The sequence below is a fragment of the Aminobacterium sp. UBA4908 genome, assembly GCF_002398115.1.
GTDB classification, from domain to species: Bacteria; Synergistota; Synergistia; order Synergistales; family Aminobacteriaceae; genus Aminobacterium; species Aminobacterium mobile.
This window is the reverse complement of sequence record NZ_DHCG01000008.1, coordinates 1-111,693: the sequence shown is the minus strand read 5'-3', so window position 1 is coordinate 111,693 and position 111,693 is coordinate 1. Positions and strand designations below refer to the sequence as shown.

Below are 111,693 nucleotides of genomic sequence, written 5' to 3'. Positions count from 1 at the left end.
AATTAACACTGAGTGTGTAAACATAATAAAAAGATCCTTTCTCTTAACGATAAAGAGAAAACAAGCCTCCAGTCAGACTGGAGGCTTGTTCCTTTTTATTTCGTTAACTCTTTGAGGCTGACGCCAATAGCGAGAGCGTCTTTTGCTTCAATGAGAGGTTTTTTGTTTTCTTCCGCAAGTTTTGTAAAATAGCCGTCCTCGTTACTGCCGATAACAACAAGCATGGCATCGCCTAATGGCATAATAGAGTCGATAGAAGCTTGGTCTGCGCTATCAGTACGGCGAGCCATACCTTCCACATGAGCCGTAATAACGGTCATACCCTCGGCTTTAGCTGCCTCAATAACTTCCTTGCAGCGGGCGATTTCTTTGTTGACATCAGTTCCTGCTGCTCCCATTCCTTTTCCACTTGTTCCAGTGGTGACGATCAGGGTTTTATATCCTTTCCCTTTCAGATCGCTAGCAATAATGGTATTGTTGTTCTCTACTGGTGTAATCTGAGACTGCATGAGAGACATCTTTACCATCACGGCTCCTGGACTCTGTCCACACGTAGTAACAATGACAGGCGTTTCGACAGTGGGCATTTCGGCAGCACTTGCTACGCCTGCAAAGAGAAGAACGGCAGCAAAAAATACCGCTCCAAAAAGTAGGGAACCTTTTCGGTTCTTTGTCATGAGTTTCCCCTCCTTAATCAGTAAACGACTTCTTTCACAAGAATCGCTTTTTCGCCTGTCATGTTAGCTTGAAGGTAAAAAAACGACAAGGTTTTGAATTTTTCGTTCGCAAGTGTATCTTTTTGTTCAAAAAAACGAATAGCATAATGATCCTTATCGTCGCTTTAACAGAGCTTTCTTTTTTGAACAAAAAGAACAAAATGTTATTTCTTTTTGTTGTTGTTGTACTTACTAATAAGATCCCAATTCAGCTGCCACCAGGCTTTTTCTGTTTTTTCCATACACTCGTTCGTAAATTTCGTTATATATTCTTGAGCTTGAGCAGGATCTTTTTGCGCGAGTTCCAATGCTTTTTTATCTATTTCCAAAACCTGTTTGGCAAACCCCTGCTCTAAAGGTTCTCGCACAGCTTTTAAATCTGCTATAGCTTCCTGGTAACGGTGATTTACGAGATCGTCAGCTAGGATAAATGCCCATTGAGTGGAGTCGAGGCTGAAAGTGTTACGATCGAACGTCCTCCAGTTTTTTCTTGTCTCAAGAACGCCCGAATAGATGGGGACGTAACATGTAGTATGGGGATTGTCATACCCGAACCAGAGTACCGTTCTGACAGGAGCAGGATAGCCAGAACGGGCCTGAGAAACGAAGCTGTAGGCGCAATCCCATTTTGCGACAGGTCTATTGTAGGGAATCTTTAAAAGATTTCGGAGGTCCTTCGTTACAAAAGGAGTAGTAAGGGGGCTCTTTGCTATCTTGTCTCCTTCTCTGATGTCCCATGCACTCTCTGCTGCCATATCGAAGGGGGTCCCTTCCATATGGCTTCGAAGCATAGTCATCACATCCTGTACAGAAAGCTTTTTCTGGGGTTTGATAGCAAAGGGATAGCTCATGGTTTCAGCGTAAGGATCCCATTCACGAGTTGGGTCGAGCTGGCTGTAAAGGGTGTAAAGTCGGTTACGGATCCACATGGAGGAAAGAGACCAGTCGTCATTTCCCGTAAGTGGAGAGTAGGCTTCCTGCCAAATAAAGGGTTTCCCACTATTGGGATCATACCAACCGTTATCAATGGCGGGTTGCATATAATCCTTTGAAGCCATGAAATTGTTTTTATCATTCACATCAATTTCCCGAATACGGCTCATATTAGGGACGATTACTACGCAATCATCGGGTACCCTTTGGGCGACCCATACAGCGCCAGGCTTGCCACTATCAGGGGTCCACATAAGACCAGCGCTACGTATTTCGAAAATCCAGGCTTCCGTTGAGTCGGTAATAGTAATGCATTCGCCTTCACTTCCACATGAGGGAAGAAATCCGTATTTCTCGGCCAGCTCTCCAACAACGGTAATGGCCTCTCGAGCTGTTTTTGCTCTTTGAAGGGCAAAAACTTCAAGCTGTTCGATGGTCATTATGGCCCGAGCGTCAGGATGGAATGTTTTGAGCTCTTCTTTTTGCCCAATAGTGGTTTCTCCAATAGCGACACCATGTTCGTTCATAAAGGGATAGCCTACGTGAAAATAAGTATACGTTTTTTCTACCTGAGGAATTTCTCCAATTTTTTTGGGTTCGTAGTCCTCTTCCATAACAATATTCCAAAAGACATCAGCCTTGCTTCCTGCGGGGAAGGTTTTCCCAGGGATTGTCCGGACTCTTGCATCGTAAAAAGCTCCATCTGCTGTGTGAGATGTAATGACAGAGCCATCCGCTGAGGCATCTTTTCCCACAACAATGTTAGTACAGCTCCACGCAGATAAGGCCATGAGTATTGTGAGGGTGATGGGAAGGAATACCAGTATTCCACGGCGCAACTTCTTCATCTCAATCATCTCCTCTTCTCTTTTAGGTCTTTATAGAGATGTTCATAACGCCGACTGTCCATTTTAGCTACAATTTTATTGAGTCTGTACTGCGGAGGAGAGGGGCCAAAAAGCGGCATTTCCGGGGCAGAGAATCTTGTTAAAAACAAAACATAATTTACTGTATTATACACCTATTCTAGGAATGTCGAAAAGATAATTTTTCTATGATATAATGTTTTGTGTTTTTTAATATTATGATCATTTATGAATATGTTTGGTGACTTCTTATGATGGATGCCTGTTTTTGTTTACTCCCTTTCTAGGAGCGAGAAGAACAGGTATAATATTTTTATGTCATGATGCCCAGAGGAGGATTACGCTCTTAATGGAGAATAATAAAGGGAAACGAGCTCAAAGAGAAGTAACAAGAGAAGAACTTTCGAACTATATGTGTAAGGTTCGAGAGCTTATTCAAGAAGGCCAAAACAAAGGTTTTGTGACACAAAAAGACATAGAGAAATATATCCCCATCGACTTCTGGAATGCAGAGGTATTGGAGAATGTAGTGTCTAATCTTATGGAGTTGGGGATAGAGGTCATTGATGAGGAAGGGAAAGAGCGAGGTAGAGCAGAAGCGGAGGAAGAGGCTCTTCAGCCTGCTGAAGCTGAGATCGGCAAACTTGACGATATTCCTCTCACTGATCCTGTTCGCATGTATTTGCGAGAGATAGGAAAGGTCCCTCTCCTAGAACCAGAAGAAGAGGTGGATTTGGCGAAGAGAGTAGAGGCTGGGGAGGAAGATGCAAAAAGGCAGATTATAGATGCGAACCTTCGTCTTGTCGTGAGCATCGCTAAAAAATATATTGGGCGCGGGATGCTTTTTCTTGATCTTATTCAAGAAGGCAATTTGGGGCTTATTCGTGCCGTAGAGAAGTTTGATTATCGAAAAGGTTTTAAATTTAGTACCTACGCTACATGGTGGATTCGCCAGGCTATTACTCGAGCTATAGCTGATCAGGCAAGAACTATTAGGGTTCCTGTCCATATGGTAGAGACTATCAATAAGATGGTGCGAGTGTCTCGACAGCTTGTGCAGAAATTAGGGCGGGAACCGACAGACGAGGAAATTGCAGCAGAGATGGAGATAGAACCAACAAAGGTCGAAGAGATTAGAAGAATTGCTCAACTCCCAGTCTCTCTTGAAACTCCAATAGGAGAAGAAGAGGATAGCCAGTTAGGAGATTTTATTGAAGATAGAGACTTGCCTAGTCCAGAAGAAGCGGCGGCGAGCCATTTGCTTCATGAACAAATTGATGAGATGTTAGAAGCTCTTTCTGACCGTGAAAGAGAAGTGCTTCAATATCGTTTCGGTTTAGAAGATGGCCGTTCCTATACGTTAGAAGAGGTTGGCAAGCGGTTTGGAGTAACCCGAGAGCGGATCCGTCAAATTGAGGCAAAGGCCTTGAGAAAACTACGCCATCCTAGCCGTAGCAAAAAGCTCAGGGACTTTCTCGACTAATTGAGAATTTCAGTTGCTGAGGCGCGCTTTAAGGGCGCGCTTTTTTTATAATATTTAAGACGTCGAGATAGTTTTTTTAATATAAAAATCTGAAGGAGGAGTGCATAAAATTGGCGGGAAAAATCTTTGAAGCTATTATGATTATTTGTTTTGGTATGGCGTGGCCAGCTGCTATTTATAAGTCTTGGGCGTCACGAAGTACGGGAGGTAAGAGTCTCTCTTTTTTATGCATCATTTTGATCGGGTACGTTGCAGGAATATTACATGTTATTTTAGATAGCGAAGGTTTTAGCTGGATTCTGGTTTTGTACATTTTAAATACTCTTATGGTGTCTATCGATACGTGTCTTTATTTTAGAAACAGGCGGATTGAGCGAAAACTTAAGTAGATAGAATAGTTTTTTGCGAGGTGTTTAATGAAAGCCAGAGCGGAGAGCCAACCTCAAAAAGGTGTAATACTTCTAGTAGGAAAAGACGACGGTACAAGCCAAGAGATAGAGCTCGTTTTTAAAAAAAATGCCTGCCCGTTTTTAGCAGTAACAGGACTTCATGTTGCTCTCCAGACGGCACGGGACGTTCATCCTTTTTTATCGATCGTAAATCTTTCTCTTGTTACCGATGCTGAGAGTGTAATGCTTGTTCGACGTTTGGAGGAGTTTTCTGTGGCTGGGGTAGCTTTTTTAGTCGATGTTTTTGAAGAGAGGTCTTACAATTTTGCGCGGGAAGTACAAAGCGCATCTTTTCTTTTCCCCCCAAGCGACGAAGATAAAGGACGTATACTTGTAAATGGACTTATTTCTTCTATGAACAGGTTTTCTGATGGATGTTGCAGGCATGAGTTCGACACGTCTCCTAAAGTAGTTCCTATAGCCGTTTGGACTCAAGATTTTTCTGATCAAAGAAAATTTTTACAAGAAATATTCTCCTCTCAAGTTCAAGAAGATATACAGTCTTTTCTTTTAAAAAATCCACACGTGCTTCGTTCTTGTGTGGCTCTGGGGAAAATTATTGATGCTGATCGTCACACCCTTGATTTTTTTGGAGTCTCTTCTTTAAAGGAGCTGCAAGGTCTTTTTCAATCCCCCTTCTCGTATGAAGAGGAACTCTTCCTTGCGGACCAATATGAAGCGTTATTGAAAGGGAAAAGATATTTTGAAAGAGATCTTGTTTTAACGTCCTCAGACGGATCCCCTTCAAATTCTTTTTTAATAAAATGGTCTCTCCCTTGTGGATCTTCCGATTACTCTGCTGTTCATGTGGTGGCTTTAGACATCTCTTCTATTCGTCGAAGTTTTTTCCAATTGGAGCTAGAGAAGAAAAAATTTGAAAAAATTTTTCAAGATTCTCCTGCAGGGATTGTTATAGCAGATCCCTTTTTCCGGACCTTGGAAGTAAATGATGCATTTTTGCATATGTTTGGTTTTGAATCCCGGGAAGAAGCCTTATCTTATCCTATGAGAGAAAGCATCGTGCCGCCTCGTTTCCATGCCCAAGCAGTTTCTATCGGTCGCATGGTCTTAGAAGGGAAGAAGGTTTTTCTTGAGACCCAACGATGTAAGAGAAATGGGGAGACAATAGATGTCTTTTTAAACTGCTCTCCTCTCACGATGCCAGGTGGGGTTGCGGCGATCTGTTATCTTTATACAGATATTTCTGAAAAGAAGCGAGAAGAGAAACTTCTTCGGAGGAAGCTCAAAGTGGAACAAATGATCTCAGAAGTTTCTGCAGATATTTTAAATTATCCCTCTTTAGAAAAAGCACTAGCGAACTCTCTTCATAAAATGGCCTCTTATATGGAGGTCGATCGTATAACCTATTTATTGAAAAAAGATGGCCAAATGGAATATTTAGCAGAGTGGTGTGCTCGTTCCGTCCCTTCTCTTCGCCCCAGACTTGAAAGGGAAGAGAGTTTTTCTTTGATGGATGTAGATCCCTGGTTTAGAGGTCAAATAGAAAAAAGAGATGTAGTTTATATTAAAGATAGAGAACATCTTCCCGTGGAAGCAGAAAAGACAAAGCGGATTCTTGAAGAGTATGAGATTTGTTCTCTAGTAACGATTCCATATCGATTTCGCGGAGAAATTGTAGGTAGTATCAGTTTTGAGCGCCTTAATTCCAACTTTTCTTGGACTAAAAGTGAACTTGCCCTATTTGATTTATTTTCAGAGATGCTTTCCAGTTTAAAATCTAGAGATGCGGCCTATGAACTTCTTCGAGAGGATAGGGAGAAATATAGAAGACTATTTATGCAGATACAGGAACCTTTTTCTCTATTTGATGTTCTTCTCGACTCTAATGGCAAGCTACATGATCTGCGTTTTATAGAACATAATGAACAGGCATATATATTTCTTGAGAAGTATGGTTATGGTGATGTTATTGGGCGGACGGTGAAAGAGCTTTTTCCTAAAATAGACAGCTCTTTTGAGGAGATAGCAAGATATGTTGTGACAAGTGGGGAACCACGGACTTTTGTTTTTTATAGCCATGTTTTTGCCGTTCCTCTGACGGTGAGCTGCTTTGTGCCTCAAAGAGGACGCCTTGCTCTTCTTTTTATTTATGACCATAAAATAGAGAAAAGAGAAACACGGGATTAAAAATAGAGGAACGGACCCTCTGATTTTTCTTGCGATTATAGTGAAATAAGCAGCAGGGGGAATCCCCTTGCTGCTTATTCAGCTTTTTTAAACCATTTTTTGAACAATAAGTCACGTTTCTTTATTATTATTTCGTCAAGAAAAGCTTTCATTTGGGGAGCGATGTCTTTGGGCATCATAACGCCAAAATGTTCTCTAGCAAGTAATCCCCCTACCTGTGTTAAAGTTGGCATTTCTGCAGAATATTGTAAAAAGACGGGAGTTTCCAAAATACAGGCATCAATAGCTCCTTTTTTGAGCTTGTTAATGATTTCTCCCCATGTTTCTAAGGGAAAAATTTTATTTTGTGGAAATTCTTTCTTCCCCACTATCTCACCAGTTTTCCCTTTTAGAACGCCAAGAGAACATCCCCTCAAGTGAGAATGGGCTGTATATTTTTTTTCTGCGAGACTTGCTGCTACCTGACCGCTAGCGACATACCATGTTGAGAAGGTTACGTGATGTGCTCTTTCTGGCAGTTTCGTAATAGGGGAAATAATAATGTCACATGAAGGCCAACCTTTTCCTTCCCATATTCCTGTCATTGTTCCTTCTTCGCCTTTTCCCCATTCCAGGGGAACAACTTGAAGGCTAACACCAAGAGCCGAGGCAACAGCCTGAGCTAAATCTACGTCAAGTCCTTCCACGCGGGTTCCCTTCCAAAAGTGAAAAAGTCCCCAATCAGAATGGTCGATGCCTATTGATATGTATCCCTTCTCTTTGACTGTGCGGATATGAAGGCTTGAAGAGCTTTCAAGAGCTGAAAGAGCTTTTTTCTGAAGCATCGTTGCCATAGATTCCAGATTTGTTACTCGATCGGTACTTGCGGCTACAGTATTGGTTTGTTCTTGAATAGAGGCATTAATATTGGAAAGCTTATTAGATTGGCTAAGAACAAGGTCTGTAATTTCGCCAGTAGCTTTTGATACTTTTTCTATAACTGTGGCTTGTTCCAGTACGATACTGCTGGTTTCTGAAAGTTTTTCTAGAACTCCAGTGACAGCGTTTAGCATCGTATCCAACCCCTCTCTGCTTCGAAGGGATTGGTCTTGAGCCTGAGTTACGGCCTGTTCTGCCATGTTGATTCTTGTATAGCCCTTTTCTGCTGTGTTCTGGATGGCCTGTGCAAGGGAGCCTATTTGCGACGCTGCCTGGGCTGACTGCACTGCGAGTTTGCGAACTTCTTCTGCTACTACGGCGAATCCTCGCCCTGCTTCTCCAGCTCGGGCTGCTTCTATAGCGGCATTAAGGGAGAGCAGATTCGTCTGGTCAGCTACTCCAGAAATAGCTTTTACGATTTGTCCTATATTTTGGCTTACAGAAAGCATCTGTTTAATAGCTTCTGCTACAGAGGCTGTGGATTCTACCACTGCTCCAATTGCCTTCTCTGAGTCGGCAGTTAAAGTTCGATTTTCATGGGCCTGGTGACGAATCATTTCTCCTTGATTCGCCATATCGCTGATAAGAGTAGCTGTTTCTTTTGCAGAATCGGCCATTTCCTTGAGCTGTTGATCTGATTCTTTTGCCAAGTTCCCAAGATTTTGTGCACTTTGAGCTACAGCATTGACATTTTCAGAGATGGCGTTCATGGACGAAACATTATCAGCCATAAGTATTTTCATATCTTCTGTGACTACATCGAGGCTAGATATTTCATCCCTAGCTCTGACGAGAAAATCTTTTAAATTTTTTTGAGGATTTAGAGCGGATTGAGAGGAAGAGCGAAGGGCGGGTAGTTTTTCGTTGGTGTTTTGTGCCCCCAATACTCGTGAGAATAATAGATGGAAACGAGTGGTCATACTTGTTCCCCCCATGTTAAAATTGAATACACAAAAATTATATCATATTTAACATTAAAAAAGGAGAACCCTTGAGGATCCTCCTTAATAATTCCCACATATATTTTTGTTGCGTTGATACCGTTGCTTTACTTTACTGGGAAATAGCGTTTACTGGGCAGACGGAAACGCAGCTTCCACACTCAATGCAGGTATCGGGATCAACTTCAGCTTTGCCGTCGTTCATGGAGATAGCTTCTACAGGGCATGTCCCTACACATGTTTCACATCCGACACATGCGTCTTTATCTACAACTGCTTTTGCCATTATGTATTACCCCCTCCGTCAAGATATAAGCTTCACTTAGCGGATTATATAATACTTTAGTACCAGAGGCAACTTAAAGCCCTCTAAGACCAGAAAATGGCAGGCGGATACTCTGGCTTGGGGTCTCGAGTTAAAAGGTTTTCAAGTTCTTCTCGAGGAGAAGTTCCTTGATAGAGTAGTCGATAAACAGATTCAGCTATCGGTAGCTCAACACAATATTTTTGAGCTAGACGTACAACTGCTTGGACAGTAAAGGCTCCTTCCGCCACCTGACCTAAAATGGCTTTTGCTTCGTCGAGATTTTTCCCTTCGCCTAAAAGTTTTCCAAGTCTGAAGTTTCTCGAATGGAAACTGTAGCATGTTACGACTAAATCTCCAACGCCTGCAAGCCCGGCCAAAGTTAATGGGTGGGCTCCCATTTTTGCTCCCAGCCTCATTATTTCCGCCAAACCTCGACTGACCAGTGCTGCTGTAGCGTTATCTCCAAGTTCCATTGCCTTCGCAATTCCAGATGCAATTGCAATAACATTTTTTACTGCTCCACCTATCTCTACTCCTGCCACATCATTGCCAGTATAGACGCGAAATCTATTCCCATTAAAAAAAGACTGCCATTTTTCAGCTGTGTCCGGGAGAGAGGATGCTACTATCGTAGCGGTGGGAAGGTTTTTTATTACTTCCTCTGCGTGGCTCGGGCCAGAAATAACGGCATACTGAGCATTTGGCATTATTTCTGATGAAATTTGGCTAATACGCATAAGCGTTTCGATTTCAAGTCCTTTTGCTGCATTGCAAAGCGAAAGAGGCGAATCGAAAATATGAAGATCCTTCAAAAGGCCTCGTATCGTTTGAGTTGGGACGGCGAGAATCCAGTCTTGAGAAAATTCTGCCGCTTCCCGAAGATTCCATGTGGCATGGATATTATGGGAAAGAGGCGCGTCTTTCAGATAATCAGGGTTGCGCCCATTTATGTTAATAGCTTGGGCCTGAGCCTGCCTACGACACCAAAGGCAAACGTGGTGCCCGTTTTTTGCCAACACATTAGCTAGAGCAGTTCCCCAGCTACCAGCACCAAAAAGGGTAAGCGTTGCCACGTACCATTCCTCCTTCTGTAATTTATAAAACAAAACTTTATATCTACTCACAAACTTTTTTCATATTAATGTTACAATACAAAAAGAATATATCACCTTGGAGGTGCTTGGTTGCAGGATTGGTGGGGTGGCGTGCTGCTTCTTGTCTTTTCGACGGCCGGACTCCTTTTAGGGAAGGGGACTATCTACGGAGCGAGTATGTTCCCTATAACCCTCATTATCCTCTTCCCAACGGTCTCTATATTAGCATCAAGACGTGCCGGAGCGATTCTTTTGCTTCTAGCTTCGCTCTTCCTTCCTGCGTATGTATATCTATCTGGACTTCCTATAGCAACAGCCATTCCATTATATGTCATGATCGGGGCAATGTACGGAATTTCTAAATTTCTATGGCGACGTACTTCTCGAGAGATGACAGTTTTTCTTGAATGTATACATCAAGTTGGCGCAGCTTCTGGTATAGAAGAAGCCTGTCTGCCCGCCTTGGATCTTATACATCGCCTTCTGTCTGATAGTAGCCCTTCTATTGCTCTTTTTGACGAGGAAAAATGTGTTTTTCAATTGTATTGTAAAGAGGAGGAGTATTGTGGAGAGGGGGTAGATCCGGATGGAACGCTCCCTTTAGGCGATAATGTGTGCTCAAAAGTGTATGAGACAGGGGATCCTATAGTAATAGATGACGTGAAACGTCACCCCCTTTATGTGGAAGGAGTGCCTGGCGCTCGGTCGGAGCTGGTTGTTCCTATTATATGGCGAGGACAAAAATATGGAGTTATTAATGTAGAGTCGAAAAAACCGGGGTGTTTTTCTAATGCGGATCTTCGAAGCCTCCGCTTTTTTGCGGCTATTTTAGGAGAAGTTTTTTCTCATTTAAAAGTAGAGAGTAAGCTTGAAAGAAATATTTGTGAATTAGAAAGAGCGAATACGGCTTTTTCTTCCACTAAAAAAGCCCTGTCTTGTGCTTTAGAAGTTACCAGAGAACAAAAAGAAAATTTAGAAGCCCTTCTTAAAAGGCTTCGCGATCTCTTCGATATAGTAAAAGCCATGTCTCTTTGCCCTTCTTTGGATTCTCTTTTCCCTCTAATCGCCCAACTTCTTTCTCAAAGGTTAGGGTATAAGAATGTTTATGTTTTTTCTCGACGCTCTTTTGGCGGTGAGATCACTCTTCAGTCGTCAGTAGGTAGTTTACCTGAGGAGCTTAAAGATCTTAAAAGCCTGGGGAGAGGGGTTCTTCGAAAAGTTTTGGAAACTGGGGAATCGTACCTTATGACTGACGTTTTAAAAGATCCCAACTACTTGAATCTCGACAATGAAGTGCGTTCCGAATTGATTGTTCCTGTGATGTCGAATAATGGTTTATGGGGTGCTATTGCTGTAGATGACGATCATATTGGGGGCATAACTCGACAAGATGAAGAGTTGCTTGGGGTCGTGACGTCGCATTTAGCGCTGGAGCTTGAAAATAAGGAATCTTTTGCCAGGCTTAGCAGAGAACTGAACAGGTTGAGAGCTCTTTTGGATATAGTGCAATTTGTATCTGGAGAAAAATTTGATGTAACTCGAGTGGCTAATCAGGTTGTAAAAATGTTTTCTTCAGTTTTTTGTTATGAAAAAATAACGTTTTTTTTGGTGGAGGAAGGGGACGAAGGCAAGCCATTCTTTCTCAAGGCTTTGGCGTCTAATTTTGTGGAAACTGAAGCGCTATCGTCTTTTTCTCAAAAACTTTATGAAAGTGGAGGTGGACAGGTTTCCAAGGCTGTAGAAAGTCAACGGATTATTAATACTCCGAACCTTAAACAGTCACCTTTTTATGTCAACCTTTCTACGCGTATTACTACATCTCAGCTTGATATACCTATCTCTTTTGCAGGTAAGGTCTATGCGGTTATTTCTATGGAGAGCAATATTCCTTTCGATAGAAGTGATGAAGATTTCTTCCTGATCCTCTCCAAACATTTAGGAGCTCTTCTAGCCTTGCAGTCTATAATAGAAGAAACGAAGAGGAAAGCTCTTGTGGATGATTTAACAGAGCTCTGGAATCGACGGTACCTGACAATTCGTTTGGCTGAGGAACAGTCTCGTTATGATAGGAATGGAGAGCCTGCTTGCGTTGTAATGATCGATATGAGAGATTTTAAACAAGTGAATGATAGGTACGGCCATTTTGTAGGAGATCGAGTTTTGAAGGCTTTTTCTGCTTTCATATCTCATGCAGTGAGAGCTGAAGACATTGTCGGTCGTTTAGGTGGAGATGAGTTCTTGATAGTTTTACCGGGAACAACTAAAAATCAGGCCCTTCTTCTTATAAAACGACTCAAGCAGGAAACGGTATCTTTTAGCGTGCCAGGTATAGAATGTCCTATTTGGGCTGATTTTGGCGTCGCGTCAGTGCCGGAGGATACCTTGTCTTTTCACGAAGCCTTGAGAATTGCTGACCAGAGAATGTATGAAGAGAAAATAAGGCGAAAAGACATAGATTGAAATGTTTTTTCGAAAGGAAGATATGAGAGATTATGACTACTGGCCATCTATCAACAGCGCTTAAGAGTATTCAAGAAAAAGTGAGTGAAACTCTTATTGAGAGTTTAGATTATATTGCTACATTACGAGAAGAGGAGCTGGAACATCTCCATGATACTCGAGAAAGACGAGCACAAGTACAGCGAGATATTGAAGATGTAATTGTTGCTTCTCAAAAGGCAGAAGAAGAGTATAGACGATCGAGATTAGAGTTAATGGAGGCATCTAGGTCAGGAGATCAACAGAGAGAGCAAATAGCCTACGATCGAGCAGCCCATCTTATGAAAATACGAGGAGCTTTTGAAGAAAGAGAAAAGTTTTTATGTCGCCTTCGGGACGATCTTGACAGAGCGGAACGACGGGCAGAGCGTTTTCTGAAGCGCAGCGAACAAATGTCAGGGCGGTTTAGAATGGCATTGGAATTTATTTCTTCGAATATAGATGAAGCGATAGGTGCCGGAGAGGTTTTTGATATTAAAGGTATGAAACTTGCCTGCCAGCTAGCAGAGAGAGAGAGTCGAGCTTTGGCTCGAGATCTTCATGATGGTCCAATCCAATTATTCTCAAGTGCGGTATTACAGCTGGAAGCAGCACAGGAATATTTGAATGGGGGGGATGCTCCTCGTGCCGTAAACGAACTTCTAAAGACGCGAGAGCAGATCCAAAAGGCTTTAGGAGATGTGCGATCTCTTCTCTTCCAGATTAATCCTTCTGGTTTGGTGGAAGGTCTAAATAAGGCTTTGGATCGCCTTTCTAAAGATGTGTGGAAAGCTGGGGGGCCAGAAGTTCGAATCCGAATCGAGGGCGATCAGCAGAATATCCCTCTTTCTTTCCGTCGGCCTCTCTTTAAGATTATTCATCAAGCTGTGGCAAACGCATTTCTTCATGGTAAAGCCAGAGAAGTTTCTGTGCGGCTTGATATATTAAAAGATGTAATGAGAGCCCGAGTTTCCGATGATGGAGTTGGCTTTGATGTGCGAAAAGAGCGAGTACGCGCTCAAGAGAGAGGTTCATATGGCCTTATCAGTATGGAAGAACGAGCAATGATGATTGGCGGAAATCTTCGCATTGAAAGTGAACCTGGCAAGGGGACTAACATTTATCTCAGCATTCCTCTTGTTGGCCATGGGGAAGAATAAAATAAAAGAGGCCGATTTGAAGTAAAAATCGGCCTCTTTTATTTTTATTAACTTGCTTTTTTAGCAGCTTTTTTCCTCTCCTGCTGATCGAGAAGAGCTTTTCTCATCCTAATAGATTTAGGAGTAACTTCTACCAGTTCATCATCAGCAATCCACTCCATAGCTTTTTCCAAAGTCATCTTTCTTGGAACATCTAGCTTTATGGTCATATCCTTTGTTGCAGAACGATGGTTGGTGGCTTGTTTCCGCTTCGTTGGGTTGCATGGAAGATCACCAGGGCGGGAATTCTCTCCCACAATCATCCCGTCATAAACAGAATCGCCTGGATCGATAAATAATGTCCCTCGTTCCTGGAGATTTTCGAGCTGATAACTTGTAGCTTCTCCAGTATCTAAGCTCACCATGCTCCCACGGTTTCGAGGGGAAATTTCCCCAACCCATGGGCCATACCCTGAAATTGATGCGTTCATAATTCCCAATCCGCGAGTATCTGTCAAGAACTCGCCTCGATAGCCTATAAGCCCTCGAGTAGGGATTTCGAATATGAGACGAATTAATCCACTTTTTGTGTTCTCCATGGAAAGAAGCTTTGCCTTTCTTCGAGAAAGTTTCTCAAATATGACACCCTGGTATTCTTCGGGAACGTCAATAGTAAGTTCCTCCATGGGCTCAAGGAGCTGTCCTTCCTCTTCTTTAGTAATGACTTCTGGTTTGGAGACACAGAATTCCATTCCCTCTCGGCGCATTTCCTCAATCAAAATAGAAAGCTGAAGTTCTCCCCTTCCAGAGACTTTTACCCCATCTGGCCGACCTAAATCTTCCATGCGGAGGGATACATTCACATGCATCTCTCGCTCCAGCCGAGCCTTTAACTGCCGTAAGGTGATAGGCTGTCCTTCCTTCCCAGAAAAAGGACCTGTGTTGACAAGGAAAAACATAGATACTGTAGGTTCCTCAATAGAAAGAGGAGAAAGAGTTTTTCCCTCTATCTCGGGAGAACAGAATGTATCTCCTATATTTATTTCTTCTGGTCCTGAAATCCACACAATGTCCCCAGCCGCCACCTCTTCTACTTCTCGGCGATCGAGGCCATGGGTAACCCACATTTGAACTGAGCGAGTTTTTTCTTCAGAATAGACTTCCCAACCATCTTTTTTCTGTCTGTTATTCTTCCAGCGAGTGGAGTATCGTAAAAAATCTTCCCCCTTGTGAAGACTCCCCTGAAGGACCCTTCCGCATCCAATTCTTCCGGTGTATTCGTTCCACGCTAATGTAGAGACCTGCATAAGAAACGGAGCTTCTCGATTTACAACTGGAGCAGGTACATATGCAACTATGGTTTGAAAGAGAGCGTCCATCCCTTCGTGGGGATCCTTTTCCAAATCTTTTACGGCCCATCCGTCTAAGCCAGAGCCGTAAAGGACAGGAAAATCAGCCTGTTCTTCTGTTGCACCAAGCTCAATAAAAAGATCAAAAGTTTGATCCAGTGCTTCTGCTGGATTTGCGTTGGGACGATCTACTTTATTGATGAAGACTATGGGACGAAGTCCCATAGCAAGAGCGCGCATCAAAACGTATCGGGTTTGGGGCATAGGACCTTCGTTGGCATCTACAAGCAACAAAACTGAGTCTACAGTAGAAAGAATACGCTCCACTTCACCAGAAAAGTCAGCGTGCCCGGGAGTATCTATAATGTTGATCAGATAACCTTGCCATTCTACTGTGCAATGTTTGGCTCGTATTGTGATACCCCGCTCACGTTCTATTTCATTATTGTCCATAACACGATCTTCTACCTTTGCTCCCTTTCGGAAGACCTGGGCAGCCCTAAAAATAGAATCGATCAGAGTCGTTTTCCCATGATCGATATGGGCTATAATTGCAATATTTCGAATTTTATCTGCTGACACCATTCATAACAACTCCCTAATAGATGCAAAATACCAAACCCTATATGACAACGAAACAAACGAATATAATATGCCAAATTCAAAAAAGTAGCAAGGGCATTACTGAAAAGTTGCCATTAAACGACAATAACAACAACGCGTTGCTTATAGACAGTAATACATTATGTCTCATTAAAAGATAGCGAGATAAAAACAAGGATAGGGAAGTACTTCATCGCTTCGTTTTCTTTTCGCAGAAGGCCTCGAATGTTTTTGTTAAAATTATTCTAAGTTTAAACGTTCTCTCCCATTAAATATCTGAGTACCACAGCTTACTTTAACAGTATAGCGTATGTTGTCGAAAAACGATAATATATTTCGTGAGTCTACTACAAACGGTGTTTTTGTGGGGCAATAACGTGTAGCTTTTTACTCACTATAATACCCCCAGCGAGTGTGTTTATTCAATGTTGCCATGAACGAAGCCGATGATATATAGGGTTGTCGTTAAGAAGGATATGTCAATATTGAGAAGAAGGAAGGAATGGCCGTTGAAAAAGGAAGAAAAGAACATCATCAATTCAGTAGACGTAGATGATCATTTATGTTTGCAGCTTTGGTCTCGGGGGGCCGTTCCTCGGCTTATTATTTTCAATAAGGGGAGAGGGAATGGAAGAACAGTTCGTTTCTCATGGCTTGAAGGAGAGAATAAATCTATTTCTCTTAAAAAAAGTGATGGCAAGATTGAGCAATATCCAATTCAAGATATCCTTCCTCAAATACATGAGCTCCTTAGAACAGAGGCATCTTATGCTCCTTACAAAGCTCTTTTGTGGAAAACGGCTCTCCTTTTTGTAGAGTATCTCCACGAGCCCAAAACTGTACTTTCGAAAGAAGACCTTGCCATGCTTCCTGAGGAAAAGAGAGAGGTTTTGTGGCTGGTAAATATGATTAATGGAGTAGAAAAAGCTTCTTTTTTCCCCTCTTTCCCTTTGTCAGAAGAAGAGAAGGTTTTGATAGGGGAAGATCTGTCTATTCCGGTAAAAGATGGAGAGCGTTCAGTGTTTGGGTTACGATCTCTTGGCATTACAAGAAAATTAACGTCTTGTAATCCTGAAAGATGGTATCGTCCCCTTTTCTTTTCAGCAGCAGCTCTTCTTCTCGGTTTCTCTCTGGCGGAGGAAGATACACAAGATGTTTCTGACTTTTTTTGGCAAGAAGTATCAGAAGAAGGCAAAGTATGGGATACATTGAAACAGCTTCCTTCTGCGGAGGGCAAGATACGAAAACCTCTTCTTCATTTTCAACGTAAAGTCCGAGGATATGTGAGGCATTGGGCGTTATTAAATGATATTGAAAGAGAAGAATCTTATGACGGAGAGAATGCCTTGTTGGAACAGGGTTTTAAAAGAAAGAAACGGATGATTTTTCCTGAAGGGGTTCTTGGGGACGTCCCGTACAAAGTGATATTTTGCGAGTTGGGGGAAGAGGATAAATTGGCAGTATGTCTTTCCCCTGAACAGGCAACACTTCGCCATAAAGGAGATCGAATCTATCGTCTTTCAACTCTTTCTTTCTCTGAAGCTCAAGAGCGTGATAGCGCAGGGAGTGTAAAGGACGAATTTTTTACTCTCGGAAGTCTCGTAAAAGCTGTAGATTTTAAATGGTGGCTCTCAGATATACGAAAAATACTAGAGCCAATACTTTCTTCTCCGTTATAAGTTTTATTAGTCTAACACTTTTTACCCTACTATGGTATAATTTAATTCTCATTAAGGAGGTGTACTGGATGGTAGAGAAGAAAAAGAGTGGATGTGTTGTTCCTTCAGCAGTGGTAGAGGGACAGGAAATGCCAAAAGAGGATTTGAGGAGTGTTTCTGAAAAGGAGGCGAAAGGCATGTCCATTATGGTAGGGAGGAAAGCTCCGAATTTTACAGCACCAGCATATTACAATGGAAATTTTACTACTGTCAGTTTATCTGATTTTGTTGGCAAATGGGTTTTGCTGTGTTTCTACCCAGGAGATTTTACATTCGTTTGAGCCACGGAAGTGTCGGCAGTTGCTGACAGATATGAAGAAATTCATGACCTTGGCGTGGAAGTTATCTCTATGAGTGTAGACAGCCAGTTTGTTCACAAAATTTGGAATGACATGGAACTTTCAAAAATGGCAGGCAAAAATGTTCCATTCCACATGGCTTCCGATGGAGGCGGCAATATAGGAAGTGCATATGGAGTGTATGATCCAGAGGCTGGAGTGGATGTTCGTGGACGTTTTATTATTGATCCCGATGGTGTTGTCCAGGCCATGGAAGTGTTAACTCCGCCAGTGGGTAGAAATGTAGACGAAACAATCCGTCAGATTAAAGCGTTCCAATTAGTTCGGGAGACAGAGGGGAAACAGGTAACCCCTTCAGGGTGGCATCCAGGAGGGAAGACACTAGAGCCAGGCGTTAACCTGGTTGGTAAAGTTTGGGAAAAATGGACTCCTCGCGACGAATATAAGAAATAATATAGCGAGGTCCAATAGAGATAAATAAACAGGGGCTGCTCTAAAGAGCAGCCCCTGTTTGTTGCTGTTTGACATCTTCTTCCGTTTATATCAATCGTTTCCTCTTGGTACAATATAAACATAAGAAAGAACTGGAACGTTAGACCTCCCTCAAGGGTATAGCTAAGAATATATTCGAGGTGATGGCGATGGGAAGAGTTCTTGTTGGTACATGTTCATGGAGCGATCGTTCTCTCGTTGAAAGTGGTTGGTATCCCAGGGAAGCATCTACTCCCGCTTCAAGGTTGCACCATTATGCTCAGAATTTTGAAACGGTGGAGGTAGACAGTACTTTTTATGCTCTTCCCCAAGAAACCACGGTGTTTCGGTGGGCACTTCGAACGCCGCCGAATTTTATATTTAATATTAAAGCCTATGGCTTATTCACTTTTCACAAAATTGCATATGGGAGCCTCCCTCTTTGGTTGCGTAAAGAATTGCCAGCGCGTTTAAAAAAGGACGATAAAATAGCTCATCAAGCTATCCCTTTTTCTCTGCGTCGAACCTTGTGGAAACAATTCATAAACCTTATTACACCGTTACATCAGATGAAGCGTTTAGGCTACCTGCTCTTCCAGCTTCCTCCATGGCTGGGGTATTCCTCATCTTCCATAAATTATTTAAAACACGTTGCCTCTATGGCTCCTCCTTTCAAGATCGCTGTTGAGGTCCGAAACGGAAGCTGGCTGAGAGAGGGACGTAAAAGCTTCGAGTCTCTTTTAAAGGATGGAAATATGGCTTACGTAATGGTGGATGAACCTCAATTGTCTTGGACGGTTCCTCCAGAGATGTTTCTGACGGCGGCATGGGGAGGTGTTGTCCGTTTTCATGGAAGAAATAAGTCCGCATGGGAGCAAAAAGGAGCTTCAGTTCAAGACCGATTCCGTTATCGTTATAAAGAGGAAGAACTTCTTCAGTGGAAAGATTCTCTTCTTTGTTTAAAAGATCATGTTCCCTCTCTTTTTATCATGTTTAATAATTGCTATAGGAACTTTGCGGTGAGCAATGCATTGCAGATGCAGAAGCTTTTTGAAATAGCCCCTCCTAAAGAAGGCCTTTTTCAAAAAACGTTAAATTTTGAAAGAGAGAAATGTAGATCAAGAGAAAAAATTTAAAAACGTATGATAATTACAGTTTTTATTCGATTTATTGTTGAAAATAAGCTCCTAGAGGCTCTTAACGTCTCGTGAGGCTTGCTAGGCCTTTTGATATATGGAATAGAGTTTTGTACAATACAAATGAACAAAAGGATCCACGAAGGAGGGGATGGGAAAATAAGTTCTAGAGAACCTTCCGTGATGGGACAACTGAATAGAAAACATAATCAGGGAATAATCCCTGTAAGATTCCCGGTAGGGAACCCAGTCCAGCCAGAAAGCTGGAGGGAAAGAAAATAAGAGGGACTTGTAGAAAGGGTACAGCCCCTCTTTAAATTGTTGTTTTATGTAGGTGCTGTATATATAAAGTAGAGTCCCGCAAGAATAATTAAAATACCGCATAAATAGTTAACTCTAGAAAGTGCACGGGATCTTTCGTCCCACTTTAAAAACTTAGAGACAAAATCTGCGGAAGTTCCTGCAAAAATAATAACAGAGCAGTGCCCTAGAGCATAAAAAGTTACAAGAAGAAGTGCAAACGGCAGGTTTGTCGTTGCTGTTTTGATAGTAAGAGCCAAAAGTGGAGCCACATAAGCGAAGCTACATGGTCCTAATGCGAGGCCTGATAAAATTCCCAACACGAGTGCTCCCCCAAGCCCCCCTCTTTTCCCTGGTTTCAAGGCCTTTTGCCCAAACCACGGAAGCTTGATGACATCAAGAAGATGAAGGCCTATAAGAAAGAATATAGTAGCGACAAAGTAGTTGGAATATTTCCCTATATCTGTCATGAGTAAGCCTGTAGATGTGAGCACCATGCCTACGAGGGCAAGGTTGACAAAAATTCCTGCCGAAAAAGCGAGAGAAATAGCGAAGGCACTCGCCCTTTTTTCCCCTCGGGTGCTTTCAATGTATCCAACGACAAGTGGTATGGTTACAAGGTTGCATGGACTTAAAAGAATGCTGAAAATTCCCCATATAAAGGCAGCTGAAAGAGCGAAGCCACTTGAACTGTGAAGAGAAATATAGATGGTCTCAAATATGTTTCCCATGGTTTTATTTCTTCTCGAGATGGATTCCCAGCACGTCTAGTTTCATAAGGAGTTCTTCTAGAGACATGTAACCAACCTCTTTTCCGAGTTCTCCTCCCGTACTGTTCAAAAACACAAGGGTTGGTACATACTTGACCTCATATTTGCGGGCCAGGTCGGAGTTTTGCATGACATCTATTTTCTCTACTCGAATAGAATCTCCATATTGAGCTGTTAGGTCGTCCAAAACTTTGGACATTTCTGTGCACGCAGGTCATCCCGCTGCGCTAAGGTCTATAATTAAAGGAAGATTGGTTTTAATTTCTTTGTTGAGTGCGGTGTTTTCCTGTTTCACTTTACTCTCTCTAATGTAAAAAGTTCCAGCTATAGCTAAGAAGAGGAGAAGGATGATTGTTACCTTTCTTCTATTCATATGTGGCCACCTCCTTGTAATGAAACGATTATACGGAATTCATGGTACCCGTCAAGGGTATTTTTGCAAAGGAGCCACAAATATATTGTTCTTCTGATATGATACCTTCATTACGTGTGGGAGGGCGACACTATGAGTCTTGAATTTTTACATGAGATGGCTAAAAAAAGGTACGAAGAGCTTGTTGCTATACGTCGAAAAATTCATGAGCACCCTGAACTTGATTTTGAGTGTGAACAAACAGCTCTTCTTATAGAGAAAAAACTTGATGAAGTGGGTATTCAGCATTTTAGAGTTGCCAAAACAGGAGTAGTTGGCGTATTGCGAGGGAGAAAAGAAGGCAAAACCGTTGCTTTTCGCGCAGACATGGACGGTTTGCCTGTATGTGAAGGAACAAAAGCTCTGTATTCTTCAAAAATAGAGGGGAAGATGCATGCGTGTGGACATGATGTTCATGTGGCTTCTCTGTTGGGGGCTGCTGGAATATTGGCAGAGTCTCGCAATACCTTCGATGGGACAGTAAAGTTTTTCTTTCAGCCTGCAGAAGAGACAGATGGAGGGGCTCTTCCCATGATAAGCGAAGGAGTAATGGAAAACCCTCTCGTAGATGGAGTCTTTTGTCTCCATTGCGATCCACAGCTCTCGGCAGGCTCTATTGGAGTAGGGTATGGTAAGTTCAGGGCGGCTTCTGATATGTTTCATATCACCATTCATGGGAAAGGAAGTCATGGCGCTCAGCCTCATCGTGGAATTGACGCTATAGCTATTGGTTCAGAGATGATATCGGCTCTTCAGCAGATTGTAAGCAGAAGAACGTCTCCTTTTGATCCTGTAGTGGTGACAGTAGGTTCTTTCCATGGGGGGACGGCTGGAAATATTATTGCGGAAGAGGTGGAAATGAGAGGCATTGTTCGTACTATGGATCCCGATACCCGCTTGAAAGTACGAGCTTTAGTCCGCTGCATAGCGCAGAATATTCCAGATACACTGGGAGCCGTTGGAGAAGTTGTCTTTACTGAAGGATACCCCAGCCTGATTAATGATGAGAGCATGACAGACCTCGTTGCAGATGTGGGGAGAGAGGTCCTTGGCCGGGAAAAGGTTTTCATTATGAAAGAGCCGGAGATGGGTGTAGATGATTTTGCTTACTTTTTGCAGAAAGCTCCTGGTTCATACTTTGTATTAGGGACCGGTAATAAAGAAAGAGACATAACATACCCTCTCCACAGTCCTTTCTTTGATGTAGACGAACAATGTCTTCCAGTAGGAGCCTCTGTATTAGCGGCTATAGCTCTTCGATTTTTGAGTAAGCCATAATAAAATTACCAAAAGAAATCGAAGAGCTGTCCTACGGGAAAGCCATAGAGTTTTTTATTGGCATATCGAGAGTAGAGTTTCCTTTTTGCCTCGTCCAGAGCAGGAGAGGTAATACCGGTGCGCATAGACAGCGAGGCCTCTACAAAAGCGGAAAGTTTGTCGCAGGCCTCGATTATTTTCCCATCAATAGGGTTATATTCGTCTTTATTTTGCGAGCTATCCAGCTCCCGATCTTCTAGGTTCGTGGGAATCTTATCTCCCTCCAGCCATATACGGTTACAAAATTCGTCTTCTGTAAAGTACCTGATTTCAGGCCTCCAGTCTATGGGGATGAGGGGGTAAATTTTTTCTTCCATAGCTTGACGCTCATATTCCTTTATGAGATCGTCAAGTCCTTCCACAGAATTTTTTACGGGGGAAATAATGTCTCGAGTTAGAACCTCGGGGAGATCATGAAACAGCCCTCCATAAAAATTATTATAGAGTCGCCTAGGACATGCACCTATTTCAATAGACATAAAGTAAGATAAAATTGCGACAATGAGCAAGTGCCCAAGAACAGATGTTTCAGGAACTCTTGGGGTTTGAGCCCAGCGTTTTTGGAAACGGAGCTGCCCTACAAGAGCTATAAAGCCATAAATACCTTTTTGCGAGTCAGGAAGCTCTCGGCCAAGGAGCATGGTTTTTACCGCACCTAAGTCGTCGTGTTCTTTTATTTGTCGGTTAATTTCGTCTCTCGTTCCTTCTATACCATAAAGAGGACGGCTCCATTCGTAGATATAATCGAATTCCCATTTTGTCGCAAGATAGTGTGCTGCTTTTAGAATGCGGCGCTCGAGATGTATGGAAGGAGACTCGTCTAAAAGATAATCTCTGAACCGTTCTAGAAGCTGAGGTCTTAAAGATTCCAGCTCATGTTTAAAACGATCTATAACCCAGAGATTAAGTTTATCTCTCTCTATCTTATGGCCCATTAATTTATGGAATACAGGTGGTTTAATATCAGTAAGAATAACTCGGTGGAGAAATTCAAATATTCCTCCCTCTATGAGGGCATGCCATTGTATGGTTGTCCCCTGATCTTCCTCATGCCTTGCAATAACGTAAGCTATAATCATTTTATGAGCCTGTTTAGCGAGTTCTGTAAATTGAATTGGCCTGGGATGGTCGTTCCATCGCTCGATGCTGGCCGCGGAAAAAATTCTTTCTATGAGAGATCGATTGATCATAACAGGAGTACACCCCTTCCTGATTGTAGGAACATCTAAACAAGCATACTTGAAGGAATTATAACACCTCTTGCTTCCAGAGAATGTCGAAGGTACACTTTTGTGGAGCGTATACAGAAAACGACGTATTTAGGAGGGAATTTTATGAAAGCCATAGTCTCGGCAACTATTGAAATTGTAACAGGAGATGCAATTGAGAATGGAACGATTCTTTTCGATAACACAGGAATTTTAGCAGTGGGAGAAGGACTTGTCCCGCCAGAAGGAGCGGATGTTATAGATGGGAAAGGTTTGTTTGTTTCCCCAGGTCTTGTAGATGCTCATACACATCTCGGTGTTTTTGTTCAGGGCTACCCTGAGAGCATGGCTGATGGAAACGAGAAAACCAATCCTCTAACTCCTCAACTTCGAGTACTTGATGCAGTGTATCCTCATGATCCGGGATTTGTGGATGCTCTCTCTGGAGGAGTTACCTGTGTCCAAGTGTTACCTGGCAGTGCGAATGTGGTAGGTGGGCAGGGTGCTATTTTAAAGACCCGTGTCGACGTAGTAGATAAAATGGTGGTACAGGCTCCTTCCGGAATGAAAGCTGCTCTTGGTGAAAATCCGGTGCGCGTTTATGGAGAAAAATCAAACACACCCATGACCCGTATGGGGAGTGCTTCTCTTATGCGCCAGGCTTTGAATGATGCCTTGAACTATAGAGAAAAAAAGGAAGAGGCGGAGCGAAAAGGGGATTTTTTTGAGAAAAACTTGGGGATGGAAGCATTGCTTCCTGTTATTGAAAAAAAGATGCCGCTTCGTGTCCATTCTCACCGAGCCGATGATATTGCTACGGCTATTCGTATCGCAGAAGAGTTTCAAATTCTTTACACCATAGAGCATTGTACAGAAGGCCATCTTATGGCACCATATCTTGCTGAAAAAAATGTAATGGCAGCAGTAGGTCCCACCCTTGTAGGGAGATCGAAGCTCGAGTTGAAAAATAAGAGCTGGGAGACATTGACGGCTCTTTACAACGCAGGGGTGCATTTCTGCATCATTACAGACCATCCTGTTATTCCTATTGACCAGTTTATAGTTTGTGCCTCTCTTGCCTGCCATGCGGGTCTTCCTCGTGAGGTGGCGTTGAAGGCAGTGACTCTCTGGGGTGCTGAGCATCTTGGTATTGCAGATAAGGTGGGCTCTCTGGAAGCCGGGAAAGATGCAGACATAGTCCTTTGGGATGGAGATCCTTTGGATGCCCGATCTCATGTGCTTAAAACCTTTATTGATGGGGAAGAGGCCTATTCACTCTCATAAATAAAATGCAAGGAGAGGCTTATGTTGTACATAAGTCCTCTCCTGCGGTTTCCCCTGAAAAAGCGGGCAAAGCTATTTTTGTGTTGCCTGGAGAACAATGCGCCCAGCGAGGTAACCGGCACCTAATCCATTATCGATATTAACGACTGCTACTCCTGTGGCGCAAGAATTAAGCATAGTCAGCAAAGGCGCAATTCCCCCTAAGTTAGCACCGTACCCAGTACTAGTTGGAACCCCTATGACCGGGCATGAAACTAAACCGGCTAAGACGCTCGGAAGGGCTCCCTCCATACCTGCAACGGCTACGATGGCCAGGGATGTTTGGAGGGTTTCGATGTGAGCGAGCAAACGATGTAGCCCTGCTATGCCTATGTCGTAAAGTCGTTTGGGAGTGCACCCCATATACTCGGCAGTAACGGCTGCTTCTTCTGCTACAGGGACATCGCTGCTTCCTGCGCTAATGATAGCGAGCCCTAGTACGGGCTCTATTTTTCGACGTTTTATGCCGATGATCCTAGCTTTTTCATGATAATGCGCATCAGGAAGAATGTTGGCTACAACTTTATATTGTTCCAATGTTGCTCTGGAAAATAATATATTTTCATTGCTGTCAGAAAGGGCCTCAGCAATAGTTTGCAGCTGTTCCTCACTTTTGTTCGGACAATAAACAATCTCAGCAAATCCTTTCCTGAGAGCTCTATGAGTGTCGAGCTTCACTTCTCCCAAATCTTGAAAAGGCAAGGTTTTTACATGCTGGATAAAAGTATCTGCGTCTAAGGTTCCTTCGCGAAGTTGTTGTATCATTCTTTTCAGATCGGAGTCATTCATTTTGATCACCATAGCTTTCTTTTGAAAAAATAGTAATTAAGAGCTATTGTACAGACAAGAGAGAGGTAAAAACAAGGAGGCTTTTCCCCATGGCAGAGACAGTTTTTCGAGCCTTTTCTAAGTTTGACGAGTGGCAAGGCAGGAAATGTGCTTGTATTGTATGGGTTCCCCTTAGAGCAGAGCGTATTCGTATCGCTCCATATCCTTTTTTGTTACAAAATTATAATGTTATTCCGCGGCACATTGCTTCTATGGCAAAAGGATATGCCGATGAGTTTCTTGGGCTTGATGAATTTGTTTTATTTAAATGTTTTATGAAGGAAAAACGTGGTATTTTTGTGGAGTCTCTTGAATACAAGCTGCCTCTTCAATGGCAGGATGAACGTGGCAATCCTTGCATTCCTCTTCGTTGTGATCCTTCGTGGGAAAAAATTTTTTCGGTCAAGGGCGACGAGGTTATAAATTTGCCTTTTGAAGTGGATGGATACTGGCATATTCTATAAAAAGGGGGCCGGGGAGTATTTACACTCCCCGGTTTTGTTGTTGGAAGGGCGGTTGGGAACCCGCCCTAACTTAATATATCTTCTGTGCTTTATCGAGCAGAATAAGAAGTCATAGATTCTTTATAGATCGTCCGAATAGTGTCTCTGGAAGCAGGCACTGGCGCTACGCTCAATAACCCATCGAGAGAAGGGGTGGTCATGGCCAACTCTGTAAGTCGGTCCAAATCTTCTTCCTTATACCCTTCGTCAGCTAATTTAGATGTTACCCCGAGGTCAAAGAGCCATTTTTCTACTGCTTTTGCCACTTTCTCTGCTTCTGCAGGTTCTCCTTTAAGGATCCCAACGACAGGTGTAAAAAGAGCAGCAAGAACTTCTGGCTGGGCAGGATAGATTTGCTTTAAAACTGCTGGTAAAAGCATGGCCAGCCCTAACCCATGAGCAAGATTTGGTTTGACAGCGGAAAGAGGGTGCTCCAAAGCATGAGTAAAGTGAAGCAACCCGTTATCAAAGCTTATCCCGGCTATAAGGGAGGCATAGAGCAAAAAGTACCGGGCTGTTAAATCTGTAGGATGTTGCAATGCTTGAGGTAAATATGTAGATACTAGTCGGACAGTTTCCTGTGCGAGAAGGATGGAGTAAGGACTTGCTACAACAGAAGTAGCAGCCTCCACCACATGATTAACGGCATCAATAGAGACATATCGAGTCTGGTCTGGGGAAAGGCCCGTCATGAGAGCCGGATCGTCAATGGCATAAAGAGGATATATGCAATCATAGGCAATAGCTGGCTTATACTCTTTCTCTGGAATGCTCACTACTGCAAAACGATCTACTTCTGTTCCTGTCCCGTGGGTTAAATTGATAGCAACGATAGGCGCTGCTTTAGCGGGAATAAAAGTAAGTTCAAAAAGCTCCCGTGCCGTTTTATGAGGGTACTCCATAAGAATTGCTGCGCTTTTTCCTGCATCTATGGGGCTTCCCCCTCCAATGGCAATAACTCCCTGGGCTTTGAATTGAAGTCCCATCTGAGTGGCCTCATCCACCGAATCTGCGGTAGGGTTAGGTGTTACTTTATCGTATAGAACATAATCTACGCCGTGTTTTTTAAAGGCAGCTATTACGTAATTCCAAGCCCCTGTTTTCTTATAAGAGCTATGCCCTGTTACGCAGAGAACTCGCTTTATACCCTGAGAGGCGAGGGCCTCTATAATGTCATCTATTTTTTTAATGGCGCCAACTCCTAAATAGGCTGTGGTTCTCGTTCTGATCTCTCTAATTTCGTTAATAGCAACTTTATGGTCCCACATTCTTTTTCACCCCTTGTGAAAGTTATATTTTTCACCAGCAACGAGAGAAGATTACCATTGCAAAAAAGAGCTGTCAATGGGACTCAAGATATATATCGTATAAAGAATACATTAAATAAGGAAGAAAAGAGAAGAGGGGCTAGAAAGGAAGAAAAGAGTTAGCCCCTCTTTTATTTCATGTTAATAAGAGAGAAATTCTTTTTTTATAGCCTCACAAAATAAAGGGTCGGTAAAGCATCGGAGCGCAGCTCTTCCTAATATTTGAGCGCCAATTTTCAACATTTCCTTGGCTCGTGGTGTTGTGACTGCTTGTGCGAATTCTCGTGTATGATGAGGTATTTGCATGTCTGTAATAGAGAGTAGAGGTTGCAAGGCTGGACAATGTTGACTTACATTGCCCATGTCGCTTGACCCGCCAGCGCCGGGAGCTGGGGTTGTAGATATGCCGCATTCGGCAAACACTCCCTCCATCATGTCTTCAGCAGCCTTATTGGGACGCATTTCGTGGAAACTAAATTCTACATTCTTCCATTCAACTTCTGTTTCGGTGGCTAGAGCCACTCCTTGAGCACATTTAAAGGCTTTTTGCAAAACAATGTCTAGATATTTTCTATCTGGAGCTCTGAAATAGAACTTGGCTGAGGCCAAATCTGGAACAATGTTTGGTGCTTCTCCGCCTTTTGAAACGATGCCATGCATTCTGACTCCTGGCTTTACATGTTGACGTAGCATATCGATACTATGAAAGAAAAGTTGGACGCCGTTAAGGGCATTGCGCCCTTCCCACGGAGCTCCAGCGGCATGAGCAGTTTGTCCTGTAAAGGTGAATTCAATGGCATCCATTGCTAGAGACCGATAAGGTACATAACTTACATTATCATTGCAATGGATCATCATGGCTAAGTCCATAGAATCAAAAATCCCCTTTTCTGAAAGAGTCACTTTAGCGCCGTTTGTTTCTTCCGCCGGAGTCCCTATTACAAAAAGAGTTCCAGTAGAAAGAGAGCTCATGAGAGGGGAAAGAGCAAGTCCGGCCAAGAGAGTCATGGAACCATGAAGGCAATGTCCACATCCATGGCCTATTTCAGGTAACGCATCGTATTCTGCCAGAAGGGCTACGTGGGGCGTCCCCTTCCCTTTTTTGCCACAGAAAGCGGTTGGAATGTCACTGTAAGGATATTCTGTTTCGAAATGAGCTTGGGCAAGAAGATCGTTCATTTTTCGGCTCGCTTCAAATTCCTGTTCACCTAGTTCAGGGTGAGAGGCCATATAGAGGTTCAATTTCCATACAGTTTCTACGTTTTTCTCTATGGTCGTGTCCAGAGTAGAGATAAGCTCTTTGTATTTATTCAATTCGTTCAACGAAAAAGCCTCCTTTTGTTTATATGAAGAATAATCCTATCACATGATGTGGCCTACTCCTACCTCTTCTATTAAGAGATATACTATTTTTGATCTTATTGCTGTTTCAAAGTAAAATTATCATCGGCCAGTATTTTTGAACTGGACCCTCACTATTTGGAGGAAAGTATGAACACAAAGGCAACAAGGCTAGATCAGGTAATTATGAACAGGCTGAAAAAAGACTGGGCAGAACCTATCCTTTGGTGGAGCGGTGAGTGGTGGACAGGAGAGGATATTGCATGTTTAGCTGCTCAGTATAGGCAAAGTTTGGGAGATGCAGGGTTCGGGAAAGGGCATCGATTGGCTGTAATGATGCCTAATTCTCCAGCTGTATTGGCGCTTTCTTTAGCTGCTTGGGCACTGGGTGGTGCCGTAGCTCCTATCAATACTCGAGCGGGAGTTCCCACGACTCTTGGGATCTTAGAGCTTATTGATCCTTTTGCGGTTATAATGTCTGAAAAGATGGAGGAATTGGAAGAAGCTCTGGCTTCAAAGGAGATCCCTTTCTTTGTTTCTCCTCTTGATGCGGCCCTTCCGCATATATCGGGACGCCAGTCTGTGGTAGGCGATGAAGAATTAGCTGTAATTTTTGCTACGTCTGGCACAACTGGCCGGCCAAAAGCTGTGCCTTTGAGCCACTCTAATTTGATTCATAATGCCACGACGGTATTTGAAGAGTTGACGGAGTTGGCCGAAGGGGACGTCTTCCTTAATGTGCTGCCCAACTTCCACTCTTTTGGCTTTACAGTAGCGGGGGTAATGCCCCTGCTCTGTGGTATGAAACAGACTATTTTGCCCTCTTTTCTTCCACCCCATAAGACGCTAGAGGCTATTTGTGTGTCGAAAACAAATGTTTTGCTTGTAGTTCCCACAATGCTTTCTTTCCTGCTTTCTTCTATTGACCACGGTGCTCCTAAACCTGATCATGTGAAGCTTATTATAAGTGGGGGAGATAAGCTGAACATACAGTTAGACTCAAAAATCAAGGAATATTTTGGGGTGGGTGTGCTTGAAGGGTATGGATTGACAGAGTGTTCTCCCGTTGTATGTGTAAATCCGTCTTATGCCAAGCGAAAACTTGGAACTGTCGGTCCTTTTATTTCTGGATATCAGTGGAAACTTGGAAATGAACATGGGGAAGATGTAAAAACTTCCAAGGAAGGAGTTTTATGGGTTCGAGGAAGCTCTGTCGCGGCTGAATATTTTAGAGATCCTGAAAAGTCGGCGGGGCGTTTCGATGGAGGATGGTTCAACACAGGTGATTATGTTCAGATTGACGAAGACGGGTATGTCAGAATCCTCGATAGGGTGACAGATATTATTATTGTTGGAGGATTTAACGTTTATCCCCAGGAAGTGGAGGCTATACTTCAGACCCACCCGGCAATAGAGCAAACTGTTGTAATAGGAATTCCCCATCAGATTAACGGAGAGGTTCCTAAAGCGTATGTAAAAAAAGCGCCAGGAATTGCCTTATCTCCAAGAGATGTAATTGATTTCTGCAAAAAACATTTAGCTCATTATAAGGTGCCGCGGAGCGTAGAATTTATAGACGCATTTCCTCTCTCAAGTACAGGAAAGATACTTCGTCGCCTTCTGAGGAAAAAAGAAGAGGTAAAACACTCATAAAAATCCGGTCTGAGAAAAGCAGGGGCCCCTCCTTTCCGAGGGGCCCCCTTGTTCTTTAGAATGCTCGAAATCCTACAACGTCTTCCCGAATAGCCATATACCTTTTCTTAGTAATGTCCATATGACCACTTTCCATATTTTTGAGCTTGCCAAACATAATAGCTGTTTCGCCAGCGCTCTCTTTCTCGAGGCGTTCATAGAATTCTTTCGCTCTCATTTCCGATAAATATGCAGCAGAAGCAATGCGTAGAAGGGACGTTACATCTCCGAAGTCTTTGGTCTGTACCTTCAGTTCAGGAGAGACAACCATATGAGGATCTATAGGGCATTCTTCACCATACATTTTTAGGTACAGCTTCTTCAGGTCTTCTTCATGCTCTTTCTCCCACTCTGCCAATTCCATCAATTCTTTCTTCTCATGAGGTTTTGTAACACTCTCAGCCCAGATACGGTAAAAGTTCTTGGCTTCTATTTCAGCATGTATACCATACCTGAGAGCCTCTTTCATTTCAAAGCACTCTGATGTCATATTTATCCCTCCAGTCTCGAATGAACATAGTATTACTTATAAAGTATATACTTTTTGGAAAGGTATTTGCAAATATCATTACAGTACTACAATATGAGCTACGAGCTAGAGAATAGTGTAATATAAAAATTAAAAGGGAGAATCGAGAATTAAGGAGGGGAATTAGATGAGTAAAAAAGAAAATCTTGTTGTAGTTTCATGTGCGCTGACGCCGGAAGAACGGCGAAAGCTAGAAGCCCCTCTTGAAAGAGTAGCGACAGTGCTTTATTTGGATGATTGCAAAGATAGAGTGTCGCTCTTAAAAGAAGCTGATGTTTTAATATCTTTCTTTTTTAATCGTGAAATCCATAAAGAAGAGTACCCCCTGCTCAAAAAATTGCGCTTGTTACAGACTCTTTCTGCAGGTGTAGATTATCTTCCCTTTTCTGAAATGCCTCAACATTTCTTTATAGCATGTAATGCCGGAGGGTGGGCCTATCAAATAGCAGAGCATGTTGTAGCTTTGACTATGGCGCTCGCAAGACATCTCGTTCCTCTTCATTTGAAGTTGGCACAAGGAGAATTCGACAGAGAGAAATATGTCTTAAGAAATCTGAAAGGAATGACGGCTGGAATCGTAGGCTTTGGAGGAATAGGGCAACGTACAGCAACGTTATTTAAAGCTTTTGGCATGAAAATCATGGCTTTAAATACCAGTGGTAAGACGACAATTCCAGTAGATTTTATAGGAACGCTTTATCAGTTACCTCAAGTCTTAAAGGAATCCGACGTAGTGTTACTGGCACTTCCTCTTACAAAACAAACGAAGGGGTTTATTGGCACAAAGGAATTGTCGATAATGAAGAAAGATGCCATATTGATTAATGTGGCTCGCGCTCCTCTCATAATAGAAAAAGACCTTTATGAACATCTGAAAAGAAACCCCAGTTTCCAGGTAGGTCTTGATGTATGGTGGAAAGAACCTACATGGGGCAGAGACAATTTTCATGTGGACTATCCTTTCCTTGAACTCCCTAACGTTCTTGGCTCCCCCCACAATTCTAATTATGTAGCTGGTGCCATGGCTGAAGCATGTGAAGTGGCGGCTCGAAATATAGCCCTTTTCCTTGAGGGGAAAAGGTGGCACGGCTCTATAGATCGAGAAGACTATGTTCTTACCGATTGACTAGCAATTGACAAGCTCGAGGAGGGGGAAGTTAAAAGAGAAATACTATATGGGAGAGGAGCAGTTTTTGTATTTTAATCCATAGATGGGGGGGGTAATGTTATGTCGTATGGAAGCGTGTCGCGAAAGATTGCGGCGGCTTTCGCGGCTCTGATCTTTTTTATGGCGGTGGTAGGATGGTTAAGCTATAGGTCCTTGAATCATTCTTCTTTAGGCTTATTACAATATCAGCGTTTAGCTGAAGTGAGCAATGAAAGTGCAAAAGTACAGGTCGCGCTTATGTCCCTTAAAGCTTCCGCCACGCGGTACATTGAATTCAGAAGAGTTGAGGATCAAATTCAGTACCGGGATATTCAGGCGGTTTTTGAGGCGGCTCTTTCTCGCCTTGCTTCTAATGTTGAAAAAACAGAACAGAAAGAAAAAATAGATATAATTTCTTCTCTTCTCGATGAATATAATCAAGCCTTTCAAACAGCAGTTCAATTGAATGACGACATGGAGATTCTTTTTCAGACAGGCTTTCTCAATCAGAGTGAAATTATGGAACAGGAGTTAACTGCTCTTATGGTGGAAGCGGAGAAGAATCAAAATGCCAGCCTTTCGTATTATGCAGGACTAGGGGTGAGGAGTCTCTTATTGGCCAAGGCTGACGGAATCCATTATCTTCAAACGGGAGATCAGACTCTTATTGGTAAGTTAAAGCGAGAACTAGTGGATCTCTCGGGGTATATGCCTCTTTTTGATATGATGGTTGAAGATCATGAGGCAGGGTGTGACCACCTCCAGAAGTTTACTGAATCGTTAAAAAATTTTGAAGAACAAATACCTACTATAGTGGAAATAGATACGAAACGTCGGGCTATTCGGTCGGAGACGATAGAGGAACTCGGCTCCAAAATGGAGGAGCAAATAGCTTCTATTCAAAAAGCTTTAGAGTCCTTCCAGCAAAAATTGGGACCAGAACTTGCAGAACAGAATAATACGGCCCTTCGCTATATTTTTCTTGCGGCTTCTCTTATGGTCCTTTCGTGTGTAGTGACCGGATTGATTTTGTCTCGTCATATAACAACGCCCCTTCGTCAAGTTGTTTGTCTCGCCCAAAGGGCGGCAGAACGAGACCTCTCTTGGGGAAGAGATGATTTTGGAACGGAACGGAGAGATGAGTTCGGCCATATGGCAGATGCTCTTTCTGCCATGATAGATTCTCTTCGGAATGCTTTAGTGGAAGTGCGAGGTAATGCATATAATTCCCTTCAGCGAGCAGAGAGTCTTGCTGCCTTGTCTCAGGAAAGCACGGCTTCTATGGAGGAAATTCGGGGTGCTTTAGAAGAGCTCAACACCCTCTCTGAGGAGAGTGGGCATGCTTTGGAACAAGCTGGAGATGCTGTTAACGTAGTAGCAGAGAATGCATCAGAATCGGCTCATTCCTCTTCTGAAGCGGCAAAAACATCGGCTTTCGCCGCTTCTCTTTCAGAAGAGGCTGCGTCAAGAGTTGAGGCCGTTATTAGCTCTATACAACATGTGGAAAATCAGATGAAGGAAACAGAGTCTAAAATAGCTCGTCTTGGTTCTTCTATTAAGAATATTTCAGGTTTTGTGAATGTAATTACGGCTATAGCAGATCAGACGAATCTCCTTTCGCTCAATGCTGCTATTGAAGCTGCCAGAGCTGGAGATGCTGGGCGAGGGTTTGCAGTTGTAGCTGACGAAGTTCGAAAATTGGCAGAGGAGTCGGCTGAAGCTGCTCGAAATATTGAGTCGCAAATTTCAGAGCTACAAAAAGATGCCTCTGTTTCTATAGATGCTATTCGAGAAACAGGAGAAACCATGAAAAGTACAGTGGTAGATGCCCGCCATGCGAGAAAAGGCATGGAAGATGCTCTCTCTGAAACGGCAAAAATAGATGAAATTATCCAGGCCCTTGCTGCTTTGGCTCAGAATCAGGCTCTGGCTGGTGAAGAAATGAAAGGGACGGTAGAACGTGTTCTTTCTGCGGCTCGTAGCATGAGGCAGATGGTGGCTACTATTCGGCAAGCAGGTGAAGAGACAGTAAAGGCTGCTGAGAGTGTGGCACGAGAAGCAGAGGGAGTGAGTCATGGTTCAGAACAGGTGTCCCATTTGATGGATACTTTTACTCTTAAGAGAGTTTCTACTTCTTCTGGCAATGCTTTGCCGGATAAAGGGGCAGTCCGAGGAGGAGAAAAAACAGCTGTTTTAACTCCACACTCGTCAATTTCAGGAGATCAATAAAAATCTGATTCACAGAATAAAACATAGAGTATAAGGCGGTGAAAAACATGGCACTATTTCAGGTTGCTACCTTTAATGTAAACTCTGTGCGAAGTCGCATGCTTGTCCTTTTGCAATGGCTTCAGAAAAACAGAGTTGATGTTCTTTGTCTTCAAGAGACCAAGACGGAAGATCAATTTTTCCCTCAGGAAGAATTTAAAAAACTCGGTTATTCTCTCATATTTAAAGGAGAGAAGGCCTATAACGGTGTAGCTCTTTTAAGCCGTCATGCAATAGAGAACCCTCAGTTTGGATTTAATGATGGTGAAGATCCTGATCCTATAACGAGGATAGTGCGAGGAACCATATGCGGTATCCATGTTATTAATACGTATGTCCCTCAAGGCAAGAGCATTGATCATCCGGACTATCAGGCGAAACACCGTTTTTTCGATCGTCTCCTCAATCTTTTTCAGAGGGAGTTTTCACCTCATACGCCCCTATTATGGGTTGGAGATATGAATGTAGCTCCTACTGATATAGATGTAACGAGCCCTGAACGAAAAGGAGATCACGTGTGTTTTCACAAAGACATAAAAAATAAGTTTGAAGAAGTGAAAGCCTGGGGGTTTGTGGATGTTTTTCGAAAATATCACCCTCATGTAATAGATTTTTCCTTCTTCGATTATAGGGTAAAAAATGCTTTGGCGAGAAATATTGGGTGGAGAATCGACCATGTTCTCGCGACACCCCCTCTTGCTGTCTGTTCTGTTGACTGCTATATAGACAGAGAGCCGCGAAGTTGGGAAAAACCATCAGATCATACACCTGTTGTCGGTATTTTTGAGCTAAAATAAATATTTTATGAGCCCAAATGTTTCCAGAGTATTAATCGGTGGTAGCCCTAGTTTTGCTATTAAGGGGCTACCACCTTGGTCGTTCAACTTTTATTATTGAAATATTTTTTGAAAAACACTATAATATTACAATATGAGAAGGGCATATCATATTATGAGAATCTAAAAAGAGGTGTTGTCCTTGAAAAAGACAAAAGCCTCTTCTTCGATGAAGACGTTAGAACGTGCTCTTACTATTCTTCAATGTTTTTCTTTTGACCGTCCCTCTTTAACAGCAACTGAGATTGCCTCTTTGTCGTCTATTCCCAAATCCACTGTTCATCGCTTTTTGAGAGTATTTGTAGACTATGGTTTTATCGAGGAAGGAAGAAGTCCAGGAACATTTATTCCAGGGCTAAGGCTTTTTGAGCTAGGTAACATAGTTCGTCAATCGCTAGATGTTCGTCATTGTGCAGAACCTTTTATGCAACGTATAGCCAATGAATTGAGAATCACGGTTCATCTCGTTATCCGGGATGGGAACGAGGGTATTTACATTGAAAAGGTGGAACCGGAAGGGCAACATATCCATTACTCCCATGTGGGGAAAAGAATTCCTCTTTACTGCACTGCCGCTGGAAAAGTGCTATTGTCAGAACTTCCTAATATTTTTATCGAAGAAATGTACTCTTTTCCTCTTTTTCCCTATACAGCTAAAACTATTACAACTAAAAAGGTCCTTTTTGAAGAATTGCGGCGAGTTCGGGATTGTGGTTGGGCGCAGGACAATCAGGAACTGGAGAAAGGTCTCTGTTGTGTGGGGCTCCCAATCCGAAATGATAGAGGTCATATTATTGCTGCATTAAGCTCTTCGGCGTTGGCTGTATCTTTTACCTCCTCTCGTACAGAGGAATTGATACAGGCTTTGCAGAGAGCCTCTTTGGAGGTGTCGAGGCGACTGGGTTTTACAGGCGCTGATTCATTATAGGAGGAGGCGAGTTTTATGGCAAAGAAGAAAGGACGTTTGGATTTTGTAAAAATGAAGCAGAATGGAGAGAAAGTAGCGTGGGTTACGGCTTATGACTTTCCTACCGCATCTTTTGTAGAACAAGCTGGCATGGATATGATTCTTGTAGGGGATTCTCTTGGGATGGTGGTACTAGGCTATGAAGGTACTATCCCTGTCACTATGGAAGACTGCATCCGTCATTGTCAAGCGGTACGCAGGGGAGCTCCTCATACTTTCTGTGTAGGAGATATGCCCTTTATGTCGTACCAGATTTCCGATGAAAACGCTGTCCTCAATGCTGGTCGATTCTTAAAAGAGGCAGATATGGATGCCGTAAAGTTGGAAGGCGGGCGGAGAGTGATCAGCCGTATCCGATCTATCGCTGACGCGGGTATCCTTGTAATGGGGCACATTGGACTCACACCTCAAAGTTCTGGACAGCTTGGCGGATTTAAAGCACAGGGGAGAGATCCGGAGAGTGCTCGAGAGCTCATAAAAGATGCTTTGGCTATTCAAGAGGCGGGTGCCTATGCATTGCTACTTGAGGCAGTTCCTCCAGAGTTGACAGAATTTATAGCTAAAAGACTTGAGATACCAGTATATTCTATAGGAGCAGGAATTCCTTGCGATGGCCAACTACTGATTTGTGGGGATATGTTAGGATTATTTGAGGCTTTTACCCCCAAATTTGTTAAAAAATATGCTAACCTTGCAGCAGAAGAGATTCGAGCTTTTAAAGAATATGTTGAAGATGTGAAGACGGGACAATTTCCTACAGATGATCATGTATATCATATTCTGCCTGGGAAAGAAGAAGAATTTGAAGCCATGCTTAAAGAGTTTGAATAGTTTTTGTACACAACAACAAAAGCAAGGCGGTCCTCTGGGCCGCCTTTTTTTAAAAGTTGAAAGGAGTAGACGTATGAGATTCTCTGAACGTATCTATGCTATGCAAGCTTCCCCCATTCGTAAATTAGCTCCCTACGGGCTTGAAGCGAAAGCGCGAGGGAAAAAAGTATATCATTTAAATATTGGACAGCCTGATATAAAAACTCCTCCCTCTTTCTTTGAAGCCATACGCCATTTTGATGAGGATGTATTGGCTTATGGCCCCTCCGAGGGGAATCCCAAACTGATCGAAGCGATTATAGAGTACTACAAGGACTATCACATAGATCTTGAGAAAGGAAATATTCTCATTACAGCTGGGGCCAGCGAGGCTATAGTCTTCGCATTTACAGCTCTTTGCGATCCTGGTGATGAGATCCTTATTCCAGAACCTTTTTACGCAAACTATAATCCTTTTGCTGAGTGGGTCAGCGCTCGAATTGTTCCTATTACAACTAAAGCCGAAGAGGGGTTCCGGCTCCCTCCGACAGAGACTATAGAGAAGAAAATTACCCCCCGTACGCGGGCCATCGTAATGTGCCATCCAGGCAATCCGACAGGTATGGTCTATTCAAGAGAGGATATGGAGCGTATAGGGCATTTGGCCCTTAAACATGATTTTTATATTGTTGCCGACGAAGTATATCGGGAATTTGTTTATGATGGTCTTCAATATGTGAGTTTTGGAAATCTAGAGGATGTAGAAGATCGAGTTCTCATTATGGACTCTGTTTCTAAGCGATACAGTGCTTGTGGTGCCCGTATAGGATGTATAGTGAGCAAGAACAAGGACCTTATGGGACAGATAGTAAAATTGTGTCAGAGTCGGACGAGTGCGCCTACTATAGATCAGGTGGGAGCTGTTGCTCTATATGGAACGTCGCCTTCATATCTTCAAGAGGTCAACAGGGAATATCAGAAACGAAGAGATATTATGTATCAAGCCCTAAAGTGTATGCCAGGGGTTATTTGCGAAAAGCCCAAGGGCGCTTTTTATATGATGGTTAAGTTGCCGGTGGATGATGCAGAAAAATTTATTATCTGGATGCTAAAAAATTTTGATGGCAATGGAGAAACAGTTATGGCAGCTCCTGGGGAAGGGTTTTATGCTACACCGGGCCTGGGACAAGATGAGATCCGTCTTGCCTATGTACTTGAAGAAAAGGAATTGGTTCGAGCGATGGATGTGTTAAAAGAGGGTCTTGAAGTCTATCCAGGACGTATAGAAGCTATAAAAGCGTAACGAAAAAAGTTTTATGCAACCGCTTGCATTAATCATATTTTCCTGCTACACTCCTCTCAGGAAAATGAGGGAGGTTTGGAGAGATGGCGGGAAAAAACGGAAGATTTTTTTGTAGAAAGAATACAGTAAGGAATAACGAGGCCATAAACCGTAAAAAATAGCGGTTTATGGCCTTTTTTTCGAATTGGAATGTAGAGGAGGATGGGTATGGCTCTTATCGAGAAAGCAGTGGTTATGACGGAAGAAGATATGGAGCGTATTCTTCGTCGGATTGCCGTAGAAATAGTAGAACGGAATAAAGGTCTTGAAGATGTCGTGCTTCTGGGAATTCAGCGTCGGGGAGTGTATCTTGCCGGAAGGCTGCGGTCCATATTGAAGGAGACCGAGGGCATTAAGGTCCCTGCAGGGGAGTTGGATATTACCCTTTATAGAGATGACATTACAACATTGCAAGAGCAGCCTGTTGTTCATAGTACTTCTATTCCAGTAGATATTGCCGGGAAAAAATTAGTACTTGTTGATGACGTCCTTTACACTGGCCGAACCATTCGAGCGGCTTTGGATGCTCTTATGGATCTCGGACGTCCGGATCGGGTACAGCTTGTTATCCTTGTAGATCGCGGACATAGAGAACTCCCTATCCAGGCAGATTATGTCGGACGTTCTGTGCCTACCTCTAAAAACGAGACAGTAGAAGTGCGAGTCAAAGAATTAGATGGAGAAGATAAAGTAATGATTTGTGAAAGAAATGGGGGAATGGAGTGATGCAGTGGAGACATCAGCATCTCATCTCTCTGGAAGATTGGAGCAGAGAAGAGCTGGAGTTCTTTCTTGAACAGGCAGATTATATGGAAGAACTTATGAATCGACCGATAAAGAAGGTCCCAGCATTGCGTGGCAAGCTGATCGTAAACTTCTTTTTTGAAAACTCTACACGGACGAGAGTTTCTTTTGAACTGGCCGAAAAGATGCTTTCAGCAGATGTTGTGAACTGGTCGGCATCTGGTTCAAGTGTAAGCAAAGGCGAGACAATGAGAGATACAGCTTGGACACTGGAAGCTATGGGAGCCGATGCTGTTGTAATGCGCCACTCTGCTGTAGGTGCTGCAGACTACTTATCACGAAAACTAAGGAAAGCATCGGTTTTTAATGCTGGAGATGGCACAAATGGTCATCCGACCCAGGCCCTTCTCGATCTCCATGCAGCGAGACAGCGTTTCGGTAAGCTTGAAGGACGAAAGATGACCATTGTAGGTGATGTTTTACACAGCCGAGTAGCACGAAGTGATATCCAGGCCTTTGGGAAAATGGGAGTACATGTAGTCCTTTCAGGGCCGCGGACTCTCATGCCTCTTTTTTATCAGGATTTAGGGGTCGACTATGAGCCTGATCCCCGCAAAGCTATTGCTGGTTCAGATATGGTGTATCTTCTCAGAATACAAAAAGAGCGCCAAGAGGAAGGGCTTATCCCTTCCATAGACGAATATCATAGACGGTATGGAGCTACGGAGACACGCGTCTCTCTGGCAAAACCTGAGGCTATAGTGATGCACCCAGGTCCCATCAATAGAGAGGTAGAAATTGCTTCTTCCGTTGCCGATGGAGAGAACAGCGTTATTTTAAAACAGGTAAGAAGCGGAGTAGCTGTACGAATGGCATTACTTTACCTTTGCTTGGGAGGTGCTCGTAATTGATTCTTTTAAAAAACGCTCAGCTTTTTGATGGGAAAGAATTGAGTGAGGAACCAATGGATGTCTTGGTGGAAGGTGGGATGGTAAAGAAAATAGCTCCTTCCATTGAATGTAAGGATAGCATAGAAGTTATAGATCTTCAAGGCAAAGTTCTTTGTCCAGGGTTTATTGACCTCCACGCCCATTTTAGAGACCCAGGTTTTGAGTGGCGAGAAGACATTATAAGTGGTGCTCAAGCTGCAGCGTCTGGTGGATATACAACAGTTGTGGCTATGCCTAATACCGATCCGGCAATAGATATTCCTTCTCTTGTGACTTACGTTGCAGAAAAAGGGAGACAGGCTGGAGCTGCCAGGGTTTTACCCAGCGCTTGTGTGAGCCATGGCAGAAAGGGAGAAATTATGGCTGAAATGGGGCTCCTGCGAGAGGCCGGAGCCGTTCTTTTCACAGATGACGGTGCCCCCGTTCGAACCTCTAAGCTTCTTCGAACAGCTCTTTTATATAGCCGAGATGTAGGGGCCGTGATAATGGAACATCCAGAGGATCCGTCCCTTACAGAGAAAGGGCAAGTGAACGAAGGGCGAGTGTCGGCGGTTAGTGGTTTAAAAGGTTTCCCCCATTCTGCTGAATATATTGACATAGAGAGAGGAATAGCTTTATCACGAGAGACAGGAGCACCTATCCATTTTACCCATGTGAGCACGGCACTTTCTTTCAAAGCTATTGCCAGTGCTAAAAAGGAGGGGCTTCCTGTTACCTGCGATGTTACACCTCACCACGTATCTTTAGACGAAAATAACGTCATTATCAGTCGTTACCACTCTGTTTATAAAGTCAATCCTCCTCTCAGGAGCCGAGAAGATGTAAAAGCAGCTTGGGAAGCCATTGCCGACGGAACTGTAGATGCTATCGCAACAGATCATGCACCATGGCACCTTAATGAAAAAGACCTTCCTTTTCAAGAAGCATCTTTTGGTATCGCTTCTTTAGAGTGTGCAGTAGCAGTTGTTCTTGATACATGGATTAAAATGGGACAACCTGTTGCTTTAAATCGACTTTTACAGCTCTTTACCTCGGGACCGGCATCTATCCTCCCTGCAGAATGGAGAAAGTTGGGCATTCTTAAAGAAGGAGCTGTTGCAGATTTGACTGTTCTGGATCTTGAAGAGTCGAAAGTAGTGGACGTGAATACTTGGAACAGTAAGGCTCGTCTGACCCCTTGGGATGGAGAGGTTCTGACTGGTTGGCCTGTAATGACCATTCTAGAGGGCCGGGTATGGCATAAAGGTCGTAGTCATGGATCGGATTGATCATAACGGGGTAATTTTAAAAATCCATCAACTTTCTTCTGAAGTTGCAGAAGCCACCATCCATTGCCCATCGGTGGCTTCTGCGGCGAGGCCGGGGCAATTTATAATGGTGAGGCAACAGGGAGTTTTAGACCCCCTGTTAGGTCGACCCCTAGCTGTAGCGGCAGTAAATGGAGAGACAATCACATTACTATTCCAGATTGTAGGAAAGTTTACCTCTCTTTTCGCTTCTTTGCCTCCAGGATCAAAGATGAACCTTCGCGGACCAATCGGGAATGGTTATTTATCGCGGCCTTCGCAGAATAAGCATATCCTTCTTGTTGCAGGAACTCTTGGAGCGGCTCCTCTCCTCTTTGCTTTTCAAAACTTCTCTCTTTGTTCTCGGAGTGATTTTGTTTTAGGCGTTCCAGGGAAAGGCTGGGAAGGCTTCGTTCGTTATACTCGGGAAAAAGTTTCTCGAATGACTGTTTGTTCCGATGATGGGACTTTAGGTATTCATGGCACAGCTTTGGCTGCGTTGCCAGATGCTCTAAACGAATGTATGGAAATTTGGGCGTGTGGTCCACTCCCCATGCTAAAAGCTCTTGCATTTAAGTATCCCGACCAAAAACATCAGATACGGGTAAGTCTCGATATGAAAATGGCTTGTGGTATAGGCGGATGTCTAGGCTGCGTTATAGATACATCTATGGGGCCCAAAAGGGTTTGTGTGGATGGTCCATTTTTCTTGGCAAGCGAGGTTCAATGGAATGACATGGCATAAATTATCGGAGGAAATAGCGGGTGTTCTTTTGGAAACACCTGTAATCATAGCTTCAGGAGTGTGGCCCTATGACCCTCAACTCTGGCGGAGGGGTAATCTCCCTGGCGTAGGAGCTCTCTGCACAAAGGCAGTTAGCTGTTCACCTCGCAGGGGCAATAAGGGAATTCGGGTATGGGAAACCTCCTGTGGCATGTTGAATAGTATTGGTCTCCAAAACACAGGGGTGCAAGATTTTCTTGCTCATAATCTTCCTTCCATTCAAGAAGGAGGCATGCCTTTTTTTGTAAATGTTGTTATGGAAAGCATAGGGGATACCCAGAAAACCCTTGATGCTTTGGCGGCTAAAAGAGAGATTACTTGTGGGGTGGAACTAAATATTTCTTGCCCCAACGTAGATGGTGATGGTATGGCTTGGGGGTTATCCCCAGAATCTACATTTCAAGCAGTAGCTGCAGCTCGGAAAGCATGGCCCGGTCCTCTGTTAGTTAAATTGACCCCTCAGGCTCTTGATATAGTAGCAGTTGCTAAGGCTGCTGAGGAAGCTGGCGCTGATGGTCTGGTTGTGGCTAATACGTGGTTGGGCATGGCTATTGATGTTAATGCGTGCCGTCCTGTATTTGAAAGAGTTTTTGCTGGTTTTTCAGGGCCAGCTGTTTTCCCTCTTGCTCTCCGTCTTGTGTGGCAAGTATGCGAGGCTGTTTCCTTGCCAGTCGTGGGGTGCGGAGGAGTGACTACATGGCAAGATGCTCTTTCCATGATTCTTGCTGGCGCTAGCGCAGTAGAGATAGGGACGTCTATGTTTGTTCATGCGGAAACACCAAGGCGGATTTGTGAGGGATTGTTGAAGTATGTAAATGATCGCAATATAGAGCATCTTCGGGACCTCCGTGGCCAAGCCCGGCGAGAGAAAGGAGAGGTATAAATGGTTAATCCTAGTGATAGACTGATCTTAGCTTTGGATGTAGATACTATTGAAGAAGGCCTACACACAGCCTCTTCCCTCAAAAGTGTTCTACATCGTATAAAAGTGGGGCACCAACTTTATGCCAAAGGTGGGCTTCAATTTTTACATAGTCTCATGAAGATGGGATATAAAATATTCTTAGATCTGAAGATGCATGATATTCCCAATAGCGTACGGATGGGAGTAGAAGCGTTGGCTGGAGAAGGAATATGGGCTTTGACTCTTCATAGCGCAGGAGGACGTGCCATGCTTGAAGAAGCTTTGGAAGGACGAGATAGAGTGGGCAGTTCCATGTTGCTCTTGGGCGTAACAGTCCTGACGAGCATGAATGAAGAAATGTGGCAGGAAGTAGCTCCGGGTTGTCCATTGCAGGAAGCTTTACGGGCCCGGGCGGAAGTCTGTGCCGAAGTTGGTATCCCTGGCCTTGTCTGTTCTCCTCTGGATCTTCCTCTTATCAATAAAACTTCAGGGCGAAAACTTATAAAAGTAGTGCCAGGAATTCGTCCTTCAAAAGGATCTGATGATCAGGTTCGTACGGCAACCCCACGGGGAGCCGTGTTAAGCGGGGCCAATTATCTAGTGGTAGGCCGCCCCATTCTTCGGGCAGAAAATAGGCAAGAAGCGGTACGTGCTATATTGAAGGAGATAGAGGGGGCAATAATATGCAGCGAGGATTAGTGCAAGAACGGATACAAGAAATGATGCGAGATAGTGGAGCGCTTTTAGAAGGACATTTCCTTCTTTCTTCCGGCCTTCATAGTTCTAATTATTTGCAGTGTGCTCTCTTACTAAGATTCCCCGCATACGCTGCTTTTGCAGCCCAGGAAATAGCGCGGCTTGCAGAAAAGCTACAGCCCACTATTGTAGTGGCACCGGCTTTAGGAGGACTTATTATTGGTCATGAAGTAGCTCGTGCCCTCAATATTCCTTTCATTTTCTGTGAAAGGGAAGAAGGAAAGATGAAACTACGACGTTTTCCGTTCCCAGAAAAGGCAGGCGCGCTTGTGGTAGAAGATGTAATCACTACTGGTGGTTCTGTACAGGAGGTAGGAGATTTCCTCTTGAACGGGGGGGCACAGTGGCTTGCTACAGCTTGTATAGTTAACAGAAGTGGTGGAAAACATATATTACCCCACGAGCCGCTCTCTCTCTGGAATGTCTCTTTCCCTGTATATAGACCGGAGGAGTGTCCTTATTGCGCGAAGGGAATTCCATGGCAAAAGCCGGGAAGCCGAAAATAGAAAGTGAAGACAAAATATTGTGAGGCCTCTTTTAAGAGGCCTTTTTTGTTTTTATGGATATATACTACAATATAAATATCTAGAGTAGCAGGAGGAACTAATGAAAAAAGTTTATATCACTACAGCTTTTATCGCCTGTATTGTTGTGCTAGGTTTTGTTATTTTTAAAGAAACGTCGTTATCGACGAAACCTCTCCCCCAAGGTCCTGCTGGCACAGAAGGTCTCGTAGAGGAAGTAGATCGGACTCTTCTTCTCGCAGAAGAAGTTATTGCTGCGGGAGAAGCAAATATGGGGAGCCTCGATAGCGAGTCTAAAGCTATTGTAAAGTCTGTTATAGAAGATCTTAAAGAAAAAAGAGAAAGACTACGTGCAAGCCGTCTTAAACTTACCCCTGCAGCAGGAGAAGAAATCTTAAAGGAACTGAGACAGAATTTTTCAGATTTGAAGAAAGAACTGGATTTATTAATAACCCCGTAAACAGTAATGGAGAGGAGATGCTCTTTTATGGAGACAGAGACTCTTTCTATAGCTCAATGTACTCATAAATTATTGCAAGAGTATATGGAAATACAGGAAGACCTTTTTAAGCCCTCTCTTCGAAAAGTCATTCCTATTCCTGGCATTTTTTGCCCAGTAGATTATAAAGAAACGTGTGGGAGATTAGGGGATATTTGTCGCCAGCTTGCTGAAGTTCGAGAAAAAATACGAGAACTTCGACCTGATAATAAAACTATCGATGGCCAGTTTCTCATACTCCAGAGGGCGTATATCTCTGGAATGATGGAGGCTGTCTTTTTCTTAAAAGAGATCTCTCAGCGACTTTATGAGCGGAGCTGTGGAGCAAAGGAATATTCTCGAGTTCAATATAAGGAAGATATGGAAATCTTTAAGGAGAAAGAGATTTCTTTCTTGAAAATTGGGTTGAAACTTAACAATATGATCCACAATCGTTAAAACTTGTTTTTGTCTTGTTTAAACTGCTTAAATGTCTATTCTTTAGACTTTAGAATTAAAGGGCATGGGGCGCTTGACATAAGGTGAATGGTCGTTGTACATTTTTTAGTGTACAAGTTGTATGTTACTTGTATGCAAGCTACAGACTAACCTCATTCTAGGGGGCGTTCCCATGCTCGGGCAACGAAAAAAAGATGTGGCTTACGAAAAAATAAGAAAGTTACTTCTTGATAAAGAGTATATTCAGAATCATGACATCTCTGAAAACTCTTTGGCCAAAATGTTACATATGAGCCGAACTCCTATACGAGAAGCTCTTCAGCGACTTCAAATGGAGGGGTATATAGAGATATTTCCGAATCGAGGCATTGTCCTGCGAGATATAACCCTCCTAGAAGCAAATGAAATATTAGACTTGCGAATGGCCATAGAGGAATTTGTTATCAGAAACGTACTCCCTTTCCTAAAAAAAGATCATTTCCAGGAAATAGATCGGAATTTAACCCTTCAAAAAGAAGCCATGGATAGGAATAATGTGGCTGAATACTTGGTATATGATCGAGCATTTCATGATTATTTCATATCTGTTTATGCCAACTCTCTCATTATTTCCACTTCACAACGAGTTCAAGATCGTTTTTTCTCAGTAGGTGTAAATGTTTTAAAGGGACCGGGGACAGTAGAACGGTCTTATCAACAACATTGTGATATTGTGCAAGCTTTGCGGAATAATAATGGGGATGCAGCAGCAGAAGCCATGCATATTCATATGGTTACTGGGAAGAAAAATCTTCTCTCTTAATGAACCTGACAAAGGAAGCCATGCGGGTTTATATACGGATTTTATGTATACATTGATATTTAAATAATAATTTTTGTAATGATTCTTATATTTTTTTAAAAATAAAGAATCAATTTAATTTATCAATATTAGGGGAGGGCTTGATATGTGTGCCAAAGCGGTTCGAAAAGAACCATCAATTCCCATTGAAGAATTTGACCGAGACACTCTTCGTTTTTTTTATGAAACCATGGTAAAAATTCGGCACTTTGAAGAGAAAGTCGAGGAGTTCTTCTTTGCAGGAGAAATTCCTGGTTTTGTCCATTTGTATATTGGGGAAGAGGCTGTAGCTGCAGGTGTTATGGCAAATCTTCGTAAAAGCGATTATATCCAGAGTACCCATAGGGGACATGGTCATACTATAGCGAAGGGTGCTCAGCTCAAGCAAATGATGGCAGAGATTTTTGGAAAAAAAGCTGGCTATTGCAAAGGTAAGGGAGGTTCTATGCATATAGCTGATTTTAGCGTAGGGATGTTGGGAGCTAATGGAGTTGTTGGCGGAGGCTTTGCCCTTGCTACAGGAGCAGCGCTGGCGCAAAAAATGCAGAAAACCCAGGGTGTTTCCGTTGTTTTTTTCGGTGATGGAGCTTCGAACCGGGGGACTTTTCATGAAGCTGCGAATATGGCAGCAGCTTGGAAGCTCCCGGTTATTTTTGTGTGTGAAAACAACCAATGGGCCTCAACAACTCCTTACCGCACTACTACGTCTGTGGAAGACATTGCAGATCGTGCTCAAGGGTACTCTATGCCTGGCGTTATTGTAGATGGGAATGATGTATTTGCTGTGTATGAGGCTGCCAGAGAGTTGGTAGAGCGGGCTAGGAGCGGTGAAGGCCCTTCACTTTTAGAAGCAAAAACGTATCGAATTAAAGGGCACTTTGTAGGGGATCCAGAAAAATATCGTACAAAAGAGGAAGTACAGAAGGTTTTTGATGAGACTGATCCGATCCCTCGTTTTATGGAGAGGGTTACAAAGTCTGGATCAATGTCTTTAGAGGAATTAGAGTCAATTGAAGAGTCTGTGGAGCAGTCCATTGCCGAGGCAATTCTTTTTGCCCAAAATGCTTCTGAACCTGATCCATCAGAGCTTTTTGAAGATCTTTACGTATAAGGCGGTGAAGACAGTGAAAATGCTCACATTTTCTCAGGCAACTCTGGAAGCAATGGATGAAGAAATGACCCGCGACGAGAGGGTCTTTGTTATGGGAGAAGATATTGCCCGTCAGGGAGGAATTTTTGGTCAATTTAAAGGGCTTCCCAACAAGTTTGGCAAGGAGCGAGTTATCGATACGCCTATTTCTGAAACAGCCATAGTGGGAGCAGCTGTGGGAGCGGCTCTGGCAGGAATGCGTCCTGTAGCTGATATGCATTTCGCCGATTTTATGGGCGTATGTATGGATGAAATATATAACCAGATGGCAAAAATTCATTATATGTTTGGAGGCCAGAAAACAATGCCCATGGTTCTCCGGGCTCCTGATGGCTTGATTAATCAGGCTGCAGCTCAGCATTCTCAGAGTATAGAGGCATGGTTCCAGCATGTTCCGGGGCTCAAAGTGGTAATCCCATCTAACCCAGCCGATGCCAAAGGGCTTTTGAAAGCTGCCATTCGTGACGATAATCCTGTAATTTATTTTGAACATAAGGCTTTATTCAGTATGAAAGGGGACGTTCCTGAAGAAGAGTACATTACTCCTATAGGAAAAGCGAAGGTAGTAAAAAAGGGGACAGATCTAACTCTTATATCTTATTCCAACACTATGCATTTAGCAGCTCAGGCCGCTGAAAAACTCGAGAAAGATGGTATTAGTGTCGAGCTTATAGACCTTCGAACCATTTCTCCTATTGATAAAGAAACGATTCTCAACTCAGTGGCCAAAACAAGTCGTCTTGCTATTGCCCATGAAGCCGTGAAACAGGGGGGCGTTGGAGGAGAAATAGCTGCCATAGTAGCGGAGGAGGGCCTAGATTATCTTGATGCACCTATTGTTCGCATAGGAGCACCTTTTACACCCATCCCCTTCGCTCGGCCGTTAGAACAAGCCTACAGAGTTACTTCAGATAAAATTTATAAAGCTATCAAGCAAATATTTTGATGGAGGATGATGTAGTGAAGGCAGGATCGACGGCTCTTTCGAGGATTGTAGTTGCGCGATTTGGTCCTGGTGAAGATTTTTTTCAATCGTTGATAGCTTTGTGCGAAAAAATGGAAGTGGAGTCAGGGGCTATTACTTCCATGATAGGCAGTCTTGAGGAAGCTACGATGGTTTGCGTAGCAAAAGATGAGAAGGGGCAGGCTCGTTATCTGGATCCTCTGTATATAGCAGGACCTCTCGAGTTTATAGGGGCTCAGGGTATTATTGGGAAAAATAAGGATGGTACAGTGGCTCTTCATCTTCATGGTTCTGTTGCTGGTTCAGATATGAGACCTCATGCAGGACATTTTGTAGATTCTGGAAGAAACAGGGTCCTTGCCACTATGGAAGTGGTGATTAGCGTTTTTGAAACGGTCCGTATGGTTCGGTCTTTTGATGAAGAGACGGGGTTTGTTCTGTTCAAGCTTTTTTCGCAATAGAAAATAAGTGATGGCTATATTCTCCAGCTTAAGGTTGGTAGCGTTTACAGGGGGGGTGAAAGGGGAGAGGAAAATTAAGAGTAGGTGTTTTCTGCTACACAACGTATCACAACTTTTATAACAGGAGGGCGTATAAATGCGAAAACTGGTAGCTTTATTAACCCTGGTTGTTCTTGTTTGCGGTCTTGCTGTTCCAGCTCTTGCTGCGTATAAAGACGAGTATAAAATGAGCGTTAATGTAGCCGCTCAAAGTGCGTGGGGTAAGGGCGCTGGGAAGTTTGCCGAGTTATTGGCAGAAAAGTCCGGCGGAAAGATAAACGTTAAAGTCTACTATTCAGCCCAACTCATGGCGGGGAAACAGACATCTGAGTTTATGATTGTTCGAAATGGGGCTGCAGATTTTGCTCTTTCTTCCACCATAAATTGGTCTCCTCAAGCAACAGAACTAAATCTTTTTGCCCTTCCTTTCTTTATTTCCAGCCAACCAAATCCTTATAAAGCTCTTGATGCCATGGAGGCTGGAGAGTCAGGAAAGATGATAGCTGATGCTTTGGAGAAAAAAGGCGTTACAGTCTTAGGGTGGGGAGAAAATGGGTTCCGAGAACTGACCAATGGCATTCGTCCCATAGTAAAGCCTGAAGATATGGCAAGTATGAAAATTCGTGTTGTAGGCAGCCCTCTGTACCTTGATATTTTCAAGGCCCTGGGGGCCAACCCTATTAATATGAACTGGGGAGAAGCTGTAACAGCATTCCAGCAAGGTGTTGTGGATGGACAAGAAAACCCCATTAATTCAGTTATTCTTCCCTACAAAGTCAACGAATTCCATAAATATCTCACCGATTGGCACTATGTAGTAGATCCCCTTATGTATGCTGTAAACAACAACATTTGGAAATCTTTTAGTCCAGAAGATCAGAAGCTCCTTCTGGAATGTGTAGCAGAGGCTTCGAAATATCAGATAGCTTTGTCACGCGTTGGTCTTGATGACGGGGAATCTTATGAATATCTCAAGAGTATCAATGAGTTGCCTGAAGTAACAGAGCCTTACAAGCATCTTGAAGGCCTGGGAATGGAAATAGTTCGCCTCAATGCTGATCAGGTAAAAGCCTTTGTAGAGAAAACACAACCTGTTTTCGATGCCTGGAAGAGCAAAATAGGAGAAGATCTTGTAAAGGCTGCAGAGGAAGACATGGCTTCTGTGAAGTAAGCGTTTTAAAAAGCTTCAAGATTCTTCTTAGAAGAATAGATGGGAGGGGAGATTTTTTCACCCTCCCACTCTTTCAGAAAGGAAAGGACTGTTTGCCTTATGCTGAAAAAAATATGGGATCACTTTGAAGAAGTTGTAGGGTCTGTAATGCTGATGATTATGGTAAGCGTTGCGTTTCTTAATGTTGTAACACGCTATTTTATAAAATATTCTCTTTCATTTACCGAAGAATTGGAAGTTAATCTTTTTGTATGGCTTGTAATGCTCGGAACGTCTTTGGCTTTTAGAAAAGGGGCTAATCTGAGCATGACCTTTTTTTATGAACGGTTTTCAGAGAAAAAACGAGCCTTTTTCTTCCTTTGTTCCTCTGTGGCTACAATGCTCTTTTTTGGTATTTTGGCTTATTTAGGATACATCGAAGTTGTTGATGAAATAGCCCTGAATGTTACTACTGAATCTCTGGATATTCCAGTTTGGATATATACTATCGCAACGCCAGTTTTTTCAGTGCTCATTATCATACGAATGGCGCAGTATACCTTAGAAGCTTATAAAAACCACCAATATTAGGGGGGATTAGAGTATGCATGCTATTTTGAAAGATCCTGCCTTATGGTCTCTTATCCTTTTTGTTATTCCTCTTCTTTTTCGTTTCCCCATTGCTATTGCATTAGGTGGGGCTGCTTTGGCGGTTTCATGGTTTTGGGGACTAGGACATCAAATGATTTCCTATAATTTCTTTGCTGGTATTGCTAAATTCCCCTTGTTAGCCATCCCTTTTTTTATTCTGGCTGGCATTATTATGGAAAAAGCGGGAATTGCCGAGAGAATTATCCGACTCATTAAAGAACTTGTAGGATCGGTTACTGGCGGTTTGGCAATAGCCACGGTGGGTGTGGCTACGTTCTGGGGAGCTGTAAGTGGCTCTGGTCCTGCCACAGTAGCTGCTATTGGATTGATCCTTATCCCGGGAATGGCAATTGCAGGATACGATAAGGCGTTTGCAGCAGCAGTGGTTTCTGTGGCATCTGGGTTAGCGATTGTTATTCCTCCGAGCATTGCTTTTATAGTGTACGGCGTTGTGACAGAAACATCTGTGAGTGCTTTATTTGCCGCAGGGGTTATCCCTGGAATTGTTGTGGCTATTTTTATGATGATATTTGTGTATTTTATCAGTAAAAAACATGGTTATAGGGGGGCTCCGCGGGGTGGCAAAGTAGCTCTCATCCGAGCCTTTAAAGAGTCTTTTTGGGGACTACTTACTCCAATAATTATTCTTGGAGGTATTTACGGAGGAATTTTTACGCCCACAGAAGCTGCTGCTGTGGCGGTTTTTTATGGTCTTTTTGTGGGAGTTTTTGTATATAAGACTATTACTATTAAGATTATGTTTGAAATTCTTTCTTCTACTGTGATATCTACGGCGGTGGTCATGATTGTTGTAACGTGTGCCGGGTTATATTCCTGGGTAGGAGCAACTGTGGGACTTATCGATAAAGCAGCCGCTCTTTTGCTTGGCCTTTCAGACAACCCTTTTATTATCCTTCTATTGATAAATGTGATTTTACTTTTCGCAGGAATGATTCTCGATGCAATTTCTATATATTATGTTTTCCTCCCTATTCTCGTTCCTATAATGGCTCATTTTGGATGGGATCCTATTTGGTTTGGTGTCATTATGACAGTAAATCTCGCTATTGGACAAGTAACGCCTCCTGTAGCAGTCAATCTCTACGTGGGCGCAAATATTAGTAATTTAACTATGGAACAGATTAGCAAGCCGGCTTTCCCTCTTATCTTTGCATCAATTCTTGCCCTTTTAGTTTTAATGCTTTTCCCATCTCTATCTACTTTTTTACCAAAGGCGTTTGGCCTATATTAAGGTTCCATAAGGAGGGTCATGATGGCTACTCTGGTTACTATGCCTAAATTAGGGCTGACTATGAATAGCGGAAGCATTGCGGAGTGGAAGAAAAAAGAAGGGGAATCGATAAAGAAGGGGGAGCCTTTCTTTGTTGTTGCTACCGATAAACTGACTTTTGACGTGGAATCACCAGAAGAAGGAGTTCTACTAAAAATACTCGTGCACGTACATGAAGACGTTCCAGTGGGGACACCTCTGGCTGTTGTGGGACAAGTAGGGGAAGATTACACGTCCCTTTTAGAAGAAAAAGATATAGTAAAGAGTGGCTCTCGCGATAGTATGGATATATCTTCCTCTGTGTCTACTCGATTAGTAAAAGCTTCTCCCCTCGCAAAAAAAACAGCTCGTGATCTTGGAATTGATATATCAGAGATAAAAGGAACAGGACCGGAGGGGCGTGTTGTAAAAAAAGATGTGGTGGCGTTTTCCCAGGCAGTTCCTCTGGTTCGTGGAGCTAAAGCCTCCCCTGTAGCTTGTAAGATGGCTTCAGATTTAGGAGTGGATTTGGCTACCATAGACAAAGAGGGTCGTATCATGAAGGAGGATGTAGCGGCTGCTCTGCTTTCCTCTCAAAAATCTCTTGCTTCGGCTCAGATAGGAAAACGGATTCCTCTAACAAATATGCGGAAAGTTATAGGGGAGAGGATGCTTCTTTCCGCTACGACTATTCCTAGTGTGACCTATAACATGGATGTGGATTTCTCCCAACTCATAACTATGAGGCAGACAATGAATAAGGGAATAGAAAAGAGGGGAATAAAGATATCTTTTAATGATATCTTTATGAAAATTTGTGCTCAGGCTCTTTTAGAGTTCCCCATGACAAATGCTAGTTTAGAGGAGCAAGAAGTTGTTCTGCATGAAAATGTGAACATAGGTTTGGCTGTTGCCGTGGAGGGTGGACTGGTTGTTCCCAACATAAAGGCAGTTCAAGATAAGAGTCTTCTGCAAATAGCTCTGGAATCTGCCGATATTGTGGAGCGAGCGCGATCAAATAGACTTGAGTTAGAGGAGATGCAAGGAGGAACTTTTACAATTACCAATCTAGGGATGTTTGGTGTACATAACTTTACTCCCATTATTAATCCACCAGAAGCTTGTATTCTCGGCATAAATGCTATTGTAGAAAAAACAGTGGTCGTTGGTGGAGAAATTAAGATTCTTCCTATCTCTACCTTATCTGTATCTGCCGATCACCGTTTAGTGGATGGGGCTGATGCCGCGAAGTTTATAGCTCGAATAAAAGAATTAGCGGAGAACCCCTACTTGCTTCTTTTGTAGGAAATATAAGGAGGCTTATGGCAACTCATGGCATACACAGTGACCATGCCTAAACTCGGCTTAACAATGAATGAAGGTACTATTTTAGAGTGGAAGAAAAAAGAAGGGGATTGGGTCAAGAAAGGGGAAGTCCTTTTCGTTGTGGGCACAGACAAATTGACTTTCGAGGTGGAAGCTCCTGAAAGCGGTTTCCTCGCATCTGTTGTAGTTTCATGTGGGGGAGCGGTACCTGTTTCGGCTCCCGTAGCTTTTCTTGCAGACAAAGGAGAAGATATTTCCTCTCTTCACCAAGAGAAAAAAACGCGGGAAGAAGAGTCTTTCACTCTAACAATCCCTCCTTCATCTTCCGAAAAGGAAGTCGTGGTTATTGGAGGGGGGCCTGGCGGATATGTAGCGGCTATTCGAGCTGCTCAGCTCGGAGCCCATGTAACCCTCATAGAGAAAAGATATCTTGGCGGAGCATGTCTGAATGTTGGGTGTATTCCTACAAAAGTGCTACTTCATACAATAGAACTTTATACAGCTTTGCATGACGGAGATATATTGGGGTTGGAAGTAGAGAAGATTTCTGTAAATTGGCAGAAACTTATGGAAAGAAAAAATCATGTAGTGGAACAACTGGTAGGTGGAGTTAGTGTCCTGCTGAAATCTAATGGGGTTTTTGTTTTAGAAGGGAAAGCGGAATTTATCTCCCCTAAAGCAGTAGAAGTAACATCTCCTCAAGGGGAAAAATCGATAGTTGAAGGAGATATTTTTATCATAGCAACAGGTTCGGAACCCACCATTCCACCTGTTCCCGGATTTGACCTCCCGGGAGTAATTACAAGTAACGAGGCCTTACGTTTGGAAAGTGTTCCATCTTCTATGATTGTAGTTGGCGGCGGGGTGATCGGACTGGAATTTGCTTCTATATATTCCTCTCTAGGTTGCAAGGTAACGGTGGTAGAAATGTTGCCAGATATTTTGCCTAACATAGACGAAGAAATAGCCGCAATTATTAAGGGGGTGCTTGCCAGGGATGGCGTTGTCTTTTATACATCGTCGAAAGTAACAGGCGTTCACAGAGGAACAAATGGGCTTACTGTTTTTGTAGAAAACGAAGAGGGAATATTGACGATCGAGGCTGAAAAGGTTTTGATAGCAGTAGGGAGACATCCCTTTACCCAAAACCTTGGATTAGAAAAAGCAGGGGTCTCCTCTGTACGAGGCCGAATAGGTGTAAATGTTTTTCTAGAGACCAATGTCCCCAATATTTATGCGATTGGAGACTGTGCTTCTCCTATTATGTTAGCCCATGTAGCCTCTCATGAGGGAATGGTAGCTGCTGAAAACGCTATGGGGCATAGAGTTAAAATAGATTATAAAACAGTTCCAAACACTATTTACACGTTTCCGGAAATAGCTGCAGTAGGCATGACTGAGCGTCAAGCTCGAGAGCAAGGTTTTCAGGTAAAGGTGGGGCGTTTCCCTCTCATTAATAATGGGAAATGTGTCATAATGAATCAACTTGATGGTCTGGTGAAATATGTGGTAGATGAAAAATACGGAGAAATTTTGGGAGTTCACATTATTGGGCCGCGAGCAACAGACCTTATCGTGGAAGGAGCCTTAGCGCTTCGTCTTGAGGCTACTGTGGAGGAAATTATTTCTACTGTCCACGCCCATCCTACCGTCGGAGAAGCTTTGGGAGAAGGTGCGCTTGCAGCTTTAGGGCGATCGATACATTTGCCTGCTAAAAATAAAAAGTAGAGAAAACTTATAAGAGGTAGAAAACATGGGGGAGGGGAGCTCATAAGAAGCTTCCTTCTCCTTTTTCTTTTTTCATCTAGAATGCATTTGTTCCATTTGTTCCAGTTGTTGCAATGGATAAACCTGACGTTTTTTTAATAAAAAGTCTCCAACGCGCTACACTTTTTGCCTTTCTGTTAGGGCTCTCTAACATTTGACCTCATGCGCTTGTGGTGGTAGATTATATTCCAATCGTGGTCGACCGGTCGACCACGTTCAAAATCTCACGCATTAGATACAGCATTTTAAGACAAAAGACTCCTTTAAAGAAGTATTTGAAGGCGCCATGTTCTTTTTCATGTCTATGTTCAGGCTGTGCCTTTATTAAAAAATATCTCTATATAAAATGTGGATAGCGGCTCAGAGAGAACGGTGCTAAGAGGCGTTGAAGAAAGAAGTTAGATAATGGAAAAGCACAGGTGTTTTATATTGCCCCTGTTTCTCGGCGTGGGAAACGAAGAATGCATTCTAAATGTAATGTATAAAATACAGATTATGTTGTAATTCCATACACTCTAAAATTATACTTTTAGTGAGGGGTGGTTGTCTGTGCTTAGGTACGTGATTCGGAGGATGTTGTTACTTATACCTGTAGTTCTGAGCGTTATGATCATTCTCTTCACAATTCTCTATTTTACTCCTGGAGATCCGGCACGAATTGCTCTTGGTCAGGAAGCAACTCCTGAGACTATAGAAGCGTTTCGCGCTGAGCATGGTTTGGATGACCCTTTCTTCGTGCAATTGGGGCGCTATCTTTATAAGGCAGTTTTTCACGGAGATCTTGGTTATTCCTATGCAATGAAGAGCCCTGTCTCCATGGAATTGGCCTCGCGTGTACCAGTTACTATGAAGCTCGCTTTTTGGGCTGTCACTTTTAGTACACTAGTGGGAATTCCATTGGGGGTTATTTGTGCAATTCGTCAGTATTCTTTGTTAGACAGTATCACGACTCTTGTAACTCTACTCGGTGTTTCCATGCCTACCTTTTGGACGGGCCTTCTTTTTATCCTCGCCTTTTCCGTGCATTTGGGATGGCTGCCTTCCATGGGATTTGATTCAGCAAGCCAAATGGTTTTGCCTATCATTACTTTGTCCGGATCGGCAGTGGCTCTCTTTGCCAGAATAACCAGATCGAGCATGTTAGAGGTTATTCGCTCCGATTATATTCGTACTGCTCGAGCTAAAGGACAAAAAGAAAGCATAGTCATTATGCGTCACGCCTTGCCCAATGCTATGATCCCAATTCTTACCATTATCAGTATGCAGTTTGGAATGCTTCTGGGAGGCTCTATTGTTACAGAGGCTATTTTTTCCATCTCTGGAGTGGGAAGATTGATGCTGGAGGCTATTAACATGCGTGATTACCCTATTATTCAGGGCGGAGTGCTGTTTATCTCTATAGCTTTCTGTTTTGTTAATTTGGCAGCGGATATCCTTTATGCTTTTGTCGACCCACGGATTCATGTGAAATAGAGGTGGAAGAGTCAGATGTTGAAGAATAATTCTATGATGAAATACACGCTTATAAGGTTGCGGAGGAATTACTTAGCTATTCTTGGCCTCGTTATCCTTCTCATATTAATAGGCATGGCAATATTTGCAGATCATCTTGCTCCTTATGGTTACGCTGAACAGGACTACATGATGATCCGAAAACCACCTTCTGCAGCCCACCTTTTAGGGACAGATGAGTTTGGACGAGATGTGTTGAGCCGGCTTATTTATGGTTCTAGGGTTTCGTTGCAAGTTGGCTTAATAGCTGTTTCCATTTCTTTAATTGCAGGAGGGGCTATTGGAGCTATTGCCGGATACTTCGGTGGGAAAATAGATAACTTCCTTATGCGTATTATGGATATTCAGCTTGCTATTCCAACTATCCTTTTAGCGATTGTCATATCCGCTGCTCTTGGGCCTGGCTTGTTTAACCTGATGGTGGCTGTAGGCATAACGTCTATTCCACGCTTTGCTCGTCTCACGAGAGCTTCGGTACTTTCTATAAAGGGTATGGAATTTATAGAAGCAGCCCGTGCTATGGGAGCCAGTCATACTCGTATAATTTTGCTCTATATATTACCGAACTGTGCGGCTCCTCTTATCGTTCAGTCTACTCTCAGTGTGGCGAATGCTATTCTTTTTGCAGCTACTTTGAGTTTCCTTGGCTTGGGTATTCAGCCTCCTTACCCTGAATGGGGAGGAATGCTTTCAGCCGCAAGGCCATATCTGAGAAACAGTGCGTATTTAAGCATTGCTCCTGGCTTGGCCATTATGATCACCATTATGGCTTTGAATTGTGTTGGTGATGGTCTGCGGGATGCCCTTGATCCGAAACAGAAACGGTAGGTGGACAGACATGATTGATGATAAATCTCTTCCTCTTCTTGATATACGAGACCTTTCCGTGCGTTTTAATACAGACTCGGGTGTTGTGGAGGCTGTTAACCATTTGAACCTTTTCCTTCATAAGGGGAAGGCTCTGGGGCTTGTAGGCGAGACAGGAGCAGGTAAAACTACAACGGCTCTTGCGGTGCTTCGGCTTATTCAGACACCTCCCGGGGAAGTTACAAACGGCGAAATTATTTTTGAAGGTCAGGACATTATGAAGATGACTGAAGCTGAAATGCGACATGTGCGCGGCGATCGAATTGCCATGATTTTCCAAGACCCCATGTCATCTCTCAATCCTATTATGACAGTGGAAGAGCAGATTATGGAAATGATCTCTCTTCACTCGAATTTATCTAAAGAGGATGCGCACAAACGCACTCTTGAAATGCTTCAGCTCGTCGGGATCAGAACAGAGAGGGCCAAAGATTATCCGCACCAGTTTTCTGGGGGAATGCGACAGCGGGTGGGTATTGCTATTGCTCTCGCCTGTAAGCCGAGCCTTCTCATCGCTGATGAAGCTACTACAGCTCTGGATGTCACTATTCAGGCACAGGTTTTAGAGCTCATAAAAGAGCTTCAATCGGTAGTGAAGACGTCGTTAATCCTTATTACTCACGATTTGGGAATTGTGTCTGAAATTTGTGATGATGTGGCGATTATGTATGCAGGTCGTCTCGTAGAGTATTCTAATATTCGTCAGCTGTACAGCAAACCGATGCATCCTTATACACAAGGTCTTTTTAACGCTGTTCCTAAACTTGATAGCGATATTAGTAAAAAGCTTGCAGTCATACCTGGACTTCCACCTGATCCAACGGATCTGCCGAAAGGGTGTTGTTTTTCTCCTCGTTGTCCTTATGCTCAGGATATTTGCCACAAAAAAGCTTGTGGTATGAAAGAGTATGAGCCGAATCATTTTGTTGATTGTTATTTCCCATTGGGTGTTGAAGGGGGTCGGCGATAGTGTGCGGACAGACCGAAACGAATGAAGCTTTTGTTGATATCAAGCATCTTAAGAAATACTTCAATGTCCATAAAGGCCTTTTGCATGCTGTGGATGACGTAACACTTACTATCCCTAAAGGGAAGACCCTTGGGCTCGTAGGAGAGTCTGGATGTGGAAAGTCAACTCTGGGAAGGGTTGTCATAGGCCTTATAGAAGCTACAGGCGGGGAAGTTCTTTTTGACGGGGAGGACGCTCTGAAATTTAATAAAGAACAAAGAAGCGAGTTCCGTAAAAGAGCCCAGATAGTATTTCAGGACCCCTTTTCATCGTTAAACCCAAGAATGTCAGTGTCGCAACTGATTGCAGAACCCTTGTTAATCAATAAGGCGTGCTCTGATAAAAAAGAAATGGATGTCAAGATTAAAACATTGATGGATACTGTGGGACTTGCTGAGCGTCTCGCCACATCCTTCCCTCATGAACTTGACGGAGGGCGACGTCAGCGTATTGGAATAGCCCGAGCTCTTGCTCTTGATCCGGAATTTATTGTTCTTGATGAGCCAGTATCTGCGTTAGATGTATGTATTCAGGCCCAAATTCTCAACCTTCTTGGTGATTTGCAGAGAGATCGGGATTATACCTATCTTTTTATATCTCATGATCTCAGCGTTGTCCGTTATGTCTCTGATGAAGTGGCTGTTATGTATCTGGGTCAGGTTGTAGAAAAGGCAGGTAATACAGTGCTTTTTAAAGAGCCTCTTCACCCTTATACACAAGCGTTGCTTTCAGCGGTGCCAGTTATAGACTTGGATAACAAGAATAAAAGGATTTTGCTTGAAGGAGATGTTCCTAGCCCGATTAATCCTCCATCAGGGTGCAGATTCGCAGGTCGTTGTGCCTATCGCCAAGAAATTTGTCAGAAGGAGACTCCAACCCTTACTGAGATTGAGCCAGGGCATTTTGTCTCTTGCCATTTTACGCGACATCTGGAACGTCATAAGTAATGAAAGCTATGGGAAACACGATACGCCAAGAGCCAGAACAATTTTTAGAACACGTACGTTGGTTTGTAGGTGTGCCTATAGGAACAAATCCTTTAATCCTGTGGGATATAAGTGTTTCCCTGGCTATTTTATGGGGAATCGCGGTCGTTTTCGTTACTTTTGTTCAATCTTTTTTGGGTGGGGTGACGATTGGAGTCTACGTGAGAACTGCTGTTATTTTTGCCAATTATCTTGTTGCATTTGCAGCAGGAGCCTTTGTGATTGTTGCCTTTCTACTCTTTCAAAACCATTATATAGTGCTCTATCGTTTTGATGTTGATAGGGTTTACAGTGAAAGTATGAAGGGAAAGTTTTTTTCCCTGAAAGACAGCGTGCATTGGCGCCCCTTCCCAGCAGATCCCGTTACAGTTACTTCCAAGCGAAATGTAACGAAGGCAGTTTCATGGAACAACGTACGTTGTTATCAGGCAGTAGATGCTCTTCGAACAATACTTCTTAAGGGGGAACGAGGAACTCTTTTGCGGATTTATTGTCCCAATGAAGGTACATATAGACGGGCTTTAACCTATATTCAAAAGCAATTGAAGGACAAAACTGCATAGAGAGGGCCCCTTTGTGGAACGGAGGCCGAGGCATGAAGGAATTTCTTGCACAGAAAGTTCGGGAGATATCGGATGATGTTATCCAATGGAGACACAGAATCCATGAAAATCCAGAACTAAGCTTTTGTGAAGTAGAAACGTCTAGGTTGATCGAAGAAAAACTACGTTCTTTTCATGTGGATGTGGTCCGCAGAATTGGTCGAAGTAAGACAGGTGTTTATGCGGAGCTTTATGGCACAGGAGATGGCCCTAAACGTTGTATAGGCCTTCGCGCTGATATTGATGCGCTGCCAATCCAAGAACAATCTGGAGTTCCATATGCTTCAAAAAAGGATGGAGTTTTTCATGGTTGTGGGCATGACTCTCATGCTGCTATTTTGCTTGGAACAGCTTGGCTTCTTAGCGAGATGAGGGATCAATTTTCTGGGTGCGTAAAGTTCTTTTTCCAACACGCAGAAGAAGTATTAGGTGGAGGGAAAGAGTTTATAGAGGCAGGCGTAATGGAGAGCCCTCATGTGGATGGGGTTTTGGCCCTTCACGCACTCCCAGATATATATGTGGGAGAAATAGGGGTTCGGGATGATTTTATGACTGCTGGTGTAGACGAGTTAAAAATAACAGTAGAAGGGAAACAGGCCCATGGAGGATATCCTCACTATGGAGTGGATACGATTCTTGCAGCCTCTACTATAGTGACCACTCTTCAAAGCTTGGGATCGCGGGAGTTAGCCCCTACTGACTGTGCTTTTGTCACCTTTGGCCGCATTGAAGGAGGAATATCTAATTCCTATATTGGCGGTCCTGTTGTTCTTGAAGGATCTATTCGTTATCTTCGTAAAACTACGCAAGAGCTATTTCATCGCCGAGTTTGTGAAATAGCGAAGAGCGTGGGGCAGGGACTTCGTGCAAAAGTCACAGTGGAGATTACGCCTGAAATAATTCCTACATGTGTAGATAAAAAATGGGTCAATCGTATTCGCCGAGTCTGCCAAAATGTGGAGTCTGTGAACCGTGTGGTGGATTTACCTTCGCCGGCTATGGGGGGCGAAGACTATGCATACTTTTTGGAAAAAGCACCTGGCGCGCTTTTCCGCTTAGGTGTCAGAACTCCCGAGGGACCGCACTGTCCAACTCACTCAGTTGATTTCTATGTTGATGACAAGGCAATTCCTATCGGTATGGAGGTGATGACAGGCGCAGTCCTTGACGCTCTTCAAGAAGATGAATGATCTTTCTATTCTACGTGGTAGCACCTATCATATTTTCAAGGAGTGACGGTATATGAAGGGAAAGAGCTTTTTAGGTTTATTGTTTGCAGTGGCAATGTTGACAATAGTGGCTACAACTGGCTTTGCAGCAGGGATGGACACGCTTACAGTAGGTTTCCCTGGAGATGCTAAAAGCCTTGATCCTCACAAAGCCACAGATACAATGTCTTTTGCCGTTATTAGACATATTAACGAGCCTCTTGTTACAGTAGATGGCAAGACAAAAGAACTTGTTCCCGTATTGGCTGAGCGCTGGGAGATATTGGACGACCAGACGTACAAGTTCTATCTCAAAAAAGGCGTAAAGTTTCACAACGGCGAAGAACTTACTGCCGAGGATGTAGTTTTTTCCCTGAAAAGAGCAGCTTCACCTGAGTCTCTCTTCGCAAAGTCAAGAGGAGCCTACATTGATCCAGAAGGCTTTGAAATTATTGATAAATATACCTTGATTGTAAAAACTCGTGGCCCTATAGGTGGTTGGCTAGAGTCTATGAAACACCCCTATGCAAATATTTTTAATAAGAAAGCTGTAGAAGAAGCAGGTGACGAATATTTCAGAAACCCTGTAGGAACAGGTCCCTTTGAATTTAAGAGCTGGGTAAAAGGCGAACGTATAGAGCTGACAGCCTTTGAAGATTACCATGGTAAGAAACCTAACTTTAAGAACCTGAATATCCTTATCCTTCCTGATGATAGCAGCCGTGTTATTGCTCTGGAAACAGGGTCTGTTGACATGATCTATGCTGTTCCACCAAGTGATTACGATCGGCTTAAAGATTCTTCCAAGGTAAAGGTTGTCAATGCGCCGGGACTTCGTATTCTGTACTTAGGGATGAACAACGATAAGAAGCCTCTGAATGATCCTCGCGTTCGTCTCGCTATTGATTATGCTCTTAACAAAGATGCTTTCAACGAGATCGTGTATCAGGGTAACTCTGTAAAACCTTATGGACCTCTGCCCACAGCAAGTACCTTTACTCCTGCAAATGCAGAACCCTGTCCCTATGATCCTGAAAAGGCAAAGGCTCTTTTGGCAGAGGCTGGGTATCCTGATGGAATCACGCTGGAACTTTGGACAGGTAACTTCCGGGATCGTGTTAGCGGAGCTACAGTCATTCAGTCCATGCTTGCCCAGGTGGGAATTAAAGTTAACATTCAGGTTTTTGAATCTGGAGTGTTGGACGGAAAAGCCAAGGGTAAGGATCACGACATGGTTATTGCCACATGGGGAATGCAGACAAACCGTGATGCTGGCATGTACTGGGTAGGACTTTTCCACTCTGGAGCTATTGGTTCATCAAACTGGGCTCGAATGAACGACTCTGTTTTTGAGCCTATTCTTAATAAAGCACAGATTACAGTAAACGCAAAGGAACGTGCCGCTCTTCTGCAGCAGGCTTGGGACAGGCTCTATGAAGTCCATCCCATCGTCCCTCTCGCAATTGCCGACGAGATATATGGCGGCAGAAAAGATCTTGTAGGCATGGAAGATTTTGCAGATGGGCAGCTTAACTATCTTGGAGATCTTTCCATACAAGAATAGCTTTTAAAGAGTTGACAGCGTTTATTTTGGGTGATTTGTAAAAACTCGGTCGCAACTCTAACTTCTTCCATAAAGGATGGATATATTATGGGTAAGAAAATCATTTTGCGTGCTTTGTGTGTCGCCTTGTTGCTTATGGTTTTAACGACAATGGGTTTCGCAGCTTCCATGGATGCATTTACTCTTGGTATTCCAGGAGACGCGAAAAGCCTTGATCCTCAAAAAGCTGTGGATAGTATGTCTTTTGCCGTTATTAAACATATTAATGAGCCTCTTGTTACGGTAGATGGCAAGACAAAAGAGCTTGTGCCTGTTTTAGCTGAGCGCTGGGAGATACTAGATGACCAGACTTATAAGTTTTATCTCAAAAAAGGCGTAAAGTTTCATAATGGTGATGAGCTGACAGCTGAAGATGTGGTTTACTCTTTAAAACGAGCCACATCCCCTGAATCTGTGTTTGCTGGCTCTAAGGGGAAATTTATCGATCCTGATGGTTTCCAGATTATCGATAAGTATACGGTAATTGTAAAAACTCGCGGACCTGTAGGCGGCTGGCTTGAGTCTATGAAACATCCTTATGCAAGTATATATAGCAAAAGAGCAGTGGAAGAAGCTGGTTCGGAATATTTCCGGAATCCTATAGGGACAGGCCCCTTTAAGTTCAAGAGTTGGGTAAAAGGCGAGCGTGTAGAGTTAACAGCATTTGAAGATTATCACGGTAAGAAACCTAACTTCAAGAATTTAACTTTCTTAGTCCTTCCTGATGATAGCAGCCGAGTGATCGCTCTTGAAACAGGTACAGTTGACATGATCTATGCGTTGCCTCCTTCTGATTGTGCCAGGTTGGAAGGGTCTTCTAAAGTGAAGGTTGTGGAAGCACCTGGACTTGTGCTTACGTATCTCGGAATGAATACTCAAAAGAAGCCCCTTAACGATCCTCGCATACGCCTCGCTATTGAGTACGCCTTAAACAAGGAAGCTTATAACGCAGTAGTGTACCAGGATAAATCTGTTGTTCCTGCCGGTCCTCTTCTTGCAGCGAGCACTTTTACTCCACAGGGAGTAAAATCTTATTCCTGCGATGTTCAGAAAGCGAAGGAACTTCTGAAAGAGGCTGGTTATGCTGATGGGATGACACTGGATTTGTGGATGAGCAACTTCCAGGAACAGGTTAATGGAGCTACTGTCATTCAGTCCATGCTTGCCCAGGTGGGAATCAAAGTTAACATTCAGGTTTTTGAATCTGGAGTGTTTGATGAGCAAGTAAAGAAAAATACCCATGATCTTATTATAAGCAGATGGGGCATGCAGACCAACCGAGATGCTGGCCAGTACTGGCTTCCTCTTTTCCATTCATCGAGCATTGGGGCTACAAACTGGACAGCGTTGAAAGACGAAACTCTTGATAGCTATATAGATACAGTGAATACCACTGTTGATGAAGGGAAACGAAAGGAACTCTTCCAGAAAATATGGGATCGGCTGGATGAACTCCATCCTGTGGTCGTCCTTACAGTGCCCAACGAGCTCTATGGCGCGCGAAAAGACTTGGTGGGGCTTGAGAACTTTTATGATGGCCGTTTGAATTATTTGGGAGACTTAGCCTTAGAAGACTAGTTTTCAAATCTATCGACCCTGTAGCCCTGCTTCGCCTTTGGGCCTTTTCTTATACGAGGGTGGAGCAGGGCCTTTTTAAAATATATTCCAAACGACGTTGTTGTTTTTATATAGCCTGCATCCTTTCTATAGACACAATCTCAATATTTAAATGTGAATAACAGGAGGAAAACATGGTGGATCACGACCGTTTCCAAAAACTGGTAGAGCTGTTAAACCAGAAAGAGCTGGATGCTGTTTTTCTTGCCCCCTCCTCTGATTTAAAGTATGTAACTGGACTAGATTTCCGACCAGACTCCCGCCTTAAAGGTGCTCTTGTTACAAAGGAAGGAAAAAGTTTCTTTTTATGCCCCTCTCTTCATAGAGGAGACGTGAAAAGCATTGAGAGAGATATTCCGATCCTAGAATGGAATGATAATGACTGGTTCCAAAATACTTTCAAAGAGGGGCTCTCTCGCGTAGGGTTGCCCCATTCTCCGCGAATTGCTTTCACGAGAGGTATTGAAGCCGGTGACATGATCGACGCTGTTCAAGGGACGAATGTGGAGTGTGTCAATGGCTTTTCACTCCTTGCTCCTATGCGATCTATAAAAAACAAAAAAGAACTCGAGCTTATGAGAAAAGCATCTTCTATGAATGACAAAATGATGGAAGCTGTCAAGGCTTATATTCGGCCGGGTATATATGAGAGCGATATTGTTAGATTCGTTATGAATTTCCACGAATCCCATGGGGGGGCTCCTCGTATTCCTGGCGTTAGTACGGGCCCCAATAGTGGGAAAGCTCACTATGCAAGAGACAATAACCGTGTAGTGCAAGAGAGAGATGTTGTCATGATTGATTCAGGGGGATGGTACGATGGATACAGTCATGACATGACGAGAACTTTTTTTGTTGGGACTCCAACAGATGAGCAGAGAAAAGTATATGAAATTGTTTTAGAAGCGCAGCTTGCGGCAGAGGAGAAAGTTCAAATTGGCGCTATTCCGAGAGATATTGATAGCGTAGCTCGAGATATTATCACAAAACATGGGTATGGTGAAGCTTTTAACCATCGTCTGGGGCATGGAATAGGCATGGATGGCCATGAGGCTCCTTATATATCCCAAGGAAATGATATTCCCCTTGTTGAGGGGAACTGTTTCAGCATAGAGCCGGGAATTTATCTTGAAGGTACGTTTGGAGTTCGTATTGAAGATCTTATGATGCTGACAGAGTCAGGTAAAGAAATCATCACATTATTCTCTAAAGAACTTACTATCCTATAAATCAAATATGATATGAAGGGACGGCGATCTTTCTTGGCTTCTGAAATTCTTCAGAAATCCTTTGATTTAAAAGAATATATTGTTCAAGTAAAACGTAAAATTCACCGAGAGCCAGAGCTCAGTATGCAAGAGGTTGCAACTACAGCTTTTGTTCAATCTGAGCTAAAAAAAATGGGAATAGAGATGGTTCCTCTTGGTTTAAACGTGGGAGTTTTAGGCATCATTGAGGGGAAGAAAAAAGGGAAAGGAAAGGTTACGGCTCTCCGCGCAGATATGGACGCTCTTCCTATCCAGGAGACGGCAGATGTGCCAGATAAGTCTATCGTTCCGGGTGTAATGCATGCTTGTGGCCACGATTGCCATACAGCCATGCTGTTAGGCGCAGCTAAAATACTTCTAGGTATGAAAGATCACTTTTCCGGAACAGTGAAGCTCCTCTTTCAGCCGGCGGAAGAAAATCTGGACGGCTCAAAATATATGATAGAGCAAGGTGTTCTTGATAACCCGAAGGTTGATTATATTTTGGGCCTTCACGGGCATTCCTTTTATAACATTGGTGAGATAGCTTTGCGAGAGGGGGCATATATGGCCTCTTCTGACTTCTTTACCGTTAAAATTACTGGAGCGAGTGGTCATGGAGCGTATCCTCACCGTACAGGTTGTGATCCTATATTAGCTGCCTCGAATTCTGTAATGGCCATTCAAAGTATCATCACTCGGCAAATTGATGCCCTCGATAATGTTGTGATCTCTGTTTGTGAAATTCACGGCGGTACAGCAAAGAATATTATTCCTGAAACAGTAGAATTTTCGGGATCCGTCAGATGCCAGAATATGGAGACGAGAAATACGATAGAAGAACGTATTCGTGATGTTGTTCAGGGAGTGGCTTCTAGCTACAAATGTGAAGCGAAACTAGATTATCATTATGGAGTTCCACCTCTGACGAACTCTCCAGAAGTAGCAAAAATTGTTCGAGAGAGTGCACAGAAACTAATTGGAGAACAGAGCGTAAAGTATATTGATATTCCAGCAATGGGCTCTGAAGATTTTTCTAGATACTTAGAAGTTGTCCCAGAGGGTGTTTTTGCACGTTTAGGCCTATGTGATCCTCAAAAGGGTGCGCCTGTTTTTCATAATGGCAGCTTTGTTTTCCCAGAAGAGGCCCTTCCATATGGCACAGCTTTGTTTGTTCAGTTTGTTCTTGAGGCAAATCAGTAGAATAAATACGTTACGGAGAAAAATTCTTTTATTGAAATATTCTTATAACCTATAATTATATCATGAAAACTGTTATTTATTCGTAATAAAGGTATCAATATGACTTTTTAGGTTGACCAGTGTCCTTTTAGATGGTAAATTTCATTTTGGTCGACCAATTAATCGGCCAAGATGGGGGAAATGCGTATGCCAGAAGAGCAGAGGCACAATACCAATCTTCAAGGAAAATTAAAAGACCTTGTTATTCGTCATATTCGAGAGCAGGTTTTTGAGAAAAAATCGTTGCGCTGTGGAGATCAAATTAATGAAAGAGAGCTTTCTCGTACTTTAGGTGTGAGCAGGTCCCCTGTTCGCGAAGCTTTGAATGAGCTGGAAGAACAGGGGTTAATCTACTCAATCAGATATAAAGGCTGGTTTGTTTCGACTTTCCGAGAAGAAGATTTTTTTGAGATCAATAAGTTGCGTGTCCTTTTGGAACACACTCTTCTGGAATCTGTTATTGTTGAAGGAGGACCAAGCAAGAAAGATATAGAGCAGCTCGAAGTTCTCAATAAAGAACTGTACGAGATTATGAACAGTCCTGATTTGGGAGATAAAAAGGCATTCGAGTTTGCTGAGAAGGAGATGACGTTTCACTCCTATCTTTGCTCTCTTGCTCAAAGCGATTGTTTTTGGACTAAAAAGATGCTCAGAAATCTTTTCTATCAAATTCGTTGTTCTTTCGACAGATGGCTTTATAAGGACTGGCAGATGAAGGCTAGCGTTGCAACCCACGACATGATTATTCAATGTCTGAAAAGAAAAGAGTTAGAAAAACTGCGAGCCTTACTATTTCGAAGGTTAGGAAGAGAGGCTGTTATTTCTCCAGGCAATCAACGTAATACAGAGTGATAAAATCCCATATCATGGTTGTTTCTCTTTTTTCCACAGCTTCACGTAGTGGTAGAGAGGGGCCAAGAATAAAGAAGAGATGGCAATGGGAGAGATTATTAAGAGAAATCTCTCCCATTTTCTTTTTTCTATTTTTATTCTTCCAGACGGAAAAGAGCGTCTTTAAAGCATTCAGTAAGGGTTGGATGTGGATGTATGGTTCGGGCTACATCCCGTGCCGTCATCCCTTGTGCTACTGCTAAGGCTGCCTCGCCAATGAGAGAGGAAGCTTCAGGTCCCGCAATGTGAACACCGAGAATCTGCCCATTTTCTTTAGAGGCTATGACTTTGATAAACCCGTCTGTCTCATTAAGAGCTTGGGCCATTCCATTTCCTAAGAAATAGGCGCGGGCCGTTTTTATAGGGATATTACGTGCCTCAGCTTCATCCTCGGTAATGCCAGCTACAGCAATCTCGGGGTCTGTAAAAACACACCATGGAACGTGATCTGGATTAATAATATATTCTCGGCCAAGAATGTGCTCTATGGCAGCTAAAGCATGATATTCTGCCAGATGGGCCAGCATCATTCCACCGGTTACATCACCGATGGCATAAACATCAGGTATGTTTGTCTGCATATGTTTATCCACGGTAATCCCTTTTTTGGAATAGTTTATGCCACTTGTCTCAAGGCCGTACCCATCAAGAATAGGAACCATACTTGAGGCGAGGAGAAAACGGTCACAGATAATCTTTTCAGCTCCTTTAGGAGTTGTTCCATAAAGAGCTATATGTCCTTCTTCTCGAACGGCTTTTTCTGGGGTGAAGTAATCAACCATTTTGATCTTCATCTTTTTGAGAGACTGGATAAGCTTTTTCTTTATGTCTTTATCTGAACGACGCAAAACTTGATCAGAATGTTTCAATATCGTCACTTCTCGTCCCATTCGACGAAGAAGAACAGCGAGTTCTACTGCGATAACGCCAGCTCCTATTACTGCCACCGATTTAATATTCCCGCATTCAGGATATTTCCAAAGTTCAGGATACGTTACAGCATAATCTCCAGTAATAGCTTCCGGTAAATCGCTGCCCTCGAAGGCCATAGCCAGAGATCTGGCTCCGGTAGCTATAATAAGATGTTTCCCTTCTATAAGGCGTTCCCCATCTGATGTCTGAACCTTTACGACCTTTGTTCCTTCAACGTGCTGTAGCGTACCTGTTCCGTGGACTACATCCACGCCAGACATACGCATAAGGGTAGAGATCCCTTCCTGCAACTTCCCTACAATCTGTTCTTTATGAGCCCACATGTCTTCAACAGATCCGTGCCCACCAACAATGCGAGCATAATAGGCTTTTGTGGGTATGCAGCCTCTGTTGAGGCATGTTCCACCAAGTCGATCTTTTTCGATCATAACTGTTTTCAAACCGTTTTTGGCAGCGAGCTCGGCGGCCTTATTTCCTCCAGGACCCCCACCAAGGACGATTACATCGTACATAAATCCACCTCCTGCTATTTCCCATGAAAGAAAGGGACCCGGTAGAGAAATATTCCTCCGGGCCCCTTTCGCTTCGTGTCTCTTATTATTCTTCTTCAGGCTGCCAGCGGAGCACGGGCTTTCTGGCAGCTTGCGTTTCGTCAAGCCTGGAAACGATAGTGCAGTACGGAGCATCCTTGAAGCATTCAGGTTTCTCTTCAGCTTCCTTAGCTATAGCTAGGAGAGCTTGTATGAATGCATCAATTTCTTCTTTGCTTTCTGTTTCTGGTGGTTCTATCATTATGGCTTCTTCCACGAGATGTGGGAAGTAGACTGTGGATGGGTGGAATCCATAATCCATCAGTCTCTTTGCCATATCAAGAGTAGACACTCCAAATTCATTATGCTGCTTTTTCCCCGATAAAACAAACTCATGTTTGCATATCCTATCGAAATCAAGAACAAAATCTTTTTTGAGCATCGCCTGTGCGTAATTCGCATTAAGAACGGCATTTTCTGCCACTGCTCTTAATCCATCTGGCCCCATAGTTCGAATATACGTGTAGGCTCTGACCAACACTCCAAAATTGCCGTAGAAAGAACGTACTTTCCCTATAGAAAGAGGTCGGTCGTAATCGAAGTCATACGTATTATCGTTGTTCTTCACCACTAATGGAGAGGGTAAGAAAGGAACGAGTTTCTCGCAAACGCCAACTGGACCTGAGCCAGGCCCCCCTCCGCCGTGAGGTGTACTGAAAGATTTATGGAGGTTGAGGTGTATAACATCGAATCCCATATCGCCAGGTCGAGCTTTTCCGAGAATAGCGTTCGCATTTGCTCCATCATAGTAAAGAAGGCCACCTGCGTCGTGAATGATCTTCGCAATTTCTAGGATATCTTCTTCAAAGAGCCCCAATGTGTTGGGGTTGGTGAGCATAATGCCGGCGATTTCGTCAGACATAAGGGCTTTTAGAGCTTCAATATCTACATTGCCCCGTTCGTTGGATTTTACTTCAACGACTTCGAATCCGGCCACAGCAGCTGATGCAGGGTTTGTCCCATGAGCCGTATCAGGTACGATCATCTTCGTTCTCTTCGTATCGCCGCGATGCTGGTGATAGGCTTTGATGATCATATTCCCTGTGAGTTCTCCATGAGCTCCTGCTGCGGGCTGTAGGGAGACGGCTTTCATTCCGGTGATTTCTGCCAGCATCTCAGAAAGCTCGTATATGAGAGCCAATGCCCCCTGAACGGTTTTCGTATCCTGCAATGGATGTATCTCAGAGAACCCTGTAAGTTTGGCCATGTCCTCGTTTAGTTTGGGGTTGTACTTCATAGTACAGGAACCAAGAGGATAGAGCCCCTCGTCTACAGCGTAATTTAACTGAGAAAGACGAGTAAAGTGACGTACCACGTCGACCTCGCTTACCTCGGGAAGATCTGCTTCCTCTTTCCTCAACATGGCGTGAGGAATAATGCTCTCGACGTCTTTTTTAGGTACATCTAGCTTTGGAAGAGAGTATCCTTTACGCCCCGGCACGCTTTTCTCAAAAATGGGCGGTACAAGCCTAATCATGCCTTATTCCCCCCTTGCGATCCGGGCAAACCGGTCAATTTCATCACGAGTTCGTTTCTCTGTGACTGCAACAAGCCAAGAGTTTTCGAGCTCAGGATATTCTCGGGACAAGGAGTATCCGCCAATGAACCCTTGCTCGAAAAGACGCTTGTTGAGAGCCTCTGGTGTTTCCGGGCAAATTACGGCAAATTCCCGGAAGAAAGGTGCATCGAAAAGAGGCTTGAATTTTTTATCTTCAATAAGAAGATCGCGAGTGTAAGCAGCTTTTTGCAGACACGCTTCTGCTACTTCTCGAAGTCCTTTTTTGCCCATGAGACTCATATAAATTGTCGCCATAACAATATTTAAGTTGTGGTTAGAGCAGATATTTGAAGTGGCCTTTTCGCGCCGAATGTGTTGTTCTCGAGCCTGAAGGGTCAAGACGTAACCTGTTTTCCCATTTCTGTCCAGAGTTTGTCCTACAACACGTCCGGGGATTTTTCGCATGTATTTTTTGGTAACAGCAAGGAAACCAAATCCAGGGCCACCAAAAGACATAGCATTCCCCATGGGCTGTCCATCACCAATAACTGCATCTGCTCCAAAAGTTACAGGAGGTTCTAAAAGGCTAAGAGCCATAAGGTCCGTAGCTACAGCAAAGAGAGCGCCAGCATTTTTTACAATCTCCCCAATACCTTTCAGGTCTTCAAGAGCTCCGAAGAAATTAGGAGTTTGAACGAAGACAGCTGCAATGTTATCAGAAAGATGTTTTTTTAGATCGTCCACATCAAGCTGCCCATTTTTGAAACCTATTTCCGTTACTTTGATATGTTGATATGGAGCATATGTTTCAAGTACTTTTTTACTTTCAGGATTTGCGGAACGAGCTACGAGCACTTCGCTTCGTTTTGTAGATGCAGCAGCCATAAAAGCTACCTCAGCCATGGCTGTAGCTCCATCATACATGGAAGCATTTGCCACATCCATACCCGTAAGTTCACATATCATAGTCTGATATTCGAATATGGTTTGTAGAGTTCCCTGGCTTACCTCTGGCTGATAAGGAGTGTAGCTGGTTAAAAACTCCTGTCTGCCAGCCAGATGATTTACCACTGTGGGTATAAAGTGGTCATAAACCCCGGCTCCAAGAAAACAAGCGTAGTCCTGAGCATTCGCATTTTGCGCAGCCATAGAAGATATCTGGCGAGAGAGCTCCAGCTCAGAAAGGGCTGAGGGAATATTAAGATTTTTACCCAACCGAATCGACTCTGGTATATCGGCAAAGAGACTATCTATAGAAGACACTCCGACAGTTCGAAGCATCTCTTGCCGCTGTTCTTCTGTATTTGGGATAAACCGTGCCATATATTTACGCCCCCTCTTGGGTTTCGAGGCTGTCACACAGCTTCTTATAGGCCTCCCAGTCTAAAAGGTTATCAAGTTCGGACGGATCAGACATTTCCAAAACAGCAATCCAACTTGCATAGGGATCTTCATTCACAAGTTCAGGAGAGTCTTCCAGTTCAGAGTTGCTTTCAACAATAGTTCCGCTTACTGGAGAGTAGACATCGTTCGCGCCCTTAACAGACTCGACTACGCAGAAGTCGCTTCCAGCAGATACCTCTGCTCCTTCTTCAGGAAGCTCTACATAAACAATGTCGCCCATAGCGTGCTGAGCATAATCTGTAATACCAATTCGAGCCTTACCGTCTTCTACTTTTACCCATTCGTGAGTCTCTGTGTACTTCAGTTCTTTAAGCACCTTTGCCATTATTCTAGACCTCCTTTTCTCTTTTACCGTTTGTAGTGTTTTTGATAAAAAGGTTTTTTTACCTTTTTTGCTTTTTTCTCTTTACCGTGAATAACGATAAGCATCTCTTCTTCATTAGCTGCATCGGCTTCCACTAGAGCAAGGGCGATACTTTTCTCAAGACTTGGGGAATAACCACCAGTAGTAACCCTTCCAATGGTCTGCCCTTTCGCTCTGACTTCATAATGTTCCCGGGGAATTCCCTTGTCTACCATTTCAAGAGCTACTGTTTTACGAGGAACTCCCTTTTCTTTCATCGCAGCGAGACAATCTCTCCCTATGAAAGCGGTATCAAGTTTTACAAAGAATCCTAATCCTGCTTCAAGAGGAGTAATATGAGCCCCGAGCTCATGTCCGTAAAGAGGCAGTCCAGCTTCGAAGCGAAGACTATCTCTGCAACCAAGTCCTGCTGGAAGAATTCCGAACTCTTTTCCTGCTTCCATGATGGCATCCCACACCTTAGGGCCATCATTCCACGGTACGTAAATTTCGAAACCATCTTCTCCTGTGTAGCCTGTTCGGGAGACAAGGGCCTTGGCTCCCGCTACGTCCACATTTTCTACAAAGCGAAAGAAACCGAGATCCTTGGGATCGAACTTCGCAATTTTCGCAAGGATTGCTTCTGCTTTGGGGCCCTGAAGAGCAACCTCGCTATATTGCGGAGAAAGGTCTTCCACAGAAGCTCCCTCTCTTACATGGTCTTGTAGCCACATAACATCCTTTTCTGTGTTGGAAGCGTTGATAACGAGGAAATAATTCTCTTTGGAAACTTTGTAGATCAAAAGGTCGTCTACAACTCCTCCGTTGGGGTAGCACATGAAAGTATAGATGACCTGTCCTTCTTCCATAGCGGTAACATCGTTGCTCATCATGTACTGAAGCCATTCCTCAGCCTTAGGACCCGTAACCCGTACCTCTCCCATGTGTGAAACATCGAAAATACCGGCTGCAGATCGCACTCTCCGATGCTCTTCGACTATTCCTGCCTCGTAATGGACAGGAAGTTCCCAGCCGCCAAAATCGACCATTTTCCCATTATGGGCTAGGTGCTTTTCATATAGCGCTGTTTGTCTCACAACCTCACCTCCATGTCATGTTAAAACATCTTGGCCCACTCTGTTTCAAGCCAAGTTGCCAAATCGTCTACTTCTTGGGGAATAGAACCTTTATAGTCTCTTCGCAATGCCTGTGCTAAATCAGTTCCATTAAGAGGAATGCCCTGGAAACAGGGAGCCAAATTGGCAATAAGCTCTGCATCCATCGCATCGGAATAGACGACACTGCGACTCACGTTTCCTCCCTGAACGTGAAAACCTACTTGTACGTGCCCCCACTCAAAACGATGTTCCAATTCCACATCAAAGTCGGGAGTACGACCATAAATCCATGATGCGCTTTGATATTTTTCATAAAGCTTCTGCATGGGGAGTGTATGACTGAGTTCTTCCAGTGATAATTCGTCGCCTTTCCCGCCATATTCTGCAAGAAAAGCTGTTTGTAAGGCTTCTTTGAGTTTCGGAATTGTTAAAGAAGAATTTATCTCTTTTAAGTTAATGACGCGAGAACGCACTGAATCTATCCCTTTAGCCTGGAGTTTCGCGGTAGGTGGCTGAAGATAACGAGCCATTCTCTCTATGTCCACATCAACTAAGAGTGTTCCATGATGGTAGCGACCAGCTTTCCCCATATAGAAAGCATTTCCTGAAAACTTTCGTTCGTCCACGAAAATATCGTTTCTACCACCGAAATACGCAGGTATATTCAGTAACCGAAGCCCTGCGATAATAACCTTAATTTGTCGAATAAAGTCATAAGTAAGGGGAGATGCAAGAAAGGTAAAGTTCAGATTCCCAAGATCATGATAAACAGCACCCCCACCGGAGAGGCGCCGAGCTAATTTCCCATTTTCCGCTGATAGGAGAGTTGTTCTACATTCCTTCCACGCATTCTGATTCCGTCCTATTACCACAGTATGCTGGTTTTGCCAAAGATACAACATCACTCCACGGTCAGCTACTTGGGAGAGGAGATATTCCTCAAGGGCTAGGTTCATCCATGGGTCGAAAAAAGGAGATTCGGCGAGAAAAGTTTTCACGTTCGACACGTTCTACGGCACCCCCTGAAACAAAAAGCCCCAGCTTATTTCCTTTTTTGAGGCCACGCTTTGAAGCTCCCGACCACTCAACCAGGACTCGCTTTTTTGCGACATTTTGGGGCTCAAGGTATTATGTTATTTAAGATACAAACTACTTAGTGCAATGAATAACTTAAGTCTATCGAATATTGAGTTAAAGTCAACGTGCAGAACAGTAGAAAATAAATTCAGAATTAACGGGCAATTCATGGAACGTATCCTATGATGATTATATGCTATAGTGAAACTATATGGTCATATGACAAGCTATTTTCATGAATGTTAATTATACTACAAATACATGAGGTACAGTAAAAAGGAGGAACGTGCTATATGAACAGGAAGTTAGGGTTGTTTATTTCAGTGCTTCTTCTATCGTTGGTCTGCATTTTGCCCTTGCAGGCTTGGGGCGGAGACCTTGTTGTCTATTCAAGCGTCGATGAGGAAAACGCTCGTCACCTTCTTGAGTCGTTTTCACAAGATACTGGTGTGAAGGTCCAGATGGTTTTTCTGTCTTCAGGGCCAGCTTTGAGCCGTATCGAGGCAGAAAAAGCGAACCCTCAGGCTGATGTTTGGTTTGGAGCCCCTAATGAGAACCATATTGTGGCTAAAGATCGAGGTTTGACTCAGTCATACCTTTCTCCCGAGGCAGCAAATCTGGCTTCTAATTTTAAAGATGAGGAAGGGTATTGGCATGCTTTTTATATGAATCCTATAGGGATTGGTGTTTTGCCGGATGCTCTGGAAGAAGAGGGAATTTCTATTCCGAGTTCATGGGAAGATCTTAAAAACACAAAGTTAAAGGGAATGATCCAGATGCCTTCTCCGCAGGCTTCTGGAACGGCATTTGCCATTATGATGAATCTTATATCTATTTACGGTGAAGATGGTGCCTTTGAGTATATGAAAGCTCTTAATCCTAACATTCAGACCTACACCCAGAGTGGCACAGGCCCCAGCAAGAACTTAGCCATAAAAGAAGCAAAAGTAGCCATTCAGTTTACTCCTGCTTTCTTGAAACTTGTGGATGAAGGCTTCCCAGCAAAAGTAATATTCCCTGAAGAAGGGGTTGGGTATGAGGCTGCGGCTCTTTCCATTTTGCAAGGAGCTAAAAACATAGACGAAGCGAAGAAACTTGTAGATTGGATTCTGTCGAAACAGGGACAACAGGCTTTAAGTGAGAACAAAACTTATTTCTTCCCTGTGCGAAGCGATGTATCGGCAGGTGCAGGTTTGCCGGCTCTCGCAGAGATCAAATTGGTGGACTACGATAGAGAAGCTGCGGCTAAAGATAAGGATCGCCTGATTGAACGTTGGGTAACAGAGGTCCTTGGACAATAGTCTTTGTTAAAAATTACAGGGGTCGGGAGCTTTCTCCCGCCCCTTTTTTCAGGAGGTCCTTTTATGGTGCCTTTTCGACGAGCTCGGCGTGAATTGCAGTTGCTCTGGCGAGATCCTCTACTCGCTTTCCTCGTTGCTCTTGTTGCAATTTCCTTGCTTATATTTGTGTTGTATCCTCTCATTTCTGTCCTTTTAAAAAGTTTCCAAACTCAGGCGGGTGTTTTTTCTTTCGCTAATTACCGACGTTTTTTTACGTTCCGTTATTTGCGGAGCGCTCTTGTAAATAGCCTTTTAGTGGGTTTCTTTACAGGAATTATAGGAGTTTTCATTGGGTATATAGCTGCTTTTACTGTTACTCGTACGGCTATCCCTTGTAAACGGCTTCTTCATGTCCTTTTTATTCTTCCTATTATTTCCCCTCCTTTTACCAGTTCTCTATCCATTCTTATGTTATTCGGTGCCAATGGACTGGTCACGAAGGGTGTTTTGGGGTTGAAAAATTTTAGCATCTATGGCTTTAAGGGAGTATTGTTATCTCAGGTCTTTACTTTTGCTCCAGTCGCATACCTTACTCTTCGTGGTGTATTAGAATCTCTCAATCCTACCTTGGAGGATGCAGCGATGAATGTCGGGGCTTCTCGATGGCAGACTTTTATTAAAGTTACTTTTCCATTAAGTTTGCCGGGGATTGCGAGCGCTTTTCTCGTTGTTCTTATTGAATCCCTCGCAGATTTTGGGAACCCTCTGGTTCTTGCTGGGAGCAGATTTCCCATGCTCTCCACTCAGGCCTATCTCGAAATTACAGGCTCCTTCAATCTGCCTTTAGGAGCTGCACTTGCTGTAGTGTTGCTTATCCCGTCTATTACTGCTTTTGCTGTTCAGCGTTATTACCTTGAAAAACGACAATATACCACGGTTACTGGCAAGCCTGTCTCTTCCTCGTCCAAATTAGTGAGCCGTGGGGCAAGAAAATGCCTTCAGTCTTTTGTGATTGTTTTTGCCTCTCTCGTCTTGCTTTTTTACGGTACTATCTTCTTGGGAGCTGTAACGCAGGTGTGGGGATATGATTTCTCCCTTACTTTTAAACATTTTGCCTATGCTTTAGGTGTAGGCTTCGGTGCCATTAAAGATACTCTTGTTGTAGCTGCTTTAGCTACACCTGTCTCTGGATTGTTGGGGATGCTCATAGCCTTCATGGTTGTTCGCTTGACCTTTCCCGGAAAGGGAGCATTGGAATTCCTTTCTATTTTGAATTTTGCAGTACCTGGGACGGTGGTGGGCATTGGGTATATTTTAGCCTTCAACAAAAAACCAATTCTTCTTATTGGTACCCTCGCCATTCTTGTTTTAAATTTTATTTTTCGATATATTCCAGTTGGGATCCAGTCTGGAGTTGCTGTCTTGAGACAAATTGATCCCACTATAGAAGAAGCGGCGCGAAATTTAGGCGCAGACGGTGTTACGACATTTAGAAAAATTACTCTTCCCCTCATAGCACCGGCTTTTTTCTCCGGGCTTGTCTTTGCCTTTGTAAGAGCGATGACAGCTATTAGTGCTGCTATTTTCCTTGTTTCTGCTCGATGGAATCTCTTGACAGTTCAAATACTTAACGAAGTGGGATCGGGGAGATTGGGAGTGGCAGCAGCCTTTAGCGTTATTTTGGTCGCGATTGTGCTTTGTGCCATTGTCGTGATTAGCCGGCTGGTGCTTGGCCGATCTGGCGGTATTAAAGCGATGGAAATTTCGAAGGAGCTGTAAATCATGGAACTTCGCATAGAGAATCTGGTGAAGGAATTTGGTAGTTACGATGATCCGGCTAGCCGTTTCTTAGCGGTGAATCATGTCTCTCTTCATGTTAAAGAAGGAGAGCTTGTAACGTTATTAGGTCCTAGCGGTTGTGGCAAAACTACGTTACTTCGAATGATCGCTGGTTTTGAAGATCCTACAGAGGGAGATATTTTTTTCGGAACGAAAAGAGTTAATGATGTAGCGCCTAATCATAGGAATGCCACTATGGTCTTTCAATCGTACGCTATTTTCCCCCACCTCAATGTATATGAAAATATAGCCTTTGGGCTTCGTCTCAAAGGACAGTCTGACCAAGAGGTGGAGAAGAGAATGAGGCAGGTGCTGGATCTAGTAGGACTAGCTGAGTTAGAGCGCCGCCAGCCTAATCAATTGTCAGGGGGGCAACAACAACGAGTAGCTTTGGCGAGGGCTATTATTATGGAGCCACAGCTTCTGCTTTTCGATGAGCCCCTTTCCAATCTTGATGCGAAGTTGCGAGAGCAGATGCGTATCGAAATTCGAAGTCTCCAGAAGCGCCTAGGTATTACGAGTGTTTATGTTACTCATGACCAGGCTGAAGCAATGAGCATCTCGGATCGTGTTGTGGTCATGAACCAAGGGAAAATTGAACAGGTGGGAACTCCTCAGGATCTTTATGCAAAACCAGCCAATATATTTGTGGCAGCTTTTATTGGCAAGGTCAATTTTATCCCAGCTACTGTTCTAGACGAAAATACAGTTCAGATCGGAAATTCTGCAGTGCATATAAAAAGCGTACCCCCTCAAAGCAGGCAGGGGGAAAAAGTTTTGGCAACAGTTCGGCCAGAAGGTATCTTTCTTCGTCGTGATACTGCGGGGGACGGGAACGGAGTGGTTGTTCGGCGTACGTTCTTAGGAACCATTATTGAATATGAAATAAAAACGAATAGTATGAAAGATTCTATGATCGTTCATATGGTGAATCCTCTTACTAACGACTTCTTCCAAGTAGGAGAATCAGTAGCGTATCTTTTCAAAGAAGGAGCTCTTCATTTGCTGAGATCGGAATAATAAATGGTTCACGGTTACTCTTTTTGATTAATTTAATATCTGGCAAGAAATGGCGGCGTATTTTTCATAGCAATAATGTAGTTCCCTTGTATTTCCCCTTATATGTGCTAGAAATTTACCTTGCACATATTAAATTCAGAAGTTCTTCTGAAGGAATAGCTACAAAGTATTTGTTTAAGGGAATGGGGGCCAAACGTTTTTTAAGAGACGCTTCTTCATACTGGCAATTTTCAAGTTTTTTTTCGAGTTCCCCGATATTTTCATCACCGAAAAAGTCGCCATATATTTTACATGAAATGATAATGCCGTCTTTCACGTTGAAATAGATTTCTACTTTGCCAGCCTTGAAGCGGTGGCTTTTTTTTTCTGTAAATTGAGGGGACTTTCCCCAGTTCCATGCCCAAGTACTATATTTTTGAGTCGCAAGGTCTTCTATGTTTTTAAAATCTTCATCAGAAAGCTCGTATTTTTCAATTCTTTGAGTTTTGCTCATTTCTTCAATAACAGATAATTTAAACTCCTCCATAGTCATTGATATAGGAAGCCATGGTTTTATGTTTGTCACTCTGCTTCTTACAGACTTGGCAGCCTTTGATTGAAATTTGCTCTCGTCTACCTGCAAAGCGCGGGAAAGAACCTCCAGGTCCGAGTTGAAAAGTAGCGTTCCATGATGTAGCAATCGATGATTATCCATGTGCTGTGCGTTTCCTGAAAATTTTTTCCCACAAATTGTAAGGTCATTTCTGCTGTTAAATTCTGCATCAACTCCCAATCCTTTCAAAACATGAATAATAGGGAGGGTGTATTTATGAAAGTTAAAAGAAAAATCCGTATCATTAGGAACAATCAAAGAATAATTAAGATTCCCCAGATCGTGATAGACGGCACCTCCTCCTGTAATCCGTCGCACTACATGGATCCCTTGTTTTTCAACGAACTCGGCATTAATCTCTGCTGCTGTATTTTGGAACCGTCCAATTATAATTGCAGGTTTATTTTGCCAAAGAAGCATGAACTGTTCCTTGTAGCGGTTTAAAAGAGAATAAATATATTCCTCAAAGGCCAGATTGAAAAAAGGGTTCGTATTGTTATTTTCTATATAAAACATAAGGTTCCTCCATTATATAGGCCCAAACGAGTATAAAAAAATTGTCTTTATCTGACCTTAAAGGGGCATGTTCAGTCCCTCATAATGTTCTATTATTTTTTTTAACTCTGTCCCGTATTCTGCCTGGTGACAGACATGTGCCAAGGCTTGAGCGAACAAAAGACCTTTGATTACAAAAGGATCGGGTGTTAAAGGAGAAGGAGTGACATAATCTTCTTTTTTAGGAGCATAGTAGCGATTTCTATAATGTCGAAAAGAGACTAATTCCGGGCATGAAGCCCAGACCCGAGTGAAGATGCCATAAAGTTCGAAACAATCACTAAGAGAATAATGCCCCATTTCTTTGGGCAGCTTCTCTTCCATTTCTTTTAAAAGAGCGGGAGTTTTAAGGTGAGCGACAGCTTTTATTTTGGCTTCATTCAGTCTAGGCCATTTGAAAAGAGAAGAGTTTTTGGGATTGGGGATAGCACACCAATTTGTTAATCCAAGCATAGAACACCACCATTTCCACTTTCGTACTGTTTCTGGAGGAAGGAAAGAGGTATCGAAAGCGAGATTATGCACAACCACGCCTGTTATATGCCATCGCTCCCAAAAAGAGTACAAGCTGAGCAAATCGTCGAGAAAGTAAGGGGGATAAGATCCTGTTTGACGAAACCAGTATATTCGATCAATGGTAAGGCCATGTATGCGTTCGGTAGCAGGGTCAGGTTTTTCGGTCGGGTAATAGAATCGATTGAAGAAGTCCAGTATTTGCCCCCTATCATCAAAAATGATAGACGATGTGGAAACTACCGAGCTTCCCTTCATTCCATTTGTTTCAAGGTCGAACACGGCAAAGTTCATAGGCAACGCTCCTTTGAAAGGGTAGTTGTAAATTTTACCATTTCTTTTACCTTATAGTAAGAGATGCCATATTTAAGAAAATGAAATCTCGAATGAGATGATAGAATTACTTTGATTCAACTATCTATCAGGGGGTTTACGAAATTCTATGGCAGATATTTTTACTTTAGAGCAGCGTGTAGATAAGTGTCGCCTCTGTTCTTTATGGGAAGAGCGTCATCGCATAGTAGTAGGAGAAGGTTCCCCTTGTAGTAAGGCTATGCTGGTAGGGGAAGCGCCAGGAGCCAGGGAGGATGAGATGGGGCGACCTTTTGTGGGCAGGTCTGGAAAATTTCTTAGTGAACTCATGAAAGAGGCAGGGGTATCTCGGGATTCTTTCTATATTACTAATATGGTTAAGTGTCGGCCCCCAGAGAATAGGAAACCTAAGGAATGTGAAATAGAAGCATGCCGAGCTTTTCTGGAAGAGCAGATTCTTTTTTTTGCTCCTGATCTTATCCTTACGGTGGGGAATACACCAACCCAGTGGTTCCTTAATACAAAAAAAGGAATGACTGCTCTTCGTGGTCAATTCTATCCATGGAAATTTCAGGGACGATCTCTCTTGATCCGCCCTCTCTTCCATCCCAGCTATCTTTTAAGGAATCGATCCAGAGAGGAAGGACATCCTCTTGCCCAAACTCTTTTAGATTTGCAGGAAGTAAAAAAGTTCTTTGAAAAGTAGCCTCTTTTTTGCTTTATGAAAGGTTGTAAGCTGGAAAATTTTATGAAAAGGAGCTGATAGGCGAAACACTCCCAAATGTCCTGTCAGCTCCTTTTTTTGCTTTATTTATTCTCGATAACGATACGTCCTTCTTCTTGAAAGGTTACACCACCCATATGGCGAATGTATTGAGCTAAACTTTCTACATCCCCAAGGTGGGTATCATAGGCTGTTGGGGCGGCCATTTTAAACACGTAATATTTATCTCCTCCAAGTCCGACCCAGTCGTTTGTAGTGATAGTATAGATAGAAGCACTTTCCAAGGGAGACCAGGTCCCATCAGAGTTCTCTACCTGTACATCCACTACTCGTTCTCCTACAGAAATGCGTTCTCCATCGTTATTTATAATAGCTGGTTTGCGACTTAAATCGTATGTAACTTTCAAACCAGAAACCTGGAGGAACCCGCCAGAAGGCGTACGGAGGTTCCCATCGTACTCTTCTCCTTCTTTAATGAGGGCTGAACCGGAAATCTCGAGGATATCTCGAATCTGTTCACCAGTGAGAGTAAATCGAATGAGAGTATTCCCATAGGGTAAGAGTTCGTACAAGGTTTTGTAAGAAACTTCTCCTGCAGGGTATACCTTATCTCCTCGAATACTTCCACCGTTCATAAGACCTATTTGAGTTTGTCCGTTCCACCGTAACGCATCGGCTATGAAGTTTCCTATGCCAGCTTCTCTCTGACGAACTGCCGCTTTTGTAGCATCAGCATCTTGGTTCATCATGCCGATAGGTTCTGAAAGTTGTTCGTCAAGTTTTTGCTGGAAGGGGTTTACGAGAATGGATATCCGGCGATCCAGGGGGATAGATGCAACAAGTTCTCGAGCCTCCCATTTGGAGTTATCTGTATCGAGGGCTCCATTTTTTACGGAAACATTTGCCACCCCAATGTATCGACCCATAGATCCTGCTTGTGTGATCATGGTTTTCCAGCCGTCAGGTCCAGTAACAATTTCCGGCGTTTCCAGTAGTGTATGAGTATGTCCACCTGTAATGATATGAATGCCCTTTACAGATTCTGCTATAGCTCGATCGGCATATATTCCAGTGTGGGTCATGGCTACAATAACGTCACAATCCTCTTTTTGCAGAAGGGAGACCATCCGCTTTGCTTCAGCAACTAAATCTTGTCCTACAGTGAAGTCCCGGCTTCCACTTGTTACAGAGGCGAGTTCTGGAGCGATAAGGCCGAAGAAACCTACTCTCAACCCGTTAGCGGCTTCCTTGATAACGTAGGGATGATATAGATTTTGGAAAATCGATAATTTTGTGTGAAGGTTTGCCACTGTAAATGGGAAACGAGCGTAACGCATGACATCCTCCAATACGGAGGGACCTAAGTCAAACTCATGGTTCCCCAATGTACCCACATCTATGCCGGCTAGATTGAGAGCTCGTATTTCTGCCAGGCCTTTAAAGAAGAAGAAAAGGGGGCCCTCGTTAATATCTCCCATTTCAAGAGCAAATACGTTGCCAGGGTCTTGCCCTTTCTCTTTGTGTATAACAGTAGATGCCCGTGCTAATCCACCAACTTCAACTTTTACTTTTTCCCCATTCACAGTTTGACTGATAGTGTATGGATATATGTGGCTGTGAATGTCGTTAAGAGTCAAAAGAGTGACGGAACCATCTGCCGCAAAGGCCCCAACAGCGAGGATAAGGACGAGACAGAGTGCGAGCAAACCTCTGCTAAACCGTTTCTTCATATTCCCTACCTCCCTTTATTTTAGTATTTAAGGCAAGAATAATGAAATATTTATAAAACAGAACTGTGGATAGCTTTATTTATATTCTTCTACAACTACTTTTCCTTCGATGATCTCTTTCGTGACCTCGTCAAGTCGGTCTCGTACATCTTGTGGAACCAGCTTTAGAGCACTTTCAGGCCAATTTAACCCAACGCCGTTATTTTTCAGGTCATAAGAGACAACCTGGCCGCGAGGGTAGTTGTTGTCAAGTTTTGCTTTGATAAGGTCGAAAGCAGCGTTGTCAAGACGTTTTAACATGGAGGTCAGGACAACTTCAGGAGCCAGATGTTCTTGCGGAGAATCTACTCCTATCGCATAGAATCCAGCCTCTTTAGCAGCGGCTATGACACCTTCTCCTGTCCCACCAGCAACCTGGAAGATAACATCGGCTCCGTTATGGTATTGGTTGAGAGCCATTTCCTTCCCTTTGGCTGGATCTGACCAGCTACCCACAAAACCTGTCAAGACTTTACAATCGGGATTTACATATTTGGCACCTTGTTCATAACCTACAAAGAAATTGTGGATGACGGGGATATCTTCTCCACCTACAGCACCAATAATGGCTTCTTTATTCACATGGGGATCATTTTCTCTGGTAGTCATTAAGGCGGCCAGAGCCCCAGCGAGGAAGCTTCCTTCATTTTCCTTAAAGTCTACATAAGTTACGTGAGCTGTTTCTCCTGATACATCAAAATAAGCGAAGTCAGTATTGGGGAATTCAGGAGCGACCTGTTCAATGGCATCCATGAATTCAAAGCCCACTACAAAAACAAGATCAAAATTCTTTGCTGCTGTTGCTAAATAAGGAACGTAGTTTGCAGGGTCAAAATTACACTCTACGACCTTTCCGATAATGCCTAATTCTTTTTTAGCCCGTTCCAATCCAGCATTAGCGGAATCGTAGAAAGAAGCGTCTCCCAGCTTGTTAGCAATAACCAAAGCTACTTTCAACGTATCAGCCGCAGCTGCAACGCCGGCAAGACTGCTAAAAAGAAGCACCCCTGCCAATAGTAAACACCACACCTTTTTGTTCATTTCCCATCACCTCATCTGTTTATGTTTTGATCAGGCTTCCTGTGCCTGTTTCATCCGTTTCCAATTCTTAAAAATTAAGGCAACAATAACCAGTATATAAGGAAGCATAAGGGCCAAATGGCTGGAAAAACCGAAGGATTGAAGTTCAATGCCGAGTGTCTGGGCCGCCCCGAAAAGGAGAACCCCAACAGTGGTCCAAAGTAGATTCCCATCCCCAAAAATAACAGCTGCCACTGCTAGCCAGCCTCGCTCAGCGCTCATTCCGCTTACGAAAGCTACTAAATAGGAAGTGGAGAGAAAGGCTCCTGCTAGACCTACCATAAGACCATTGATGGCGAGGGCTTTGAAACGGATCTGGATAGGAGAGATGCCAGCCGCAGAAAGAGCCTCTTCATTCTCTCCTGTGGCTTTGAGCCTCAGCCCAAAAACAGTTTTTGAGTCTATAAACCAGAAAATGAAAAAGAGCATGAGCGCAACAACGATAATAAGAGAGAGATCACCAAGCCAAGGAACATTAATGTCGGGAATACGTACCATGCTGGGATCTCTAAATCCACCTTTGACGTGAAAAATACTTTTCATCAAAAGGATAGAAAGGCTGTCGGCTAAAATGTTTAGAGTCATGCCTACAACCCATATGTTAGCACGTAGAAAAACACAGAGAAGAGCAAAAATCATGTTGAAGAGGAGACCAGCGGCCATGCCAAAAAGGATTCCTATGATCCAGCTTTGAAAAAAATAGTTACCAAGGACTGCAAAAAAAGCCGAGATAAGCATGGCTCCTTCTTGGCTTATATTGAGCACTCCTGTTTGTTGTGTCCATGTCCCTCCAAGAGCGGTGAGAAGAAGGGGAGTGGACATCCTAATAGTAGCCCTGATAAAGTCTATCATCTCTAGTCCTCCCTGATTCTGTTGGCCAATCTATTCGCTATTGATATTCCTGCAGTGACAAAGAGGACAGCGCAACAGACAATAACGGAAACCAGCTCTTGGGGAATGTCTGTGATAATTTCCATTTGAAGAGCACCTGAACTCATAACAGAATAAACGAGAGCAGCGATAATTCCTCCAACTGGAGAGTAGGTCACCATCATAGCCAAAATCATTCCAGTCCACGTATAGCCTGGAGAAATGTTAATAAGGAATCGATAATGGTCGCCCATAACGAGCAGGCTTCCAGCAAGTCCGGCTAAAGCGCCACTTAGAAGCATAGCTGACATTTGTCTTTTCCGAACATCTATCCCCCCGTACCGAGCAAAACGCGTATTCATGCGAGAACATCTCCAGTCGTATCCCCAAACGGAAAAAACCATAAGTACTGTTACGATAAGTATGGCAGCTATAGCAATGTAGGCTCCGGTGTTAAGGGTTCCAAATAGCTGGAAGTGGGTTAATCTCATGGCTTCAGCTATTTTATCGGTGCTGCCAGAACTGGTTCGAACTCCGGCGTAAGGCCCTGTCGCCATAAAAGTTGTGAAGAGAATGGCAATAGAATTAAGCATGATTGTAAGGACTACGATGTTAAGGTCTCGATCAAGGCTAAGCTTAGCGGGCATCCACGCCCAGAATGTAGCAGCTCCGACTCCGGCGAGGAGCCCGAGAGGGATAAGAAGGAGCCCAGGTAAAGCGCCTAATTCGATGCCAATCAAAGCAGCAGTAAAAGCTCCGAGATAAAGTTGCCCTTCAGCCCCTATATTCCACATACCTCCATAAAAAGCTATAGATATGCTCATGGTAGAAAGGACAAGAGGTACAGCTCTTGCTAATGTGGCTAAAATAGCATCAGTATCGCCTAATGCTCCCGAAACCATTTGGGCGTAGGCTTCAATAGGATTTGCTCCATACAAAGTAATGAGAATAGCCCCAATAAGGAGGCTCAAAAAGAAAGATACGAGAATAATGCACTGGTCGCGATAGCGTACCAGCCAGTCTCTGGAAAAGAGACTCACAATCATCACTCCTCCTTGGCAGTAGGTACGGTTCCCTCAAGCATGAGACGACCTACAAGATTCCGTGTGGCTTCTTGGCGATCTAAAACTGCTACGATGTGCCCTCGATGCATAACAGCAATTCTATCGCTCAGAGAAAGAATTTCGTCGAGATCGGCTGAGATGAGTAGAATAGCTTTACCATTTCTACGCAGAGACAATAAGCGATCGTGAATGAAGGAAATTCCTCCTATATCTACTCCACGAGTAGGCTGGGATACCAGTAAGAAACACGGGTCCTGTTCTAGTTCGCGTGCCATGACTAAACGTTGCATGTTCCCGCCTGAAAGTGTCCCTGCCTGTATATTTTCACTGGCGGCTGCGACACCGTACTTTCTCATAAGCTCTGTGGTAAAAAGCCGGATAGCTTGGAAGTTTTGGAAGAATTGCCCACGAAGATAAGGCTGTTTGTATTGATAGCCAAGAAGAGCATTGTCTTTCAAAGAGGCCAGGGGAGCCAAACCAGTTTTTATGCGGTCTTCAGGTATATATGATAGGCCTAAATGTCGTCGCTTCAAAGAAGCTTCCCGTGTAATGTCTATGCCTTTCATACGAATGGCCCCTTTAAATACAGGTCGAAGACCGGAGAGAGCCTCTTCCAGTTCACTTTGCCCGTTACCGGTGATACCTGCAATCCCCAATATTTCACTACCATGTACAGAGAAAGAAACGTTTTTTACGGCTTCTTCTCCCCGGTCACCAATGACAGAAAGATTTTGTATTTCTATGACGGCTTCTCCTTGGGATACGGAGGCTTCTGACAGTACGGGCATATGGACACTGTGTCCTACCATTAACGTTGCAAGTTCCTCTTTTGTCGCTTTTTCTCGAGGAAGTGTAGCTATATGTTTCCCCTTGCGCATAACAGTTATAATGTCAGAAATAGCGAGGACTTCAGAAAGGTTATGAGCTATGAAAATAATAGTTTTACCGGCCTTTTTAAAACTTCGAATAATGGAAAAGAGCCCTTTTATTTCTTGTGGAGAAAGAACGGCCGTTGGCTCGTCGAAAATAAGGATTTCCGCTTTTCGGTAGAGTATCTTTAATATCTCTACCCGTTGTTGTATCCCTACAGGTAAGGAGTGCACAGGGGCAAGAGGATCGATTTTAAGATCATATTGTTCAGACAGTTTTGTAACGGTTTCGATAGCAGTTTCATGATCGAAAATAAAACCGCGGCGAGGTTCATCGCCAAGAACAACATTTCGGTATACGGGCAAAGATGGAACGAGCATGAAGTGTTGATGAACCATTCCGATTCCTCGTTTCATTGCGTCGCGAGGGGTTTTGATGACGACAGGCTGACCGTCGAGGGCAAAAGATCCTGCAGTTGGACTATAAAGACCATAAATGCATTTTACTACGGTAGATTTTCCGGCGCCGTTTTCGCCTACGAGGGAATGAACTGTTCCGCTGGCGACTTCAAGAGAGAAATCGTCTACGGCCTTGAATTTCCCAAAGGTTTTAGTGAGGCCGGAAATCGACAGAGACGGCATAGTCTCTCCCTCCAATTCGGGTGGGAAGTATTTTTTAAACAACTTTATTGTAGCATGATTTAAAAAAACGTTAGAAAGGAAAAGGCATCTGTTGTGCAACAGATGCCTTTGAGTGCAAATCCCTCTGCAAGAGAGTCCACTTTATTTTGTAGGTTCAGATTGATGAATGACTTTATCAAAAGTTTTTCTATCGCGAAACTCTTCCTTTTTACCCTTATTCCATTGCGATATCGGTGTTAAAAAGCCCACAACTCGGGAATATACTTCACATCGTGTTCGTTTTTTGTTTTCCATGATCTGTTTTGACCCCCTTGTTTACGTTATGAAATCGTTAAGGCCGTAAAGTAACATTTTTTACATATTCCCTGGCAATGTCCTGAAATTCCTTGAGTTCCTGAAGAGAGAAGCTTCGACAGGAAGAGAAGGTTGGAGAAAGAGTGCGAGTGCCCCTGAAATTTTGAATTACATAGGTCTGGGCTCCTCGTATCATTCGGCAAAGGCCCTCCATTTCCTTATTGCTTGTTAGCCCTGGAACTACGGTAGTTCTAAACTCGTAAAGGATCGGGCCTTGTGCTATTAAGGAAATACTTTCCATAATAGGCTCCAAAGATCCAGGGTACCCCGCCGTTTTCAAATAGCCTTCAGGAGAAGCCTTTATATCCATAGCTATAAAATCAACAAGATGTTCGCTATAAAGAAAACGTATTACTTCTGGATGACTTCCATTCGTATCAAGTTTTACTAAGAATCCCATCTCTTTAATCTGACGTAAAAAAGCAGGGAGCTCTTTATAATAAAGGGTAGGTTCTCCCCCAGTAACAACTACACCGTCAAGGAGACCAAATCTTTTATTTAGAAATCCGAAAAAATCTTTTTCCTCAAGAAAATCTACGTTATCCAGGGTGTTTACAAGTTCGGGATTATGACAATAAGGACACCTGAAATTGCACCCTTTTGTGAAAACGACGGCTGCTATTTTCTCTGGATAATCGATCAAACTTGAAGGGATAAGACCAGCTATTTTCAATGTTCTACCACTTCTTCGATTGTTTCCTCTGTAATACCGTTCTCGGCATCACAATAGGGACAATACTCGTGCGCCCCTGGAATGTAGCCGTGGATGGGGCAAATGCTGAACGTAGGCGTGATAGTAAAATAGGGGAGATGGAAATGTTCAGCTATTTTCCGGACGAGTCTTTTTGTGCTCTCTCCACTGGGCATGCTCTCCCCAAGGAAGCCGTGAAATACAGTCCCTCCTGTATAGAGAGTTTGAAGGCTGTCTTGAAGTTCAAGGGCCTCAAAAATATCATCAGTGTAGCCTACAGGCAGTTGGGTAGAATTCGTATAATATGGTTCTGCTCCCCATTGCCGGACATGTTCTTCGTTTGCCGCTATAATGCTATTTCCAAACCGATCTTTATCAAGCCTGGCAAAACGGTAACTTGTCCCTTCTGCGGGGGTGGCTTCCAGATTGTAAAGATTGCCAGTCTCCTCCTGGAAATCGGCAAGGCGATTTCGCATGGCGTCCATAATCCGAATGGCAAAAGTCATCCCTTCTTCATGAGCGATAGTCTTTCCCATGAAATTTAATAGCGCTTCATTCATCCCGTTGATGCCGATGGTGTTGAAGTGATTGTTCCAGTACGAACCACTCTCTTCTTTGATGGATCGAAGATAGAATTTTGAGTAAGGGTACAGGTTGGCGTCAGTGAGCCTCTCTAACACTTTTCGTTTTGTTTCAAGGCTTTCTTTCGCTATCTCCATGAGCTCAAAAATCTTACCTAGAAAATCCTCTTCGCTTGTGGCTAAATATCCGATACGCGGCAAATTCAGTGTTACGACTCCTATAGATCCTGTCATGGGGTTGGAGCCAAAAAGGCCTCCCCCTCTTTTACGGAGCTCTCGATTATCGAGTCGAAGTCGGCAACACATGGAACGAGCATCATCTGGTTTCATATCTGAATTGACGAAGTTTGAAAAATAAGGGATGCCATAGCGAGCCGTCATTTCCCACACAGTATTAAGAACCTCGTTGTTCCAATCGAAATCTTTCGTAATGTTGTAAGTGGGGATGGGGAAGGGGAATACCTTTCCAGTAGCATCTCCTTCTAGCATTATTTCAGCAAACGCCCTGTTGAGCATGTCCATTTCATTCTGGAACTCCCCGTATGTTTTATCCATGGGCTTGCCTCCGACTATGGCGGGAAGGCCGGCGAGTATGCGAGGAGGAACGAGATCCATGGTAATATTCGTAAAGGGGGTTTGAAAGCCAACTCTTGTTGGTACATTCAGGTTAAAGATAAATTCCTGTAGAGCCTGTTTCACATCCCGGTAATTCAATGTATCGTAATAAATAAAAGGGGCTAAATATGTGTCGAAGTTTGAGAAGGCCTGGGCTCCAGCCGACTCCCCCTGCATAGTGTAAAAAAAGTTAACGATTTGTCCTAAAAGGCTGCGGAAATGTTTAGCTGGTTTGCTGCTGATTTTAGTCTGTACCCCAGTGAAGCCACTGACAAGCAAATCGTAAAGATCCCATCCGCAACAATATACCGAGAGGTTGCTAAGGTCATGGATATGCAAATCACCAGAGACATGTTTTTCCCGTATCTCGGGGGGATATATTTCCTGAAGCCAGTATTGAGCTGTTATCTCTGATGCGATATAGTTGTTCAGCCCTTGGAGAGAGTAGCTCATATTACTATTTTCGTTTACTTTCCAGTCGAGCTTTTGTAGATATTTGTCGATCATATCGGCAGCGTTTCCAAGAAGCTTGCGAGTATCCCTCATCTTGGCATGTTGTTCTCTGTAGAGAATATACGCTTTGGCTACAGTGGCGTACCCTTTTTCAATAAGAATCTTTTCTACAAGATCTTGTACTTGCTCTACTGTAGGTATCCCCTCTTTGTTAAAAAATATCTCCAGAAGGGATACGATTTGGCGGGTTACTTCCTGGCCTACTGCTAGAGGGTCTTCGTGTCCGACGGCCCGAGCTGCTTTCATGACAGCTGTGGTGATTTTCTTTTCATCAAACGGCACTTCATGACCGTCTCTTTTACGAATCTGACGTATCACCATGAGAAACCTCCTCAATGCGTGTGCTATTGTTTTGGGGCCTGATTATACATCCCATGAAGAAAAAATCCAAACCGGCGTGTATGCTATAGGACACTATATAAGCCAATGTTTCTTTATTATAACTCTATATATATGGTTATTCGGCTTTTTTATTTAAAAATCATTATTCTTATGGTCGGATCTTCTTGCTTATTGTAAGATTGATAAACTATCGGGAGAAAGAGAGCGGAAGATGCTAGAAGCGAACTAACTCTTCACCCTTTACGAAATAAGAAAACATATGTTTGATTAAACATATGCGGAGACGAGAAAAGGAGAGTCCTTATGGCCACATATGAAAAGTTTGTTGATCGAGAGTCTTTCGGAAAGATAGTCTCGAGGATTCGGACGACTGTCGAGACAGCATTTTGGGGAAATAATGTATTTCCCATCTCGTCGCCTCGTGAAGCTTATGAGCTTGCTAGGCGGAGTTCTGGCACAGTGGAGTTAACAGGAATGCCAGTATATGAACCAGAAGGTCAGGGATTACCTAAGGGAAGCCATGTCCTTCTTTTCAATGATGGCGCTGTGGTAGGTCGATGTGCCGCTGCTCGACGGATTATAGGCGACCCTGGGGTTTTTGTGGATGAAATGGCTTCTTTGTTGAGAGAGGCCGTTTATCAAACTCGGTACAGACATCTTTATGCTGCAGAAGCTGTCATTGGCTTGGAAAAAGACTTTATGGTGAAAGCTCACCTCCTGATTCCTGAAGGCCATGAAAATATGCTCTATAACTGGCTACTGAATTTTCAGTATACAAATAAGATTTATAACGACATGTATAAAGAATCTCGTCAGTATCCTGATGGAGATATCTATATTTTTGTCGACCCTGAATGGAAGCACCCAGATTATCCTCTGGGCCTTGCTCTCTTCGATCCAGAACATAACTGTGCTGCTATATTAGGGATGCGTTATTTTGGTGAATTGAAGAAAGGAACCCTTACTTTAGCTTGGGGGACTGCTGTCCGTAACGGTTTTGCCTCGTGCCACGGAGGGCTTAAACGGTATAATCTTCAAGGAAATCGCTCTTTTGTGATGGCTGTTTTTGGATTGTCTGGCTCTGGGAAATCCACTATAACCCATGCTCGCCACGGAAATCGTTATGATATCACAGTTCTTCACGATGATGCCTTCGTTATCAACCTGAAAGACAGATTTTCCATAGCCCTTGAGCCAGCTTATTTTGATAAAGTTCAAGATTATCCGATGGACTGCGAGGACAATAAATTTATTGTTACTTTACAAAATTGCGGGGCTATACAAAAAGAGAACGGATTTATCTATGCAGTAACGGAAGATCTTCGAAACGGGAATGGGCGGGCTATTAAATCCAAGTTATGGTCGCCTACGCGAGTGGATCGTATTGACGAGCCTATCAATGCTGTTTTCTGGCTGATGAAGGATCCTACTATCCCTCCAGTGCTCAAAATTTCCGATCCTATTCTCGGTGCCACTATGGGGGCGACCTTGGCTACTCGTAGGACTACAGCGGAACGCCTGGCGCCTGGAGTGGACCCTAATGCCCTGGTTTTTGAGCCCTACGCTAATCCTTTCCGTACGTATCCTCTCAGTGTGGATTACGAGTGCTTTAAAACACTGTTGTCAGGAGGAGTCGACTGCTATATTCTTAATACAGGTGATTTCATGGGGAAGAAAGTAAAACCTCATCATACGCTCCAGATTATAGAGTCTATTGTGGAGGGACGAGCTCGGTTTTCTCCTCTTCTGCCGTTGTCGAAATTGGAATTTATGGAGCTCGAAGAGTTTCCAGTAGACTTAAAAGATGTTCAATACAAAAAAGAGATTTTCGCCAGGATGAAAGATCGCATTGCTTTCATTAAATCTAGGGAATCAGAACGAGGTGGGACAGATAGACTTCCTCGTGAAACGCTGGAAGCACTGCAAAATGTAACGAAAGATTTGGGGTATCCAAGCGAAGCTTAGTAAGCAGGTGAAAAAATGGATATGTTTCGTAGGATGGGGGAGGAATCGATCCCCCGTCTTCTTTTTCATTTCTCTGCTCCGGCAATTACGGGGCTTGTTGCTAATGCGCTCTATAATATTGTAGATCGCATTTTTGTGGGGCATGCTGTAGGCCCAACGGGAATTGCGGCCATAGCGGTAGCTTTCCCTTTTATGGTAGCTGGAGTAGCGGTAGGGCTTCTTGTTGGAGTAGGTTCTTCTGCTCTTATCTCTATATCTTTAGGGCAAAAGAAGCATCGACATGCTGAAAATATTATGGGTAATGCTATCTGTTTGCTAGGATTAGCAAGTATTTTTGCCATGATATTAGGATGGTTTTTTCTCGATGTTGTTTTGCGTTTAGGAGGAGCCACAGAAACGTTGCTTCCTTATGGCAGGAGCTATTTGCAAATTATATTAATAGGGATGCCGTTCTCTCTTTTGAGCTTCGGATTCAACTATTTCATTAGAGCAGAAGGGTTCCCCCATTTTGCCATGATGACCCTTTTATTAGGAGCTGGAAGTAATATTCTCCTTGACGCGTTAATGATACTCGTCTTTAACATGGGGCTTGAAGGTGCTGCTTTAGCTACCATTATTTCCCAAATGCTTGCTGCTCTTTGGGCTCTTTCTTTCTATGTGAGGAAAAAGGGGACTCTGCGTATCCGCTTTAAATATATGTGTCTTCGAAAAGATATTGTAAAGCGTATTGTCTCTATTGGTATGGCTCCCTTTATATTAGAGTCTACTTTTACTTTTATCTTGGGGCTTCTCAATCAGAGATTGAAAGTTTATGGGGGAGAGGTTGCCATTTCGGCTCTTGGTGTTTTTTTCAGTCTTGACTCCATGCTTTTTTTACCGGTTCTTGGGGTGGGGGAAGGGGCTCAGCCCATAATTGGATATAATTTTGGAGCGAGAAATATCGATAGAGTCAAATCTACTATTAAGTTCGCCCTTGGCGGAGCTATAGCTTTTTTTGCCTTAAGCTGCATTGTTGTCTATGCTTTCCCTCAATGTCTTGTGAAAGTTTTTAATTCTACAAGCCCAGAGCTTATTTCCATGGCAGCCAGAGGCCTTGTTATCTCTTATAGTTGTGTCGTCTTTGCGGGCATAACCATTGTCGCGTCTTATACCTTTCAAGCCCTTGGATTAGGACGTCAAAGCCTGCTGCTTAATATTTGTCGCCAGGTACTGTTTTTTATCCCTCCTCTTCTTTTCCTGCCTCCTCTCTTAGGTACGGATGGGGTCTGGATGGCTTTCCCCATATCCGACGTAGGGGGAGGTTTACTTGCAGCCTTTCTCCTGAAGAGACAATTCCAATATTTGGAAAGATATAGGATAGAGACAGTTTCAGAAGAGAGACAGGACGTGCAAACGACTGCATAGCTTGAAATATGGCAGTATAATGCTCTCGATAAGGAGGACGACGCCTGTGTGAATAAAGGAGCAAGACGGAATTTGGTATTTTTGTCGTTACATCTCTAACGTAGTAAAACTCCGGAAATTCAGCGTTTCTTGCAAAAAGATGAATTTGGAAACTGGCATCCTGCTAGATTAGGTTCCCTCTCTTCTCTGCATGTTTGCGCCCCAACAGGGCGAGTTCCCTGAGAGAATTTTTTAGAAAAACATACATTGCTTTTAAATTAACGGTATGATACCCTCCCCATAGGTGTACATATGGGGATTTTTATATTGGAGAGGGGGTATATTAATATGTGTATATACTATAAGAAGTATCGCAAAGGCATTCTCGCCTTACTCCTTGCGATGTTTTTCATATGGGTAGGGTCACCTCTCTTTGCTGCTGACAATGTACTGCGAATGGCTACAACTACGAGCACTGATAATACAGGGTTGCTTGATTATCTTGCGCCGCTTTTTAAAGAAGACACGGGGATTGAGTTACAGTGGGTGGCTGTTGGCACTGGAAAGGCTTTAGAATTAGGGAAAAATTGCGATGTGGACGTATTACTTGTGCATGCTCCTGACACGGAAAAAAAATATGTACAGGATGGTTATGGAGTCAATCGTCGCCAGGTAATGTATAACGATTTTATTATTATCGGTCCTAAGGACGATCCGGCAAAGATAAAAGGGATGTCAGTGTTGGATGCGTTGAAACAGATTGCGGCTTCTGGTTCTCCTTTCGTCAGTCGCGGAGATAAATCTGGGACTCATATCTTGGAAATGGATTTGTGGGAAGAGGTCGGTATGGCTCCTGATAAAGAGTCGTGGTACATTCAGACTGGTCAAGGGATGATGAATACTATCAATATTGCAGCAGAACGTTCTGGTTACACTATGACAGATCGGGGCACATATATTAAGTACGAAGATGTGAATAAGGGAAAATCTCTTTTTGATATAGCGGTAGAAGGGGATGTGGCTTTAAGAAACCAATACAGCGTCATAGCCGTGAACCCGACTCGTTGTGATAATGTAAAGTACGATCTGGCGTTGCAGTTTATTGACTGGATGGTCTCTCCTGTAGTTCAAGAAAAGGTAGGACAATACACCCTCCTGGGGAAGACATTATTCTTCCCCAACGCTCAGCAATAGCGCTAATACTCAATAGTGGAATAGATTGAGATTGTGAAAAAATAAGCGCTGTCTTCAATAAGGAAGACAGCGCTTATTAAAAGTTGAAGAGGAGATATATCGTGGGATACATCTCACAAGGTTTCACAACAGCGATAGACTTGCTTTTTTCAGGTGACCCTGAAACCTGGTCCGCTATTATTACGACCCTTAAAATTTCATCTATATCTGTTTTAGCCACTATACTTATAGGCATTCCCTTAGGTTTTATGCTTGGTACCGTTTCTTTTCCTGGGCGCTCTATTATCCGCACAGGTGTAGATACCCTTTTGGCCCTTCCCACAGTAGTTGTGGGCCTGATTGTGTACTCTTTTATTTCCAGGCGAGGACCTTTGGGCAGTGCTGGTCTTCTTTTTACTCTAGAGGGAGTAGTAGTGGGACAGGTTTTCCTGGGCCTTCCAATTGTTATTGCCCTTACTGCGTCCGCCGTGGAAGGGCTTGAAGTACAGCTTTGTCATACTCTTCTCACTTTGGGCGCTACAAGAAAACAGCTGATTTTAAGTACTCTTTGGGAGGCACGATATGCCGTTATAGTGGCTGGAATTGCGGCCTATAGTCGAATTATTTCTGAGGTAGGCGTTTCTATGATGTTGGGTGGTAACATCAAATGGCATACTCGAACTATTACTACGGCTATCGCTCTGGAAACAGGAAAAGGGGAATTTGCCATGGGGATAGCTCTTGGTCTCGTCTTACTACTTCTTGTATTAATAGTCAATTTACTCCTTTCTGAGTTTAAACGGAGAAGCGCCATATGAAGACGTTATATTCCCTCCAAAAAATAAGACATTATTATAAAAATCATTGCGTTCTGGATATTCAAGGGCTAGAAATATATTCTCGCGAAATTGTGGGAATTTTGGGGCCTAACGGCAGTGGAAAAAGCACGTTGCTTCGCATTTTAGCTTTTTTGGAAACCCCGGTAGAAGGACACATTTCTTTTAAAGGACAGTTAGTTTCGGATTTGACAGTTGAGTTAAGACGGTCAGTAACTCTTTTATTACAAGATGCGTATTTGTTAAAAAGAAGCGTGCGTGAGAATGTTGGCTTTGGTTTGAAAGTGCGGGGTATAATAAAAAAAGAGCGAGAACAAAGAATAGCTGAGGCCCTTTCGGTTGTAGGCTTAGACCCTGTGATTTTTGCTTCTCGCAAGTGGTTTGAGCTTTCTGGAGGAGAGGCGCAGAGAGTGGCTTTGGCCAGTCGTTTGGTTTTAAAGCCAGAAGTTCTTTTACTCGATGAACCTACGGCCAGTGTGGATAAAGAGAGCGCTGATCTTATACAACATGCAATAAAAATGTGTCGAGAGAGGTGGGGAACAACCTTATTACTCGTAAGTCACAATGCAGAGTGGGTAAAGAATGTATCTGATAGGCTGATCTTCCTTTCTGAGGGGTGTATTGAAAAAGATATAAAAAAATCCTAATTTTATGCCCTCTTACGTTCCCATCATTTATTTCTGTACAGATTGTTTTCTCTTCCGCTGTTTCTATCTCTTTATGAGGTATCTTTTTTATTCCAATCAGATATTTCGCAATTTTTGAATAATGGACGCAATATACACTCTTTCATCGGGTTGTACAGTTGTAGTTCATGTGATAGCATGAACATAGTTTTTGAATATTCCTTTTCTTCAAAAATTATTACCTCTACTGGAAAAGCACGAGGGGGCTCCTGGTTGATGGTGAAAAGAAGAAATAAACAAACCCCTCTGTAAAAAGAAAAAAGGGGTCGCTTTCCAAGGGGAGGCGGCCTTTTGTCTATTTAAAGTCTTGCAGAAAGAGGTCCTTTTCCCAGATTTTCTGGGAATTCACGACAAGGAGGGGAATCATGGCACAGGTGGAATTGGAAAGGATCCAGAAAACGCGGGATATGGTGGCTCCGTGGAAGAATCAGAAGGGTGGTCTCATCCCGATTCTTCAGGAAGCTCAGAAGGAGTTCGGGTACCTGCCTCCCGAAGTGATGGAAACAATTTCCAGGGAATTAAAAATCCCCAAGGCAGAAATATATGGGGTGGCGACTTTTTATGCACAGTTCCATTTGAAGCCCCGAGGACGACATGTTATTCGAGTTTGCCGTGGTACAGCCTGCCACGTTCGAGGAAGCCTCAAGATTTTGGAAAAAGTAAAAGAGCTTACTGGCGTGAGCGAAAATGAGACCACTGACGATCTCAGGTTTACCATTGAGCCGGTTGCCTGCCTTGGAGCATGTGGACTTGCCCCTGTCATGGTGGTAGACAACCAAACTTTTGGGCGTCTAGCCCCCGATATGGTGGCCGGAATGCTTGCTAAGTTTGAATAACGACGAGGAGGACGGCTATGGCAAAGATCAGCAATCTTGACGAACTTAAAAAGATACGGGAATCTTCAAAGGATCTGACTTCGGCACGAGCCGAAGGAAAAATTGTCATTATTGTTGGCATGGGAACTTGTGGGATAGCGGCTGGAGCTAGAGAAGTAATGACGGCTATTATGGATGAAGTGGAAAAGAGGAAACTTACGGAAGTACACGTTCAGACCACTGGTTGTATTGGGATGTGCCAAAATGAGCCCCTTGTTGATGTAATACGGGACGGGCAACGTATTACTTACGGTAACGTAACACCGAGCGATGTGCCTACTATTATTGCTGAACACGTTGTTAATGGCCATATAGTAGAAAAAATGGCTATTGGCAGAGCAGATTAAGGGGGGAAAAAGGGGATGCCAATCTATCGTTCCCATGTCCTTATCTGTGGAGGAACCGGATGTACCTCCAACGGATCTCACGAAGTGATGGACACATTTCGCGATGAGCTGCGGAAGCAGAAACTCGATAGAGAAGTTCTTATTGTCCCGACGGGCTGTCATGGAATGTGTGAGATGGGGCCAATTGTGGTGGTTTATCCTGAAGGGACCTTTTATTGTCAAGTTAAAGCGAGCGATGTTTCAGAGATTGTAGAAGAACATTTGTTGAAAGGTCGCATTGTCTCTCGTCTTCTTTATACCGTCTCTGAAGAAGCTCCTAGAGTCCCTCATTATAAAGAAATTCCTTTTTACGGCAAACAGCATCGTATCGCTCTGGAAAACTGTGGCTATATCAACCCAGATAATATAGAAGAGTACATTGTTCGCCACGGGTATGAAGCCCTCGGCAAAGCTCTGATAGAAATGACTCGCGAACAGGTTATCGATGAAATTAAAACCTCTGGGTTGCGAGGGCGTGGAGGCGGTGGCTTCCCTACAGGGTTGAAGTGGAGTTTTTGCGCCAAAGCTCCTGGAGATAAAAAATACGTAATTTGTAACGCAGATGAAGGAGACCCAGGTGCTTTCATGGACCGTTCTATATTGGAAGGGGATCCTCATTGTGTTCTTGAAGGCATGATGATAGGGGCTTACGCTATAGGTGCAAATGAAGGATATATTTATTGTCGAGCGGAGTATCCTTTAGCAATACTTCGTTTAAAAACCGCCATCGCCAAAGCAGAGGAGTATGGGTTGCTTGGCGATCACATTATGGGAACCGATTTTTCCTTCCGTGTTCATATTAAGGAGGGGGCCGGAGCTTTTGTGTGTGGAGAAGAAACAGCTCTGATGGCCTCTATCGAGGGACAGCGAGGCATGCCTCGTCCCCGCCCGCCTTTCCCCGCAAATAAAGGTCTATGGGGGAAACCTACTAACATCAATAACGTTGAGACGTGGGCCAATGTTGCTTATATTATTCGTCACGGTGGTGCTCATTATGCGGCCATGGGAACTGCTAAATCTAAGGGGACCAAGGTTTTTGCCCTTACAGGAAAGGTGAAACATACTGGTCTTGTAGAAGTTCCTATGGGTATAACCTTGAGAGAAATTATTTTCGATATAGGCGGCGGTATTCTGAACGATAAAAAGTTTAAAGCTGTCCAGATTGGAGGCCCCAGTGGAGGGTGCCTTACGGAAGAACATCTCGACATTCCCGTAAGCTATGAATCTCTTGCAGAAGTCGGAGCCATTATGGGATCTGGCGGCATGGTCGTTATGGACGAAGATAACTGTATGGTTGACGTTGCTAAGTTCTTCCTTGAATTTACACAGCGTGAATCATGCGGGAAGTGCACTCCTTGCCGAGAAGGAACAAAACAAATGTTGTTGCTTCTTAACAAAATTACTGAAGGTAAGGGCACGCTTGAAGATCTCGAAAAATTGGAGAACCTTGCCCTTATGGTTAAGGAAATGTCTCTGTGCGGATTAGGGCAGACTGCTCCTAACCCTATACTTACAACTCTTCGTTACTTTAAAGATGAGTATATTGCTCACGTACGAGATAAAAAGTGTCCGGCAGGTGTCTGCCCTGCACTTATTGAATTCTCTATCGACCAGGACCTTTGTAAGCGCTGTGGCCTTTGTGCTCGAAACTGCCCGGTACACTGTATCCCTGGGGATAGAGCGTTGGGGTACACTATCGACACAGAGAGATGTATCCGTTGCGGCACCTGTTATGATAAGTGCCCCTTCGGAGCCATTCATAAAGGCTAGAGTGGCAGGGAGGATGCGAATATGAGCGAAATTACTCTAAATATTGACGGGAAAACCTGTAAAGGCGTTCATGGAGATACAATTCTAGATATTGCTCGTAAGAATGATGTCTATATTCCAACCCTTTGCTTTTTAGAAGGAATTTCAGCAATAGGCTCTTGCAGAATGTGTGTAGTGGAAGTAGAGGGGAACAATAAGCTTTTAACCGCCTGCACGACCCCTGCTTCTGATGGTATGGTTGTTCACACTAAAACGGAGAAATTAACAGAATATAGAAGACAGATTCTTGAACTCCTTTTTGCAGGGAGAAACCATTTTTGCATGTTTTGTTCTCAGAGTGGAGATTGCGAACTGCAGCGTCTTGCAATCGAACATGGAATGGATAAGGTTCGTTATCCTTATCTGTATGCAGATTTTCATAATGATGCTACAGATGAAGATTTGCAGATGGACCATAATCGATGCATCCTTTGTTTGCGGTGCATTCGTGTGTGCGATGAGAAAGTCGGAGCTCATACTTTAGATCTTGAAAAACGAGGCTGGAATGCCAGCGTTGTTTCAGATCTCGGTAAAGTTCTTGGTGAAAGTGATACGTGTATTTCCTGTGGGGCCTGTGCTCAGGTATGCCCTACTGGTACCATTACCATTCGTGACTTCGTCTACCGTGGGCGTCGTAATGATTGCGACGACATTGTGGAAAGTATTTGCCCTCTCTGTCCGTTAGGTTGCAAAATAAAAGCATATGTGCGGACAGGAAGTGTAGCTCGAGTAGAGGGGGCGGCTGTTAATAGTCCTGATGGAGGACAATTGTGCCATAAAGGTCGCTGGTGGCTTCCCGAATCTACGGAACGGACGCGCCTTTCCGTTCCCATGGTGCGGTCAGGTTCATCTTTCCACGAAGCTTCTTGGGATGAGGCTTTGGAAGTTGTGGCAGACAAGTTAACTTCAGCCAGAGTTGAAGGGAAGGCCGGGGCGTTAGTTTCGGGGCTTTCCACAGATGAGGAATTAACAGTGATATCTGATTTCTTCCGTGGTGCTTTGAAGCTCGAGAAAATAGATTGTTTTAATGGGGATGTACTTCGAGGGTTTAATGAGGGATTCCGTCCCTTTATGAGCCAAGGAATTCGCCCTTTTACGGCCGCTCATAATATCCTTAATAGCGATGCTATTATAGTCATAGGTGGTAATCCCCAGGAAGAAGCTCCCGTGGTGGCGAGTTATATTCGTGTTGCAACTGTTAAAAATGGAGCCAAACTTATTAATTTCTCGGCGAAAGACAATCCATTTGAGTCCATTAGCGATGTGGATATTCGTATTTCTGCAGAAGTTTTGCATGGGGCTCTTGTCTCTCTCACCGAGGCTGTAGCAGGACGAGAGGATGCTGAGAACCGGATTTCCTCTGTAGCGGACTTAGCCGGAATAGAGCCAGAAGAGGTGGCGAAGGCTGTAAAGTATCTTTCTGAAGCCCAGCACCCAATTGTCATTCTGGGTTCGAGGTTGGCAAAATATCCTCAAATTGTCATCGAAGCTGTCAACATGGCTATTACAGCTCAGGGTATTTTTGAAGATGGATTAGGTCTTGTCCCCATGGTACTCAGTGGCAATAGCCTTGGTGCCTGGAATACGGTACTCGGGGAAAAGCCCTGGCTGGAAAGTGTTGACATGGATTTCCTTTATGTGAATTCCACAGGCATGGTTCCGGAAGATCCCAAATCCCTTGAAGCTGTGAATAAAGCCCGGTTTGTAGTTGTACAAACGCCGTACATGGTGAGTCCTCTTGTGAATATGGCAGACGTTCTTCTCCCAATGCCGGCATGGTACGAACGAAGTGGGCACTTCTGTACTTTGGAAGGGGAGCGACGTCGAGTTAATATGATTGTTCCTCCTAAGGAAGGGCTCCGTGGGCTTTCAAAGGTTTTTCAGGATCTCGCGTCAAAAATGGGCATTTCACTTGTCTCTTCTTCTGCTTCGCCCTGTGAAAACATTTTTAAGTCGAGATTTTCTCCTGATAAGGCCCAAGTGGTCTCCTCTGAGGAGGTGTAGAGAATGTCGAAACCAAAAGTCGCTACTGTATGGCTTGAAGCCTGTGCCGGATGCCATATGTCCTTTCTCGATATCGATGAGCGGATTATCGACCTCCTGGATAAGGTGGATCTTACAGCTACACCGATAACGGATATTAAGGAGTTTCCTGAGGTGGAAGTAGGAGTTATAGAAGGGGCCTTGGGTAACGAGGAAGAGCTTCACCTTGCTAAGGAGTTACGTAAGAAGTGTAAAATACTCATTGCTTGGGGCGATTGTGCTGTCTTCGGTGGCATTAACTGTATGAGAAATTTCATGAAACCTGAAGATGTCCTCAAGGAAGGGTACGTGAATACTGTCTCTACGGTGAACCCCACGGCTGTGATTCCAGGAGAAAATATCCCCCATCTTTTGCCCCATGCCATTCCGGTAGACTATGAAGTAAAGGTGGATGTTTATGTTCCTGGATGCCCTCCGGATGCGGATACTATCTATTACGTTTTCCAGGAGATCCTTCAGGGTCGAATTCCTAAGGTCCCTGTGGATATGATGAGGTATGACTAGGGAGCAGGGAGGGGACTTAAAATGAGTGCAGAGAAAGCAAAAACAATCGTTGTCAATCCTGTCTCCCGTATCGAGGGACATGGAAAAATTACGGTAATGTTGAATGGTAAGGGCGAGGTAGAGGGGGCTCGTTTTCACGTCACTCAGTTCAGAGGGTTTGAAGCCTTTACCAAGGGGCGAGATTTCAGGGAAATGCCGGTTATTACCCCTAGAATTTGCGGCATTTGTCCTGTCAGCCATCATCTTGCTTCGGCCAAGGCGTGTGACGCAGTCCTTGGAGTTACCATTACTCCTACGGCTCATAAATTGCGAGAGTTAATGCATATGGGACAGTTTGTTCAGTCTCATGCTCTCTCTTTTTTCCACTTATCAAGTCCGGACTTGCTTTTCGGGTTTGATGCTGATCCGGCAAAGAGAAATGTGGCAGGGCTAGTGCAGGAATTTCCAGACCTTGCCGTTATGGGTGTGACAATACGAAAGTTCGGACAGGAAGTAATTAGAACGCTCGGAGGTAAAAAAATTCATCCATGGCACAGCATTCCAGGTGGTGTGAACAGGAGCCTGAAGGTAGAGGAACGAGATGAACTATTGGGAAGGCTTCCTAAAATAAAAGAAGACCTTCGAAAAGCCTTGGACTTAATCAAAAACTATCTCGCAGAACATGGAAGAGAAGCCAAAGAGTTTGCAACTCTTGAAACATCTTATCTCGGTCTTGTTCGTGAAGGGGACTTAGAGCTTTACGATGGACGTATTCGTCTTCGAAGTCCACGAGGTAGAATTACCGATGAATTCGACAGCAAAGAATATGTTTCTTTTATCGGAGAGCATGTGGAACCGTGGAGCTATTTAAAATTCCCCTTCTATAGACCGTTGGGTTTCCCTCATGGTAGTTATCGAGTTGGGCCATTAGGGCGTCTCAACGCTTGTGATGGAATTTCTACTCCAGAAGCTTCAGCAGAGTTGATAGCCTTTAGAAAACTGACAAATGATGGTGTGGTGCACTATACTATGTACTATCACTATGCGCGACTTATTGAAGCTTTATATGCTGCGGAGCGTATGGAAGAACTGCTTCATGATCCAGATATCACCGGAAGCGAACTCAGAATTACATCAAGCGAACTTCAGCCGGAGGGCATAGGAGTCATAGAAGCTCCCCGCGGAACATTGATCCACCATTACCAGGTGGACGAAAAGGGTGCTATAACAAAAGTAAACCTTATTGTTGCTACCGGTCATAATAATTATGCCATGAATAAAGGCGTGGAAATGGTGGCTCGGCAGTATGTTCATGGCGGTACTGTCAAAGAGGGAGCCCTGAACCGGATGGAACATGTGATTCGGTGTTATGACCCTTGCCTCTCCTGCTCTACCCACGCTGTAGGACGAATGCCGCTGAAGATGACAATAGTGGATGAGAATGGGCGAGAGATTCGAACTGTAGAAAAGAATTAATTTGTTGTATTATGGCAAGGTCGGTGTTGTTTTCCCGGCCTTGCTTTTCTAAAGGAGCTTGTATGAAAGTCTTTATAGCTGGATTTGGAAATCCTTATCGTGAAGATGATAGTGTCGGTTTATATGTGGCTCCATTAGTGGCAAGTTGGTTGGAAGAGCAGGGAGTTTCTGTGAGTATATGGAGTGGTCAACAGCTTCTTCCAGAGCTAGTTTACGATTTGGAAGACATGGATGTTGTCGTTTTTGTTGACGCCGATGCAAGACAATTCCCAGAAGGATATGCGCTAGAAGAGTTAGATGCGAATCCTCTCCTTGAAGGGTTAAATATCCATTCTATGGGTCCAGCATGGCTCTTGTCTCTTATGGAGAGGCTGGGAATGGTGAAGCCGAAAACATTGCTTCTTTCTATCTCTGGTTTTTCTTTTAATTTCAGTGAAATAATAACCTCCCAATGTATGGATGGAGCGAAGAAGGCGGAGGAAGCCTTTCGGAAGTGGTGGAAAGAATTTATATCTTTACAAGAAGGAGAATAAACCATGTGCAAAGTTATTACGCCAGAAGCAACTGAAGGTCATGTCCATGTACACGGGGCTCTGGAAGAAGCGGAACTTTTAAGAGAAACTATTTCTGAAGAGCTGGATTCTATAACGAGTTTAGTGGCCAGATGGCACGCAGTAGAGAGTGTCGAAGGCAAAAATACCTTCTTTCAGGCTATTAAAGCCAAAAGGACAGTGCTTAAAAGGCTATGGGAAGCTCTAACGGAGATGGAAGAAAGTTTTCTCTTAGAGGGATGTGAGGAGGCTCATTGCCATCATCACCACTAGAATATAAAATTATGTCTCAAATCTGAAGTTTTATTCTACAACGGGAGGTAGAATTTTTTGCCTCCCGTATTTTTTATAAAAACGAAGAGGGGCGGGGATTATTATGGTTACTAGTAATAAAAGAGATGGAATTATGTTTGTCTTCGTTGCAAGTTTTTTATGGGGAACTTTGAGTCCGGTTGGGAAAATTCTAGCTGCTTTGAAAACTGATATGCTTCTTGTGGCACTTGTACGGGCTGGGTGCGTGTTCCTCGGCGGAGGACTTTTTTTGTTATGGAGAGATCCTTCCCTCTTCCGTATTTCGTTTAAACAGTTTATTTTAGTGGGTTTTTTTAGCATATTCGGAGTGGTAGGAATTTACGTGGGGTATTTTATGGCGCTTCAAGATCTTACAGTAGCTACAGCCGTGGTTGTTTTATACACATATCCTTTATTGACCCTTATAGGATCTGCTCTCATTATGAAAGAACCTCCATCCCCCACTCTTATTTTAGCGGCTTTTCTAGGGTTAATAGGGGTAGGAGTGACAGTTTGGGGTTCAGGCACATCCCTCCTTATCAGGGAGTCTGTCCGAGGTTTTTTGTGGATATTTATATCAGTACTGGGAATGGTTGCGTATTCTTTGTTTGGCCGTTGGGTTGCTAAGAATCAATTTATTGCTCAGGAGAGCCTCTTTGTCTATGCTCATTTCCTTGGCTTTTTCTGGATTGCTCTCTTTTATGGTGTTTTTCACAGCGTCTCTTTAACAGGGTGGGTACAAGCTCTGCGTTCCCTGTCCCCTGCTCAATGGGGGTGGATTTTATATGTAGGATTTGGGGTTAGTCTTTTTGGTTATTCATCGTATTTTTTAGCCTTGCGTACCATTGAGGCTTCTACGGCGAGTACTATCGCTACCATTGAAATTGTCATAGCCATTACGCTGACGTCTCTTTTTATGAAACAGCTCCCTACAGCAGGGGAGCTGTTAGGGAGCTTATTAATCACGATAGCTGTAGTTCTCGCTACAGGAAAAATCTCTAGCAAATTTTCCATTTTTCAACAGTAGGAAAAATCTGCTTAAAAACTTTATGTGTTTCTCGAGGAAGGACTCGATACCCCTTACACTCCTTGACTATCCACGTATAGTAATCTTTGTAAAAAGATTGACTGAGGGAAATTACAGACTTTTTCCTGTTTTCTTTAATCAGTTCATAACTGTTTTTTATAGCCCGATCTTCATCGCTATCCCACCGAAAGGTACCTAAGGCGTAAGCGACATTTTTTTCATGGCTATGAGCCGAAGCCAAAGGGATAAGAAAGGTATTATCGCTCCAGTCATATGTTCCATATCCCTGCCCAGGAACCATAATAACTGTAGGGAGCCCATACATTCGTATACGAGAGACCCGCAATAAGTCTAAATCCCGACTAACCATCCCCTCTATTTGAGAGGCTATCTGCTTCAAAGAAAGAGGCTGCATATGTCTCCCACGAGAGAGAAGGGGCGTTTTGTCCAGCCTGGCACTTTTAGCAGTAAGAGATATATACTCTTGTTTTACGGCTAAGATATTACGTATCTCTCTTTTGAGAAAAGGAGGGGTTTCTTTTTCATACTTTTCTTGAAATCGCTCTTTTTTCTGCCGCCATTTCTCTTTTTCCATTTCAAAATAGCACAAGGACATAGCAATATATTGAGTTTGTTGGTGTAGATGGAGTACCCGGCTCAACTCTTCCTCAGAAAGGGGGGAGTCAGACGCAGTATATGTATCTTTTAGAAGGCGAAGCATCATCTTTTCAGCTTCGTTATAAGCGTAATGACCTGATGCCATGACCTGCCTCTCATCATCGGAACTCTCTCGATATTTCCGAGTCCTGTAATGTACTTCAGTGTAAAGTCCTAAATTCTTTTCAAGGCTGGAAAGAAGAGATATTATATTGAGCTCTGGAGATGAGAGCCCCATATCAAAAATAACCTGCAAGAGAAGGTGAAGTCTTTTCTTAAGAGACTCGAGCTGGTGTTCCATCTGTCCTTGCCGTTCTTCTAGAGAAGGGCCTTTTAAAGGGCCGGCGTAGTCTTTTTGGAAGACGAGGGAATATAGTTCATTAAAATAATCTGTCATGTGGAAGTACTGAAATAAACCGACGGGGGCCTCTTCATCGCTGTAAGACGGAGATTCTTCAAGAAGATCTGGCAATATCCCGTAATCAATAAAAGCCCTTTCTACCTCATCAAAGAATAATTGTTCGGGTTCTTCTTCTATTTGGGCAGAGACGAGACTCCACACTAATTGCCAGTAAACATCACCAATTTTTTGCCATAGCTTTCGGGCTTCTATATGATCCGAAGTATCATCTGAAGCAGCCCTTTTCGTGTATTCTCTCCATAAATCAAGAAAAGCGTTGTATACTTGTAGCAATTCTTGGTTATTTTCCCATCGTGTAAAAGGACAACTCACTTCATCAACTCCTGCTCTTAAATAAATCAAGTATTTTGAGGATAATTCCTTTTTGAAATTCAATGGCATTATTGGGGCAGACTTCCTGACAGCAGAAGCATCGAATACATTTATTGTAGTCGAAAGAAAGATTGCCATATGAGTCCAAAGTTATAGCCTTAGCAGCGCAAATTGTTTCACATTTTCTGCATCGAATACATAGCTTTCTGTTTTGTATAGGTCTTGACACAAGAAAACGCTTAGAAATTCCATCGAGAAAGGAGGGAAGAAGATGAAGAGAGTCTAAGTTGGGAATAAAGACTTTCTCGAAGGAAAAGGCCTGGGGCATCTCTCTGTTAAAATGAGCATCCTCTATTTCTATGTTCATTCCCCGTCGCATTGCGGCTCGGTATAGAGGAAAGTGCCCAAGGTTTACGCCAAGAAGGGTGCAAATGGTAAAATCTAAAGCGAGAGTATCGCTAGAAGCTCCCAACAATCCAAAGAAGCGGGGAGTGCCATTCCCAGGTCCGTGCCCTTCCATACCCCATATGCCATCTAATATAGTAAGAGCAGGATGAAGCGCTTCGTAAATATCGAGATGAAGCTCAGCAAAAAGATCCCGATTTAACCCTACATTATAATGCCACGAAGCTTTTTGCTGCCCTACTACTGTTCCAAACAAATTTTTAACGCCTAAAGTAAGAAGCATTTGGGCGTGTGTTTTTAATTTGGGTATGTTGATAATCATATGAGATTCCAATGCTAGGCGAGCTAATTCGATGCGGTGAAATTTAGCCTGAGGGCCGGGGTTCACTGGAATAGGGTCTGTAAGTTCTACCAATGGTATTTGGAGTTGACGGGCTATATCGTTCATTTTTGTTTTTTCTGCAACTGATGCAAATCGGTCAAGACCAGGGCTATCACCTATTATTGGACGGCCGTACCGATCAAGAACTGCTTCAGCAACGGATTTAACCAGAGCAGGATCAGTTGTAATACGTTTATCTAGCGAAGAAGCAGAGAGTAAATTAGGTTTTAGAAGTATGGAATCTCCAGGCCGTATAGGTGTTTGTGCGTCTATAAAACATGAAAAGATATCTTCTACAGCTTTTCGTAGTGATTTTTCTTCGTAGTTTTCTTGCTTTAATAACATGATAACAGCCATTTTTATCGCCTCTTCTAACAACGAATGAAAATTTCTTTTATATTGACTTTCAATAAGCTTAAGCTAAAATAAATACAATATCAAGGAAGTTCCTGAAGGGGAGTAGCTTGAGAGGCAGTGTCAACATCATGGCGTTAAGCCTGGCACTGTCGTTGGTTTTAGAGCCAATAAGCGAGACCTTCGAGTGTGACGTAAGTCATGCTGGAGGTCTCGCTTTTTATTTAGACTGTCGTAGCTATTATTTTTATTAATATTAGTATAGAACAGAAATGATGGGAGAGTGAACTGTAAAATGGGAAATTTTGTGGAAGGGGTTATGGCCCTGTCTTTTCAGCAGATCACCATGATCGGGATTGGGTCTTTCCTTATCTATCTTGCTGTAGTAAAGGAATATGAGCCAACATTGTTGTTACCCATGGGTTTTGGAACGATTCTTGTCAATATTCCACTTACATCAGCTTTAACTCAAATGGTGGCTGGTAAAGTTCATGTAGGTGCACTCACCCTCCTTTTCGACGTGGGTATTGCTACAGAACTATTTCCTCTCCTTATCTTTATAGCTATAGGGGCAATGATTGATTTCTCTCCGCTTTTGCAATCTCCTCTTACAGCAGTTTTCGGTTTAGTAGCCCAAGCTGGAATTTTTCTCACACTAGGGTTAGCTCTCCTGATGGGCTTCGATCTAAACGAAGCTGCTGCTATAGGGATTATTGGCGCGGCTGACGGCCCAACTTCAATTTATGTGGCCTCTCGTTTCGCCCCTCATCTTTTAGGGCCTGTTTCTGTGGCAGCGTACTCGTATATGGCTCTAGTTCCCCTCATACAGCCTCCTATTATTCGTTTACTCACTACGACGCGGGAGCGAAAAATACCCATGACGTATTTAGAAAAGCCGGTTTCTAGAGGGGCAAAGATTCTTTTCCCCATAATCGTTACTATTGTAGCTGGTATATTGGTGCCAGCCTCTGTATCTCTTATTGGTTTCCTTATGTTCGGCAACCTTTTGCGAGAGAGCGGCGTGGTAGATCGTTTGGCCCAAGGAGCTCAGAATGAACTTGCTAATATTGTAACTATCCTGTTGGGTCTAGCTATCTCAGCAACGCTTACCGCTGATCGTTTCCTTCAGCCATCGACTCTCTTGATTTTAGGTATGGGACTCGTTGCTTTTGTTCTTGATACAGCAGTAGGCGTGCTGTCGGCTCGATTATTGAACTGCTTTCTCAAAACTAAGCTTAATCCTATAATTGGAGCGGCGGGCATTTCTGCTTTTCCTATGGCAGCCAGAGTGGCACAAAAGATAGCAAATAAAGAGGACAAAACTTGTTTTATTCTTATGCCTGCGGTAGCTGCCAATGTTTCTGGACAAATTGGTTCTGTTTTAGCAGGTGGACTTTTAATTGCCATGTTAAGTTAATTCGAACGGGCAAGGTACGATGAAGTCGAGGGTAAATAATATTGCTAAGCGCCAAAAACTGCGCTGGGTTGGTTCAGTATGATGAAGTTGGGGATAAATAATATTTCTCTTGAAGGTATGTGGTAAGATAAAAATAGAATTATAAAGAGGATAAATTAAAGCAGGAACTGTCGGACGAGGCGAATAATATGCCCGACTGTTTCTTTTCGATTCTAACTTTTAGGGGCGACTCCTGCAAAGGGCGCTCCTTTTTTATTGTAGAGGGATGTGATCAAATGCCTTGGAAAGAAATAGAACACACAGCAGATGTAGGTTTTGAAGTGAAAGCCGCTTCTCTTGACGAACTTTTTTTAGAAGCAGCTCTTGCTTTGTATGCATTAGGTTATGGAGAGACGGAGGAACTGAGGGAAAACTATGAGAAAAGGAAGGAAATTTTACAAATAGAGGGTATAGATCTTGAAGAGTTAGTGGTTTCGTGGCTCAATGAGCTTATTTTCATAGTGGAAACACGTCATGTTCTCTTTGTGCCCACATCTGTTCATGTTATAGCAGAGCCCCTTCATATCACAGTAGAAGGAGTTTTGTCTGAGAGACACGGAGTACGTCTTCCTGTGAAATCTGCTACATATGGAGGGTTGGTTATCCGAAGATACCCCGATCCCTTTCTTCGGATTTTTTTGGATGTATAGCGAGAGGTGAAGAATATGAAAGGATCCTTGACGAGAATGGATGACGTCCGTCTCCTTCTCGGACGCGAGGCGCAAGATGGGATGAGGGTGCCAGGGCTTATTTACGCTGATAAATATATAGAATCCATGCTTGAAGAGGAAAATGCTCTTCTACAAGTTGCCAATGTTGCATGTCTTCCAGGTATTATCGGATATAGCTTCGCTATGCCTGATATCCATTGGGGATATGGTTTCCCAATTGGCGGAGTTGCTGCTTTCGACGTGGATGAAGGGATTATTTCTCCCGGTGGTGTAGGCTACGATATTTCCTGTGGAGTTCGTCTTCTTAGCTCTAGCCTCGTTGTGACAGATGTTACGAACGTAATGGATCAATTGTTGCCTGCTCTTTTCTCCGCAGTACCTTGTGGAGTGGGGTCTAGTAGCAGGCAGAAGCTGTCAGATAGAGATTTGGAAAAGGTCCTTACAGACGGTGCCCGTTGGGCTGTGAAGGCTGGATATGGGATTGAGAGCGATCTGGACCACACAGAGGAGAATGGCTGTTTAGAAGGAGCTCTTCCTTCAGTAGTATCGAATCGAGCCAAAGAACGAGGTCGAACTCAGTTGGGGACTTTAGGATCTGGGAACCATTTTTTAGAAATTCAAGTAGTAGACGAAGTTTTTGACGAGAGAGAGGCTTCAAAATTAGGCTTAAAAACAGGGTGTATTACAGTGATGATTCACTGTGGAAGTAGAGGATTGGGGCATCAGGTGTGTGATGACTATCTCAAGGTTATGAGGCGTGCCATGGAGCGTTACCATATAATTGTCCCTGATCGCCAACTCTGTTGCGCTCCTATAAAGTCGGAGGAAGGGGGAAAATATTTGGGAGCTATGAAAGCGGCAGCTAATTTTGCTTTGGCAAATCGCCATATGATAGCAGATGCGGTGCGTCATGTTTTTACAGCATTTTTCCCCAAAGTACCTCTTCGCACTGTTTATGATGTGAGTCATAACATGGCCCACATTGAAATTCACGAATGGGAAGGGCATCGGAAAGAACTTTGCGTTCATCGTAAGGGGGCTACTAGAGCTTTTCAAGGACAACCGGTTCTTATCCCGGGAAGTATGGGAACAGCAAGTTACGTTCTTGTGGGAACTCGACAAGCAGAGATAGAGACTTTTGCATCTACATGCCATGGCGCTGGAAGGGTCTTGAGTAGAAATGAAGCAGTGAAAAGAGCGCGAGGGCAGGATCTTTTTAAGATCTTATCAGAACAGGGGATATCCGTAATGGCTGAAAGTCCTCGAACCCTAGGGGAAGAAATGCCGGAAGCATATAAAGATGTGTCGAATGTTGTAGATGTTGTTCAAGAAGCTGGCATCAGTTTAAAGGTGGCAAGACTTCGTCCCTTAGCTGTGATGAAAGGATAGGTTCTAATTTCATAAAGTTTTTGCTTTAGACACAAACTCCCGAATTTTTATAAAAATTCGGGAGTTTGTATGTCTGTTAATGAAAAATGTAACAAAACAAGTTCAGATTTTAAATACATCTCAGACAACATAAAAAAATAAAAACATATTATAATAGAATCTTTGGAAAATATGGGCATTGATAAAAGAGTTCCAGAACAGACGTATTTTAAGAGTAGAGGAGGTTTTACAGAATGAT

General features: G+C 43.4%; 101 protein-coding genes. 69 read left to right on the top strand and 32 right to left on the bottom strand.

The window, feature by feature from the left end:
• Window positions 1-95: 95 nt before the first annotated feature.
• Window positions 96-677: a DUF6305 family protein gene (locus B4J50_RS08070; protein WP_024821576.1), complete on the bottom strand. Its 582-nt coding sequence runs from the start codon at window positions 675-677 to the stop codon at window positions 96-98.
• Window positions 678-880: 203 nt separating this feature from the next.
• Complete coding sequence (locus B4J50_RS08065; RefSeq protein WP_286847258.1) at window positions 881-2,497, bottom strand: dipeptidase; 1,617 nt, start codon at window positions 2,495-2,497, stop codon at window positions 881-883.
• A gap of 367 nt (window positions 2,498-2,864) precedes the next feature.
• On the opposite strand from B4J50_RS08065, the gene rpoD reads away from it, so the two are divergent.
• The 3 genes from rpoD (at window position 2,865) to B4J50_RS08050 (ending at window position 6,595) form a co-directional block, all read left to right on the top strand.
• Window positions 2,865-3,998: an RNA polymerase sigma factor RpoD gene (gene rpoD / locus B4J50_RS08060; protein ID WP_024821578.1), complete on the top strand. Its 1,134-nt coding sequence runs from the start codon at window positions 2,865-2,867 to the stop codon at window positions 3,996-3,998.
• A gap of 110 nt (window positions 3,999-4,108) precedes the next feature.
• A complete protein-coding gene (locus B4J50_RS08055; protein ID WP_024821579.1) occupies window positions 4,109-4,387 on the top strand; it encodes a PQ-loop domain-containing transporter in 279 nt (92 codons plus the stop codon).
• Window positions 4,388-4,414: 27 nt separating this feature from the next.
• Window positions 4,415-6,595 carry a PAS domain S-box protein gene (locus B4J50_RS08050; protein WP_024821580.1) on the top strand — a complete coding sequence of 727 codons (2,181 nt, stop codon included), beginning with the start codon at window positions 4,415-4,417 and terminating at the stop codon, window positions 6,593-6,595.
• Between the two features lie 74 nt (window positions 6,596-6,669).
• Here B4J50_RS08050 and B4J50_RS08045 read toward each other — a convergent pair whose 3' ends face one another.
• From B4J50_RS08045 to B4J50_RS08035, 3 genes are all read right to left on the bottom strand, one after another.
• Window positions 6,670-8,433 (bottom strand): methyl-accepting chemotaxis protein, encoded by a 1,764-nt coding sequence (locus B4J50_RS08045; RefSeq protein ID WP_286847254.1) that lies wholly within the window; start codon window positions 8,431-8,433, stop codon window positions 6,670-6,672.
• 133 nt (window positions 8,434-8,566) lie between these two features.
• Window positions 8,567-8,740 carry a DUF362 domain-containing protein gene (locus B4J50_RS08040; RefSeq protein WP_024821582.1) on the bottom strand — a complete coding sequence of 58 codons (174 nt, stop codon included), beginning with the start codon at window positions 8,738-8,740 and terminating at the stop codon, window positions 8,567-8,569.
• Window positions 8,741-8,823: 83 nt separating this feature from the next.
• On the bottom strand, window positions 8,824-9,834 hold the full coding sequence (locus tag B4J50_RS08035) for an NAD(P)H-dependent glycerol-3-phosphate dehydrogenase (RefSeq protein WP_024821583.1): 1,011 nt from the start codon (window positions 9,832-9,834) through the stop codon (window positions 8,824-8,826).
• Between the two features lie 111 nt (window positions 9,835-9,945).
• Between B4J50_RS08035 and B4J50_RS08030 the strand changes: the two genes are divergently transcribed.
• Together B4J50_RS08030 and B4J50_RS08025 are read left to right on the top strand one after the other, a co-directional pair.
• A complete protein-coding gene (locus B4J50_RS08030; RefSeq protein ID WP_024821584.1) occupies window positions 9,946-12,315 on the top strand; it encodes a diguanylate cyclase in 2,370 nt (789 codons plus the stop codon).
• A gap of 32 nt (window positions 12,316-12,347) precedes the next feature.
• Window positions 12,348-13,493 (top strand): sensor histidine kinase, encoded by a 1,146-nt coding sequence (locus tag B4J50_RS08025; protein WP_024821585.1) that lies wholly within the window; start codon window positions 12,348-12,350, stop codon window positions 13,491-13,493.
• A 47-nt stretch (window positions 13,494-13,540) separates the two neighbouring features.
• Here the strand turns inward: B4J50_RS08025 and typA are convergent, their stop codons facing one another.
• Window positions 13,541-15,406 (bottom strand): translational GTPase TypA, encoded by a 1,866-nt coding sequence (typA, locus tag B4J50_RS08020; protein ID WP_024821586.1) that lies wholly within the window; start codon window positions 15,404-15,406, stop codon window positions 13,541-13,543.
• Between the two features lie 527 nt (window positions 15,407-15,933).
• Here typA and B4J50_RS08015 point away from each other — a divergent pair.
• From B4J50_RS08015 to B4J50_RS08005, 3 genes are all read left to right on the top strand, one after another.
• Window positions 15,934-17,103: a hypothetical protein gene (locus tag B4J50_RS08015; protein ID WP_034326195.1), complete on the top strand. Its 1,170-nt coding sequence runs from the start codon at window positions 15,934-15,936 to the stop codon at window positions 17,101-17,103.
• A 68-nt stretch (window positions 17,104-17,171) separates the two neighbouring features.
• Complete coding sequence (prxU, locus tag B4J50_RS08010; RefSeq protein ID WP_274532062.1) at window positions 17,172-17,894, top strand: thioredoxin-dependent peroxiredoxin; 723 nt, start codon at window positions 17,172-17,174, stop codon at window positions 17,892-17,894.
• 188 nt (window positions 17,895-18,082) lie between these two features.
• Window positions 18,083-19,048, top strand: a complete 966-nt coding sequence (locus tag B4J50_RS08005; protein ID WP_286847226.1) for a DUF72 domain-containing protein — start codon at window positions 18,083-18,085, stop codon at window positions 19,046-19,048.
• Window positions 19,049-19,374: 326 nt separating this feature from the next.
• Here B4J50_RS08005 and B4J50_RS08000 read toward each other — a convergent pair whose 3' ends face one another.
• From B4J50_RS08000 to B4J50_RS07990, 3 genes are read right to left on the bottom strand one after another with little or no spacing between them, the layout of a single operon-like run.
• Complete coding sequence (locus B4J50_RS08000; protein ID WP_024821591.1) at window positions 19,375-20,079, bottom strand: cytochrome c biogenesis CcdA family protein; 705 nt, start codon at window positions 20,077-20,079, stop codon at window positions 19,375-19,377.
• Window positions 20,080-20,083: 4 nt separating this feature from the next.
• Window positions 20,084-20,317: a thioredoxin family protein gene (locus B4J50_RS07995; RefSeq protein ID WP_024821592.1), complete on the bottom strand. Its 234-nt coding sequence runs from the start codon at window positions 20,315-20,317 to the stop codon at window positions 20,084-20,086.
• Between the two features lie 15 nt (window positions 20,318-20,332).
• Window positions 20,333-20,491 (bottom strand): hypothetical protein, encoded by a 159-nt coding sequence (locus B4J50_RS07990; protein ID WP_156923321.1) that lies wholly within the window; start codon window positions 20,489-20,491, stop codon window positions 20,333-20,335.
• A gap of 132 nt (window positions 20,492-20,623) precedes the next feature.
• Here B4J50_RS07990 and B4J50_RS07985 point away from each other — a divergent pair, with 132 nt between their 5' ends.
• On the top strand, window positions 20,624-21,808 hold the full coding sequence (locus tag B4J50_RS07985; RefSeq protein ID WP_024821593.1) for a M20 metallopeptidase family protein: 1,185 nt from the start codon (window positions 20,624-20,626) through the stop codon (window positions 21,806-21,808).
• Window positions 21,809-21,813: 5 nt separating this feature from the next.
• Here B4J50_RS07985 and B4J50_RS07980 read toward each other — a convergent pair whose 3' ends face one another.
• Entirely contained in the window at window positions 21,814-23,037 is a 1,224-nt protein-coding gene (locus B4J50_RS07980; RefSeq protein ID WP_024821594.1) for an HD domain-containing protein, read from the bottom strand.
• A gap of 144 nt (window positions 23,038-23,181) precedes the next feature.
• On the opposite strand from B4J50_RS07980, the gene B4J50_RS07975 reads away from it, so the two are divergent.
• Window positions 23,182-24,339, top strand: coding sequence for an amidohydrolase (locus B4J50_RS07975; protein ID WP_286847220.1), 1,158 nt, complete (start codon window positions 23,182-23,184; stop codon window positions 24,337-24,339).
• Between the two features lie 72 nt (window positions 24,340-24,411).
• Here the strand turns inward: B4J50_RS07975 and larB are convergent, their stop codons facing one another.
• Window positions 24,412-25,179 (bottom strand): nickel pincer cofactor biosynthesis protein LarB, encoded by a 768-nt coding sequence (gene larB, locus B4J50_RS07970; protein WP_286954067.1) that lies wholly within the window; start codon window positions 25,177-25,179, stop codon window positions 24,412-24,414.
• A gap of 77 nt (window positions 25,180-25,256) precedes the next feature.
• Between larB and B4J50_RS07965 the strand changes: the two genes are divergently transcribed.
• Entirely contained in the window at window positions 25,257-25,670 is a 414-nt protein-coding gene (locus B4J50_RS07965) for a hypothetical protein (RefSeq protein WP_286847218.1), read from the top strand.
• An 89-nt stretch (window positions 25,671-25,759) separates the two neighbouring features.
• Here B4J50_RS07965 and B4J50_RS07960 read toward each other — a convergent pair whose 3' ends face one another.
• Both B4J50_RS07960 and B4J50_RS07955 read right to left on the bottom strand, forming a co-directional pair.
• The gene (locus tag B4J50_RS07960) at window positions 25,760-26,977 is read right to left on the bottom strand and encodes an iron-containing alcohol dehydrogenase (RefSeq protein ID WP_286847216.1); all 1,218 of its coding nucleotides are present in this window, start codon (window positions 26,975-26,977) and stop codon (window positions 25,760-25,762) included.
• Between the two features lie 180 nt (window positions 26,978-27,157).
• On the bottom strand, window positions 27,158-28,339 hold the full coding sequence (locus B4J50_RS07955) for an amidohydrolase (RefSeq protein WP_286847214.1): 1,182 nt from the start codon (window positions 28,337-28,339) through the stop codon (window positions 27,158-27,160).
• Between the two features lie 168 nt (window positions 28,340-28,507).
• Between B4J50_RS07955 and B4J50_RS07950 the strand changes: the two genes are divergently transcribed.
• Entirely contained in the window at window positions 28,508-30,010 is a 1,503-nt protein-coding gene (locus tag B4J50_RS07950) for an AMP-binding protein (protein ID WP_024821600.1), read from the top strand.
• A gap of 55 nt (window positions 30,011-30,065) precedes the next feature.
• Here B4J50_RS07950 and B4J50_RS07945 read toward each other — a convergent pair whose 3' ends face one another.
• Entirely contained in the window at window positions 30,066-30,539 is a 474-nt protein-coding gene (locus B4J50_RS07945; RefSeq protein WP_024821601.1) for a ferritin-like domain-containing protein, read from the bottom strand.
• A gap of 166 nt (window positions 30,540-30,705) precedes the next feature.
• Here B4J50_RS07945 and B4J50_RS07940 point away from each other — a divergent pair, with 166 nt between their 5' ends.
• The 35 genes from B4J50_RS07940 (at window position 30,706) to B4J50_RS07770 (ending at window position 67,197) form a co-directional block, all read left to right on the top strand.
• Complete coding sequence (locus tag B4J50_RS07940) at window positions 30,706-31,704, top strand: 2-hydroxyacid dehydrogenase (protein ID WP_024821602.1); 999 nt, start codon at window positions 30,706-30,708, stop codon at window positions 31,702-31,704.
• 102 nt (window positions 31,705-31,806) lie between these two features.
• Entirely contained in the window at window positions 31,807-33,954 is a 2,148-nt protein-coding gene (locus B4J50_RS07935; RefSeq protein WP_286847211.1) for a methyl-accepting chemotaxis protein, read from the top strand.
• 47 nt (window positions 33,955-34,001) lie between these two features.
• Window positions 34,002-34,790 carry an exodeoxyribonuclease III gene (xth, locus tag B4J50_RS07930; RefSeq protein WP_024821604.1) on the top strand — a complete coding sequence of 263 codons (789 nt, stop codon included), beginning with the start codon at window positions 34,002-34,004 and terminating at the stop codon, window positions 34,788-34,790.
• Window positions 34,791-34,971: 181 nt separating this feature from the next.
• Complete coding sequence (locus tag B4J50_RS07925; protein ID WP_024821605.1) at window positions 34,972-35,757, top strand: IclR family transcriptional regulator; 786 nt, start codon at window positions 34,972-34,974, stop codon at window positions 35,755-35,757.
• Between the two features lie 15 nt (window positions 35,758-35,772).
• A complete protein-coding gene (panB, locus tag B4J50_RS07920; RefSeq protein WP_024821606.1) occupies window positions 35,773-36,627 on the top strand; it encodes a 3-methyl-2-oxobutanoate hydroxymethyltransferase in 855 nt (284 codons plus the stop codon).
• A gap of 73 nt (window positions 36,628-36,700) precedes the next feature.
• Complete coding sequence (locus B4J50_RS07915; protein ID WP_286847208.1) at window positions 36,701-37,909, top strand: pyridoxal phosphate-dependent aminotransferase; 1,209 nt, start codon at window positions 36,701-36,703, stop codon at window positions 37,907-37,909.
• A gap of 207 nt (window positions 37,910-38,116) precedes the next feature.
• Window positions 38,117-38,674, top strand: coding sequence for a bifunctional pyr operon transcriptional regulator/uracil phosphoribosyltransferase PyrR (pyrR, locus tag B4J50_RS07910; protein ID WP_024821608.1), 558 nt, complete (start codon window positions 38,117-38,119; stop codon window positions 38,672-38,674).
• The gene (locus B4J50_RS07905; RefSeq protein ID WP_024821609.1) at window positions 38,674-39,603 is read left to right on the top strand and encodes an aspartate carbamoyltransferase catalytic subunit; all 930 of its coding nucleotides are present in this window, start codon (window positions 38,674-38,676) and stop codon (window positions 39,601-39,603) included. The genes pyrR and B4J50_RS07905 overlap by 1 nt, the downstream gene beginning before the upstream one ends.
• Window positions 39,600-40,910, top strand: a complete 1,311-nt coding sequence (locus tag B4J50_RS07900; RefSeq protein WP_286847204.1) for a dihydroorotase — start codon at window positions 39,600-39,602, stop codon at window positions 40,908-40,910. The genes B4J50_RS07905 and B4J50_RS07900 overlap by 4 nt, the downstream gene beginning before the upstream one ends.
• A complete protein-coding gene (locus B4J50_RS07895) occupies window positions 40,897-41,673 on the top strand; it encodes a hypothetical protein (protein ID WP_024821611.1) in 777 nt (258 codons plus the stop codon). The genes B4J50_RS07900 and B4J50_RS07895 overlap by 14 nt, the downstream gene beginning before the upstream one ends.
• Complete coding sequence (locus B4J50_RS07890; RefSeq protein ID WP_024821612.1) at window positions 41,660-42,595, top strand: dihydroorotate dehydrogenase; 936 nt, start codon at window positions 41,660-41,662, stop codon at window positions 42,593-42,595. Before B4J50_RS07895 ends, B4J50_RS07890 begins: the two co-directional genes overlap by 14 nt.
• Complete coding sequence (gene pyrF, locus B4J50_RS07885) at window positions 42,596-43,315, top strand: orotidine-5'-phosphate decarboxylase (RefSeq protein ID WP_286847200.1); 720 nt, start codon at window positions 42,596-42,598, stop codon at window positions 43,313-43,315.
• Window positions 43,300-43,878 (top strand): orotate phosphoribosyltransferase, encoded by a 579-nt coding sequence (gene pyrE, locus B4J50_RS07880; protein WP_286847199.1) that lies wholly within the window; start codon window positions 43,300-43,302, stop codon window positions 43,876-43,878. The genes pyrF and pyrE overlap by 16 nt, the downstream gene beginning before the upstream one ends.
• A 100-nt stretch (window positions 43,879-43,978) precedes the next feature.
• Window positions 43,979-44,356: a hypothetical protein gene (locus tag B4J50_RS07875; RefSeq protein WP_286847197.1), complete on the top strand. Its 378-nt coding sequence runs from the start codon at window positions 43,979-43,981 to the stop codon at window positions 44,354-44,356.
• 27 nt (window positions 44,357-44,383) lie between these two features.
• Window positions 44,384-44,833, top strand: coding sequence for a hypothetical protein (locus B4J50_RS07870; RefSeq protein ID WP_024821616.1), 450 nt, complete (start codon window positions 44,384-44,386; stop codon window positions 44,831-44,833).
• A gap of 172 nt (window positions 44,834-45,005) precedes the next feature.
• On the top strand, window positions 45,006-45,635 hold the full coding sequence (locus B4J50_RS07865; protein ID WP_024821617.1) for a GntR family transcriptional regulator: 630 nt from the start codon (window positions 45,006-45,008) through the stop codon (window positions 45,633-45,635).
• Window positions 45,636-45,780: 145 nt separating this feature from the next.
• A complete protein-coding gene (locus tag B4J50_RS07860) occupies window positions 45,781-46,785 on the top strand; it encodes a thiamine pyrophosphate-dependent dehydrogenase E1 component subunit alpha (protein WP_051461089.1) in 1,005 nt (334 codons plus the stop codon).
• Between the two features lie 19 nt (window positions 46,786-46,804).
• On the top strand, window positions 46,805-47,770 hold the full coding sequence (locus B4J50_RS07855; RefSeq protein WP_034326456.1) for an alpha-ketoacid dehydrogenase subunit beta: 966 nt from the start codon (window positions 46,805-46,807) through the stop codon (window positions 47,768-47,770).
• Between the two features lie 14 nt (window positions 47,771-47,784).
• Window positions 47,785-48,249, top strand: coding sequence for a PPC domain-containing DNA-binding protein (locus B4J50_RS07850; RefSeq protein ID WP_024821620.1), 465 nt, complete (start codon window positions 47,785-47,787; stop codon window positions 48,247-48,249).
• A gap of 136 nt (window positions 48,250-48,385) precedes the next feature.
• Window positions 48,386-49,459, top strand: coding sequence for a DctP family TRAP transporter solute-binding subunit (locus B4J50_RS07845; protein ID WP_024821621.1), 1,074 nt, complete (start codon window positions 48,386-48,388; stop codon window positions 49,457-49,459).
• Between the two features lie 99 nt (window positions 49,460-49,558).
• Entirely contained in the window at window positions 49,559-50,029 is a 471-nt protein-coding gene (locus tag B4J50_RS07840) for a TRAP transporter small permease (protein ID WP_286847193.1), read from the top strand.
• Window positions 50,030-50,042: 13 nt separating this feature from the next.
• Window positions 50,043-51,341, top strand: a complete 1,299-nt coding sequence (locus B4J50_RS07835) for a TRAP transporter large permease (RefSeq protein ID WP_286954065.1) — start codon at window positions 50,043-50,045, stop codon at window positions 51,339-51,341.
• An 18-nt stretch (window positions 51,342-51,359) separates the two neighbouring features.
• The gene (locus B4J50_RS07830; RefSeq protein ID WP_245587077.1) at window positions 51,360-52,664 is read left to right on the top strand and encodes a dihydrolipoamide acetyltransferase family protein; all 1,305 of its coding nucleotides are present in this window, start codon (window positions 51,360-51,362) and stop codon (window positions 52,662-52,664) included.
• 27 nt (window positions 52,665-52,691) lie between these two features.
• Window positions 52,692-54,413 (top strand): dihydrolipoyl dehydrogenase, encoded by a 1,722-nt coding sequence (gene lpdA / locus B4J50_RS07825; protein WP_024821625.1) that lies wholly within the window; start codon window positions 52,692-52,694, stop codon window positions 54,411-54,413.
• A gap of 588 nt (window positions 54,414-55,001) precedes the next feature.
• Complete coding sequence (locus B4J50_RS07820) at window positions 55,002-55,925, top strand: ABC transporter permease (RefSeq protein WP_024821626.1); 924 nt, start codon at window positions 55,002-55,004, stop codon at window positions 55,923-55,925.
• Window positions 55,926-55,940: 15 nt separating this feature from the next.
• On the top strand, window positions 55,941-56,792 hold the full coding sequence (locus B4J50_RS07815) for an ABC transporter permease (RefSeq protein WP_024821627.1): 852 nt from the start codon (window positions 55,941-55,943) through the stop codon (window positions 56,790-56,792).
• Between the two features lie 10 nt (window positions 56,793-56,802).
• Window positions 56,803-57,801, top strand: coding sequence for an ABC transporter ATP-binding protein (locus tag B4J50_RS07810; protein ID WP_034326199.1), 999 nt, complete (start codon window positions 56,803-56,805; stop codon window positions 57,799-57,801).
• On the top strand, window positions 57,798-58,787 hold the full coding sequence (locus tag B4J50_RS07805) for an ABC transporter ATP-binding protein (protein ID WP_051461090.1): 990 nt from the start codon (window positions 57,798-57,800) through the stop codon (window positions 58,785-58,787). Before B4J50_RS07810 ends, B4J50_RS07805 begins: the two co-directional genes overlap by 4 nt.
• The gene (locus tag B4J50_RS07800; protein WP_024821630.1) at window positions 58,787-59,389 is read left to right on the top strand and encodes a hypothetical protein; all 603 of its coding nucleotides are present in this window, start codon (window positions 58,787-58,789) and stop codon (window positions 59,387-59,389) included. The genes B4J50_RS07805 and B4J50_RS07800 overlap by 1 nt, the downstream gene beginning before the upstream one ends.
• A gap of 32 nt (window positions 59,390-59,421) precedes the next feature.
• A complete protein-coding gene (locus B4J50_RS07795; protein ID WP_024821631.1) occupies window positions 59,422-60,618 on the top strand; it encodes a M20 metallopeptidase family protein in 1,197 nt (398 codons plus the stop codon).
• Between the two features lie 52 nt (window positions 60,619-60,670).
• Complete coding sequence (locus B4J50_RS07790) at window positions 60,671-62,200, top strand: ABC transporter substrate-binding protein (protein WP_024821632.1); 1,530 nt, start codon at window positions 60,671-60,673, stop codon at window positions 62,198-62,200.
• Between the two features lie 87 nt (window positions 62,201-62,287).
• Window positions 62,288-63,817, top strand: a complete 1,530-nt coding sequence (locus B4J50_RS07785) for an ABC transporter substrate-binding protein (RefSeq protein WP_024821633.1) — start codon at window positions 62,288-62,290, stop codon at window positions 63,815-63,817.
• A gap of 173 nt (window positions 63,818-63,990) precedes the next feature.
• Window positions 63,991-65,085: a M24 family metallopeptidase gene (locus B4J50_RS07780; protein WP_024821634.1), complete on the top strand. Its 1,095-nt coding sequence runs from the start codon at window positions 63,991-63,993 to the stop codon at window positions 65,083-65,085.
• A 12-nt stretch (window positions 65,086-65,097) separates the two neighbouring features.
• Entirely contained in the window at window positions 65,098-66,306 is a 1,209-nt protein-coding gene (locus B4J50_RS07775) for a M20 metallopeptidase family protein (protein WP_051461092.1), read from the top strand.
• 186 nt (window positions 66,307-66,492) lie between these two features.
• Window positions 66,493-67,197 (top strand): GntR family transcriptional regulator, encoded by a 705-nt coding sequence (locus tag B4J50_RS07770; RefSeq protein WP_024821636.1) that lies wholly within the window; start codon window positions 66,493-66,495, stop codon window positions 67,195-67,197.
• A gap of 134 nt (window positions 67,198-67,331) precedes the next feature.
• Here B4J50_RS07770 and B4J50_RS07765 read toward each other — a convergent pair whose 3' ends face one another.
• The 6 genes from B4J50_RS07765 to B4J50_RS07740 all read right to left on the bottom strand — a co-directional run bounded on the left by B4J50_RS07765 (window position 67,332) and on the right by B4J50_RS07740 (window position 74,129).
• Window positions 67,332-68,681, bottom strand: coding sequence for a dihydrolipoyl dehydrogenase family protein (locus tag B4J50_RS07765; RefSeq protein ID WP_286847178.1), 1,350 nt, complete (start codon window positions 68,679-68,681; stop codon window positions 67,332-67,334).
• 85 nt (window positions 68,682-68,766) lie between these two features.
• Window positions 68,767-70,236, bottom strand: coding sequence for an aminomethyl-transferring glycine dehydrogenase subunit GcvPB (gcvPB, locus tag B4J50_RS07760; protein WP_024821638.1), 1,470 nt, complete (start codon window positions 70,234-70,236; stop codon window positions 68,767-68,769).
• A 3-nt stretch (window positions 70,237-70,239) separates the two neighbouring features.
• Window positions 70,240-71,580: an aminomethyl-transferring glycine dehydrogenase subunit GcvPA gene (gene gcvPA / locus B4J50_RS07755; protein ID WP_024821639.1), complete on the bottom strand. Its 1,341-nt coding sequence runs from the start codon at window positions 71,578-71,580 to the stop codon at window positions 70,240-70,242.
• A 4-nt stretch (window positions 71,581-71,584) separates the two neighbouring features.
• Window positions 71,585-71,986, bottom strand: coding sequence for a glycine cleavage system protein GcvH (gene gcvH / locus B4J50_RS07750; protein WP_024821640.1), 402 nt, complete (start codon window positions 71,984-71,986; stop codon window positions 71,585-71,587).
• Between the two features lie 23 nt (window positions 71,987-72,009).
• Window positions 72,010-73,101 (bottom strand): glycine cleavage system aminomethyltransferase GcvT, encoded by a 1,092-nt coding sequence (gene gcvT / locus B4J50_RS07745; protein ID WP_024821641.1) that lies wholly within the window; start codon window positions 73,099-73,101, stop codon window positions 72,010-72,012.
• Between the two features lie 20 nt (window positions 73,102-73,121).
• Window positions 73,122-74,129, bottom strand: coding sequence for a lipoate--protein ligase (locus tag B4J50_RS07740; RefSeq protein WP_024821642.1), 1,008 nt, complete (start codon window positions 74,127-74,129; stop codon window positions 73,122-73,124).
• A 363-nt stretch (window positions 74,130-74,492) separates the two neighbouring features.
• Between B4J50_RS07740 and B4J50_RS07735 the strand changes: the two genes are divergently transcribed.
• The 3 genes from B4J50_RS07735 to B4J50_RS07725 all read left to right on the top strand — a co-directional run bounded on the left by B4J50_RS07735 (window position 74,493) and on the right by B4J50_RS07725 (window position 78,338).
• The gene (locus B4J50_RS07735) at window positions 74,493-75,500 is read left to right on the top strand and encodes an ABC transporter substrate-binding protein (protein WP_024821643.1); all 1,008 of its coding nucleotides are present in this window, start codon (window positions 74,493-74,495) and stop codon (window positions 75,498-75,500) included.
• Window positions 75,501-75,563: 63 nt separating this feature from the next.
• Window positions 75,564-77,258 (top strand): ABC transporter permease, encoded by a 1,695-nt coding sequence (locus B4J50_RS07730; protein ID WP_024821644.1) that lies wholly within the window; start codon window positions 75,564-75,566, stop codon window positions 77,256-77,258.
• 3 nt (window positions 77,259-77,261) lie between these two features.
• Entirely contained in the window at window positions 77,262-78,338 is a 1,077-nt protein-coding gene (locus B4J50_RS07725) for an ABC transporter ATP-binding protein (RefSeq protein WP_024821645.1), read from the top strand.
• A gap of 115 nt (window positions 78,339-78,453) precedes the next feature.
• Here the strand turns inward: B4J50_RS07725 and B4J50_RS07720 are convergent, their stop codons facing one another.
• Complete coding sequence (locus B4J50_RS07720; protein ID WP_024821646.1) at window positions 78,454-79,446, bottom strand: lipoate--protein ligase; 993 nt, start codon at window positions 79,444-79,446, stop codon at window positions 78,454-78,456.
• 57 nt (window positions 79,447-79,503) lie between these two features.
• Window positions 79,504-80,292, bottom strand: coding sequence for a hypothetical protein (locus tag B4J50_RS07715; protein ID WP_024821647.1), 789 nt, complete (start codon window positions 80,290-80,292; stop codon window positions 79,504-79,506).
• Between the two features lie 148 nt (window positions 80,293-80,440).
• Between B4J50_RS07715 and B4J50_RS07710 the strand changes: the two genes are divergently transcribed.
• Window positions 80,441-81,016: a uracil-DNA glycosylase gene (locus B4J50_RS07710; RefSeq protein ID WP_024821648.1), complete on the top strand. Its 576-nt coding sequence runs from the start codon at window positions 80,441-80,443 to the stop codon at window positions 81,014-81,016.
• 101 nt (window positions 81,017-81,117) lie between these two features.
• Here the strand turns inward: B4J50_RS07710 and B4J50_RS07705 are convergent, their stop codons facing one another.
• From B4J50_RS07705 to B4J50_RS07670, 8 genes are all read right to left on the bottom strand, one after another.
• Window positions 81,118-82,764 carry a bifunctional metallophosphatase/5'-nucleotidase gene (locus B4J50_RS07705; RefSeq protein WP_286847167.1) on the bottom strand — a complete coding sequence of 549 codons (1,647 nt, stop codon included), beginning with the start codon at window positions 82,762-82,764 and terminating at the stop codon, window positions 81,118-81,120.
• Window positions 82,765-82,839: 75 nt separating this feature from the next.
• Entirely contained in the window at window positions 82,840-83,844 is a 1,005-nt protein-coding gene (locus B4J50_RS07700; protein WP_024821650.1) for a BMP family lipoprotein, read from the bottom strand.
• 30 nt (window positions 83,845-83,874) lie between these two features.
• Complete coding sequence (locus B4J50_RS07695) at window positions 83,875-84,735, bottom strand: ABC transporter permease (protein WP_024821651.1); 861 nt, start codon at window positions 84,733-84,735, stop codon at window positions 83,875-83,877.
• A gap of 2 nt (window positions 84,736-84,737) precedes the next feature.
• Entirely contained in the window at window positions 84,738-85,799 is a 1,062-nt protein-coding gene (locus B4J50_RS07690) for an ABC transporter permease (RefSeq protein ID WP_034326202.1), read from the bottom strand.
• Window positions 85,799-87,328 (bottom strand): ABC transporter ATP-binding protein, encoded by a 1,530-nt coding sequence (locus B4J50_RS07685; protein ID WP_024821653.1) that lies wholly within the window; start codon window positions 87,326-87,328, stop codon window positions 85,799-85,801. The genes B4J50_RS07690 and B4J50_RS07685 overlap by 1 nt, the downstream gene beginning before the upstream one ends.
• Window positions 87,329-87,469: 141 nt before the next feature.
• Window positions 87,470-87,622: an anaerobic ribonucleoside-triphosphate reductase gene (nrdD, locus tag B4J50_RS07680; RefSeq protein WP_024821654.1), complete on the bottom strand. Its 153-nt coding sequence runs from the start codon at window positions 87,620-87,622 to the stop codon at window positions 87,470-87,472.
• Between the two features lie 37 nt (window positions 87,623-87,659).
• A complete protein-coding gene (locus B4J50_RS07675; RefSeq protein WP_024821655.1) occupies window positions 87,660-88,355 on the bottom strand; it encodes an anaerobic ribonucleoside-triphosphate reductase activating protein in 696 nt (231 codons plus the stop codon).
• Entirely contained in the window at window positions 88,352-90,403 is a 2,052-nt protein-coding gene (locus B4J50_RS07670; protein WP_051461093.1) for a ribonucleoside triphosphate reductase, read from the bottom strand. The genes B4J50_RS07675 and B4J50_RS07670 overlap by 4 nt, the downstream gene beginning before the upstream one ends.
• A gap of 324 nt (window positions 90,404-90,727) precedes the next feature.
• Between B4J50_RS07670 and B4J50_RS07665 the strand changes: the two genes are divergently transcribed.
• The 14 genes from B4J50_RS07665 to B4J50_RS07600 all read left to right on the top strand — a co-directional run bounded on the left by B4J50_RS07665 (window position 90,728) and on the right by B4J50_RS07600 (window position 105,408).
• Window positions 90,728-92,389, top strand: coding sequence for a phosphoenolpyruvate carboxykinase (ATP) (locus B4J50_RS07665; protein WP_024821657.1), 1,662 nt, complete (start codon window positions 90,728-90,730; stop codon window positions 92,387-92,389).
• A gap of 15 nt (window positions 92,390-92,404) precedes the next feature.
• Entirely contained in the window at window positions 92,405-93,793 is a 1,389-nt protein-coding gene (locus B4J50_RS07660) for an MATE family efflux transporter (RefSeq protein WP_024821658.1), read from the top strand.
• Between the two features lie 327 nt (window positions 93,794-94,120).
• Window positions 94,121-94,966, top strand: a complete 846-nt coding sequence (locus tag B4J50_RS07655) for a substrate-binding domain-containing protein (protein WP_024821659.1) — start codon at window positions 94,121-94,123, stop codon at window positions 94,964-94,966.
• 101 nt (window positions 94,967-95,067) lie between these two features.
• The gene (locus tag B4J50_RS07650; protein WP_286847156.1) at window positions 95,068-95,763 is read left to right on the top strand and encodes an ABC transporter permease; all 696 of its coding nucleotides are present in this window, start codon (window positions 95,068-95,070) and stop codon (window positions 95,761-95,763) included.
• A complete protein-coding gene (locus tag B4J50_RS07645; protein WP_024821661.1) occupies window positions 95,760-96,428 on the top strand; it encodes an energy-coupling factor ABC transporter ATP-binding protein in 669 nt (222 codons plus the stop codon). The genes B4J50_RS07650 and B4J50_RS07645 overlap by 4 nt, the downstream gene beginning before the upstream one ends.
• A 404-nt stretch (window positions 96,429-96,832) precedes the next feature.
• Window positions 96,833-97,303 (top strand): NADH-quinone oxidoreductase subunit NuoE, encoded by a 471-nt coding sequence (nuoE, locus tag B4J50_RS07640; protein WP_024821662.1) that lies wholly within the window; start codon window positions 96,833-96,835, stop codon window positions 97,301-97,303.
• Between the two features lie 17 nt (window positions 97,304-97,320).
• On the top strand, window positions 97,321-97,689 hold the full coding sequence (locus B4J50_RS07635) for a (2Fe-2S) ferredoxin domain-containing protein (RefSeq protein WP_024821663.1): 369 nt from the start codon (window positions 97,321-97,323) through the stop codon (window positions 97,687-97,689).
• 15 nt (window positions 97,690-97,704) lie between these two features.
• The gene (locus B4J50_RS07630) at window positions 97,705-99,498 is read left to right on the top strand and encodes an NADH-quinone oxidoreductase subunit NuoF (RefSeq protein WP_024821664.1); all 1,794 of its coding nucleotides are present in this window, start codon (window positions 97,705-97,707) and stop codon (window positions 99,496-99,498) included.
• 21 nt (window positions 99,499-99,519) lie between these two features.
• Window positions 99,520-101,541 carry a molybdopterin-dependent oxidoreductase gene (locus tag B4J50_RS07625; protein WP_024821665.1) on the top strand — a complete coding sequence of 674 codons (2,022 nt, stop codon included), beginning with the start codon at window positions 99,520-99,522 and terminating at the stop codon, window positions 101,539-101,541.
• Between the two features lie 3 nt (window positions 101,542-101,544).
• The gene (locus B4J50_RS07620) at window positions 101,545-102,084 is read left to right on the top strand and encodes an NADP oxidoreductase (RefSeq protein ID WP_024821666.1); all 540 of its coding nucleotides are present in this window, start codon (window positions 101,545-101,547) and stop codon (window positions 102,082-102,084) included.
• A 21-nt stretch (window positions 102,085-102,105) separates the two neighbouring features.
• Window positions 102,106-103,539, top strand: coding sequence for a Ni/Fe hydrogenase subunit alpha (locus B4J50_RS07615; protein ID WP_024821667.1), 1,434 nt, complete (start codon window positions 102,106-102,108; stop codon window positions 103,537-103,539).
• 62 nt (window positions 103,540-103,601) lie between these two features.
• Window positions 103,602-104,072: a hydrogenase maturation protease gene (locus B4J50_RS07610; protein WP_024821668.1), complete on the top strand. Its 471-nt coding sequence runs from the start codon at window positions 103,602-103,604 to the stop codon at window positions 104,070-104,072.
• 3 nt (window positions 104,073-104,075) lie between these two features.
• The gene (locus tag B4J50_RS07605) at window positions 104,076-104,363 is read left to right on the top strand and encodes a hypothetical protein (protein ID WP_286847149.1); all 288 of its coding nucleotides are present in this window, start codon (window positions 104,076-104,078) and stop codon (window positions 104,361-104,363) included.
• 103 nt (window positions 104,364-104,466) lie between these two features.
• Window positions 104,467-105,408, top strand: coding sequence for a DMT family transporter (locus tag B4J50_RS07600; protein WP_286954061.1), 942 nt, complete (start codon window positions 104,467-104,469; stop codon window positions 105,406-105,408).
• Here B4J50_RS07600 and B4J50_RS07595 read toward each other — a convergent pair.
• Complete coding sequence (locus B4J50_RS07595) at window positions 105,380-106,828, bottom strand: hypothetical protein (protein ID WP_286954058.1); 1,449 nt, start codon at window positions 106,826-106,828, stop codon at window positions 105,380-105,382. The two genes, B4J50_RS07600 and B4J50_RS07595, sit on opposite strands and share 29 nt — an antisense overlap.
• Window positions 106,803-107,942, bottom strand: coding sequence for a DUF362 domain-containing protein (locus B4J50_RS07590; RefSeq protein ID WP_024821672.1), 1,140 nt, complete (start codon window positions 107,940-107,942; stop codon window positions 106,803-106,805). The genes B4J50_RS07595 and B4J50_RS07590 overlap by 26 nt, the downstream gene beginning before the upstream one ends.
• Window positions 107,943-108,070: 128 nt before the next feature.
• On the opposite strand from B4J50_RS07590, the gene B4J50_RS07585 reads away from it, so the two are divergent.
• The 4 genes from B4J50_RS07585 to B4J50_RS07570 all read left to right on the top strand — a co-directional run bounded on the left by B4J50_RS07585 (window position 108,071) and on the right by B4J50_RS07570 (window position 111,455).
• The gene (locus B4J50_RS07585) at window positions 108,071-108,193 is read left to right on the top strand and encodes a hypothetical protein (protein ID WP_286954056.1); all 123 of its coding nucleotides are present in this window, start codon (window positions 108,071-108,073) and stop codon (window positions 108,191-108,193) included.
• Window positions 108,194-108,234: 41 nt separating this feature from the next.
• Window positions 108,235-109,356 carry a sodium ion-translocating decarboxylase subunit beta gene (locus tag B4J50_RS07580; RefSeq protein WP_286847140.1) on the top strand — a complete coding sequence of 374 codons (1,122 nt, stop codon included), beginning with the start codon at window positions 108,235-108,237 and terminating at the stop codon, window positions 109,354-109,356.
• Between the two features lie 275 nt (window positions 109,357-109,631).
• Window positions 109,632-110,045, top strand: a complete 414-nt coding sequence (locus B4J50_RS07575; RefSeq protein WP_024821674.1) for an archease — start codon at window positions 109,632-109,634, stop codon at window positions 110,043-110,045.
• A gap of 15 nt (window positions 110,046-110,060) precedes the next feature.
• Window positions 110,061-111,455: an RtcB family protein gene (locus tag B4J50_RS07570; RefSeq protein WP_286954055.1), complete on the top strand. Its 1,395-nt coding sequence runs from the start codon at window positions 110,061-110,063 to the stop codon at window positions 111,453-111,455.
• Window positions 111,456-111,693: the final 238 nt, after the last annotated feature.

Bases quoted from the DNA above. Each gene is read 5' to 3' on its own strand.
- B4J50_RS07645 (WP_024821661.1), top strand. From the start codon at position 95,760: ATGAAGACGTTATATTCCCTCCAAAAAATAAGACATTATTATAAAAAT.
- B4J50_RS07735 (WP_024821643.1), top strand. From the start codon at position 74,493: ATGAACAGGAAGTTAGGGTTGTTTATTTCAGTGCTTCTTCTATCGTTG.
- larB (WP_286954067.1), bottom strand. From the start codon at position 25,179: ATGGTGATCAAAATGAATGACTCCGATCTGAAAAGAATGATACAACAA.
- B4J50_RS07915 (WP_286847208.1), top strand. From the start codon at position 36,701: ATGAGATTCTCTGAACGTATCTATGCTATGCAAGCTTCCCCCATTCGT.
- B4J50_RS07695 (WP_024821651.1), bottom strand. From the start codon at position 84,735: ATGATAGACTTTATCAGGGCTACTATTAGGATGTCCACTCCCCTTCTT.
- B4J50_RS07585 (WP_286954056.1), top strand. From the start codon at position 108,071: ATGGCGTTAAGCCTGGCACTGTCGTTGGTTTTAGAGCCAATAAGCGAG.
- B4J50_RS07795 (WP_024821631.1), top strand. From the start codon at position 59,422: ATGAAGGAATTTCTTGCACAGAAAGTTCGGGAGATATCGGATGATGTT.
- B4J50_RS07570 (WP_286954055.1), top strand. From the start codon at position 110,061: ATGAAAGGATCCTTGACGAGAATGGATGACGTCCGTCTCCTTCTCGGA.
- B4J50_RS08040 (WP_024821582.1), bottom strand. From the start codon at position 8,740: ATGGCAAAAGCAGTTGTAGATAAAGACGCATGTGTCGGATGTGAAACA.
- B4J50_RS07600 (WP_286954061.1), top strand. From the start codon at position 104,467: ATGGTTACTAGTAATAAAAGAGATGGAATTATGTTTGTCTTCGTTGCA.
- B4J50_RS07785 (WP_024821633.1), top strand. From the start codon at position 62,288: ATGGGTAAGAAAATCATTTTGCGTGCTTTGTGTGTCGCCTTGTTGCTT.
- B4J50_RS07950 (WP_024821600.1), top strand. From the start codon at position 28,508: ATGAACACAAAGGCAACAAGGCTAGATCAGGTAATTATGAACAGGCTG.
- B4J50_RS07855 (WP_034326456.1), top strand. From the start codon at position 46,805: ATGCTCACATTTTCTCAGGCAACTCTGGAAGCAATGGATGAAGAAATG.
- B4J50_RS07790 (WP_024821632.1), top strand. From the start codon at position 60,671: ATGAAGGGAAAGAGCTTTTTAGGTTTATTGTTTGCAGTGGCAATGTTG.
- B4J50_RS07575 (WP_024821674.1), top strand. From the start codon at position 109,632: ATGCCTTGGAAAGAAATAGAACACACAGCAGATGTAGGTTTTGAAGTG.
- B4J50_RS07780 (WP_024821634.1), top strand. From the start codon at position 63,991: ATGGTGGATCACGACCGTTTCCAAAAACTGGTAGAGCTGTTAAACCAG.
- B4J50_RS07800 (WP_024821630.1), top strand. From the start codon at position 58,787: ATGAAAGCTATGGGAAACACGATACGCCAAGAGCCAGAACAATTTTTA.
- nrdD (WP_024821654.1), bottom strand. From the start codon at position 87,622: ATGGAAAACAAAAAACGAACACGATGTGAAGTATATTCCCGAGTTGTG.
- B4J50_RS07975 (WP_286847220.1), top strand. From the start codon at position 23,182: ATGAAAGCCATAGTCTCGGCAACTATTGAAATTGTAACAGGAGATGCA.
- B4J50_RS07980 (WP_024821594.1), bottom strand. From the start codon at position 23,037: ATGATCAATCGATCTCTCATAGAAAGAATTTTTTCCGCGGCCAGCATC.
- B4J50_RS07620 (WP_024821666.1), top strand. From the start codon at position 101,545: ATGTCGAAACCAAAAGTCGCTACTGTATGGCTTGAAGCCTGTGCCGGA.
- typA (WP_024821586.1), bottom strand. From the start codon at position 15,406: ATGGTGTCAGCAGATAAAATTCGAAATATTGCAATTATAGCCCATATC.
- B4J50_RS07590 (WP_024821672.1), bottom strand. From the start codon at position 107,942: ATGGCTGTTATCATGTTATTAAAGCAAGAAAACTACGAAGAAAAATCA.
- B4J50_RS08045 (WP_286847254.1), bottom strand. From the start codon at position 8,433: ATGACCACTCGTTTCCATCTATTATTCTCACGAGTATTGGGGGCACAA.
- B4J50_RS08000 (WP_024821591.1), bottom strand. From the start codon at position 20,079: ATGGGAAACATATTTGAGACCATCTATATTTCTCTTCACAGTTCAAGT.
- B4J50_RS07630 (WP_024821664.1), top strand. From the start codon at position 97,705: ATGCCAATCTATCGTTCCCATGTCCTTATCTGTGGAGGAACCGGATGT.
- B4J50_RS07710 (WP_024821648.1), top strand. From the start codon at position 80,441: ATGGCAGATATTTTTACTTTAGAGCAGCGTGTAGATAAGTGTCGCCTC.
- B4J50_RS07700 (WP_024821650.1), bottom strand. From the start codon at position 83,844: ATGAACAAAAAGGTGTGGTGTTTACTATTGGCAGGGGTGCTTCTTTTT.
- B4J50_RS07720 (WP_024821646.1), bottom strand. From the start codon at position 79,446: ATGTTTTATATAGAAAATAACAATACGAACCCTTTTTTCAATCTGGCC.
- B4J50_RS07875 (WP_286847197.1), top strand. From the start codon at position 43,979: ATGAAAAAAGTTTATATCACTACAGCTTTTATCGCCTGTATTGTTGTG.
- B4J50_RS07935 (WP_286847211.1), top strand. From the start codon at position 31,807: ATGTCGTATGGAAGCGTGTCGCGAAAGATTGCGGCGGCTTTCGCGGCT.
- B4J50_RS07705 (WP_286847167.1), bottom strand. From the start codon at position 82,764: ATGAAGAAACGGTTTAGCAGAGGTTTGCTCGCACTCTGTCTCGTCCTT.
- B4J50_RS07870 (WP_024821616.1), top strand. From the start codon at position 44,384: ATGGAGACAGAGACTCTTTCTATAGCTCAATGTACTCATAAATTATTG.
- B4J50_RS07635 (WP_024821663.1), top strand. From the start codon at position 97,321: ATGGCAAAGATCAGCAATCTTGACGAACTTAAAAAGATACGGGAATCT.
- B4J50_RS07990 (WP_156923321.1), bottom strand. From the start codon at position 20,491: ATGAATAGAAGAAAGGTAACAATCATCCTTCTCCTCTTCTTAGCTATA.
- xth (WP_024821604.1), top strand. From the start codon at position 34,002: ATGGCACTATTTCAGGTTGCTACCTTTAATGTAAACTCTGTGCGAAGT.
- B4J50_RS07830 (WP_245587077.1), top strand. From the start codon at position 51,360: ATGATGGCTACTCTGGTTACTATGCCTAAATTAGGGCTGACTATGAAT.
- panB (WP_024821606.1), top strand. From the start codon at position 35,773: ATGGCAAAGAAGAAAGGACGTTTGGATTTTGTAAAAATGAAGCAGAAT.
- lpdA (WP_024821625.1), top strand. From the start codon at position 52,692: ATGGCATACACAGTGACCATGCCTAAACTCGGCTTAACAATGAATGAA.
- B4J50_RS07715 (WP_024821647.1), bottom strand. From the start codon at position 80,292: ATGAACTTTGCCGTGTTCGACCTTGAAACAAATGGAATGAAGGGAAGC.
- gcvPA (WP_024821639.1), bottom strand. From the start codon at position 71,580: ATGGCACGGTTTATCCCAAATACAGAAGAACAGCGGCAAGAGATGCTT.
- B4J50_RS07995 (WP_024821592.1), bottom strand. From the start codon at position 20,317: ATGTCCAAAGTTTTGGACGACCTAACAGCTCAATATGGAGATTCTATT.
- B4J50_RS07610 (WP_024821668.1), top strand. From the start codon at position 103,602: ATGAAAGTCTTTATAGCTGGATTTGGAAATCCTTATCGTGAAGATGAT.
- B4J50_RS07660 (WP_024821658.1), top strand. From the start codon at position 92,405: ATGGATATGTTTCGTAGGATGGGGGAGGAATCGATCCCCCGTCTTCTT.
- B4J50_RS07945 (WP_024821601.1), bottom strand. From the start codon at position 30,539: ATGACATCAGAGTGCTTTGAAATGAAAGAGGCTCTCAGGTATGGTATA.
- B4J50_RS07965 (WP_286847218.1), top strand. From the start codon at position 25,257: ATGGCAGAGACAGTTTTTCGAGCCTTTTCTAAGTTTGACGAGTGGCAA.
- B4J50_RS07960 (WP_286847216.1), bottom strand. From the start codon at position 26,977: ATGTGGGACCATAAAGTTGCTATTAACGAAATTAGAGAGATCAGAACG.
- pyrE (WP_286847199.1), top strand. From the start codon at position 43,300: ATGCAGCGAGGATTAGTGCAAGAACGGATACAAGAAATGATGCGAGAT.
- gcvH (WP_024821640.1), bottom strand. From the start codon at position 71,986: ATGGCAAAGGTGCTTAAAGAACTGAAGTACACAGAGACTCACGAATGG.
- B4J50_RS07940 (WP_024821602.1), top strand. From the start codon at position 30,706: ATGAGTAAAAAAGAAAATCTTGTTGTAGTTTCATGTGCGCTGACGCCG.
- pyrR (WP_024821608.1), top strand. From the start codon at position 38,117: ATGGCTCTTATCGAGAAAGCAGTGGTTATGACGGAAGAAGATATGGAG.
- B4J50_RS08005 (WP_286847226.1), top strand. From the start codon at position 18,083: ATGGGAAGAGTTCTTGTTGGTACATGTTCATGGAGCGATCGTTCTCTC.
- B4J50_RS07725 (WP_024821645.1), top strand. From the start codon at position 77,262: ATGGAACTTCGCATAGAGAATCTGGTGAAGGAATTTGGTAGTTACGAT.
- B4J50_RS07765 (WP_286847178.1), bottom strand. From the start codon at position 68,681: ATGTACGATGTAATCGTCCTTGGTGGGGGTCCTGGAGGAAATAAGGCC.
- B4J50_RS07685 (WP_024821653.1), bottom strand. From the start codon at position 87,328: ATGCCGTCTCTGTCGATTTCCGGCCTCACTAAAACCTTTGGGAAATTC.
- B4J50_RS07905 (WP_024821609.1), top strand. From the start codon at position 38,674: ATGCAGTGGAGACATCAGCATCTCATCTCTCTGGAAGATTGGAGCAGA.
- B4J50_RS07835 (WP_286954065.1), top strand. From the start codon at position 50,043: ATGCATGCTATTTTGAAAGATCCTGCCTTATGGTCTCTTATCCTTTTT.
- B4J50_RS08025 (WP_024821585.1), top strand. From the start codon at position 12,348: ATGACTACTGGCCATCTATCAACAGCGCTTAAGAGTATTCAAGAAAAA.
- B4J50_RS07730 (WP_024821644.1), top strand. From the start codon at position 75,564: ATGGTGCCTTTTCGACGAGCTCGGCGTGAATTGCAGTTGCTCTGGCGA.
- B4J50_RS07840 (WP_286847193.1), top strand. From the start codon at position 49,559: ATGCTGAAAAAAATATGGGATCACTTTGAAGAAGTTGTAGGGTCTGTA.
- B4J50_RS07655 (WP_024821659.1), top strand. From the start codon at position 94,121: ATGTGTATATACTATAAGAAGTATCGCAAAGGCATTCTCGCCTTACTC.
- pyrF (WP_286847200.1), top strand. From the start codon at position 42,596: ATGGTTAATCCTAGTGATAGACTGATCTTAGCTTTGGATGTAGATACT.
- B4J50_RS07895 (WP_024821611.1), top strand. From the start codon at position 40,897: ATGGATCGGATTGATCATAACGGGGTAATTTTAAAAATCCATCAACTT.
- B4J50_RS07815 (WP_024821627.1), top strand. From the start codon at position 55,941: ATGTTGAAGAATAATTCTATGATGAAATACACGCTTATAAGGTTGCGG.
- B4J50_RS07605 (WP_286847149.1), top strand. From the start codon at position 104,076: ATGTGCAAAGTTATTACGCCAGAAGCAACTGAAGGTCATGTCCATGTA.
- B4J50_RS07890 (WP_024821612.1), top strand. From the start codon at position 41,660: ATGACATGGCATAAATTATCGGAGGAAATAGCGGGTGTTCTTTTGGAA.
- B4J50_RS07985 (WP_024821593.1), top strand. From the start codon at position 20,624: ATGAGTCTTGAATTTTTACATGAGATGGCTAAAAAAAGGTACGAAGAG.
- B4J50_RS07665 (WP_024821657.1), top strand. From the start codon at position 90,728: ATGGCCACATATGAAAAGTTTGTTGATCGAGAGTCTTTCGGAAAGATA.
- gcvPB (WP_024821638.1), bottom strand. From the start codon at position 70,236: ATGATTAGGCTTGTACCGCCCATTTTTGAGAAAAGCGTGCCGGGGCGT.
- B4J50_RS08065 (WP_286847258.1), bottom strand. From the start codon at position 2,497: ATGAAGAAGTTGCGCCGTGGAATACTGGTATTCCTTCCCATCACCCTC.
- B4J50_RS07845 (WP_024821621.1), top strand. From the start codon at position 48,386: ATGCGAAAACTGGTAGCTTTATTAACCCTGGTTGTTCTTGTTTGCGGT.
- B4J50_RS07625 (WP_024821665.1), top strand. From the start codon at position 99,520: ATGAGCGAAATTACTCTAAATATTGACGGGAAAACCTGTAAAGGCGTT.
- B4J50_RS07770 (WP_024821636.1), top strand. From the start codon at position 66,493: ATGCCAGAAGAGCAGAGGCACAATACCAATCTTCAAGGAAAATTAAAA.
- nuoE (WP_024821662.1), top strand. From the start codon at position 96,833: ATGGCACAGGTGGAATTGGAAAGGATCCAGAAAACGCGGGATATGGTG.
- B4J50_RS07775 (WP_051461092.1), top strand. From the start codon at position 65,098: ATGAAGGGACGGCGATCTTTCTTGGCTTCTGAAATTCTTCAGAAATCC.
- B4J50_RS08070 (WP_024821576.1), bottom strand. From the start codon at position 677: ATGACAAAGAACCGAAAAGGTTCCCTACTTTTTGGAGCGGTATTTTTT.
- B4J50_RS07670 (WP_051461093.1), bottom strand. From the start codon at position 90,403: ATGGTGATACGTCAGATTCGTAAAAGAGACGGTCATGAAGTGCCGTTT.
- B4J50_RS07690 (WP_034326202.1), bottom strand. From the start codon at position 85,799: ATGATTGTGAGTCTCTTTTCCAGAGACTGGCTGGTACGCTATCGCGAC.
- B4J50_RS07810 (WP_034326199.1), top strand. From the start codon at position 56,803: ATGATTGATGATAAATCTCTTCCTCTTCTTGATATACGAGACCTTTCC.
- B4J50_RS07580 (WP_286847140.1), top strand. From the start codon at position 108,235: ATGGGAAATTTTGTGGAAGGGGTTATGGCCCTGTCTTTTCAGCAGATC.
- rpoD (WP_024821578.1), top strand. From the start codon at position 2,865: ATGGAGAATAATAAAGGGAAACGAGCTCAAAGAGAAGTAACAAGAGAA.
- B4J50_RS07615 (WP_024821667.1), top strand. From the start codon at position 102,106: ATGAGTGCAGAGAAAGCAAAAACAATCGTTGTCAATCCTGTCTCCCGT.
- B4J50_RS07860 (WP_051461089.1), top strand. From the start codon at position 45,781: ATGTGTGCCAAAGCGGTTCGAAAAGAACCATCAATTCCCATTGAAGAA.
- B4J50_RS08050 (WP_024821580.1), top strand. From the start codon at position 4,415: ATGAAAGCCAGAGCGGAGAGCCAACCTCAAAAAGGTGTAATACTTCTA.
- B4J50_RS07865 (WP_024821617.1), top strand. From the start codon at position 45,006: ATGCTCGGGCAACGAAAAAAAGATGTGGCTTACGAAAAAATAAGAAAG.